105 protein-coding genes, 1 tRNA gene and 2 pseudogenes (1 of these 108 only partly in view) are annotated in these 115,343 nt (G+C 65.6%); 65 read left to right on the top strand and 43 right to left on the bottom strand.

Features of this window, described 5'->3' with window-relative positions; translation table 11 throughout:
• Position 1: 1 nt before the first annotated feature.
• The 3 genes and pseudogenes from MKK62_RS01550 to MKK62_RS01540 form a co-directional block, all read left to right on the top strand.
• Positions 2-250 (top strand): annotated as a pseudogene (locus tag MKK62_RS01550) (MmpS family transport accessory protein); the annotation flags it as partial.
• On the top strand, positions 247-3,162 hold the full coding sequence (locus MKK62_RS01545; RefSeq protein WP_240262722.1) for an MMPL/RND family transporter: 2,916 nt from the start codon (positions 247-249) through the stop codon (positions 3,160-3,162). The pseudogene MKK62_RS01550 and the gene MKK62_RS01545, both read left to right, overlap by 4 nt.
• A gap of 116 nt (positions 3,163-3,278) precedes the next feature.
• Complete coding sequence (locus tag MKK62_RS01540; RefSeq protein ID WP_240262723.1) at positions 3,279-3,602, top strand: hypothetical protein; 324 nt, start codon at positions 3,279-3,281, stop codon at positions 3,600-3,602.
• A 14-nt stretch (positions 3,603-3,616) separates the two neighbouring features.
• On the opposite strand, the gene MKK62_RS01535 is transcribed toward MKK62_RS01540, so the two are convergent.
• Together MKK62_RS01535 and MKK62_RS01530 are read right to left on the bottom strand one after the other, a co-directional pair.
• Positions 3,617-7,321, bottom strand: coding sequence for a multifunctional oxoglutarate decarboxylase/oxoglutarate dehydrogenase thiamine pyrophosphate-binding subunit/dihydrolipoyllysine-residue succinyltransferase subunit (locus MKK62_RS01535; protein ID WP_240262724.1), 3,705 nt, complete (start codon positions 7,319-7,321; stop codon positions 3,617-3,619).
• A gap of 144 nt (positions 7,322-7,465) precedes the next feature.
• Positions 7,466-8,221: a hypothetical protein gene (locus tag MKK62_RS01530; protein ID WP_240262725.1), complete on the bottom strand. Its 756-nt coding sequence runs from the start codon at positions 8,219-8,221 to the stop codon at positions 7,466-7,468.
• Positions 8,222-8,546: 325 nt separating this feature from the next.
• Between MKK62_RS01530 and MKK62_RS01525 the strand changes: the two genes are divergently transcribed.
• A complete protein-coding gene (locus MKK62_RS01525; protein ID WP_434085010.1) occupies positions 8,547-10,505 on the top strand; it encodes an MFS transporter in 1,959 nt (652 codons plus the stop codon).
• Here the strand turns inward: MKK62_RS01525 and MKK62_RS01520 are convergent.
• Together MKK62_RS01520 and MKK62_RS01515 are read right to left on the bottom strand one after the other, a co-directional pair.
• Entirely contained in the window at positions 10,495-13,902 is a 3,408-nt protein-coding gene (locus tag MKK62_RS01520; protein ID WP_434085009.1) for a TM0106 family RecB-like putative nuclease, read from the bottom strand. The two genes, MKK62_RS01525 and MKK62_RS01520, sit on opposite strands and share 11 nt — an antisense overlap.
• A gap of 42 nt (positions 13,903-13,944) precedes the next feature.
• A complete protein-coding gene (locus tag MKK62_RS01515) occupies positions 13,945-14,499 on the bottom strand; it encodes an LppP/LprE family lipoprotein (protein WP_240263880.1) in 555 nt (184 codons plus the stop codon).
• 98 nt (positions 14,500-14,597) lie between these two features.
• Between MKK62_RS01515 and MKK62_RS01510 the strand changes: the two genes are divergently transcribed.
• A complete protein-coding gene (locus MKK62_RS01510; RefSeq protein WP_240262727.1) occupies positions 14,598-16,298 on the top strand; it encodes a DEAD/DEAH box helicase in 1,701 nt (566 codons plus the stop codon).
• Positions 16,295-17,431 (top strand): acyltransferase family protein, encoded by a 1,137-nt coding sequence (locus MKK62_RS01505; RefSeq protein ID WP_240262728.1) that lies wholly within the window; start codon positions 16,295-16,297, stop codon positions 17,429-17,431. Before MKK62_RS01510 ends, MKK62_RS01505 begins: the two co-directional genes overlap by 4 nt.
• On the opposite strand, the gene MKK62_RS01500 is transcribed toward MKK62_RS01505, so the two are convergent.
• The 6 genes from MKK62_RS01500 to MKK62_RS01475 form a co-directional block, all read right to left on the bottom strand.
• Entirely contained in the window at positions 17,412-17,999 is a 588-nt protein-coding gene (locus MKK62_RS01500; RefSeq protein ID WP_240262729.1) for a TetR/AcrR family transcriptional regulator, read from the bottom strand. The two genes, MKK62_RS01505 and MKK62_RS01500, sit on opposite strands and share 20 nt — an antisense overlap.
• Complete coding sequence (locus tag MKK62_RS01495) at positions 18,000-19,232, bottom strand: cytochrome P450 (protein WP_240262730.1); 1,233 nt, start codon at positions 19,230-19,232, stop codon at positions 18,000-18,002. It abuts the gene before it with no gap.
• A gap of 163 nt (positions 19,233-19,395) precedes the next feature.
• Positions 19,396-20,130 (bottom strand): sensor domain-containing protein, encoded by a 735-nt coding sequence (locus MKK62_RS01490; protein WP_240262731.1) that lies wholly within the window; start codon positions 20,128-20,130, stop codon positions 19,396-19,398.
• Positions 20,131-20,302: 172 nt separating this feature from the next.
• Positions 20,303-20,515 carry a hypothetical protein gene (locus MKK62_RS01485; protein WP_260060463.1) on the bottom strand — a complete coding sequence of 71 codons (213 nt, stop codon included), beginning with the start codon at positions 20,513-20,515 and terminating at the stop codon, positions 20,303-20,305.
• Between the two features lie 293 nt (positions 20,516-20,808).
• The gene (locus MKK62_RS01480; protein ID WP_240262733.1) at positions 20,809-21,798 is read right to left on the bottom strand and encodes an SDR family oxidoreductase; all 990 of its coding nucleotides are present in this window, start codon (positions 21,796-21,798) and stop codon (positions 20,809-20,811) included.
• 76 nt (positions 21,799-21,874) lie between these two features.
• Positions 21,875-22,825, bottom strand: coding sequence for an alpha/beta fold hydrolase (locus MKK62_RS01475; RefSeq protein ID WP_240262734.1), 951 nt, complete (start codon positions 22,823-22,825; stop codon positions 21,875-21,877).
• A gap of 192 nt (positions 22,826-23,017) precedes the next feature.
• On the opposite strand from MKK62_RS01475, the gene MKK62_RS01470 reads away from it, so the two are divergent.
• Positions 23,018-23,674 carry a TetR/AcrR family transcriptional regulator gene (locus tag MKK62_RS01470; RefSeq protein ID WP_240262735.1) on the top strand — a complete coding sequence of 219 codons (657 nt, stop codon included), beginning with the start codon at positions 23,018-23,020 and terminating at the stop codon, positions 23,672-23,674.
• Between the two features lie 74 nt (positions 23,675-23,748).
• Here the strand turns inward: MKK62_RS01470 and MKK62_RS01465 are convergent, their stop codons facing one another.
• Both MKK62_RS01465 and MKK62_RS01460 read right to left on the bottom strand, forming a co-directional pair.
• Positions 23,749-24,189, bottom strand: coding sequence for a type II toxin-antitoxin system Rv0910 family toxin (locus MKK62_RS01465; protein ID WP_240262736.1), 441 nt, complete (start codon positions 24,187-24,189; stop codon positions 23,749-23,751).
• Between the two features lie 43 nt (positions 24,190-24,232).
• On the bottom strand, positions 24,233-25,429 hold the full coding sequence (locus MKK62_RS01460; protein ID WP_240262737.1) for an acyl-CoA dehydrogenase family protein: 1,197 nt from the start codon (positions 25,427-25,429) through the stop codon (positions 24,233-24,235).
• A 303-nt stretch (positions 25,430-25,732) separates the two neighbouring features.
• On the opposite strand from MKK62_RS01460, the gene MKK62_RS01455 reads away from it, so the two are divergent.
• A complete protein-coding gene (locus MKK62_RS01455; protein ID WP_240262738.1) occupies positions 25,733-26,551 on the top strand; it encodes an SDR family NAD(P)-dependent oxidoreductase in 819 nt (272 codons plus the stop codon).
• Positions 26,552-26,841: 290 nt separating this feature from the next.
• On the opposite strand, the gene MKK62_RS01450 is transcribed toward MKK62_RS01455, so the two are convergent.
• Positions 26,842-27,750: a LysR family transcriptional regulator gene (locus tag MKK62_RS01450; protein WP_240262739.1), complete on the bottom strand. Its 909-nt coding sequence runs from the start codon at positions 27,748-27,750 to the stop codon at positions 26,842-26,844.
• A 323-nt stretch (positions 27,751-28,073) separates the two neighbouring features.
• On the opposite strand from MKK62_RS01450, the gene MKK62_RS01445 reads away from it, so the two are divergent.
• Together MKK62_RS01445 and MKK62_RS01440 are read left to right on the top strand one after the other, a co-directional pair.
• On the top strand, positions 28,074-28,832 hold the full coding sequence (locus MKK62_RS01445) for an enoyl-CoA hydratase/isomerase family protein (protein ID WP_240262740.1): 759 nt from the start codon (positions 28,074-28,076) through the stop codon (positions 28,830-28,832).
• Between the two features lie 123 nt (positions 28,833-28,955).
• On the top strand, positions 28,956-29,732 hold the full coding sequence (locus tag MKK62_RS01440; RefSeq protein ID WP_240262741.1) for an SDR family oxidoreductase: 777 nt from the start codon (positions 28,956-28,958) through the stop codon (positions 29,730-29,732).
• 8 nt (positions 29,733-29,740) lie between these two features.
• Here MKK62_RS01440 and MKK62_RS01435 read toward each other — a convergent pair whose 3' ends face one another.
• Entirely contained in the window at positions 29,741-30,514 is a 774-nt protein-coding gene (locus MKK62_RS01435; protein ID WP_240262742.1) for a DUF6065 family protein, read from the bottom strand.
• Positions 30,515-31,858: 1,344 nt separating this feature from the next.
• Between MKK62_RS01435 and MKK62_RS01430 the strand changes: the two genes are divergently transcribed.
• A complete protein-coding gene (locus tag MKK62_RS01430; protein WP_240262743.1) occupies positions 31,859-33,619 on the top strand; it encodes an NAD-binding protein in 1,761 nt (586 codons plus the stop codon).
• A 135-nt stretch (positions 33,620-33,754) separates the two neighbouring features.
• On the opposite strand, the gene MKK62_RS01425 is transcribed toward MKK62_RS01430, so the two are convergent.
• Complete coding sequence (locus MKK62_RS01425; RefSeq protein WP_240262744.1) at positions 33,755-34,615, bottom strand: NAD-dependent epimerase/dehydratase family protein; 861 nt, start codon at positions 34,613-34,615, stop codon at positions 33,755-33,757.
• Positions 34,616-34,717: 102 nt separating this feature from the next.
• Between MKK62_RS01425 and MKK62_RS01420 the strand changes: the two genes are divergently transcribed.
• Positions 34,718-35,599, top strand: a complete 882-nt coding sequence (locus MKK62_RS01420) for a helix-turn-helix transcriptional regulator (protein ID WP_240262745.1) — start codon at positions 34,718-34,720, stop codon at positions 35,597-35,599.
• A 103-nt stretch (positions 35,600-35,702) separates the two neighbouring features.
• Positions 35,703-35,783, top strand: a pseudogene (locus MKK62_RS01415) (short-chain dehydrogenase); the annotation flags it as partial.
• Between the two features lie 62 nt (positions 35,784-35,845).
• Here MKK62_RS01415 and MKK62_RS01410 read toward each other — a convergent pair.
• A complete protein-coding gene (locus MKK62_RS01410) occupies positions 35,846-36,598 on the bottom strand; it encodes a hypothetical protein (RefSeq protein ID WP_240264261.1) in 753 nt (250 codons plus the stop codon).
• Positions 36,599-37,021: 423 nt separating this feature from the next.
• Positions 37,022-37,615 carry a TetR/AcrR family transcriptional regulator gene (locus MKK62_RS01405; RefSeq protein ID WP_240262746.1) on the bottom strand — a complete coding sequence of 198 codons (594 nt, stop codon included), beginning with the start codon at positions 37,613-37,615 and terminating at the stop codon, positions 37,022-37,024.
• A 106-nt stretch (positions 37,616-37,721) separates the two neighbouring features.
• Between MKK62_RS01405 and MKK62_RS26490 the strand changes: the two genes are divergently transcribed.
• Positions 37,722-37,859, top strand: a complete 138-nt coding sequence (locus tag MKK62_RS26490) for a LuxR C-terminal-related transcriptional regulator (RefSeq protein WP_350355741.1) — start codon at positions 37,722-37,724, stop codon at positions 37,857-37,859.
• Positions 37,860-37,918: 59 nt separating this feature from the next.
• Here the strand turns inward: MKK62_RS26490 and MKK62_RS01400 are convergent, their stop codons facing one another.
• Entirely contained in the window at positions 37,919-38,290 is a 372-nt protein-coding gene (locus tag MKK62_RS01400) for a DUF488 domain-containing protein (protein WP_240262748.1), read from the bottom strand.
• A 252-nt stretch (positions 38,291-38,542) separates the two neighbouring features.
• On the opposite strand from MKK62_RS01400, the gene MKK62_RS01395 reads away from it, so the two are divergent.
• Positions 38,543-38,746, top strand: coding sequence for a cold-shock protein (locus MKK62_RS01395; protein WP_240262749.1), 204 nt, complete (start codon positions 38,543-38,545; stop codon positions 38,744-38,746).
• Positions 38,747-38,921: 175 nt separating this feature from the next.
• Here the strand turns inward: MKK62_RS01395 and MKK62_RS01390 are convergent, their stop codons facing one another.
• A complete protein-coding gene (locus MKK62_RS01390) occupies positions 38,922-39,566 on the bottom strand; it encodes a winged helix-turn-helix transcriptional regulator (RefSeq protein WP_240262750.1) in 645 nt (214 codons plus the stop codon).
• 154 nt (positions 39,567-39,720) lie between these two features.
• Between MKK62_RS01390 and MKK62_RS01385 the strand changes: the two genes are divergently transcribed.
• The 8 genes from MKK62_RS01385 to MKK62_RS01350 all read left to right on the top strand — a co-directional run bounded on the left by MKK62_RS01385 (position 39,721) and on the right by MKK62_RS01350 (position 47,116).
• Positions 39,721-40,584 (top strand): SDR family NAD(P)-dependent oxidoreductase, encoded by an 864-nt coding sequence (locus tag MKK62_RS01385; RefSeq protein ID WP_240262751.1) that lies wholly within the window; start codon positions 39,721-39,723, stop codon positions 40,582-40,584.
• Positions 40,585-40,695: 111 nt separating this feature from the next.
• Positions 40,696-41,775, top strand: a complete 1,080-nt coding sequence (locus MKK62_RS01380; protein ID WP_240262752.1) for a carboxymuconolactone decarboxylase family protein — start codon at positions 40,696-40,698, stop codon at positions 41,773-41,775.
• Positions 41,776-41,781: 6 nt separating this feature from the next.
• On the top strand, positions 41,782-42,636 hold the full coding sequence (locus MKK62_RS01375; protein WP_240262753.1) for a PIG-L deacetylase family protein: 855 nt from the start codon (positions 41,782-41,784) through the stop codon (positions 42,634-42,636).
• A gap of 52 nt (positions 42,637-42,688) precedes the next feature.
• Positions 42,689-44,254, top strand: a complete 1,566-nt coding sequence (locus MKK62_RS01370; protein ID WP_240262754.1) for a DHA2 family efflux MFS transporter permease subunit — start codon at positions 42,689-42,691, stop codon at positions 44,252-44,254.
• A gap of 47 nt (positions 44,255-44,301) precedes the next feature.
• A complete protein-coding gene (locus MKK62_RS01365; RefSeq protein WP_240262755.1) occupies positions 44,302-44,781 on the top strand; it encodes a hypothetical protein in 480 nt (159 codons plus the stop codon).
• A gap of 72 nt (positions 44,782-44,853) precedes the next feature.
• Positions 44,854-45,681, top strand: a complete 828-nt coding sequence (locus MKK62_RS01360) for an LLM class F420-dependent oxidoreductase (RefSeq protein ID WP_240262756.1) — start codon at positions 44,854-44,856, stop codon at positions 45,679-45,681.
• A gap of 47 nt (positions 45,682-45,728) precedes the next feature.
• Positions 45,729-46,154: a MarR family winged helix-turn-helix transcriptional regulator gene (locus MKK62_RS01355; RefSeq protein WP_240262757.1), complete on the top strand. Its 426-nt coding sequence runs from the start codon at positions 45,729-45,731 to the stop codon at positions 46,152-46,154.
• A 68-nt stretch (positions 46,155-46,222) separates the two neighbouring features.
• Positions 46,223-47,116, top strand: a complete 894-nt coding sequence (locus MKK62_RS01350; RefSeq protein ID WP_240262758.1) for an SDR family NAD(P)-dependent oxidoreductase — start codon at positions 46,223-46,225, stop codon at positions 47,114-47,116.
• A gap of 119 nt (positions 47,117-47,235) precedes the next feature.
• Here MKK62_RS01350 and MKK62_RS01345 read toward each other — a convergent pair whose 3' ends face one another.
• The 3 genes from MKK62_RS01345 to MKK62_RS01335 form a co-directional block, all read right to left on the bottom strand.
• Positions 47,236-47,673 carry a nuclear transport factor 2 family protein gene (locus MKK62_RS01345; protein ID WP_240262759.1) on the bottom strand — a complete coding sequence of 146 codons (438 nt, stop codon included), beginning with the start codon at positions 47,671-47,673 and terminating at the stop codon, positions 47,236-47,238.
• A gap of 181 nt (positions 47,674-47,854) precedes the next feature.
• The gene (locus tag MKK62_RS01340; RefSeq protein ID WP_240263881.1) at positions 47,855-49,039 is read right to left on the bottom strand and encodes an alpha/beta fold hydrolase; all 1,185 of its coding nucleotides are present in this window, start codon (positions 49,037-49,039) and stop codon (positions 47,855-47,857) included.
• A gap of 35 nt (positions 49,040-49,074) precedes the next feature.
• Positions 49,075-50,010: an NmrA family NAD(P)-binding protein gene (locus MKK62_RS01335; RefSeq protein ID WP_240262760.1), complete on the bottom strand. Its 936-nt coding sequence runs from the start codon at positions 50,008-50,010 to the stop codon at positions 49,075-49,077.
• Positions 50,011-50,095: 85 nt separating this feature from the next.
• On the opposite strand from MKK62_RS01335, the gene MKK62_RS01330 reads away from it, so the two are divergent.
• Entirely contained in the window at positions 50,096-50,599 is a 504-nt protein-coding gene (locus MKK62_RS01330) for a winged helix-turn-helix transcriptional regulator (protein ID WP_240262761.1), read from the top strand.
• A gap of 242 nt (positions 50,600-50,841) precedes the next feature.
• On the opposite strand, the gene MKK62_RS01325 is transcribed toward MKK62_RS01330, so the two are convergent.
• Positions 50,842-51,687 (bottom strand): aldo/keto reductase, encoded by an 846-nt coding sequence (locus MKK62_RS01325; protein WP_240262762.1) that lies wholly within the window; start codon positions 51,685-51,687, stop codon positions 50,842-50,844.
• A gap of 203 nt (positions 51,688-51,890) precedes the next feature.
• Positions 51,891-52,256, bottom strand: coding sequence for a methyltransferase family protein (locus MKK62_RS01320; protein WP_240262763.1), 366 nt, complete (start codon positions 52,254-52,256; stop codon positions 51,891-51,893).
• A gap of 322 nt (positions 52,257-52,578) precedes the next feature.
• On the opposite strand from MKK62_RS01320, the gene MKK62_RS01315 reads away from it, so the two are divergent.
• Positions 52,579-53,727, top strand: coding sequence for an FAD-dependent monooxygenase (locus MKK62_RS01315; protein ID WP_240262764.1), 1,149 nt, complete (start codon positions 52,579-52,581; stop codon positions 53,725-53,727).
• Between the two features lie 8 nt (positions 53,728-53,735).
• On the opposite strand, the gene MKK62_RS01310 is transcribed toward MKK62_RS01315, so the two are convergent.
• Entirely contained in the window at positions 53,736-54,647 is a 912-nt protein-coding gene (locus tag MKK62_RS01310) for an LLM class F420-dependent oxidoreductase (protein ID WP_240262765.1), read from the bottom strand.
• A 127-nt stretch (positions 54,648-54,774) separates the two neighbouring features.
• Here MKK62_RS01310 and MKK62_RS01305 point away from each other — a divergent pair, with 127 nt between their 5' ends.
• The 9 genes from MKK62_RS01305 to MKK62_RS01265 all read left to right on the top strand — a co-directional run bounded on the left by MKK62_RS01305 (position 54,775) and on the right by MKK62_RS01265 (position 62,992).
• Complete coding sequence (locus MKK62_RS01305; RefSeq protein WP_260060462.1) at positions 54,775-55,518, top strand: sensor domain-containing protein; 744 nt, start codon at positions 54,775-54,777, stop codon at positions 55,516-55,518.
• Entirely contained in the window at positions 55,515-56,219 is a 705-nt protein-coding gene (locus tag MKK62_RS01300; protein ID WP_240262767.1) for a sensor domain-containing protein, read from the top strand. The genes MKK62_RS01305 and MKK62_RS01300 overlap by 4 nt, the downstream gene beginning before the upstream one ends.
• 87 nt (positions 56,220-56,306) lie before the next feature.
• Positions 56,307-57,509, top strand: a complete 1,203-nt coding sequence (locus MKK62_RS01295; protein ID WP_240262768.1) for a hypothetical protein — start codon at positions 56,307-56,309, stop codon at positions 57,507-57,509.
• A gap of 41 nt (positions 57,510-57,550) precedes the next feature.
• Entirely contained in the window at positions 57,551-58,555 is a 1,005-nt protein-coding gene (locus MKK62_RS01290; protein ID WP_240262769.1) for an AAA family ATPase, read from the top strand.
• Positions 58,556-58,560: 5 nt separating this feature from the next.
• Complete coding sequence (locus tag MKK62_RS01285; protein WP_240262770.1) at positions 58,561-59,433, top strand: DUF58 domain-containing protein; 873 nt, start codon at positions 58,561-58,563, stop codon at positions 59,431-59,433.
• Positions 59,423-59,896 carry a hypothetical protein gene (locus MKK62_RS01280; protein ID WP_240262771.1) on the top strand — a complete coding sequence of 158 codons (474 nt, stop codon included), beginning with the start codon at positions 59,423-59,425 and terminating at the stop codon, positions 59,894-59,896. Before MKK62_RS01285 ends, MKK62_RS01280 begins: the two co-directional genes overlap by 11 nt.
• The gene (locus tag MKK62_RS01275) at positions 59,887-60,978 is read left to right on the top strand and encodes a vWA domain-containing protein (RefSeq protein ID WP_240262772.1); all 1,092 of its coding nucleotides are present in this window, start codon (positions 59,887-59,889) and stop codon (positions 60,976-60,978) included. Before MKK62_RS01280 ends, MKK62_RS01275 begins: the two co-directional genes overlap by 10 nt.
• Positions 60,975-62,036 carry a vWA domain-containing protein gene (locus MKK62_RS01270; RefSeq protein ID WP_240262773.1) on the top strand — a complete coding sequence of 354 codons (1,062 nt, stop codon included), beginning with the start codon at positions 60,975-60,977 and terminating at the stop codon, positions 62,034-62,036. Before MKK62_RS01275 ends, MKK62_RS01270 begins: the two co-directional genes overlap by 4 nt.
• Complete coding sequence (locus tag MKK62_RS01265; RefSeq protein ID WP_240262774.1) at positions 62,033-62,992, top strand: hypothetical protein; 960 nt, start codon at positions 62,033-62,035, stop codon at positions 62,990-62,992. Before MKK62_RS01270 ends, MKK62_RS01265 begins: the two co-directional genes overlap by 4 nt.
• 12 nt (positions 62,993-63,004) lie before the next feature.
• Here MKK62_RS01265 and MKK62_RS01260 read toward each other — a convergent pair whose 3' ends face one another.
• Entirely contained in the window at positions 63,005-63,445 is a 441-nt protein-coding gene (locus MKK62_RS01260; RefSeq protein WP_240262775.1) for a nitroreductase family deazaflavin-dependent oxidoreductase, read from the bottom strand.
• Between the two features lie 102 nt (positions 63,446-63,547).
• Between MKK62_RS01260 and MKK62_RS01255 the strand changes: the two genes are divergently transcribed.
• Positions 63,548-64,099, top strand: a complete 552-nt coding sequence (locus tag MKK62_RS01255; RefSeq protein ID WP_240262776.1) for a dihydrofolate reductase family protein — start codon at positions 63,548-63,550, stop codon at positions 64,097-64,099.
• A gap of 64 nt (positions 64,100-64,163) precedes the next feature.
• On the opposite strand, the gene MKK62_RS01250 is transcribed toward MKK62_RS01255, so the two are convergent.
• Positions 64,164-65,531: an FAD-binding oxidoreductase gene (locus MKK62_RS01250; RefSeq protein ID WP_240262777.1), complete on the bottom strand. Its 1,368-nt coding sequence runs from the start codon at positions 65,529-65,531 to the stop codon at positions 64,164-64,166.
• A 25-nt stretch (positions 65,532-65,556) separates the two neighbouring features.
• On the bottom strand, positions 65,557-67,122 hold the full coding sequence (locus tag MKK62_RS01245) for a succinic semialdehyde dehydrogenase (RefSeq protein ID WP_240262778.1): 1,566 nt from the start codon (positions 67,120-67,122) through the stop codon (positions 65,557-65,559).
• A 5-nt stretch (positions 67,123-67,127) separates the two neighbouring features.
• On the opposite strand from MKK62_RS01245, the gene MKK62_RS01240 reads away from it, so the two are divergent.
• From MKK62_RS01240 to MKK62_RS01230, 3 genes are read left to right on the top strand one after another with little or no spacing between them, the layout of a single operon-like run.
• On the top strand, positions 67,128-68,015 hold the full coding sequence (locus tag MKK62_RS01240; protein WP_434085008.1) for a uracil-DNA glycosylase: 888 nt from the start codon (positions 67,128-67,130) through the stop codon (positions 68,013-68,015).
• The gene (locus tag MKK62_RS01235; protein ID WP_240262779.1) at positions 68,012-69,133 is read left to right on the top strand and encodes an FAD-binding protein; all 1,122 of its coding nucleotides are present in this window, start codon (positions 68,012-68,014) and stop codon (positions 69,131-69,133) included. Before MKK62_RS01240 ends, MKK62_RS01235 begins: the two co-directional genes overlap by 4 nt.
• Positions 69,134-69,168: 35 nt before the next feature.
• On the top strand, positions 69,169-70,206 hold the full coding sequence (locus MKK62_RS01230) for an LLM class flavin-dependent oxidoreductase (protein ID WP_240262780.1): 1,038 nt from the start codon (positions 69,169-69,171) through the stop codon (positions 70,204-70,206).
• 13 nt (positions 70,207-70,219) lie between these two features.
• Here MKK62_RS01230 and MKK62_RS01225 read toward each other — a convergent pair whose 3' ends face one another.
• Positions 70,220-70,660 (bottom strand): nitroreductase family deazaflavin-dependent oxidoreductase, encoded by a 441-nt coding sequence (locus MKK62_RS01225; RefSeq protein ID WP_240262781.1) that lies wholly within the window; start codon positions 70,658-70,660, stop codon positions 70,220-70,222.
• A gap of 10 nt (positions 70,661-70,670) precedes the next feature.
• The gene (locus MKK62_RS01220; RefSeq protein ID WP_240262782.1) at positions 70,671-71,099 is read right to left on the bottom strand and encodes an HIT family protein; all 429 of its coding nucleotides are present in this window, start codon (positions 71,097-71,099) and stop codon (positions 70,671-70,673) included.
• 52 nt (positions 71,100-71,151) lie between these two features.
• Here MKK62_RS01220 and MKK62_RS01215 point away from each other — a divergent pair, with 52 nt between their 5' ends.
• The gene (locus MKK62_RS01215; RefSeq protein ID WP_240262783.1) at positions 71,152-72,543 is read left to right on the top strand and encodes an amidase; all 1,392 of its coding nucleotides are present in this window, start codon (positions 71,152-71,154) and stop codon (positions 72,541-72,543) included.
• Here the strand turns inward: MKK62_RS01215 and MKK62_RS01210 are convergent.
• Positions 72,538-73,032 carry a DNA-deoxyinosine glycosylase gene (locus tag MKK62_RS01210; RefSeq protein ID WP_240262784.1) on the bottom strand — a complete coding sequence of 165 codons (495 nt, stop codon included), beginning with the start codon at positions 73,030-73,032 and terminating at the stop codon, positions 72,538-72,540. The genes MKK62_RS01215 and MKK62_RS01210 overlap by 6 nt on opposite strands.
• Positions 73,033-73,048: 16 nt before the next feature.
• Here MKK62_RS01210 and MKK62_RS01205 point away from each other — a divergent pair, with 16 nt between their 5' ends.
• Complete coding sequence (locus MKK62_RS01205; RefSeq protein WP_240262785.1) at positions 73,049-74,158, top strand: adenylate/guanylate cyclase domain-containing protein; 1,110 nt, start codon at positions 73,049-73,051, stop codon at positions 74,156-74,158.
• 58 nt (positions 74,159-74,216) lie between these two features.
• On the top strand, positions 74,217-74,774 hold the full coding sequence (abmR, locus tag MKK62_RS01200) for an ATP-binding transcription factor AbmR (RefSeq protein ID WP_240262786.1): 558 nt from the start codon (positions 74,217-74,219) through the stop codon (positions 74,772-74,774).
• A gap of 9 nt (positions 74,775-74,783) precedes the next feature.
• On the opposite strand, the gene MKK62_RS01195 is transcribed toward abmR, so the two are convergent.
• A complete protein-coding gene (locus MKK62_RS01195) occupies positions 74,784-76,658 on the bottom strand; it encodes an ABC transporter ATP-binding protein (protein ID WP_240262787.1) in 1,875 nt (624 codons plus the stop codon).
• Positions 76,655-78,397 (bottom strand): ABC transporter ATP-binding protein, encoded by a 1,743-nt coding sequence (locus tag MKK62_RS01190; RefSeq protein WP_240262788.1) that lies wholly within the window; start codon positions 78,395-78,397, stop codon positions 76,655-76,657. Before MKK62_RS01190 ends, MKK62_RS01195 begins: the two co-directional genes overlap by 4 nt.
• Before the next feature lie 154 nt (positions 78,398-78,551).
• Between MKK62_RS01190 and MKK62_RS01185 the strand changes: the two genes are divergently transcribed.
• The 3 genes from MKK62_RS01185 to MKK62_RS01175 all read left to right on the top strand — a co-directional run bounded on the left by MKK62_RS01185 (position 78,552) and on the right by MKK62_RS01175 (position 80,360).
• The gene (locus MKK62_RS01185; RefSeq protein ID WP_240263883.1) at positions 78,552-79,049 is read left to right on the top strand and encodes a DUF3558 domain-containing protein; all 498 of its coding nucleotides are present in this window, start codon (positions 78,552-78,554) and stop codon (positions 79,047-79,049) included.
• Complete coding sequence (locus tag MKK62_RS01180) at positions 79,046-79,603, top strand: DUF3558 domain-containing protein (protein WP_240262789.1); 558 nt, start codon at positions 79,046-79,048, stop codon at positions 79,601-79,603. The genes MKK62_RS01185 and MKK62_RS01180 overlap by 4 nt, the downstream gene beginning before the upstream one ends.
• A 157-nt stretch (positions 79,604-79,760) precedes the next feature.
• The gene (locus MKK62_RS01175; protein ID WP_240262790.1) at positions 79,761-80,360 is read left to right on the top strand and encodes a hypothetical protein; all 600 of its coding nucleotides are present in this window, start codon (positions 79,761-79,763) and stop codon (positions 80,358-80,360) included.
• Positions 80,361-80,374: 14 nt separating this feature from the next.
• Here the strand turns inward: MKK62_RS01175 and MKK62_RS01170 are convergent, their stop codons facing one another.
• Complete coding sequence (locus MKK62_RS01170; RefSeq protein ID WP_240262791.1) at positions 80,375-80,875, bottom strand: SixA phosphatase family protein; 501 nt, start codon at positions 80,873-80,875, stop codon at positions 80,375-80,377.
• Between the two features lie 281 nt (positions 80,876-81,156).
• Between MKK62_RS01170 and MKK62_RS01165 the strand changes: the two genes are divergently transcribed.
• Positions 81,157-82,311: a metallophosphoesterase family protein gene (locus tag MKK62_RS01165; protein ID WP_240262792.1), complete on the top strand. Its 1,155-nt coding sequence runs from the start codon at positions 81,157-81,159 to the stop codon at positions 82,309-82,311.
• The gene (locus MKK62_RS01160) at positions 82,308-84,920 is read left to right on the top strand and encodes an ATP-binding protein (RefSeq protein ID WP_240262793.1); all 2,613 of its coding nucleotides are present in this window, start codon (positions 82,308-82,310) and stop codon (positions 84,918-84,920) included. Before MKK62_RS01165 ends, MKK62_RS01160 begins: the two co-directional genes overlap by 4 nt.
• Positions 84,921-84,924: 4 nt before the next feature.
• Here MKK62_RS01160 and MKK62_RS01155 read toward each other — a convergent pair whose 3' ends face one another.
• From MKK62_RS01155 to MKK62_RS01135, 5 genes are all read right to left on the bottom strand, one after another.
• Positions 84,925-86,292 carry a cytochrome P450 gene (locus MKK62_RS01155; RefSeq protein ID WP_240262794.1) on the bottom strand — a complete coding sequence of 456 codons (1,368 nt, stop codon included), beginning with the start codon at positions 86,290-86,292 and terminating at the stop codon, positions 84,925-84,927.
• A 193-nt stretch (positions 86,293-86,485) separates the two neighbouring features.
• The gene (locus tag MKK62_RS01150; RefSeq protein WP_240262795.1) at positions 86,486-88,144 is read right to left on the bottom strand and encodes an ABC transporter family substrate-binding protein; all 1,659 of its coding nucleotides are present in this window, start codon (positions 88,142-88,144) and stop codon (positions 86,486-86,488) included.
• Entirely contained in the window at positions 88,137-89,969 is a 1,833-nt protein-coding gene (locus tag MKK62_RS01145) for a dipeptide ABC transporter ATP-binding protein (protein WP_240262796.1), read from the bottom strand. Before MKK62_RS01145 ends, MKK62_RS01150 begins: the two co-directional genes overlap by 8 nt.
• Positions 89,966-90,844 (bottom strand): ABC transporter permease, encoded by an 879-nt coding sequence (locus MKK62_RS01140; protein ID WP_240262797.1) that lies wholly within the window; start codon positions 90,842-90,844, stop codon positions 89,966-89,968. Before MKK62_RS01140 ends, MKK62_RS01145 begins: the two co-directional genes overlap by 4 nt.
• Positions 90,841-91,818 (bottom strand): ABC transporter permease, encoded by a 978-nt coding sequence (locus MKK62_RS01135; RefSeq protein WP_240263884.1) that lies wholly within the window; start codon positions 91,816-91,818, stop codon positions 90,841-90,843. Before MKK62_RS01135 ends, MKK62_RS01140 begins: the two co-directional genes overlap by 4 nt.
• 103 nt (positions 91,819-91,921) lie before the next feature.
• On the opposite strand from MKK62_RS01135, the gene MKK62_RS01130 reads away from it, so the two are divergent.
• The 6 genes from MKK62_RS01130 to MKK62_RS01105 all read left to right on the top strand — a co-directional run bounded on the left by MKK62_RS01130 (position 91,922) and on the right by MKK62_RS01105 (position 97,552).
• The gene (locus MKK62_RS01130; protein ID WP_240262798.1) at positions 91,922-92,413 is read left to right on the top strand and encodes a beta-class carbonic anhydrase; all 492 of its coding nucleotides are present in this window, start codon (positions 91,922-91,924) and stop codon (positions 92,411-92,413) included.
• Positions 92,414-92,508: 95 nt separating this feature from the next.
• Complete coding sequence (locus MKK62_RS01125; RefSeq protein WP_240262799.1) at positions 92,509-93,348, top strand: hypothetical protein; 840 nt, start codon at positions 92,509-92,511, stop codon at positions 93,346-93,348.
• A 190-nt stretch (positions 93,349-93,538) separates the two neighbouring features.
• The gene (cysD, locus tag MKK62_RS01120; RefSeq protein ID WP_240262800.1) at positions 93,539-94,462 is read left to right on the top strand and encodes a sulfate adenylyltransferase subunit CysD; all 924 of its coding nucleotides are present in this window, start codon (positions 93,539-93,541) and stop codon (positions 94,460-94,462) included.
• Positions 94,462-96,315, top strand: coding sequence for an adenylyl-sulfate kinase (cysC, locus tag MKK62_RS01115; RefSeq protein ID WP_240262801.1), 1,854 nt, complete (start codon positions 94,462-94,464; stop codon positions 96,313-96,315). The genes cysD and cysC overlap by 1 nt, the downstream gene beginning before the upstream one ends.
• Positions 96,312-97,040: a 3'(2'),5'-bisphosphate nucleotidase CysQ gene (locus MKK62_RS01110; protein ID WP_240262802.1), complete on the top strand. Its 729-nt coding sequence runs from the start codon at positions 96,312-96,314 to the stop codon at positions 97,038-97,040. Before cysC ends, MKK62_RS01110 begins: the two co-directional genes overlap by 4 nt.
• A gap of 29 nt (positions 97,041-97,069) precedes the next feature.
• On the top strand, positions 97,070-97,552 hold the full coding sequence (locus MKK62_RS01105; RefSeq protein ID WP_240262803.1) for an Rrf2 family transcriptional regulator: 483 nt from the start codon (positions 97,070-97,072) through the stop codon (positions 97,550-97,552).
• Here the strand turns inward: MKK62_RS01105 and MKK62_RS01100 are convergent.
• Positions 97,549-97,938: a VOC family protein gene (locus tag MKK62_RS01100; protein ID WP_240262804.1), complete on the bottom strand. Its 390-nt coding sequence runs from the start codon at positions 97,936-97,938 to the stop codon at positions 97,549-97,551. The genes MKK62_RS01105 and MKK62_RS01100 overlap by 4 nt on opposite strands.
• Before the next feature lie 77 nt (positions 97,939-98,015).
• On the opposite strand from MKK62_RS01100, the gene MKK62_RS01095 reads away from it, so the two are divergent.
• From MKK62_RS01095 to MKK62_RS01080, 4 genes are all read left to right on the top strand, one after another.
• A complete protein-coding gene (locus tag MKK62_RS01095; protein WP_240263885.1) occupies positions 98,016-98,900 on the top strand; it encodes an LLM class flavin-dependent oxidoreductase in 885 nt (294 codons plus the stop codon).
• Entirely contained in the window at positions 98,893-99,279 is a 387-nt protein-coding gene (locus MKK62_RS01090) for a DUF2237 family protein (RefSeq protein ID WP_240262805.1), read from the top strand. The genes MKK62_RS01095 and MKK62_RS01090 overlap by 8 nt, the downstream gene beginning before the upstream one ends.
• A gap of 138 nt (positions 99,280-99,417) precedes the next feature.
• On the top strand, positions 99,418-99,894 hold the full coding sequence (locus MKK62_RS01085) for a DUF4232 domain-containing protein (protein WP_240262806.1): 477 nt from the start codon (positions 99,418-99,420) through the stop codon (positions 99,892-99,894).
• 63 nt (positions 99,895-99,957) lie between these two features.
• A complete protein-coding gene (locus MKK62_RS01080; RefSeq protein ID WP_240262807.1) occupies positions 99,958-102,594 on the top strand; it encodes an FAD/NAD(P)-binding protein in 2,637 nt (878 codons plus the stop codon).
• Here the strand turns inward: MKK62_RS01080 and MKK62_RS01075 are convergent.
• Entirely contained in the window at positions 102,591-103,436 is an 846-nt protein-coding gene (locus tag MKK62_RS01075) for an FkbM family methyltransferase (RefSeq protein ID WP_240262808.1), read from the bottom strand. The two genes, MKK62_RS01080 and MKK62_RS01075, sit on opposite strands and share 4 nt — an antisense overlap.
• A 44-nt stretch (positions 103,437-103,480) precedes the next feature.
• Between MKK62_RS01075 and MKK62_RS01070 the strand changes: the two genes are divergently transcribed.
• Both MKK62_RS01070 and MKK62_RS01065 read left to right on the top strand, forming a co-directional pair.
• Entirely contained in the window at positions 103,481-103,828 is a 348-nt protein-coding gene (locus MKK62_RS01070; protein ID WP_240262809.1) for a hypothetical protein, read from the top strand.
• A gap of 124 nt (positions 103,829-103,952) precedes the next feature.
• The gene (locus tag MKK62_RS01065; RefSeq protein WP_240262810.1) at positions 103,953-104,297 is read left to right on the top strand and encodes a DUF732 domain-containing protein; all 345 of its coding nucleotides are present in this window, start codon (positions 103,953-103,955) and stop codon (positions 104,295-104,297) included.
• Positions 104,298-104,303: 6 nt separating this feature from the next.
• On the opposite strand, the gene MKK62_RS01060 is transcribed toward MKK62_RS01065, so the two are convergent.
• Together MKK62_RS01060 and MKK62_RS01055 are read right to left on the bottom strand one after the other, a co-directional pair.
• Positions 104,304-104,861 carry a hypothetical protein gene (locus MKK62_RS01060; protein WP_240262811.1) on the bottom strand — a complete coding sequence of 186 codons (558 nt, stop codon included), beginning with the start codon at positions 104,859-104,861 and terminating at the stop codon, positions 104,304-104,306.
• Between the two features lie 533 nt (positions 104,862-105,394).
• Positions 105,395-105,467, bottom strand: a tRNA-Arg gene (locus tag MKK62_RS01055).
• 113 nt (positions 105,468-105,580) lie between these two features.
• Here MKK62_RS01055 and argS point away from each other — a divergent pair.
• From argS to fadD1, 7 genes are all read left to right on the top strand, one after another.
• The gene (argS, locus tag MKK62_RS01050) at positions 105,581-107,233 is read left to right on the top strand and encodes an arginine--tRNA ligase (RefSeq protein ID WP_240262812.1); all 1,653 of its coding nucleotides are present in this window, start codon (positions 105,581-105,583) and stop codon (positions 107,231-107,233) included.
• Positions 107,230-108,648: a diaminopimelate decarboxylase gene (gene lysA / locus MKK62_RS01045; protein ID WP_240262813.1), complete on the top strand. Its 1,419-nt coding sequence runs from the start codon at positions 107,230-107,232 to the stop codon at positions 108,646-108,648. Before argS ends, lysA begins: the two co-directional genes overlap by 4 nt.
• 4 nt (positions 108,649-108,652) lie before the next feature.
• Complete coding sequence (locus MKK62_RS01040; RefSeq protein ID WP_240262814.1) at positions 108,653-109,978, top strand: homoserine dehydrogenase; 1,326 nt, start codon at positions 108,653-108,655, stop codon at positions 109,976-109,978.
• Positions 109,975-111,057 (top strand): threonine synthase, encoded by a 1,083-nt coding sequence (gene thrC, locus MKK62_RS01035; RefSeq protein WP_240262815.1) that lies wholly within the window; start codon positions 109,975-109,977, stop codon positions 111,055-111,057. Before MKK62_RS01040 ends, thrC begins: the two co-directional genes overlap by 4 nt.
• Complete coding sequence (gene thrB / locus MKK62_RS01030) at positions 111,042-111,992, top strand: homoserine kinase (protein ID WP_240263886.1); 951 nt, start codon at positions 111,042-111,044, stop codon at positions 111,990-111,992. The genes thrC and thrB overlap by 16 nt, the downstream gene beginning before the upstream one ends.
• Positions 111,993-112,330: 338 nt before the next feature.
• Positions 112,331-114,121 carry a transcription termination factor Rho gene (gene rho, locus MKK62_RS01025; protein WP_434085064.1) on the top strand — a complete coding sequence of 597 codons (1,791 nt, stop codon included), beginning with the start codon at positions 112,331-112,333 and terminating at the stop codon, positions 114,119-114,121.
• A gap of 145 nt (positions 114,122-114,266) precedes the next feature.
• Positions 114,267-115,343 carry the 5' portion of a fatty-acid--CoA ligase FadD1 gene (gene fadD1 / locus MKK62_RS01020; RefSeq protein ID WP_240262817.1) on the top strand. The gene runs 531 nt beyond the window's last position, so 1,077 of the gene's 1,608 nt are visible here — the first part of the coding sequence; its start codon is at positions 114,267-114,269; its stop codon lies off the right edge, out of view.

Here is a 115,343-nt window from a genome sequence, read left to right as displayed (position 1 = left end):
GCGTCCGGTGGGCAGCGTCGCCGACATCAGCTACTTTGATGTGCACTCCAACCCTCGCCGAGTCGATGGGGCACGATTACCGTGTTCTATACAACTCACGACAAACAGTCCAGCCGTCGTGGGCAACGTTGTGGCGCAGGGTGACACCAACAGCATTGGCTGCCGGATCGTCGTGGACGGACACGTCAGGGCCGAGAGGATCTCGAACGAAGTGAACGCGTTGACGTCTTGCCGGGTGAAGGGCGCATGACCAGCCACCACCTTCGGCACGAGCATGCCGCGGGGACGTTTGTCGCGCGGGTGGTGCGTCGGCTAGCGGTGCCCGTCATCCTCGGCTGGCTGGCGATCACGGTGATCGTGACGGTCGCTGTGCCGTCGCTCGAGCAGGTCGCTCGCGAGCACGCCGTGTCACTGGGTACCAAGGACGCCCCGTCGGTGCGCGCCGCGGCCCGCATCGGGAAAGACTTCAAGGAGTCGGACTCCGACGCCATGGCGATGATCGTCATCGAGGGCACCAATCAACTCGGCGACGACGCGCACCACTACTACCAACAGATCATCGATCGGCTGAAGGCTGACCCGAAGGATGTCCAGCACATCCAGGACTTCTGGGGTGACCCGCTGACCGCCGCGGGCGCGGAGAGTTCCGACGGCAAGGCCGCCTATGTTCAGTTGAATCTCGTTGGCAATCAAGGAGAGACGTCGGCCAACACCTCGGTCGCCAACGTCCGGAAGATCGTCGACAGCGTTCCCGCGCCGCCGGGGGTCAAGGCGTATGTCACCGGTCCGGCCGCGGTGGCGGCGGATGGCCTGACGAGCGGCGACAAGACCGTCGTGAAGATTCTGGTGACCACCGTCGCGGTGATCTTCGTGATGTTGCTATTCGTCTACCGCTCTTTCATCACGGTGGCCCTGCTGCTGGTGATGGTCGGCATCGAATTGGGTGCCGCCCGAGGCATTGTCGCGTTCCTCGCGCTGCATGACGTTGTCAAGTTGTCGACGTTTGCCACCAACATGCTGGTCTCGCTCGCGATCGCGGCGGGCACCGACTACGGCATCTTCTTCATCGGGCGCTACCACGAGGCCCGCCACAACGGCGAGGACCGCAGTTCCGCCTACCTCACCGCCTACCGCGGTGTGGCCCACGTTGTTCTGGCGTCCGGCATCACCATCGCCGGTGCCACTTACTGCCTTAGCTTCGCCCGGTTGCCGGTGTTCCAGACGCTGGGTGCGCCGTGTGCGATCGGCATGCTGGTCGCGGTCGCGGTGGCCTTGACGCTGATTCCCGCGGTCATCAGTGTCGGTAGCCGTTTCGGTCTGCTGGAACCCAAGCGTCTGCACAGTGTCCGCGGCTGGCGACGGGTCGGCACCGCGGTGGTGCGTTGGCCCGCACCGATTTTCGCCGCGACCTGTGCGGTCACGATGGTCGGTCTGCTGGCGCTGCCGGGCTACAAGGTGAGCTACGTCGACCGCGACTACATCCCCAAGGACACTCCGGGAAACATCGGGATGGCCGCAGCGGAGCGGCATTTCTCGCAAGCGCGGATGCTGCCGGAAGTCTTGATGATCGAGTCCGATCACGACCTGCGCAATTCCGCGGACTTCCTGGTCTTGGACAGACTCGCCAAGCGAATCTTCGGGGTCGAGGGCATCGCCCGGGTACAGAGCGTCACCCGGCCACAGGGGACGCCGCTGGAGCACACGTCGATCCCGTTCCTGCTCAGCATGCAGAACGCCGGGCAGTTGCAGAACCTGCAGGTGGCCAAGGGTCGGCTGGATGACATGGCCAAGCTGGCCGACCAACTGGGCGGAACCATCAAGTCGCTGGAAAAAGTCAACGCCTTGATGAACCAGATGGTGGGCACCACGCATCACATCGCCGGGGTCACCAAAGACACCCTGGCCATCACCAACGAAGTGCGAGACGACATCGCCGATTTCGACGACACGTTCCGTCCGCTGCGCAGCTACTTCTACGCCGAGCAGCACTGCTTCAACATTCCGCTGTGCTGGGGCATCCGGTCGGCGTACAACGCCACCGACGGGGTGGACAAGCTCAGCCAGAAGCTCGAAGAGCTGACCAAGGACGTCGACAGCGTCGACACCGTCGTGCCCCAGCTGGTCGCCCTGATTCCGGCCCAGATCGAGACCATGCGCAGCCTGCGGACCATGGTGCTGACGCTGCACAGCACCGCGTCCGGAATCTTCGACCAGGCAAACGAACTCAGCGACGACGCGACCGCGATGGGTAAGGACTTCGACGCCGCGAAGACCGGCGACTCGTTCTATCTCCCGCATGAGGTGTTTGCCAACCCGGACTTCCAGCGAGTCGAGAAGCTGTTCATCTCACCCGACGGCAAGGCCGCCCGATTCATCATCTCGCACAAGGGCGATCCCGCGACGAATGAAGGCATGTCGCGCATCGACGCGATCCGGACAGCCGCCTACGAGTCGCTCAAGGGCACCGCGCTGGAGGACGCCAAGGTCTATATTTCCGGCACCGCAGCGACTTTCAAGGATCTGCGGGAAGCCTCGCACTACGACTTCATGATCGCCGGCATCTCGTCGCTGTGCATGATCTTCATCATCATGCTGCTGATCACCCGCAGCCTGGTGGCCGCGTTGGTGATCGTCGGCACCGTCGCACTGTCACTCGGCGCCTCGTTCGGCATGTCAGTCCTGTTGTGGCAGTACATCATCGGGGTCAAGCTGCACTGGCTGGTGATGGTGATGTCGGTGATCATCCTGTTGGCGGTCGGCTCCGACTACAACCTGCTGCTGGTCGCGCGATTCAAAGAGGAGATCGGCGCCGGGCTCAAGACCGGCATCATCCGGGCGATGGGTGGCACCGGTCGAGTCGTGACGGCCGCCGGCCTGGTGTTCGCCTTCACCATGGCCTCGATGATGGTCAGCGACAACCGCGCGGTCGGACAGGTCGGCACGACGATCGGTCTGGGCCTGCTGTTCGACACGCTGGTGGTGCGGTCGTTCCTGATGCCCTCGATCGCCGCGATGCTGGGACGTTGGTTCTGGTGGCCGATGAACGTCGCCTCGCGCCCGCCGCGGACCGGACGGCGTCCCGCGGTACCGCCCGCCAAGCGGCCGGTCGAAAGCGACGCCACCGCGCCGCTGGCCACCGCTCAGCGGTCGCTGCGCCGCTAGGCGGTAATGAATTTGCTATGAGTTAGCGGGATTCCGGTCCTTCGCTTCCCGGCAGCGTTGCACTTGTTTGGCGCGAATGTTCGCGCTCGCAACGCAGCTACAACGAACGAGGACTCATGAGCATTGTTCAGAAGATGCGAGGGGTGGCGGCGGCCACGTTGTCGACGACGGTCGCTGCGCTCGGAGCCATGGGGCTCGCGGTGTTGGGCCCGGTGGCCGGCACAGCGCGGGCCGACGTCAGGTGCGACCCGGTTTGCCACGGTACGTGGTGTCCCGGCGACCCGGTGTATTCGCAGGTCCAGGATTTGGCCAAGACGTGGGACACGAACGTGTGTCACGAGTTTCACCAAATCTCGGTGCTGGACGGTGGCGGATACCGGGAGGGGCCGCTTCCCCCGGGCACTTTCGTGTGCCCGCCTTTCGCGTTCATGTGCCCCTGACGAGCACGAGAAACTCAGCCGAACGCCTCGTCCAGGATCTCCTGTTGCTCGACGGCGTGCACTTTCGACGAGCCCGACGAGGGCGCCGACATGGCGCGGCGTGAAATCCGTTTGATGCCAACCAGTCTGTCCGGGAACAGCTCGGGGAGCTCCAGGCCGAAACGCGGCCAGGCGCCCTGGTTGGCCGGCTCTTCCTGCACCCAGAAATACTGGTTGACGTTTTCGTAGCGGTCCAGCGTTTCCTGAAGCCGGTGGAAGGGCAGCGGCGCCAGCTGCTCGATACGCACGATCGCGACGTCGTCGCGGTTTTCCTTGGCCTTACGAGCGGCCAGCTCGTAGTAAAGCTTGCCGCTGGTCAACAACATTCGCGTCGCCTTGCCGCGATCACCAATGCCCTCGGAGTAGGTGGGCTCCTCGAGCACCGAGTGGAATCGATCCTCGGTGAATTCCTTGATGTCGCTCACCGCGGCCTTGTTGCGCAGCATCGACTTCGGGGTGAACACGATCAGCGGGCGCTGCACACCATCGAGGGCGTGACGGCGCAGCAGGTGGAAGTAGTTGGCCGGCGTCGAGGGCACCGCGATCGTCATCGAGCCCTCCGCCCACAGCTGCAGGAAGCGCTCGATGCGACCGGAGGTGTGGTCGGGCCCTTGGCCTTCGTGACCGTGTGGCAGCAACAGCACCACACTGGACAGCTGGCCCCACTTGGCTTCGCCGGAGCTGATGAACTCGTCGATGATCGACTGCGCTCCGTTGACGAAGTCGCCGAACTGGCCCTCCCACAACACCAAAGCATCGGGGTTGCCGACCGTGTAACCGTATTCGAATCCGACTGCGGCGTACTCCGAGAGCGGCGAGTCGAACACCATGAATTTGCCGCCGGTCGGGTTGCCCTCCTTGTCGACCGTCAGCAACTGCAGTGGGGTGAACTCCGCGCCGGTGTGTCGGTCGATGATCACCGAATGCCGTTGGGAGAACGTCCCGCGACGAGTGTCCTGGCCGGACAGCCGGACCAACTTCCCCTCGGCGACCAGCGAACCCAGCGCCAGCAACTCACCGAAGGCCCAGTCGATCTTGCCCTCGTAGGCCATCTCGCGGCGCCTTTCCAGCACCGGCGTGACACGTGGGTGCGCGGCGAATCCCTCTGGCAGAGCGAGGAATGCGTCACCAATGCGGGCCAGCAGTGCCTTGTCCACCGCGGTGTCCAGACCGGCGGCCAGCATCTGGTTGGCCTCCACCGACATGCTCGGCTGCACACCGTGCTTCTCTAATTCGCGGACGTCGTTGAAGACCCGCTCGAGCTGGCCCTGATAGTCGCGCAGTGCGTCCTCGGCCTCTTTCATCGAAATGTCGCCGCGACCGATGAGCGCTTCGGTGTAGGTCTTACGGACGCCGCGCTTGACGTCGACGACGTCGTACATGTACGGGTTCGTCATCGACGGATCGTCGCCCTCGTTGTGCCCGCGGCGGCGGTAGCACAGCATGTCGATGATGACGTCCTTCTTGAATTTCTGGCGGAAGTCGACGGCCAGCCTCGCGACCCAGACGCACGCCTCGGGATCGTCACCGTTGACGTGGAAGATCGGCGCGCCAATCATTTTCGCGACATCGGTGCAGTACTCGCTGGACCGCGAATACTCCGGCGCGGTGGTGAAACCGATCTGGTTGTTGACGATGATGTGGATCGTGCCCCCGACCCGGTAGCCGGGAAGCTTGGCCAGGTTCAGCGTCTCGGCGACCACTCCCTGGCCGGCGAAGGCGGCGTCACCGTGCAGCATCATCGGCACCACCGAGTTGCCGCGTTCGCCCTCGCCCTTGTCCAGCAGGTCCTGCTTGGCGCGGACCAAGCCCTCCAGCACCGGGTCCACCGCTTCGAGGTGCGACGGGTTCGCCGTCAGAGAGACCTGAATGTCGTTGTCGCCGAACATCTGTAGATACACACCGGTGGCGCCCAGGTGGTATTTCACGTCGCCGGAGCCGTGGGCCTGGGCGGGATTCAGGTTGCCCTCGAACTCGCTGAAGATCTGCGAATAGGGCTTACCGACGATGTTGGCCAACACGTTGAGCCGGCCGCGGTGCGGCATGCCGATCACTACTTCGTCGAGCCCGTGCTCGGCGCACTGGTCGATCGCGGCGTCCATCAGCGGGATGGTGCTTTCCGCGCCTTCAAGTGAGAACCGCTTCTGGCCAACGTATTTCGTCTGCAAGAACGTCTCGAACGCCTCGGCCGCGTTGAGCTTACTCAAGATGTACTTCTGCTGCGCCACCGTCGGCTTGACATGCTTGGTCTCGACCCGCTCTTCGAGCCAGGCCAGCTGCTCGGGGTCGAGGATGTGGGTGTACTCGACACCGATGTGCCGGCAGTAGGCGTCGCGCAGCAGCCCGAGGATATCGCGCAGCTTGCGGTAGTCCCAGCCGCCGAAACCGTTGACCTTGAACACCCGATCGAGGTCCCACAGCGTCAGCCCGTGGGTCTGCACCTCGAGGTCGGGGTGGCTGCGGAACCTGGTCTTGTCCAACCCGAGCGGGTCGATGTCGGCCATCAGGTGGCCGCGGTTGCGGTACGCCGCGATCAACTCCATAACGCGGGCGTTCTTGTCGACGATCGAGTCGGGGTTGTCGGTGCTCCACCGGATCGGCAGGTACGGCACGCCCATCTCGCGGAACAGGTCGTCCCAGAAGTCGTCGGAAAGGATCAGTTCGTGGATGGTGCGCAGGAAGTCGCCCGATTCCGCGCCCTGGATGATGCGGTGGTCGTAGGTCGAGGTGAGCGTGATGAGTTTCCCGACGCCCAACTCGGCGATGCGCTCCGGGCTGGCGCCCTGGAATTCGGCGGGATATTCCATGGCGCCCACGCCGATGATCGCGCCCTGACCCGCCATCAGCCGCGGCACCGAGTGCACGGTGCCGATGGTGCCGGGGTTCGTCAGCGAAATCGTCACGCCAGCAAAGTCTTCGGCGGTCAGCTTGCCGTCACGGGCGCGTCGAACGATGTCCTCATAGGCCGCGACGAACTGGCCGAATGTCATTGTCTCGCAACGCTTGATGCCCGCGACGACCAGTGCCCGCTTGCCGTCCTTGCCCTGCAGGTCGATCGCCAAGCCCAAGTTGATGTGCGCCGGCGTGACCGCGTTGGGTTTGCCGTCGATCTCGGCATAGTGCCGGTTCATGTTCGGGAAGCTCTTGAGTGCCTGGACCAGCGCGTAGCCCAGGATGTGGGTGAACGACACCTTGCCGCCGCGGGTGCGTTTGAGCTGATTGTTGATCACGACGCGGTTGTCGATCATCAGCTTGGCCGGGATGGCCCGAACGCTGGTCGCCGTGGGCAGGTCGAGCGACTGCGACATGTTCTTGACCACGGCGGCGGCCGCGCCGCGCAGCACCTGAAGCTCGTCGCCTTCGGCGGGCGGTGGCCCGGACGGCTTGGGCGCCGGAGCCTGCGGGGCCGGCTGTGCAGTGGTGCGTGCGCCGTTGCCGGACGCGGCCGTGGCGACGGCGGGGGTCGGTTGCGGGGGAGCAGCGGGCGGTTGCGGGGAAGTAGCGGGCGGCGGCGCGGCCGGCTTCACTTCGGCCGGAGTTTCATTCGTCGACTCGGGGTTGTAGTCGGCTAAGAACTCGTGCCAGCTCGGGTCGACCGAAGAGGGGTCGTCGCGGTACTTGCGGTACATCTCCTCGACCAGCCACTCGTTCTGGCCGAAGGGTGAACTGATACTGCTCACAGCAGCTGCTCGCCTCGATTCCTCTTCTCGTGCGCGTTACTTGCCCGGACGTGCGGCTTCGGCAGGCCCCGTCATAAAGGCTAACCCTTCGCCGCCGTTCCGCCATGTGACTTCGTCGGGCTCGGGTTTGCCGTTACCGCGCGCTCAGCCGGCGTCGGAAACCGTGGGCAACAGGTGCAGTGTCACCGGCCACTTAGCCGGCGGCGTCCCGAACGCCTTGCGGGCGTTGCGCACGATCTTCTTGCCCGCCAGCCGGTTGCCGATCGCGCCGATCACGGCGCCGACGCCGACTGGCAGGACCTTGCCGAACAGCAGCGCGCTGCGGCGCAGCGTGAACCGTCGCACGGCGCGCTTGAGCAGCCGAGAGTTCAGCTGGGCCAAGGCCGGCATCGGCAGCGACGCTACACCTTCGGACAGCCACGCTCCGCTGGTGCGGCCGCCGCCGATCAGCTCGGTCATCGCCTGCTTGCTGTCGTCGCCGACCAGCACCGACAGCACCAGTGCTCGTCGGCGTTCCCGCTCGTCGGTCGCAACTCCGTACACCGAGGCGATTGCCAGCGCGTAGAACGCCGTCGCCTCGAGGAACACCGCGGTCTCGCCGGCGGCCGCGGAGAGCGCGGCCAGCGTGCCCAGCCCTGGCAGCACCGCAGTCGAGCCGACCGCCGCTCCGCTAGCCGTGACCGCGGCCACGTAACGCTTCTCGAGCTTGGCGACGACCGCGCCCGGACCGGCCTCGGGGTCCGCACGGCGCAGCCTTTCGACGTAGGCGGCCGCGGCGGGCCCCTGGATGCGGGAGCTGCGCTCGATGATGCTGGCCAACGCGCGCGCCGACCGTTTGGGCTTCCCCTCGCTGTTAGCGGGCAACGAATCGGCCGATGACCGGTTGCGTCGGGCGCTCATGGATGCCTCCGGATTGGATGGCCCGGTTCCTCCCCGGGTGTCCTTCCAGGCTAACGCGGGTGTCGGCAAACGTGGGGCCAGGTGTCCACAGGATTGGCCGCTTGGGAATAATCCGGAATTACCGGCGGGATCACGCTCGGCCCGACGACGCGTCGGCGGCTCGCCAGCCATTACGGACAGTCGATGGCCTACCAGCCCATCACGTTGGGTAACCCGTCGCTGTATCGCGTCGCGCGGGCCGGGATCGATACCCTGAACGCGGAAGCGGAAGCCGGGTATCCAGTGGCCTTCGACCGCAGCCGGAGGAAACGAACGAGGTAGAGCTATGACCACGGCGACCGCTCGTCAACGACGGGGCGACGGCCCGCCTCCGGCGCAGCGCGCCGGCGAGGTGAACCCGTGGCACGCGCTGTGGGCGATGATGGTCGGCTTCTTCATGATCCTGCTCGACTCCACGATCGTGGCGGTCGCCAACCCGAGCATCATGGTCAAGCTCGGCACCAGCTACGACACCGTGATCTGGGTGACCAGTGCCTACCTGCTGGCGTACGCGGTCCCGCTGCTCGTCGCCGGCCGGCTGGGTGACCGGTTCGGCCCGAAGAATCTGTATCTGATCGGTCTGGCCGTCTTCACCGCCGCTTCGCTGTGGTGTGGGCTGTCAAGCACCATCGGCATGCTGATCACCGCCCGGGTGGCCCAGGGCATCGGCGCCGCGGTGATGAGCCCGCAGACGCTGTCGCTGATCACCCGCATCTTCCCGGTCGAGCGTCGCGGGGTCGCGATGAGCCTGTGGGGCGCCACCGCGGGCGTGGCCACCCTGGTCGGCCCCCTGGCCGGCGGCGTGCTTGTCGACTCGATGGGCTGGGCCTGGATCTTTTTCGTCAACGTTCCGATCGGGATCATCGGTCTTGGGCTGGCGTTCTGGCTGATCCCTGATCTGAGCACCAGCAAGCACCGCTTCGACCTGATCGGGGTGGCTTTGTCTGGGATCGGGATGTTCCTGATCGTGTTTTCGCTGCAGGAGGGTCAGTCCCACGACTGGGCGCCGTGGATCTGGGCCGTGCTGGTCGCCGGCGTCGGCTTCATGACCGCGTTCGTCTACTGGCAGTCGATCAGCAAGATCGAGCCGCTGATTCCGCTGGACATCTTCCGTGTCCGCGACTTCAGCCTGTGCAATGCCGCGGCGGTGGTCATCGCCTTCGCGGCCACCGGGATGATCCTGCCGCTGATGTTCTACGCCCAGGCGGTCTGCGGGTTGTCGCCCACCCGCTCGGCGCTGCTGACCGCGCCGATGGCGATCACCAGCGGGGTGCTCGCGCCGCTGGCCGGCAAGCTCGTCGACCGGTCGCATCCGCGGCCGGTGGTCGGCTTCGGCTTTTCGGCCCTGGCAATCGGCCTGACCTGGCTGTCAATCGTCATGAAGGCATCGACCCCGATCTGGGAGTTGGTGCTGCCGTTCTTCGCGCTGGGCGTCGCGATGGCGTTCATCTGGGCGCCGATCACCGCGACCGCGACCCGTAACCTGCCCCAGCGGTTCGCCGGCGCCAGCTCCGGTGTTTTCAACGCGACGCGCCAGGTCGGTGCCGTGCTGGGCAGCGCCGGGATGGCGTCGTTCATGACGTCGCGGATCACCGCGGCCTTAGGGCCGATGGCCGACGGCGGATCAGCGCCGCCGGGGGGGCCCGGCGGGAACCTGGAGATGCCGCCGTTCCTGCGCGTGCCGTTCGCCGACGCGATGTCACAGTCGATGCTGTTGCCGGCGTTCGTCGCGCTGTTCGGGATCGTCGCGGCCGTGTTCCTGGTCGGAGGCGCCGGCCCGGCGGGCGACGACGAGCCGACTCCGCGAGCGGACGGGCCCGACGCGCCGGCCCGGCGAGTGCGGGTGCGACCCAGCGCCGCCGACGGATTCGCTAGCGGCCCCGACGGTTACCGGGACGGCTTCGACGATGACGACGACTACGTCGAGTACACGCTGTCGCCGGCGCCCAATGCGGCGCCGCCGCGCCGTAAGCTGACGCCGGCCGAGTCGTGGCGCGGCCAGCTCGACGACATGACGGCGACCACGGAGATCCAGCCGATAGGCCTTGTTGGCAACGGCTTTCACGACGACGAGGGTCGCTCGCGCACCCAGGACTACCGGCCGCCGGATCAGCGACGCCCCGACCCCGACGAAGCGTTCTTCGACGACATCGACACCTATGGCGGGTCGAGATTCCACGACACTCGAGTTGACGACTACGGCCGCCAGCCACCCGACGGTCCGCGCCGGCGCCCTAGGTCTTAGGCCCGCTCAACGCCAGGAATGCGCCGAGTTCGACGAGCCCGCTCGGGGCCGACGGCAGGTATTCGGTCAGCGCGTCAGCGCGCACGATGACAGCGGCGTACTGTGCCCGGCTGATCGCCACGTTGAGGCGGTTCCGGTTGAGCAGAAACGACATTCCGCGGGGAAGGTCGTCGACGGACGACGCCGTCATCGAGGCGATGGCTACCGGCGCCTCGGCGCCCTGGAATTTATCGACGGTTCCGACCCGGACATCGCCGAGTCCAGCTGCGGCCAAGTGCTGACGCAGCAGCACGACCTGTGCGTTGTAGGGAGCCAGCACCAAGACGTCGGCGGGGGTCAACGGCCGGGTGCCTTCTTCGGTCGTCCAGGCCCGGCCGACCAGCGACATGATCAGCCCCGCAATGGCCTCCGCCTCTTCCGGGCTCTCGGTCGCGTTGCCTTCGTGGGCGACGCGAAGCACGTGCACGCCGGGGGGATACCCGTCCAGCCGCCGGGCGGCGGTGACTTTGTCGTAGGGCTGTAGTCGGCCCTCATACGCCAGCGCCGATACCGGCGCACACACCGCGGGATGCATGCGGTGGGTGCGGTCCAGGAAGTAGCCGCGCTCGGTGGGCAGGGTGCGGTGCTCTTCGACCAGCCAGCCCAGCGCGGAGCCGTCGACCGGTTCGGGATGGGTGCCTTGGCTGACCTGTGGCAGCTGTTGCGGATCCCCAAGCAGCAGCAGGTTTTTCGCCGAAGCGGCCACGGCGATCGTGTTGGCGAGACAGAACTGGCCGGCCTCGTCGATCACCAACAGATCCAGGCTGGCGGGTGGCACCCGGCCGGGATTCGCGAAGTCCCAAGCGGTTCCGCCGATCACGCATCCTGGTGTGCCGGTGACGAATGGGGAGTAGTCGTGCTCGCTGATCTGCTGCCACGCGGCGCCGGGGCGGTCGCCTTTCTTGGCCACGCGCGACGGGTCGATGCCGGCTGTGATGGTGCCCTGCAACAGATTTTCGACTACCGCATGTGATTGTGCGACGACGCCGATGCGCCAACCATGATCGGTGACCAGCCGGGTGATCACCCGAGCCGCGGTGTAGGTCTTGCCGGTCCCGGGCGGGCCGTGCACCGCGACGTAGGACGCTTCGAGATCCCGCAGCGCGGCGGTGATGTCGGTGATGGTGTCGCCGCTTCGGGGAAGGGCTTTGCCGCTGCGAGTTCGCGGTGGTCGGCGCTGCAGGATGTCGAACACCGCGGTCTGGGGGAGTTGCGGCAGTCCCGCTGCGACGGCGGCCGTCGCGGTCTCGATGGCCTCGCGCAGCGGCTTGGTGTTGACCGGACCGCCCGGGGTCAGCGCAAACGGCATTTGCTGAAAGGTGTTGCCGTCGGATGGGGTTCGCTCGCAGATCACCACCGACGTCGGCACGGTCGGGTCGTCGTATTCCACAACTTCGGCGTGACCGGCCGCCCGCCGGTCGGGGTTGTCGGACAGACCGGGCGGGGCGGGAGGCTCGTAGAGCGCGAACACCTTTGCGTTGAGCGCGCCGCGGGCCAACTCGCCGGTCAACTGGACTCGGCGCTGCATCTTGCGGGCCCTGGGCGGTTGGTTCCAGTCGACAGCGATGTCCGCTTCGCTGACGATGAATACGTCGGTCTGGTCGGCCCATTCGTCGACGGGATAGTTCAACCGGTCGAAATGCGCCCACCAGAACGGTTTGTCCTCCCGGCGGTGGAAGCCGCGCGCTGCCGACATTAGCGCGACAGCCGTCTGCTCGCGGCTGCGGTTGCCGGTCGTCGGGTCGCCGCTGAATTTCTGCAGCTTCTCCGCGATCTGGTCGGCTGCCTCGATGGCCCCGCCGTCCCCGACGGGTTGGGCCCCAATCGGGGTGACACCGTTCTCGAAGGCCTGGATCAGCAGCCAGTCGCGCAGCTCGCGGGTCGACTCGCAGTCGTACTGGTTGTAGCCCTCGATCTCCTTCAGCACCGCCGCCGCCTCGTCGAGGTTGCCGTTGCCGCGCAATTCCGTGTACCGCGCGTACTGGGTGATCGAGTCGGCCGCATTGGTCACGTCACCCGAGCGCAGTCGTGATCCCATGTACAGCGGCTCCAAGGCCTTGAGGCTCAGCGACTCGCTGCCGGTGCGGATGCTCTTGCGCACAACGGGATACAGATCGACCAGTGTGCCGCTGCGCAGCAAGTCGTCGACGGCGTCTTCTCCGACGCCGTGGCGTCCGGCCAAGCGCAGCAGCGCCGTCTTCTCGTACGCGGCGTAGTGGTAGACGTGCATGTTCGGAAAACGCTTGCGGCGCTTGGCTACTAGTGCAAGAAACTCGACGAGCGCCTTGCGCTCCGCACGGCGGTCATGCGCCCACAGCGGATGGAAGGCAGGCGCCTTGCCCCCTTCCAGCACGCCGAATAGATACTCCAGGCCCCAGTCGACACCGTCGGCGGTCCACAGCGGGTCACCCTCGAAGTCGAAGAACAGGTCACCCGGGTCGGGATTGGGAAGCAGGGTCAGCGGCTGCGGGTCGGCGACCTCGAATTGCGGTGTACCGGTATCGCGTTCGCGGACCTGCAGCCTGGCCTGGGCGACTAGGGCGGCCACCGCACGAGCGGACATGCCAGCAACCGGGCCGGTGTGCTCGGCCAGCTCGGCGACTGTGGTCAGACCCGCGTCGATCAGCTTGGCGCGCTGGCTGACTCGCAGACCCGCGACGAGCAGCAGGTCGTCGGTGGCCCGCACCTGCTCCTCGCAGACCGGGCAGCGGAAGCATGCCCGAATACCGTCGTCTTCCCAGCGGACCGCCTGGCCTCCGGCGTAGTGCTCGTCGAGCAGGCGCTGCAGCCGGGCGCGTTGCTCGCGGTACACCGGGATCAGCTCGTCGATTTGATAGGTGACCGCGGCGCCGCTGCCCAGTATCAGCTCGGCTTCGGGGTGTACTGGGACACCGGCCTGGCTGAGGGCGTCGGCGTAGGCAGCGATCTGAAGCAGGGCAGTGACTTTCGCCGAGCGGGCCAGCTTGGTGTCGGACACCTGGTACCTGCCGTCGCGCAAGACCAGGAAGTCGGCAAAGCCGACGAAGCGTCCGTCGAACATCGCAGCCTGATAGATGACCGGTGCGTCGGCGTCGAGCTTGCGTCGTGTCTGCGTTGCGGCCGCAGTGATGTTGTCGACGGTGAACGGGAACGGACGCCCGATGACCGCGACTTCCCCTTCGTGCTCCTCGCGCAGATGATCGAGGCGACGTTGCTCGTGTTCGTCACCGAGGGTGGCGGTGCGTTCCAGCAGCTCGGCGGTGACGCTGACCCGTTGCCCCCAACCAAGTTTCGCGTCGAATTCACGGAGCAGGGCGTACTCACAGCGAGCCGCGGATGCGAGATCCGACGCGCTGTAGATGACGCTGTCGTCTGCCATGAACACAGCAGCCACTGTAGGCCGCCGCACCGACAGGTCGGGTTAGTTGGCGATTAACTCCACGCCGTTGCCGTTCCAGCGGAACTTCACGATGCTGGGCAGGCCGATGCCGCCGGAGTAGCTCAGCGCGACGGTGTCGCCGGTGCACTGCGAGTTGTCCAGCCCGTTGAAGCCATAGGTGTCCGGCACGCCCTGCGGCGGGATCAGTTTGCCGAGATGGAACAGCACGGCGCGGGTGTTGGGGCTCTCGGCGTTGGTGTTGGCCTTGACGATGACGGCGGACAGCTGCGCGCACGGGTTGAAGTTGCCGGCCAGCGGCTCGGGGTTCCACGGCTGGTGGCTGCGCGGGTCCTGCGGCAGCTCGGACACCCCGCGGGCGATCGCGGGGTCGGCCAGGTTCACCGCACACGGGTCGACGGGTCCAGGGGAAGTCGGTGGAGCCGGGGTGGCGGCGGGTGGCGGCGCTGCCGTCGGGTGCGGTGCGGCGGACGAGTGAGGAGTGGGTTCCGGCGTCTTGGCGACGGTCGAATCTCCCGACCCGCATCCGCTCATCGTCACGGCGAGTAGCGCGGCAGCGCTGACGCCGCTCAGTCGCATTCGTGTCCACACAACGCCGCACCGTACCGTGACCAGGGCTGTCGACGCGGCAGGCGTGGCCGGGCGGCAGTGAATCACGCCGTAAACTTCTCTGCGAGATGAGCGCCCCGCATGACGACACCGTGACCTTCGCCGACCTGCACATTCACCCCTCGGTGCTGCAGGCGCTGGCTGACGTCGGCTACGAGTCGCCGTCGGCGATCCAGGCCGCGACGATTCCGGCCCTGATGGAGGGCTCTGATGTGGTCGGTTTGGCCCAAACCGGCACGGGCAAGACGGCAGCGTTCGCGGTGCCGATCCTGTCGAAGATCGACACCGACAGCAAAGCCACCCAGGCGTTGGTGCTGGCACCGACGCGCGAGTTGGCTCTGCAGGTCGCCGAGGCGTTCAGCCGGTACGGCACGCACCTTCCGCAGATCAACGTCCTGCCGATCTATGGCGGCTCCTCCTACGGGGTGCAGTTGGCCGGGCTCAAGCGCGGCGCGCAGGTCGTGGTCGGCACCCCCGGCCGAGTGATCGATCACCTGGAGCGCGGGACACTGGATCTGTCGCGCGTCGACTATCTGGTGCTCGACGAGGCCGACGAGATGCTGACGATGGGATTCGCCGAGGAAGTCGAGCGGATCCTTGCCGAGACCCCGGAATACAAGCAGGTCGCGCTGTTCTCCGCGACGATGCCCCCGGCGATCCGCAAGCTCAGCAACAAGTATCTGCACGACCCGATTGAGGTCAAGGTCGAGGCGAAGACCGCGACCGCCGAGAACATCACGCAGCGCTACATCCAGGTAGCCGGTCCGCGCAAGATGGACGCGCTGACCCGGGTGCTCGAGGTCGAGCCGTTCGAGGCGATGATCGTCTTCGTCCGCACCAAGCAGGCCACCGAAGAGGTCGCCGAGAAGCTACGTGCGCGTGGCTTTTCCGCGTCGGCCATCAACGGCGACATCCCGCAGGCAGTGCGCGAGCGGACCATCGCGGCGTTGAAAGACGGCGGCATCGACATCCTGGTGGCCACCGACGTCGCTGCCCGCGGTCTGGATGTCGAGCGAATTTCGCACGTGCTGAACTACGACATTCCGCACGACACCGAGTCGTATGTGCACCGGATCGGCCGGACCGGCCGGGCGGGACGGTCGGGCAACGCGCTGCTGTTCGTGTCGCCGCGAGAACGCCACCTGCTCAAGTCGATCGAGAAGGCCACCCGGCAAAAGTTGACCGAGGCTCAACTGCCCAGCGTCGATGACGTCAACGCGCAGCGGGTGGCGAAGTTCGCCGACTCGATCACCGACAGCCTCGCCGCGCCCGGACTCGAATTGTTCCGCCGGCTGGTCGCGGATTACGAACGCGATCACGACATTCCGATGGCCGACATCGCCGCGGCGCTGGCATTGCAGTCCCGCAACGGCGAAGACTTCCTGATGGCGCCCGAGCCTCCGCCCGAACGTCGGACCCGCGACCACCAGGACCGGCCTGCCAAGTCTGGCCGCGCCGCGGGGGAGGGCCCCAAGAAGGGGTTCGCCACCTACCGCATCTCGGTCGGCAAGCGGCACAAGGTCGGGCCGGGCGCAATCGTCGGCGCCATCGCCAACGAAGGTGGGTTGCACCGCAGCGATTTCGGCCACATCACGATCAAGCCGGAATTCTCGCTGGTGGAATTGCCGGCCAAGCTGCCCCGGGAGACGCTGAAAGCGCTTGAGAAGACCCGCATCTCCGGTCAACTGATCAACCTGCAACCGGATCGGGCGCCGGATAAGAACCGGCGCGGCGGTCGTGGCGCGCCGCGTCGGGAACACAGGGGATGATCCAGGCCGACACCGCGGCCCAGGGGGGACTCGAGCAGGTAGCGGGGCCCGATCGGGTCGCGTCGCTGACCGGTGTTCGCGCCGTCGCAGCGCTTCTCGTGGTCGGCACGCACGCCGCCTACACCACCGGCAAGTACATCCAGGGCTACTACGGGCTGGTGTGCTCGCGGATGGAGATCGGCGTCCCGATTTTCTTTGTGCTGTCCGGTTTCCTGCTGTTCCAACCGTGGGTGAAGGCGGCGGAGACGGGTGGGCCGCAGCCGTCGATCCGGCGCTACGCTTGGCACCGGGTGCGTCGCATCATGCCCGCGTACGTCGTCACCGTGCTGATCGCCTACGTCATCTACCACTTCCGCCATGCCGGGCCGAATTACGGGCACACCTGGGAGGGGCTGTTCCGCAACCTGACGTTGACGCAGATCTACACCTTCAACTACATGCGCGGGTATCTGCATCAGGGTTTGACCCAGATGTGGAGCCTGGCGGTCGAAGCGTCGTTTTACGTGGTACTTCCGCTGCTGGCCTACCTGTTGCTGGTGGTGCTGTGCCGACGGCAATGGCGGCCGAAATTGTTGCTGCTCGGCATCGCTGGGCTGGCGCTCATCTCCCCGGCGTGGCTGGTGGGAGTACACCTCACCACGTCGATTCCCAACGGCGCGCGGCTGTGGCTGCCCACCTATCTGATCTGGTTCCTGGCAGGCATGGCGCTGACCGTCCTGCAACGAATGGGCGTGCGCTGCTACGGGTTTGTCGCGCTTCCGCTGGCCACGGTCTGCTACTTCATCGCGTCCACGCCGCTGGCCGGTGACCCGACGACCTCGCCGCTCGGCCTGTCTCAGGCGCTGTACAAGGCGGTGTTCTATGCGACCATCGCCGCGCTCGCGGTGGCGCCGCTGGCGCTGGGCAACCAGGGGCTGTACGCCCGGTTGCTCGCGAGCAAGCCCATGGTGTGGCTCGGGGAGATCTCCTACGAGATCTTCCTGATCCATTTGATTACAATGGAATTCGCGATGGTCTACATCATGCAGGATCACGTGTACACCGGCTCGATGGGCGGGTTGTTCGTAGCGACAATGGCCATCACGATTCCACCGGCCTGGTTGTTGCACCGGCTTACCCGGGTGCGCGGCTGACCTGATCGGCTGGAACCACGACCGGGGCCACGAACTCGGTGAGCATCGCCCGCTCGTCGTCCTCGTCGCGGCCGGGAAAGATCAGCAGCGAGGTGATCGCGCGGACCAGCCAGCGGCCGCGGCCCGCGACGTTGGCCGGATGGTCGTCGCCCAGTGAGCTGACGAAGGCGGTGGCCAGCCCGGTGATCACGTCGGACTGCTCGGCCATTTCCGCGCCGAGCGGGCCGGCGTTCGTCGCGAACCAGGCTGACAGCGCTGGACTTTCGCGTACCAGCCGAAGCGTCGTGACGATTCCCTCGACGAGGCGTTCGCCAGGGTCGTCGATGTGGTCGACATCGATCGACTCGGCGAGGCGATGCGTTTCGCGGGCCACATAGGCGGCGCGCAGTGCCTCACGGTTTTCGAAGTAGCGGTACAGCGTCGCGCGCGAACACCCTGCGGCCCTGGCGATCTCGTTCATGCCGACCGAGCCGGGATCCTGGCGGGTGAACAGCTGCTCGGCGGCGTCGAGGATCCGGTCGGCCGCCACCTCGGTGCGGCGCTCTCCGAGCCAATCGTTGGCCGGCATCTAGGGGACCCGAAACGGAACCGACAGCGGGCGGCGCACGTAGCTGCCGCCGGCCCACACGATGTCGGCCTCGTCGACCTCGAAATCTGGGCAGCGAGCGAGCAATTCGCCGAGGGCCACACGCGATTGCATGCGGGCGGCGGCCGCGCCCAGGCAGTGGTGGGCGCCGTGACTGAAGGTCAGCAGGTTGCGCGGGCGACGCTCGACGTCGAGTTCTGCCGCATCGGCGCCGAATTGGCGCTCGTCGCGATTGGCCGAGCCGTAGACCAGCAGTACCCGGCGGCCTTCGGGCACCGTGGTGTCACCGATGGTGACGTCCCGGGTGGCGGTGCGGGCCAGGGCCTGGACCGGAGAGGTCAGTCGCAGCAGTTCGTCGACGGCCGCGGGTATCAGGTCGGGATTTTCGGCCAGCCGACGACGCTGGTCGGGTCGTTGAGACAGTAACGGCATCGACCCGCCGAGCATGCCGGTGGTGGTGTCGTTTCCCCCGGTGATCATCGTGAACACGAACGCCAGCACCGACAGCGTGCCGGCGATGTCGCCGTCGGCACCGACGCCGGCGGCGACCAGATGGGAGATGGTGTCGTCTTCGGGCTGGATGCGACGGCGTTCGATCAGGTCGGTGAAGTAGGCCATCATCGACCCGACGGCATCGCCGACGGTTTCCAGCGCGGACGCGATCCCGCCGTCGGCCGTGTTGGCCGCCACGATGGCATCGGTCCATCCGTCGAACTGATCGCGGTCCCCTTCGGGGACGCCGAGGTAGTGCGCCACCACCATGGACGGCAGCGGCTTGAACAGTTCGGTGACGATGTCGCCGCCGCCGTCGGCCAGCAGGCGTTCGAGACGCTCGACGACGAAGGCGCGGACCTTGGGCTCGACGGCTTCGACCTGTCGCGGGGTGAATCCGCGGGCTACCAGTTTGCGAAACTCGGTGTGCACCGGCGGATCCTGCATCACCATCGGTGGATTGTCGGCCAGGCCGATCATGTCCAGGTCGCCGTAGTTGACGGTCAGGCCCTGCGCGGACGAGAACGTGTCGTGGTCTTTCGCCGCGGCCCAGATATCGGCGTGCCGGGTCAGGACGTAGTAGTCGTCGCCAGGCTTGCTCCGCGGCACCACGTGGTGGACCGGGTCGTGATCGCGCAGCTCTCGGTACATCGGCCACGGCTCGGCCCACGTCTCCGCGGTGGCCAGCTGGAACCGAGGCGTGTGAGACAAAGTTGCCGCCATGTCTTATGACTACGACATGTAGGGGGATATGTCAACCGGCCGCGGGGGCGGGGTCACAACCATTCGCATCCGGCCGGTCTGGGCCCCGGTTGTTATCGTTGCAAGTGTTGCTGGGCAGCTGCCGCCGGTCGAGATCCCGCGAACCCGTCGGGCGACATGGCGGCTAGGGGAGTCGATCAGCGGTTAAATCGGCGATCTTCGTCGCATCCAATTTCGCTGCGCTGGAGCTGTCTTTCGTAGCGAGGCCCTCGACGTCGACGATGAAGCGCGACTTCAACATCAATGCTCGATGGTTGGTTTTCGGTGTGACCAGTCCGTCTTCTGTGGTGACAGTTAAGTCGGTGGTCAGCTTATTACCGGAATCGCCAACGGCGGAGACCTTTTGGATGAATGCAGTGTTGCTGTAGCGCTCGGTGACTTCGGTGTGGGCGCATGCCGCCCAGCGGGCCGCGGTCTTGGTGTACCAGGTCGTGGCGTCGAGCGCGGAGTCGAGCTCGACGACCGAGATGACGATGCTGATTGAGTCATCGTGGCCTGGCGGGGACTCCCACAATGATCGGGATGCTGTACGCACCGGAGCGCCTTGAAAGCTAGGCAAGTAGCCGGCGTGAGTGATTCCTGCACATCGACTCGGCGATGATGCGTTGTCGTCAACGCGCAAGACGTCGATGCCGCCGACATTGATGGCTTCGTGGTTGTTCACCGGCAGGCCAGCCAGCGCCTGGCTGAGTTGGGAGGAGTCGGGCAGCGCAAGTTCAACCGCTGGAGGCGGTGCTTTGACGGGCCGTCCGGCGGTCGTCGATGTGGTCGAGCAGATTGCATGCGCGGCGACTGCAGCTGCGGCGGCCAGTATCAAACTCGCAAGTATCCAGGCGAGTGCCGGTCGTGGTTGTTTCACCGCTGAGGGGTTGACAGGCGGCCAGTGCGGTCCTTGCGGTCGGTTTGGGGGGAGCTCATGGGTGAAGGCCTACGTTTTTGGGGGTTGCTCCGACCATGGTGGCGCCCCCGTCGATGTTCATCCCGACACCTTCGGTGTGAGCCGAAAGATAACGGGAACGCCGCTGTGTCGCTTAGCCATTCGGTTCGCCGGTAGTGTGTGACGGGAAGTCCGGTTGGACGATCTCGACAGCTGGCGGATCGTAGCCCAGGATGCGTGAATTCGCGGCGCGCCAAGGCCGCACGCCGTTGCGACGCCGGCGATAGTAGGTCGCCAGGATGGTCGCCACACCGACTGCCAGAAAAGTCAGGATAAGCACTTTAGCGACAATAATAGCGATGAACATCGTCGTTCTCCTGATTGGCGCGGATGCCCCGTAGCAAGTTGTCGTCTCGGTCGGGTGGGCGGCGTGCCGTAACCTAGCCAGATCCGCGCAGCAAATTCCGAGCGCTGCTGGCGCGGCGCAACGCCAAGAAGCGCGTACCGTTTACGATGCCCCGCTGGGCGGCGAGAATTGTTATGTTCAATGGTGTTCCGCGCACTCGACGCCGGCTGATGGCCGGTCGGGTCTGTGCGGAGTCGTCGCAGATCCCGATGAAAATAGCGTCTCCACCATCCAGATTGGAGTCAGTTTCGGAGTCAGCCGACAGTAGCGGCTCCTCGTCGCTGGGCCTCACGTCGAGCGAATTCCCTGTAACTGGTAGCGGGACGCTCGAGCAGCTCGGGCAGGACTGTGAGGTTCCCTGCTGGGAGGCCGTTCTCGTCGTAGTACCGCATCATCGCCACGTAGCAGTCCTGTGATTCCTTCGGCCAGTTACGGACACCTCTGGCGTTTGACGACTGCCGAGTTCCTCGGATGATTTGCGCCGGAGCTTGAAAATGGGTTGCTCGCAACGATTTCGACACGAGCGGGACCACCGCACGGACTCCGTGCACCGGATTGGTGACCACGTTCGGCGGGAGACGTACGGCCGACACCTGATGTCCGAGAACCTTGCTCCACTCGGCGGCCATCTCGTGTCGTGTGAGTTCCTGGGTGGACAGGTCGTAGGTGCGTCCGGCGTGAGTCTTGACGGGTGCCGCCAGGATGCGGGCGCTCACCTCGGCGACGTCCTCGCCGTCAACGACGCCCATCACTGAGTCCGGTGAGGACGGGTAGGGAAGCACGCCGCCGCGGATGAATTCCCAGAAATCGAGGTAGTTCTGCATGAAGTGCGACGCGCGCAGAAAGGTCGACGGGAGTCCCGAGTCGCGGAACACCTCTTCGACCCGGCCTTTCTCCTGGTGGTGAAACATCTCTTTGATGTCGGGGTGGATTACGGAGTGGTAGACCACGTGCTCGACACCGTGTGTCCGCGCGGCGTCGGCGATGTTCTCCGCGATGGCCACTTCGCGGATGACGCTGGTCGGTTGTGCGTGCCACACTCGCTCAACGCCAGCCACCGCACCGAGTACGTCGTCTCGCGATCGGATGTCGCCGACCACGGTCTCGGTCGCTCCGTCGGCGCGTGCCGTCTGACCCTGCGCGGCGTTTTTGACGAATGCGCGGCTGTCGATTCCGCGTTCTCGCAGGCCGCGCAGCAGCGCGCGACCCACATTCCCGCCTGCACCTGTCACCAGTATCGTCATCTGACCTCCTTGGACGTGGATCGCTTGTTGGACTTGGGCTTTGGTAGAGCGTGCGGTTTCCGGCCCTGCGCCGATGTCAGAAGTCGAGCGGGGCATCCTCCGGCGACACGAAGCGGTGCAGTTCCTCCAGGAAACGACGCGGACGTTCGATGTGCGGCCAATGGCCGGTGTGGTCGAAGCGCACTTCGTCGGCCGAAGGCACCTTCGACAGGAACAGCTCGACGTCTTCCGGCGGCGACAACGCATCGCCAGCTCCGCGCAGTATCCGCGTCGGGCACCGGATTTGCTCCAGGTCGCGCCCTGGGTCGCCGATCACCGCCGAGGCCAGGACAGGGAAGGTCGCGGGCGCACCCAGGTTGTGCATGGTGGCGCGCACGACCTCGGGATCGAGCAGGTCGGGCCGGGCAACGAATGCGCCCAGCGCGGCTTGTCGCAGCCGCGGCGACCTGGCGATCAGCGCGGCGACAGGCCGCGGCAGTGGTAGACCCACGACCGCCGACTCGGCAACCAGTGTGGCCACCGATCGCGGGTAACGCCGGAACGTGTCGACCGGACGTCGGAGGAGGTGGACCAGCGACAGGATCGGACCGCCGGTGATGATCAATCGACCGAGCCGGGACGGATGTCGCACTGCCGCACGCGTCCCCACCAACGACCCCATCGAGTGGCCGACCACCACGGGTGACTCGAGCTCGAGCGCATCGCACGCGTCGACGACCACGTCCGCGAGCCCATCGAAGGTGACGTGGTGTCGCGAGAACGGCGAACCGCCGAAGCCTGGGAGATCCAGCGCCACCACCCGGTAGCGCTGCGACAACACCGGGAAGAGATGTGCGAACCACCGCCAGCTCGCCGAGATACCGTGCAAAAACACCAGGTCCGGACCCTGCGCGTCAGACAAATCGACACAACACACGCGGGCGATGGAGGTGTCGACGTAGCGCACGGAGTTGTGCCACCGCGCCGCCGGTACCGCGCCGGGCAGAGCCGAACCGTAACCAGCCCACACGTCTGGGCCGCTGCCCACCGCACACCTCCCAGCTCAAGCCCACAACACCAAGTCAGTTGCAAGTGACGATAAGCACAATGTTGACATGATGTCAATGACCAGGAGTCGATGAAAAAGCTGTGCAATCATTGACTCGGTGTCATTGATCGAGAATGGGATGGGTGCTTTGCCATACGTCGGATTCTTCCCCGGCGAGGAAGGAGGCCGACCATGGCGTCTCCGATGAAGAAGCCGACTGCCAGAGCCCAACAGGCGGCTCAGACCCGCGAGCGCATTGTTTCCGCCGCGGTGCAGATTTTCTCCGAGACTCCCTACGACGATGTAGCGGTCAGCGACATCGCCAAGGCCGCCGGGGTGGCACATGGTCTGTTGTTTCACTATTTCGGCAGCAAGCGCGGCATCTATCTAGAGGCCATGCGGGGCGCAGCGGAACAACTCGCCGCCGCGTTCGCCTTCCGACCGGACCTGCCACCGGCCGAGCAACTCCGTCACGCCGTCGCATCCCACCTGAAGTACCTTGCCGACAACCCGGGCTTGGCGCAGCGCCTGATCCTGGGAGGCCGTGGCGCAGATCCTTCGGCGTGGGAAGTGTTCGAGGCCGCTCGGTGGCGAGCGGTGGAGGCCACCGCCGAACTCTTCGGCGTCGACGCCGCTCGGCCGGCGGTGCGCATGGCAGGCCGAGCCGCGGTTAGTGCCATGGACGAAGCGGCAATCTTCTGGCTACACAACGATCAGCCGTACAGCATCGACAAATTGGTCGACTGGATGGTGGCCATGGCCGCGGCGGTGATGCGTGAAGCGACCCGGCTCGATCCTCGGACGGGCATCGACGACGCGCTCAGCGAACTCGGCGATCCGTCGGCGTAGGCGGTGGCGCACGCCGTTGTCGTGGCCTTCCGAACTGGCAGCGTCCGGGCGTAATCGGTTGCCCGGCTGGGGGTTTACGTGCTGACGAACGCCGCGGCGAGCTTGTCCAGCGAGGCGTCAAGTTGCTTGCGGAAGGCCCGTTCGACGACCTTGCCGAGGGGGCCGAACAGCACGGAACTGGTGAAGACGATGTGCAGGGTCACCACGCAATGGGTGGGGGATTGTTCGGTCACGGTGACGTCGAGAACCACGGTGGAGCCCGTGCTGCCTGAGCCGGATAAGGAGAGGAATTCGGGATGGCGCACATCGTCGACAGTGAACGCGATCGTATCGACGATGCCTTTGATCTTGACGACGTCGACGATGCGCGCACCGTTGATCAGTTCAGCAGGCGGTTCTTCGTCCCATCTCAGGTGCAGGGTGTTCCAGTCGGCAAACCGTTGCGGGTTGGAGACCAACGACCACACAGCGTCTTGTGGGGCGTCGATCTCTTGTGATGTGGTGATTTCAGGCATCAAGCCTCTCCAAATACGGTGGTGGACAGGTTTGCGGTGGGCATCAGACGATCGCTGTGATGTGGTCGACCCTTCCCAGTAACGCCTTTCCGTAGGTTTCCATCGAGACGTGCGGAAGTGTCACCGCGTGACGCGCCCCGATGTTGGAGTCGCGCCAGATGCGCTGCATCGGGTTGACCTCGGCGAAACTCCCGGCCCCGCAGGCATCGAGCAGCGTGTTGATTGCGGCGTTGATGCTTTTCAACGCGACGGCGGCGTCCGCCCGCATTCGTGCACGCGCCGTGAAGTCGGGATAGATCCCCTGCTGGGCATATCGCTCGACGTCGTCGGCGGCGCGGTAGGCGTGCAGGTGGGCGGTATCGATCTTGGTGGCTGCGTCGGCCAGCAACAGCTGGAAGGCGACCGAGTCGGTCTGTCGTTCGATGTTGCTGTACGCCAAGGCTTTTGTGGACGCTTTCCCGATCGCGATGTCCAGGGCGGCGCGTCCGAATCCCAGCTGGGGGCCGACGAGGACGAGCACCAGCATGGGCGCGAATGCCGCGCGATAGAACGGATTGTCCGGATGTTGCTCTAGGTACCCGCCTGAAGGCACGGGGAGCATGGAACTGATCCGGTGTTCGGGGACGAACACGTCCTCGGCGACGATGGTGTTGCTTCCCGAGGCGCGCATCCCGGCGACGTACCAAGTGTCTTTGATCTGAACATCCGAGATCGGCATGACGACCATGGCTTGGTCGATCTCGTCACCATCCTCGTCGACTTCCCACACTCCACCTGAGACCCACTGGGCGTGCAGGCTCGCCGATGAGTACGGCCATTGGCCGTTGATGACGTAGCCACCGGGCACCTTGCGTGCCGTGCCGCCCGGAGACACCACGCCGGAGAGTATGGCGTCGGGTCCGTCGGCGTATATCTCGTCGACGGTGGTCGGGTCGTAGAGGCAGGTCGACCAGGCGTTGATATTGGACAGCGTTGTTACCCAAGACGTTCCGCCGTCGGCTTCGGCGATGAGGGCAGACAGGTCGAGCATCGCCCGCAGCCCTGCTTCGAGACCGCCGAACCGGCGGGGCGCGGCCAGGCGGAACGCGCCAGCGTCCCGCAACGCGGCGATCACCTCGTCGGAGACTTTGCGGTCACGTTCGTTTTGGGCCGAATGCTCACGGATCAAGGGTTGCAGCGCGCCGATGCGGTCCAGAACATCGTCAACGGTCTCTGTGGTGTCGGTGCTGAACGTGGTCATGTTCATCTCCTGGTTGGCGTGCGTGGTTGAAGGTGGCCCGGGACGGCGAGCTATGCGGCGTGACAGGTGAGCGCCGAGCCGTGAAAGACGGGCGAACCTGGCACCGGTGTGGGAGAACGCTACCATTGATTGACTTGATGTCAATGACAAATAGTCAGGAAGCGGGTATGCGGCAGTGGGTCCTCGAGCGGACACCAGTAGGCTGCCGAGGATTCCGGTGGTACTGAGGCGCGGCGCACTACGGCAGGGCAGTTTCTGTCCACACAGCCAGAAGCTGTCCAATAGGGAAGGAGAAACCGACCAATGAAATCGTTTGCCGGCAAGGTAGTTGTCGTCACCGGCGCGGGTTCGGGGATGGGCCGTGCGTATGCGCTCGAGTTTGCGCGACGGGGCGCCAAGCTCGCGCTCAACGACTACGACGCGACCACGCTCGGCGAGACGGTCGGACTGCTTCCGGAGGCGACGGCTGTTCTGCAGTCCGCCTTCGATGTGAGCGACCGCGACGCGATGTACGGATTCTCCGACCGGGTACGCGACGAACTGGGCGGCGCTCACGTCGTCATCAACAACGCGGGAATCAGCGGCGGGGGCAAGCCTGTGTGGTCACTCAAAGATGCCGATTACACGCGGGTGATGGGCATTAACTTCTACGGAGTGGTGCACGGTACCCGCGCGTTTCTCCCGCAACTCCGGGCGCACGGCGAGGGAGCTATCGTCAACATCAGCAGCATCTTTGGGCTGACCGGAACCCCCAGCAGCAGCGATTACTGCGCGTCGAAGTTCGCAGTCCGCGGTTTCACCGAATCACTGATGGTCGAATTGGTCAACGAGCCGATCACCGTTCACCTCGTTCACCCCGGCGGGGTCGCTACCAACATCGCGAAGTCGGCCGGCAGCGACGATTTTGCCAACAAGTTCCTGCGAACGGATCCCGCCGAGGTTGCCACTCGCGTCGCTGAGGCCATCCTGAAGCCGCGCGCACGTCTGGTCCTCGGGTACGGCGCGCGCAAGACTCAGATCGGCGCGAATTTCTTGCCACGCAAGGTCCTCACCCGACTGCTCTGGAACCAGATCGGTCCAACTGTCGACAGATCCACCTACCCGGCGGCCGCCCCGAAGTAGGCACCAGATCCCAACAGCGGCTTTAACGCCGTCATTGTCAATGCGTTGCGGTGCAACCTGATTCAATCGCAACGAGCTGCGCGACCCTATTGGACTTCGAGCACCCTACGCACCGCCCTATCGTGGCTCGAAGTCATTTGGTGACAAGAGCGAGTTGCACTGCCCGGCAACGACTTCTTGTTGACTCGCTCGAAGCAGTGTGGTCATCAACAACATTGGACGGAAAGGATGCCGCTGACGGGCCGGAATCGGCCTCGGTGACGAGGCGTGGCTGGCGGTCAGCGCCGCTCCTAAGGCGGCGGTTCCCTAGGGGGCTCGTTCTGGAGCGCGTCAACGAAGTGAGCGATGTCCAGGCGCCGAGAGTCCGCGGCCCACACCGCCCAGGTACGCCGGACCAGCGGACTGCCAACCAGGGGATACCAGCTGACATCGTTGGGCATTGGTTGTGACCAGTGCGGCGGAGCCAACGCGAAGGCACGACCCGAGGTCACCGAAGCCAGTTTGACCTCTGCGATGAGCGGCTCTCCAGCGGGAGCCTGGGAGCCCGGGCTCACCCCGTGGCTGCGCAGGACCGCGGTCAATTCATCGAACCAGGCGGGGCTGCCAGATCGCGGAAACCCGACCCACTCCAGGCCGGCGAGGGCGTCCAACCTGACGCCACGATCGGTCGCCAGCGCCTCGGCCTGCGCCCGGGCCAACAACACGCCCAAAGGTTCCTCTACGGTCAGCATTGCATCCAGATCGGGTCCGGGCGGGCGCTCCCGCACCAGTCCGACGTCGAGTTCTCCATCGCGTAGCCCGTCGAGTTGCTCGGCGGACGAGGCGTGTCGCGCTTGGACGCGCGTCTGCGGGTATGCGGCGCTCAAACTCGCCAAAGCCGCTGGAAGTAGTTCGGGTGGCAGCTCCAGAGGTATCCCAAGGCGCAGAACGTCGCCGGAGCTGTCATGGCGGGTCAATGCCGCCACGGCTTGGTCGTGGCGAGCCAGTACGGCCCGCGACTCGGCGAGCAGGGTGCGGCCGGCATCGGTAGGCGTAATGCCTGTGCGGTGGCGAACCAGCAGCTGCAACCCGAGCCTGCGTTCGAGGGCGACCATCGCCTGCGACAGCGCGGGCTGACTGATGTGCAGGCGGCGCGCAGCCGCGGTGACCGTACCTTCCTCGACTACCGCGATGAACATGCGCATCTCTCGGATTTCCACCTGAACATCACACCACCTGCGGTCATAAGCGCACCCAATGGCAGCTGCCGCAACCGCTATGCGCCGACACGGGCATTGTGGCGGGTCGCGTTGTTGAGTGGAGCGTGTCGAGGGGAACTACTGCGCCGAGCCGTCGGCCGGGCTGCTTGGTAGCGCGGAGGCGGTGCTGAGCCTGATGTACGGCGTCACCACGACACCGACGACGTCACGGTCGGGGGCGTCGTGACCCGTCGACATTTGGGCGCTGTTCCCCGACTGCTGACCGAGTCGCTCGGCTCGAAGATCTCGACACAGCAAAACAATTCAGAAACAGGAGCATTTCCATGTCCGACCCCGCCTACTTCACCCGTTACGAGAACTTGTCTTTCAAGCGCACCGAGGACGGCATCCTCACGCTGCGATTCCACACCGACGGCGGACCGATTACCTTCACCGGACAGACTCACGAGGATCTGCCTGCGGCTCTGGAAGATGTCGCCCTCGACACCGACAACCAGGCAGTGATAATCACCGGCGCAGGTGACGTGTTCATGGATGCCATCGACGGTGACAGCCTCGGTGAGATCTTTAAACCGCTGGTGTGGGAAAAAATCCGCCGAGAAGGACTGGCTGTCCTCCAGCGGTTGCTGAGTCTTCCCATTCCCGTGATCGGCGTCGCCAACGGTCCCGCGACCGTGCATTCGGAATATCTCCTGCTCACCGACGTACACATTGCTTCCGATCGCGCCACCTACGGCGACTTCCCACATCCGGCCTTCGGGATCACCGCAGGCGACGGCCTGCAGGTGGTGTGGGAGGAGGTCGCCGGTACCGCGCGAGCGAAGTGGCTGCTATGGACAGGTGAGACGATCGACGCCATCACCGCCGAACGGTGGGGCGTAGTCAACGAAGTCGTGGAACACGACCGAGTTTACGACCGAGGATTGGAACTCGCCCGGAGGCTGGCCGCCAAACCACGGTTGTACCGCTCGCTGCAGAAGCAAACCCTCAACCAGAAGCTGTTGCGCCGGATCGTCGAGGGAGTGCCCACCGGCATGGCGCTAGAAGGCCTGACCGCAGCCGACCTTGCGTACCGCCAATGAGCGAACCGGCCTGCATCGTCCGCGGCGACCGCACCAGGAGAAAAGCCATCACCGCCGACGTGGCACGACCAGCTGAACCGCCGTCGGAAGCAAAGCAACGATCACTGAAAAGGAGAATATGACGTGAGCACAACACAATTGGATGGTGGAGTGTCGATAACCGGTGCCGTAGCGGTGGTTACCGGAGCCAACCGCGGCCTGGGTCGCGCTTACGTCACGGCGTTGCTGGAGCGCGGAGCCGCCCGGGTGTACGCCGGGGCCCGCAATCCGAACTCGGTCGTCGTCGACGACGACCGGATCACCGCCGTGGCCCTCGATATCACTGATGCCGCCGCAGTGTCCGCGGCCGCGTCGGCGGCAGCTGATGCCACCGTCGTCATCAACAACGCCGGGGTGATGCTCGAGTCGCCATTCTTGTCAGCCTCGGATCCAGATGCCGCACGAAAGGAGATGAACACAAACTACTTCGGCACGTTGACAATGGCCCGCGAGTTCGCACCGGTGCTGGCAGCCAACGGTGGGGGAGCTTTGGTCAACGTCCTGTCGGTGGCGAGCTTCTATTCACTGCCCTTCAACGCTTCCTACTGTGCCTCGAAGGCAGCTGAATGGTCGTTGACCAACGCTCTTCGCCTCGAAATGCGCAGGGCAGGAACGCTTGTCGTCGGGGTCCACCCCGGATTCATCGACACCGACATGACCGCAACGGTCAGTGACGACAAGATCGCTCCCAGCGAGGTGGCGGCCCAAACACTCGACGCCGTGCAAGCGGGTCGACCGGAGGTCCTGACAGACGACTTCACACGGGAAATCAAGCAGACAATCCCCAAGCACCTCCACACCCTGTACCCCGACTTGCAGCAGCGTTGGGATGCCGGCGCGAACCCTTGGGGTAATGGTTGACGCCCGGGCTATTTCCCCCGCTGTGCAAACGACCGAAGGTGGCGGCGGCTCTGATGATCAGGGCTGCCGGCCTGGCCGTCGGTGTGCCTGCCTCGCATGTAGTCACCTTGCCACTCCACTTGCTCTCCGGCCGCGACACGGGCTATCTGCTCGATCTGATTTGCCGCACTACGTGAGCGAAGGAAGAACTCATGCTTGCGGTGCAGATCCGCGTCTGACTCGATGCGCCTGAGTTCGGGGGCGAACTCTTCCAGTTCGGCTCGGCGCTGCGGAACGATCATGCAGATCGGCTCGTCGAGCTCGAATCGCACCGGCATCAGTTTGCGCGTTAGTTTCCAGCTCATGCTGAAAGTTGCGCTTGCCCAATCAGTCTCAACTACGCCCTCCAACGGTGACACCGCGTCCTTCGGATAGTTTGCCGGTCCGCGGACCAGGAGGTTGTAGCCCGGCGGGGTCCTAAACAGGATCGGCAGGTTCCACGTCAGGATCCCGTTGCCAAAATGACTCACGGGCAGAAGCTGATCGGGGTCGCGCTTGTCGGGTGCGATCAATACGTCAACGTGATTGTCCTGTCCGAACCAGGTAGCGGTGAATGCGGAGGGATTGCACAGCTCCCAACCACTTTGGTTCGCGATGAGCATCGGCAGGCATCGATGTGGTCGACCCTCACGCGTCTCAGACATCCATGTTCGGTTGATCGGTGCGGGCGTAATCGGCGGCGCATTCTCCCGAGTGATGAACCCGATAAGTGGCCGGCTCGGCTTAGTGGAGTCTTCGCCCACCGGATGCTCGATCAACCGAGGGACCGGCGAATGGCAAGCGTGGCTAGTGGGTGTCGTGTAGTCATTGATTCCTTTTCCCTTGCAGATGAGGTGGTACCGGCTCCCAGCTGCCGGTTAGTGGTGATCGGAAAATGGCCCGTCGGCGCGCCGCGTCCGCGATGGACATCGAGATGGATTGCGGCGCCGTTACACTCTTCGGTGTTGTGACGAGGCCTTAACGAATGGCGGTGCGCAACTGACACCCATCTGGCTGAGCAAACCTCGAGACAGTCCGATACGTCGGTCGCCGAGGCTGCAGACACCGTCCCCAGCCCTGTGGAGCATTCTTTACGAAATCCTGACACCACTGAAGTGCGCACCAGACTCATTCCTCGGGACGCGCTGAACATGAACGCGCACAGCGCATCTGGGTATCGAGCCTGATGTCGTCCTTATCGACGTCGTCTACGGCGCGGCAACGGCCGCTGAGAATATCCGGCACAAGCTGTCCTTGGCAGCAAGTTGCCAGGGCCTGCATTGGAAGTGACCAGCTAAGTGCCTTAGGTTGACTGACATTGTGGGCCCGCGCGGCGACAGGGGACGGGTTCGGCTCGAAAGCTGGAGCGATCTGTTGGGTGGCACGCCGCATCAATCACAGGAGTATGCAATGGGTTTCGCGTCACCGTTCGTGCCGGGTGCGACGTGGCCGAGGAATTCAGATTTCCATGGGCACGGCAATGCGCCACATGCCGGCCATGTCCCGACGGCGGCTATGGACACCGTGGCGTCGACTGCTTACCGGGCGCTGCGCGAATTGTTGGCCGAGTCCAACTGGCTGGGCCAAGCCGCTCCACTCTTGGCAGAGTTGGACGAGACCTCCGAGCAGATTTATCACCGGCGCGCGTCAGTCAGCGCTCGAGCGCACGGAGTGCTCGCGCCGCCATTTGGACTGATGCAGGCCTATGGCCAGGTGCTGTCGGCTGTACCTCGCGGCGTTGGGGCGCTCAAGGGCCCAGTATTTGCCTTCGATAGCAGGCTTCAACCTGCCCTGACGTCGCTTGCTCGACTGAGCGCCCTAGGAGTCACCGTTGCCGCTACGCCCCCTATGACTGCCAAGGTTCCCGGGCCGCGCGCGACGGGTTCCGGCAGCGTAGTAGCCGATCAACGTCATGTCAGTGCGTCTTTGGGAAGCGCCGGCGCCGTGCAGTCGTTGTCGGTACCGGCGATCTGGGCCGCGGCCACATCGGTACGGTCTGGTGTTGTCGGCAGCGACGAAAGTTGCTATGCCACACACTCATTCGCAACACGTCCGGCCGGTGGTTTCGGCACCACAGGCCGCCGTCGGCTGTATGCAGTCACTACCACGTGAACGAAATCATCGTCGTCGGTAGCGATGCGCTTGCAACCACAATTATCGCGGAACTGAAAGGTGCAGGGGCGCCAGTTATCGAGTTCGACGACGGCCGTCACGGCGGTCAGATAGAAGTCCGACTCGAAGAAGCGGGTATAGCCCACGCGCTCGCCGTGGTATGCGCTGGTGACAACGATGCCGTCAATCTTGAAATCGCGCTATTGGCAAGGAAGGCCAATCCGAACGTCAGGGTAGTCGCGAGGCTGTCCAACGACGTATTGAGTGAGGCGATCGCCGGTGACAACGGTCCCGGCGCAATCCTGAATGTGGCCGAGCTGGCGGCACCATCGATCGTCAAAGCCTGTTTGGCCGAGGCTACCTACCCCATCGTTACGGGTGGGATGCAATTCGTCGTTACCAGCAGCGAAGCGACCCGCAACTCCACCCTGCGCGAGCTCTGTGGGGATTTGGCTCCAGTGGCCCTCATACACGGTGAGAAGTCGCCTACACCAGGCGTATTGGAGACCTGTCCACGGCGTGACCGACAGTTGCGTGCCGGTGACTGGATGACCGTCATCGGCACCGCCGATCAGGTGGCCGCTCGGGGCATCAAAATCTCACCAGCAACACCAACAAGGGTGGGTCGGCGACCGCTGAGGCGAATCGCCGATGCTGGCAGAGCGGTGCTCGACGAATTCAACCCGGCGTTCTACCCCGTACTGGCCGCAGTCCTGGTGCTGATGATCGGATCCACGGTGGTATTGCGCTTCGGTCATACCGATCCGCCGATGGGATGGATCGACGCCCTGTACTTCACAGTAGAGACGATCACGACGACCGGTTACGGCGACTTCGCCTTCATTAATCAGCCGACGTGGCTACGCATCTTTGCCATCATGCTGATGTTCGGCGGAGCCACCACGGTTGCATTGCTGGTCGCCTTCATCGCTGACGTATTGCTTTCGCGGCGTTTCAGCTTTGCAACCGCTCGCACATCAGCCGGCCATCTGCGCCGTCACATCGTGGTAATCGGATTGAGCGCGTTAGGGATTCGCGTGGTCAGTGATCTCACCGCCGCGGGTTATGAGGTGGCCGTGATCGAGCGAGACGGTGAGAACCGGTTCTTACCGATCGTGCGCGCACTCGACGTTCCCGTCATCATTGGCGACGGCACCGAGGCACACACCTTGAAAGCAGCCCGAGTGAACACCGCGCGCGCCGTGGCGGTGCTGACCCGCGACGACATGATCAACATCGAGACCGGGATCGTGCTGGCCCAAATGCTCGGACGAAAGCTGGGACCGACACATCGCAAACCCGGAGTCCCGCTGGTACTTCGGGTTTTCGACCGATCGCTGGGTTTTGCGCTGGCGCAACGGTTCGGTTTCGTCAACACCAGGTCAACCGTCGAACTCGCCGCACCCTGGTTCATCGGCGCCGCCATCGGACTACAAGTGGCTGGCACGTTTTCGGTAGGCCAACGATCCTTCGTCGTCGGCGGAATATCTGTCTCGCCCAACAGTGAACTCGCCGGCGCACACCTATCAGCCTTGTCGTCCCAAACGCGGATCCTTGCCATCTCACGGCCTGACCAGCCAGCCGTCATGCATCCGCGTCGCCACACGCGGTTGCGCCCCGGGGACACGGTCCACGTCGTCGGCCCATACCGCGAATTGCTGAACACCATCCGCCGGGCAAATTCCCCGTCCAGGCTGGACCGCGGCGATCCATTGGGCCGCGTCGAGCAGCAGTCCATTGGCGAGGCGGCAGGGTGAGGTCAAGCGCGTCCGACTACCTTGCGGCCGCGGGTAATGGACCGCTATCGGCCATACAGGCTGGCCGGCGGGGAAGAGATACCCGTGTGCTACGGGAAAAACGCAGGCGGACACAAGATTTCGCGAACTCTGGAGTTAGAGTACGCCGGCCTCCGCTGCGCCGGTCACCGTCGGATAAAGAGGGCGAAAGCCAAGCTCGCGGCGGATCCGTGCCGTGCTCACAGTGTGCTGCCATGGCGAGGGGTCCGCGAAGTTTGACGCCGGTTGATCTGCCGTTCCGGCCTGCTCGGGTAGCCCAAGGTTGTGCAGTTGGTAGATCTCGTAGAGGGTCATCGGAGCGTCGTCGCACACGTTGTAGGTTCGGCCGGCGACGCCTTCCGCGCGGAGGGCTCGCAACAGCGCCTGGCTGACGTCGGCGTGGTGAGCGGTAGGCAGCCGTTGGTGCGACGGCCGGTTCGCGAGCATCCAGGCCGCGTCGGCGATGTGCGGGTCGCCCTCACCGTAGACGAACGGCAGCCGGACGATCCGCAAGTCCAAGCCGCGCTGATGGTGGAGCGAACGAAGCCGATTCTCGACCTCGACTTTGGCGGCGGGATAGGGGTGCAGGTCGGTGCCCACCGGGTCGTCTTCGGTCGCCGGCCGGCCGTAGTCGCAGCCGTCATACACCTGATTGGTGCTGGTATAGACGAATCTCGTGATGCCTGCGTCCAGCGCAGCGTTGGCTAGCCCGTCGGTGCCGGCAATGTCCGTCGCTGCCATTTCCTCGGCTGAAAAGGCCCGAAAGGCACTGGCCACGTGGACGATCGCGGTCACTCCGCTGAGCGCCCCGCGAACGCCCGTCTCGTCGCGCAGGTCAGCGACGGCGATGTCGACCCCCGCCGGGATCGGGGCCGCACTGTTGCGGACGAGCAGCCGGACGGGCTCGCCCGCTGCATGCATTCGCCTGGCGAATCGACTACCGACTTTGCCTGTCGCCCCTGTGATCAATGTGGTCATGCATACGACTGTGCGGTCGAGCGATCACCGGTGGCAGAGACCTGTCGAGGCTGGGATTGACGATCCCTGGCTGAGCTGCCGGATGGAGACCAGGATAGAGCGATGGACGCTGCGAGCCTGGCTGACTTCCTGAGGCGCCGACGGGCCGCGCTGCAGCCTGAGGCGGTTGGCCTGCCTGCCGGTCGGCGGCGTCGTACGCCTGGCCTGCGACGTGAGGAGATCGCTGCTCTGGCCGGCATGTCGTGCGACTACTACACCCGGCTGGAGCAGGCTCGCGGTCCGCGCCCGTCCCGCCAGTTGCTGGCGGCACTGGCCCGCGCGCTGCGGCTGACCGACGACGAGCGAGATCATCTGTTCCATCTGGTGGGCGAGGAGGCGCCGCGGCTGGGCCGCAGCTCCGACCATGTACGGCCCGGCGTGCTGCGATTGCTCGACCGTCTTCGCGACCTGCCCGCGACCGTTGTCGACGACCTAGGGTTCATCCTCGCGTGGACGCCTACCGCTGTGGCGTTGGTGGGCACCGACTTCAGCGCGTTATCGGACGCCGATCGCAACGTGAATGTGCTCTTCTTTTGCCGAGGGTCGTCCGCCCACAACCCATTCAGGCAAGCCGATCGCGCGGCGACGGCCCGCGGTCACGTCGCCAACCTACGGGCAGCCGTAGCCACTCATCCCGCCGACCCTCGCGGCGCCGAGCTAGTCCGCCGGCTGCGGGCCGGCAGTGCAGAATTCGCGCGACTATGGGACGAGCACGAGGTGTCCGTGCGCCGTTCCTCGACCAAAGTGTTCGTCCATCAAGAAATCGGCGAGATCGAGTTGGACTGCGAGATGTTCCATCTGCCCGACGTCGGCCAGAAGCTCATCGTCCATTCTGCTGAGCCGGGCAGCAGTGCCGCGCAGGCCCTCGAACTGCTTCGGGTACTCGGCCTTGATCACATCCAAACCGCCCGCGAGACAACTACTTTCGGTACGGCACGTTCGTAGGAGCGTTTGATTCCTCGCTGCGCTGTGTGGAGTAGCCCGTTGGCGAGGCGCGCAGCGCGCATCGCCGGTGTGACAGCCCTGGGTCACCGGGGCAAACCGGGGGTTGGGAAAGGACTACGTCGACCATCTTCCCGACCGCGGTGCAGCACGGGTTTATGCAGCAGCGCGCAATCCCGACACCATCAAGTTCACCGGCGTGCAAGTGTCGGCACGTCCTTCGCGCGGGTGCTGTCTGAACGCTCTGAACTACAGCCCGATCGAGGACAGCAGATCGGCAAACGCCGACGGATCAACCGCGCTTGCCGCATCGGTGATGCCTGGCGGGAGAAACAGGTCATCGATCGGGGTGATGTTTTCGCTGCCGAACGGTGTCAGGATGAAATCCCCGACTGTGGCTGAGGTCCCGGCGCTGTTCATGGACTCCTCGAACACGTTGCCGTACCCAAACCCGAACTCCGAAATCAGGAAACTGGTCGGCTCGTCGGGCAGGACGGTCCCGGTGCCGCCAAGCGTGGCGATCTCCTCGCTGTAGCCGCCAGGCAGCCCCAACTCCTGGCCGAGCTGACTCACAATCCCGGATAAGCCGGACGCGTCGTCAAACGGCGTTGGCGAGTATTCGACATTCCCGGTGAACGAGTCAACCGGAAAACCGAGGACGGAAAGATTGAAGTCCTGGGTGCCAAAAGTATCTGTGGTGTCCACGTTGTTCGGGTCCGTGACGGTACTGATCGCCTCCTCAGGGCCTACCGGCGCGATCGTGTACACGGGGGCGAACACATTCGAAGGGTCCGGGCTGTAGGGGATTACCGCCGGATCGAACTGGTTGCCGGAGCTGACGGCCGCAGCCGTGTCGGACACGGCGGACCCGGCGATGCCTACGCTGTCGTCGCCAGTGGCATTGGAGACTGGTGCGACAGCTAAGGCGATCATCTCGACGGCGAGCGTAAACCCGCCTGTAAGACCCACACCGGCGGGCCAAAAATTAACCTTGATGGTCATACGACCCCTATCAACGATCGCGCTGATACCGATAGGCACGGCGGGATTACTGAGATTTTCTAAGCTTAAGCGACGCTGATCTCGCGCCCAAGCTGGCACGACAGACTTCCAGGAAGCTCTCAGCGGGAATCACAGCAATTGGTTGGCGAGATGCCCAGACAGCTCGACAAACTCAATCCACGGCGGGATGTCGGTCAAGGCGAGTCCAGCCGAATGGCCCCACGCCCAAGCAAACACTCGCTGCTTTCGGTCCGTCTCCACTTTTCTCAAGCTCCGACGCCGACACATCGGGATTGGACTACGCCCACGGCGTTGACTTGTTCCAAGATCGCAGTGCGGCAGCCGAATTCGGCCGAGGTCATTCAGCCATCGCCTGCGGTGATAACGCAAACGCCGACGCGGGATAGGCCGGAAGTGGCGTCGTCAGGCCGTCAGCAGCGCTGGAATCGTGACCGATTCAAAGCGGTCGTAGGGATGTCGGCTCCGAACCACTTTCGCTCGCAGGGCCGCGCCTTCCCAAGCCTCGATCAGCATGGCCGCCAATTCCGCGGCGTCAACATCGGATCGGATCGGGCCCTTGGGACCCTGCCCTCGGCGCACGCACGCCGCCAGCGCGTCATCCCAACGGTGCAGGATGCGGGCCAGTTCGGTGCGAGCCGGTTCGCTGGAGCCGGCCAACTCCAGCGACAAGTTGCCCACCAGGCATCCCAGCAGAAACTCGCCGGTCTCATGGTCGTCGGCCAAGGCGTGAAAGAAGGTCGTGATGCGCTCCGTCGGCGGGCAAGGCGCCTCCAGCAGCGGTACGAGCCGATTCTCGATGTCGGACCAGTAATGGTTGAGGATGGCGGCGGCAAACGCTTCTTTGCTCGCGAAGTAGGCGTAGAAGGAGCCCTTGGGGACGCCAGCTGCGTTCGTGATGTCCTTCACGCCGCTGGCGGCGAAACCGTCGGAGTGCACCAACCGAAGTCCGGCATCGAGCAGGCGCAGGCGGACAGCGGGATTGGCAGGACGTGGCATGCACCAATCATAGTCGACCGGTCGTTCATCTATTTTCGCCCGGAGGCTCGGCCCCGACAGGGTTCTCGCGTGCCGTCGTCGGACCAATAGCGAGATCGGTGCCCAGTTGTTCTTGAGTCCGCGAACCGTCGAGTGGCATCTGCGCAACGTTTTCGCCAAGCTCGACGTCACTTCCCGTCGGGACCTCGAAGCTGCCGTGGCGCAACGTAAGTCGTCTCACGCCGCAAAGTCTGCCGCGCACTGAGGAATCAACTTCGCGCGTCGCTGCTGCCAATCGTCGCCGTTCCCACAGCGTTGGCAGATTTACCGAGTGTTACGCCTTATCAGATTGGCCAGCACCGCGGCCTCGCTGAGTTCGGGATTCTTGGTGGCAGTGAGAAGAGTCAGGGTGCCTGCTCTAGCGAGCGTCGTCAGACGTCGCAGCGCGACGGCTGGCTCACCCGCCTGCAGCTCGGCGGTGTACCGCCGCGAGAATTCCTCGAAGAGCTCTGGGTCGTGGTGATACCAGTTGCGCAGTTCCGGCGACGGCGCGATCTGTTTGCACCAATCGTCAAGCTGCGCGCGCGCTTTGCTCATGCCCCGTGGCCAAAGCCGGTCGACCAGCACTCTCGTGCCGTCGTCGGGCGTCGGAGCGTCGTAGATGCGGCGTACTTGGAGTCTCATCCCTGCGCCCATGGGTATCCGCCTTGTTGCGATAGCAGGACCGCGCGTCCAGTAGCCAAAGTATGTCAACACGGCGGCTTAGCAGTCCACAGCTCTCATGGCGAAACCGTAAGCCTGGGCCGACTACTGGTGGCGACGACAGCATTCCGGCCCGTGCCCGCGGTAACCACCCGTCGGAGAGATCTAGAGAGTCTCATCGCAGGGTATGCTGCATCGTGAATGTGTTCTGCATTCGCGAAAGTAAATGAAAGAAGTACAGGAAATATGACGCAAGGAACCGTGAAATGGTTCAACGGCGAAAAGGGCTTCGGCTTCATCGCCCCCGATAACGGCGGTGCGGACGTCTTCGTCCACTACTCCGAGATCCAGGGCGGTGGATACCGCTCACTGGAGGAGAACCAGCGAGTTCAGTTCGAGGTAGGGCAGGGCGCCAAGGGCCCCCAAGCCACCGGAGTGACCGCGCTCTGATCTTTACGTAATCTATGGGCTGGCAAGGGATCACTCTTGCCAGCCCATAGATCTTTTAAGACCTCTGCTTGGCCCCGCAAAGACCCGCCGTGAACGAACGATGAAAACAGTCACCGTGAAACACCAACTCCGCCTGACGCCGTTGACGGAATCGCACTAATCAGGGCCCAAGACGTTAAAGACGCAGCGAGAATACGTTTCGCATCGCGTCGACCGCGTGTGGGTCGCCGTCGAAGCGGATGCGGCGTAGGGCGGATTTTCGTGCGTTGGGGTGGGTGCCGAGTCGGATGGTGATGAGGTCGGCGGCGCTCGCGGTGACGGTGACGTCGGGTTCGCCGCGAGTACTGGCGAGATGTCCGTTGGTGACTGCCAATTCGAAGCGCCGGCCGTCGATGTCGATGCGATAGCTTGTGTCGAGTTCGGTTGCCGCGGCTGCGTCGAAAGACAGCAGCATGCCGGCCAGAAATCCGTTGAGCGGAGTGATGGCGCTGGCGTCCTGCGGGTCGATTTTGTCGAGTCCGAACAGCGCGATGGCTTGGACGATGGGAAGCACACGCTGCCAGGCCTCGTCGGTGAGGGTGTAGACGGTACGGCCGATCGGCGCTGGCAAGTCGGTGCGGTCGATCAAGCCGGACTCTTGAAGCTCTTTGAGCCGTTGCGCAAGCAGGTTGGTGGCGATGCCGGGCAATTCGGCTCGCAGGTCGCTGTAGCGGCGGGGGCCGCCGATCAGTTCCCGCACGATCAGCAACGTCCAGCGTTCGCCGATGACGTCGAGACCGCGTGCGATGGGGCAGTTCTGGTTATACACCCGTGTTGTCACCACACGATCTTAACAATCGAAGATGCATTCATGAATCAATAGCTTGATTTGTTTGTTTAAGAGATTTAGTCTCCTATCTAGAATCCGCCTGCGGGCGTCCTACACGGCCGGTGATGCCTTCAGGTGTCTGGGATCGGAAAGTTGGGGATGTGGTGTGAAGAAGCACTTCGAGGACAAGGTGGTGCTGGTTACCGGTGCGTCACGCGGTATCGGCAGGGCGGTGGCGCTGGCGTTCGCCGAACAGGGCGCGCAGGTGGTTCTTGCGGCCCGCTCAGCGGAGCGTTTGGCTGACGTCGCAGAGGACCTGATGGTTCTGGGCGGGCAGGTGCTGGTCGTGCCTACCGATGTGACGTCCCACGCTGATGTGGTGGCGTTGGTGGATGCGGCGTTGCGGCGTTTTGGTCGAATCGATGTGTTGGTCAACAACGCCGGCATCGGGCGGGTTGGTGGTCTCGAGTCCGCAGAGTTCAGCGACAACGTTCGGGATACGCTTCAAGCCAGCCTTTTCGGGATGGTCGACGTAACCCAGCAGGTGTTACCGACGATGCGGCGGCAGGGCTCCGGCGCAATCGTCAACATGTCATCGGTGATGGGACGCAAAGCGTTTGCTCGTTTCGGCTCCTACGCCATTGTGATGCACGCGGTGTCGGCGGCCTCGGATGCGCTTCGTCAGGAGTTGGCGGGCAGCAACATTCGGGTGTCGGTGATGTATCCCGCGTTGACCGCCACCGACCTGTTGCGCGATGCCGACGAGGCGGAGATGCCACCCCCGTTTCGCCATATGACCCCGTTGACGTCTGAGGCCGTTGCACGCGCTGTTGTCAAGGCAGTGCGTCGGGGAGCATCACGGGTCGTGATGCCAGGTCCGGCGAAGCTGTTGCTGCTCGGTGAGGCGTTGTCGCCTCGGATCGGGGACCTGATGGCGGCGGCTCTGGCCCGGCGCTCTTTCATCCGGCTGGCGGGAATGAGCCGGGGTAAGACCTACCACCAGGTAATCGGCGTCGGGTCAGGGCGATGACTTCACCAATCGCGACACCAATCGGTCGATGAGACAACGTATTTCGACGGCCATCACCACGGCCGGCGACGACGGTCCGCAGCCCTTCTCAAGAATCGACGAGGTTCACCCATGGCGCCGTTAACCGCTCGTGTCGAGGACACATTGTTCACGTCCTTGGCTCCGCAAATCATCAAACACATCGATGCAGTATCTCCGCGTGATGCGGACGGTCTGGTTGGTGAGGTCTACCGGCAAATGAAGCGGGAGTTCCAGCTGGTCCCGCCGGTCACCCTGCACGCGCCCATACCTGAACTGCTGGCCGGGGTGTGGGGGATGCTGCGCGAATCCATCGTCGCAGGCCCAGTGAGCCGCCGACTGCGTGAAGTGGTGTGCGAAGGCGTATCTGCGATCAATCAGTGTTCGTTTTGCGTCGACGCCCACAGCACGTTGCTCGTCGGCACCGGCGATACCGCCACCGCCGCGGCGATCCGCGCCAATCGACCAGATCTCATCAAAGACCCCACCGCCCGTGAGATCGCGCGGTGGGCGTTCGCCAACCGCCAACCCGGCGCCGACATTTTGCAGCAGCCGCCGTTCACCCCAGAACAGGCACCCGAACTCATCGCCTCAGCGGCCAGCTTCCACTACATCGACCGGATGGTGCAGGTCTTTCTCCCCCCGGGTCCCGCCAGCCTGCCCGCCACACTGCGCTGGCTGCGGGGGACCACGATACGAGTGGCCGGCACGGTGGCCGCCAAGCGGATCATGGCCATCGAGGTCCCATCGGGGGGTGCGGTCGGTTCACTTCCCGAGGCGTCACCGTCACCGGAGTTCGGCTGGACTGCGCCCAGACCGGCGCTCGCCGCGGCGTTCGGCAGCTTGGAAGCCGTCATCGACGGCCTCGGTAATGAGGTCCTCACGCAACCGGTCCGGGATCTCGTGCACGAGCGCGTCGCGGCTTGGAATGGCCAAGAGCCCGGGATCAGCCGAAGCTGGGTCGAGGACGCCGTCGGCGAACTGGACAGCACGGACCAGGCCGCGGGCAGACTGGCCCTGCTGGTCGCATTTGCGCCCTATCAGATCGACGACACCGTCATCGCGGACTTCCGCCGCAGCCAACCCACCGACACCGAACTCCTCGCAGCGGTCTCCTGGGCCAGTTTCGCCGCCACCCGCAAAGTATCAAGCTGGTTGGCACCACCCACCTGAACGCCGGTGAACGACTACCCAGCAGCGTCGCGCGCGCCGGTACTGATGGTGGTGCATGCCCATCCCGATGACGAGTCCAGCCAAACGGGTGGCACGTTGGCGTGTTACGCCGCAGCTGGCTGGCGCACGGTCTTGGTGACGTGTACCGACGGTAGCCAGGGGGACGGCGGTGACGGAGTCAAGCCGGGGCAACTCGGTCACCGCCCGCGCCAGGTCGCCGCCCAGCGCTTAGGCGAACTCGCCACCGCCGCAAGTATTTTAGGTATCTGCGATCTGGTCACGCTGGGCTACCCCGATTCAGGGGTGGCAGGCGAGGACGATCCGCCGTTATCGACCGAGGCATTCAGCCGTCGCCCGCTCGCGCCGATGGCGTTAAGGCTCGCGGAGGTGCTGCGTGCCTACCGTCCTGACGTTCTCATTACCTACCCGCCCAACGGATTATCGGGCCACCCCGATCACATCCGCACTCATGACCTGGTGCACTCAGCGCTTGCCATCGCAGGTGTCGCCGGCGACGAAGCGCCGGCCGCTGTTCCGCAGTTGTACTACATTGCGTTGTCCCGCAGCCGGTTAGCCTCACTGGCAACCCAGGCGCGCGCCGAGCTGGGTCCGGAGGCCTGGTTGCCGCCGGAATCGATGGCGATCGACGACGCCCAAATCACCACCGCCGTCGACATCACCAATTACTGGAACGTGAAGCTGGCTGCACTCGGCGCCCACGCCAGCCAGTCCGATGCGGCGGCACTGCTGGCTCTGTTCACCGCCGCGAGCCGGTGCGACGGTGCGAGGTGGTTCGAAGAATATGTCCGCGTCGATCCGCCCAACCGCCGCGAGACGGGCTTCCGGGCGACCTCGCAATGACCAACCTCCTACAAGTTGATATTCAAGTTTCTCTACTTTATTATTTTGTCTCATGAGTACACGTCGCCCCGTCTTCCGTGATCACCCTGTCGCCGCGTTGGCGGTGATTTGCCTGAGCGTCTTCGTGATCAACGTCGATGCCACCATCGTCAACGTCGCCCTACCCACGCTGTCGAATCAGTTGCACGCCGATACCGCGCAGCTGCAGTGGATCGTCGATGCCTACACCCTGGTGATGGCCGGGTTGCTGTTGTCGGTGGGCAGCCTGAGTGACCGCTTTGGCCGACTGGGTTGGCTCAACGCCGGACTCGCACTGTTCGCGCTGACGTCCGCGATTGCCGCGCAAACTAATTCGGCAGATCAGCTGATCGCCGCGCGCGCCGCAATGGGTGTCGGTGCCGCGGTGATCTTTCCGACCACATTGGGTTTGATCACCAACATCTTCACCGATCCGGTGTCACGGGCCAAGGCGATCGGGTTGTGGGCGGCCATGGTGGGAGTTGGCGTGGCGGTCGGACCGATCAGCGGGGGATGGCTGCTGGAGCATTTCTGGCGCGGCTCGATTTTCATGGTGAACATTCCGATCGCGCTGTTGGCCATTGTGGGCGGGATCTTGTTTGTGCCGCCTTCGCGGGACCCGAATGCCCCACGCGTCGACATTCCTGGATTGCTGCTGTCCGCAGCGGGCATCACCACGCTGGTCTATACCGTGATCCAAGCCCCGACATGGGGGTGGACGAACACCCGGACTGTCCTCGGATTCGGCCTCGCCGCAGCCATTTTGGCGGGCTTCGGGCTCTGGGAGCGGCGGAGCGCCCATCCCATGCTTGATGTCTCAGTATTCGCCAACCGCCGCTTCTCGGGGGGCAGCCTGGCTGTGACGGCAAGCTTTCTCACGTTGTTCGGCTTTATCTTCGTGATCACCCAATACTTCCAATTCGTCAAGGAATACAGTGCTTTTCAAAGCGGAGCCCGCTTGTTGCCGGTCGCTATTTCAATCGCTGGGGCCAGCATCATCGGACCCCGCCTCGTCGAGCGCATCGGCACCACAGCGATGGCCGCCGGCGGACTCGCCGTCTTCGCTGCCGGCCTGGCATGGTCGTCGACCGTCAGCGCCGCAACCAATTACCCCGAAATGGCCATGCAAATGCTGCTGCTCGGCGGCGGTTTAGGCCTAACGATTGCCCCGGCCACCGAGGCCATCATGGGTTCGCTGTCCGCCGAGAAAGCCAGCATAGGCTCGGCGGTCAACGACACCACCCGCGAATTCGGCGGCACCCTGGGCGTGGCCATCGCCGGTAGCGTCTTCGCCTCCATCTACAGTGCCCGGATCGCCTCGGCGACCAGCCTGGCCCGGCTGCCGGCTGAGCTGCACTCCGCGGCCGGCCGCTCGATGGCGGTGGCACACAGCATCATCGGCCACGTCCCTGCTGCGCTCATCCCCGAGGTACGGGCGGCGGTGAACGCCGCGTTCCTCGACGGCTATCGCGTTGCGACACTGGTCTGCGCTGGAATCGCCATCGGTGCAGCCGTCATCGTGGCATGGCTGCTTCCCGCCAGGGCCGAGCAGACCGTCACCGCAGACGAGACCGTTGAGCCCGCCCACGTTGCCTCGTGACAGCGGACCAGCACCGGGCCCGGTCGGACGGAACGCCAGAAGACCAGATGTCTGCACGAACTGGTGAACCAGCTAGCTGCGGTCGCGCGTACGCGCTGCTACCGCTCGTAATGCGCCTGACCGCGCTCGAGTACCTCGTGTTCTTTGTGCCCGACTTCCTCCTCGAAACGACGCATCACATCGCTGCGTTGCCGCCGAGACTTGCCGGCATCTTCATCTGGGGAGCAGGCGGCGGGCCGGTGGCCGTGATGTTCAGCACCGTTTACATCGTGTGGGCGCTGTTCCTATTCGCCGCGGCGCGCGCGCCGCTGATGAATCGGCTTTTTCTTGACTACAACCTGGTCGCCAACACAGCACACTTCACCATGATGCTGATCATGGCGGCCACCATGCGCGCCGAACACCACCACCTCGCCTCGGTCATCGCGCTCGGGATGCTCACCACCGTTCCGCTGGCCGCGTGCTGGCTGCCGGTCCGGCACGCGGCGACCACATCGCCACTCGGCCAATCCGGTCGGATGAAATAGCAAGCGTCTGATCGTTGTGTTGGACAAGACCGCGCTGACATCGTCGGTCGCGACAACCAGGAGAGCCGCACGATGCGACTAGGCATATTCACGTTTTTCAACGACACCGGTATCCGGCCCGCCGAACTGGCCGTCGAGCTTGAAACAAGGGGCTTTGCATCACTTTTCACCACCGAACACATGCACATGCCGGTGCACGTCACAACGCCGTACCGGATGGGTGGGCCCATCCCTGCGCAGTACTACCGAACGGTGGACCAGCTGGTGGCGCTGACCGCCGCCGCCACTGCAACGACATCGCTGGGTATCGGGACCGGCATCACCCTGGTTGCCCAGCACGACCCAATCCTGCTTGCCAAACAGCTCGCATCTCTCGACATGGTCTCCGATGGCCGGCTGCTCTTCGGCGCCGGTGTGGGATGGCTGCGCGAAGAGATAGCCAACCACGGCGTCGACCCACGCTCACGCGGGCGGGTATTCGACGAGAAACTCGCAGCTATCGTCGAGATCTGGACCCACGACGAGGCCGAATATCACGGTGAATACGTCGATTTCGACCCCATCTACAGCTGGCCGAAACCAGTGACCACACCGCATCCACCGATCTACCTCGGTGGCGGCACTGCCGCCTTCGGGCGGATAGCGAAGCTCGGCGCCGGATGGTTGCCGAACTCCACCGGCGCGCAGCATCTTTCAGAGCCATTGACACAGTTGCGCAACCTCGCCGCCGATACGCGGGTGATCGTCCAGCACATTGGCTCGATCCCCGACACCACGGAACTGCAGCGTTACTACGAACTGGGAATCGACGAGCTCTTGGTCGAACTACCGACCCAGCCCCGCGACGGCTCACTACGCCACCTCGACGCGGTGACTCACCAGTGGACGCAAGCGCACTAGCCAGATATTGGTGTATATGCAACAATGTCGTCATGAGTGTTTCCCCGGTGGAGGAGATCGTCGGCGACTGCGTCGCGTTCCGCACTCGGCTTCTCGGTCGGGCGATGACTGGTCTTTATGACCGCGCTTTGGAAGGCCACGGCCTGAGCATCGCCCAGCTCAACCTCCTGGCGGCGCTGGGCAAGGTCGGTCCGTGCTCGCCGGCACGGTTGGGCGAGCTGCTGATGCTCGATCGCTCCACGGTCAGCCGCAATCTGAGTCCGCTGCTCAAACAGGGGTGGGTGGCCGCGGTGTCTTCAGATGCCAAGGGTATCCGGGAGATCGAGCTGAGCTTTTTGGGCCGCAAGAAAATTCACGCCGTCACGCCCGTCTGGCGGCGAGCTCAAAAGCAGGCGGCTGCCCTGCTTGGGACGCACGGAGTGAACGCGGTCAAGGAGCTGGCCAGCGCAGTGGGGGACCTGCCGACCGATTGACGACCACTCCTGGACGGAGTGGAAAACCCGACCATCCAAATGTTGTATTTACACCAAAGGAGAACAATATGAAACGCGACTTCGCCGATAAGGTCGTGCTGATTACCGGCGCCTCCAGGGGACTCGGCAAGGGCATCGCCTTGGAGTTCGCCAGGCGGGGTGCTGCGGTGGTCCTGGTTGCGCGGTCGGCCGGACCGCTCGAACAGCTCGCGCAGCAGATCCACCTGCTGGGCGGCGATGCGTTGGCGGTGCCGACCGACGTGACGTCCACTGAGCAGGTCGAGGCGCTGGTGAATAGAACGATGGACCGATTCGGCAGGATCGATGTCCTGGTCAATAATGCCGGGATCGCCAGAGTCGGCCCTGTCGAGTCACTCTCATTCGCTGAAGACGCGCGACAAACCATGCAGGCGAGCCTGTTTGGTGCGATCAGCCTGACCCAGCAGGTGCTGCCCATTCTGCGTCGGCAGGGCTCGGGCACGGTGGTCAACATGTCGTCGGTCATGGGCCGCAAGGCCATCGCTCGCTTTGGCTCCTACGGACTGGTGATGCACGCGATGTCGGGATTCTCCGACGCGCTTCGCCAGGAGTTGGCCGGCACGAAGATCAACGTGTCGGTGATCTATCCGGCGCTGACCGCTACCACCCTGCTCGAGGACGTCGACGAGGCCGAGATGCCGCCGGCATTTCGCTACTTGACTCCGCTCACGGTCGACGAGGTATCCCGCGCTGTGGTCACTGCTGTTCGCCGCGGCAAGCGCCGCGTCGTTATCCCGAGGATCGTCACGTTGCTGCTCGTCACCGAAGCGATCTCCTCGCGCGTTGCCGACCTTTTCCTTACCGGGCTGGCGCGCTACCGCTGGTTTGGCTGGCCGGTGGGACTCAGTCGCGGAAGGACCTACCACCAAAGCATCTCACCCAGCCCTGCATCGGAAGGACGCCGCCACGCCAACACCGCGTGAGGTCATCCGCACCGAATCCGTCCACACCAACATGAGCGGCACTGCCGTCGTGATCACGCCCGCACATCTAGGCGAAGCGAAGAACCCAGCTAGGCGCTCGCGTGTTGCTTTCTACGCGCTCAGGACGCGGGCCAGCCGAGTGCATTGAACACCGCGACGGGGTTGAGGTAATCACGCCAGTACACAATTTTTCGGTTCCGCAGGGTGATCACGGAGATGAACCGGTTGGCGTAGGGATGGTTCCCGTTGACGGTGTGGCCTTCGCAGGCGTACTCGACAATGGCAACGTTCTTGGCCGGGTCGTGGTAGACGGCGAGATCGAAGCAGCGCTCCAGTTGCATCGCGGTCCCGTAGGGGCGGTAGAGTTCGGCTAGCGCTTGACGGCCCTCTACCCGGGCCGGATATCCGGGCACCGTGACCACATATTCGATTACGACGTCCTCGGCCATCAAATCGAAAAAGTGCCCGGGCTCGACCAGACCCTGTAGTCCGTGCTCGATGATGCGGAAGAACGGATCCAGGGCGGCGAAATCGCCCAGGTTTGTGATAGAGCTCATCACTGGCGCCTCTCTTGTCTCCCATTGCGGTGCAGCTATTTCCACGCGTCGGCGGTGTCGTCGGTGAATTCGGTGCACTGATCGGAGCCCGTCCAGTGACCGCGCCGACATCGTCGTCGGGCGCAGATCCGTTGCCGGTCACGACTGTGGTGGTCGGCGGGCACAACGTGACGGGTGGTGATCAGTGCGGCGTGGACCACGCCATGAAGGCCGCTGCCTGGTCGCGCCACAGCCGGGGATGGGTCATGGTGAAGTGGCCGGCCGAGCCTTCCGACACCGGGCGGATCTCGAGCCGCGCGTTTTTAACTTTGGGGAGGTCGTGTTGCAGCACCGCCAGGCTGTCGCGGTAGAACTCGTCGTCGGCGAAGTTGACGGCGAACACCTTGGTGGTGATGTTGCCCAGGGCCGGTTCGGCGTTGAAATCGCTTGAGGACTCCAGCGAATAGAGCAGATCGTTGGCGTCGACGTGCGCGGCTTGTTGGTCGGTCGCGCGCAGGAACGCATCCGCCTTGCCGGGATCAGGTATCTCGTCTTGCAGATGTGCCACGCCGTCGATCATCATGCGGGTGATTTGCAAGGCAAACGCTGCCGAGGGTGGTGGCTGCTGGTAATTGCCGGCAGCCCACGCCGGGTCGGATTTGATGGCATTAACGGCCATCCGCCTCCAGAGCAGGTTGCGGCCGCTGACTGGGGCGGGAAAGCACGCGATCGGCATGACGGCATCCACTGTGTCGGTATAGGTTTCGGCCCACTGCCAGGCATTCATGCAGCCCATCGACAGACCGACAGCCGCGCGCAGGTGGCTGATGCCGAGGGTCTCGGTGACCAGCTTGTGTTGCAGGTCCACCACATCGGCATAGCCGTAGTGCGGGAAACCAGCGCGAAGCCCGTCGCTGGGCTTGCTGGACTGACCATGGCCGACGTCGTCGGGAATGATCACAAAAAACCGGGTGGCATCAAACGGTGCTCCCGGCGCGAACAACGCATCGCGGAATTCTGGGGCTAGCAACGCCTGTCCGCTGGCGTTGGTCCAATGCAGCAGCAGGATCGCGTTGTCGGTAACGCCTTGCTGGTTGCGGTGCGGCTGGCCGAGCACCGAATAATGAATCCGCAACTGCGACAGCGGTTCTCCGTTGCGGAACCGGTAATCGTTGAAGACGGCATCCGCTTGGCGCGCGGCGATGTCGCGGCTCGCCCCGGGCGGCGTTGGTGTCGCAAGTCCGGTCTGTCCGTCGTGACGAACTGGTGTCGAATTCGCGCAACCGACTATCAGCAGGCATACCGTTGCTACGATAAGCCAGTGGAGCAGGCGACTTTTCGGCCGCTTCCGCCAAGAGAGACCGCACCGCGGTCGCCCAGAGTCCATCAGCACCGTTCCCCACTACCTTTCGAACGTGTCGGCTACGCAGTGGCCGTGATGGCGCCGAATTCGGCACTGTGCTGGTGGACGAAGTCACGGAACGTCTGTGGCGCACGTCCGCCGCTGGCGGCCTGCAGCGCGGCCGGGTTGACGTCGGTGCGCAACAACGTGGTCCCGTTCTCACACATCTCGCCCATCTTGGTCAGGTGCTCGACGGTCGCCTCGGGGACCAGACCGTTCATCTGCCCGGCCCACTCGGCGGTAGAGATGTAGCGGTAGCTGATCGGACGTCCGACTTCCTCGCTGATGATGTCGGCGATCTCGCTATGCGCGAGCAATTCGTGCCCCGGCGGGTAGATGATGGGATCTGTGGCGTAGCGGTCCGGGTCGAGCAGCACTGAGGCGCAATAGTCCCCGATGTCTCGGCCGGCGATCCACGCCGGCCGGCTGTCGCCAAAATTGTTGAGCAGCACGTTCATCAGGTTGATCGATCCGGCATGCAGCCGCAGAATGTTCTCGTAGAAGAACGCGCTGCTACGCACGACGGTGACATTTGTGCCGAGCTCGATGAGCAATTCTTCAGCCTCTGCGTGTGCGCGAGCGATGCCGCTGGGGCTGTTGCGGTCCGCGGCGCCCATTGACATCACGATCACGCGTGAGGTCGCGCGCATATCCTTGAGCACCGAAGCAACGTTGAGCAAGGCTGCCGGCAGACCAGGCGCGGCCGGATAAGCGACATAGACGGCGTCCGCCCCCTCCAGTGCGGGATACAAGGTTCGAAGGTCAAGCAAATCTCCGACAACCGTCTCTACGCCCTGCCGGCGAAGACGTTGCGCGCGTTCGTCGTCGCTGCGCACCAGCGCACGGACCTGACGGCCCGCCGCCAACGCCCGCTTCGCGACCTGCCCCCCGGTACCACCGTGGCGGCCCGCCGCCCCCACGACAACAACGAGCCCGTCCTGATCGACACTGCTCACCCGTCGGCCTTTCCCTGAGTCTGACTTTCAGACTCAACGTAAGGAGCCTGAGTTCGAATGTCAAACCCTGGTACAGTCGGCCCTCGTGAGCACCCGTCGCGCGAGTAAGGACCGTGCGTCGGCGGTGTCGTTTGAGGAACTGCGCGTACGGAACTGTTCCATCAAGCGCGCCCTCGACGTGGTCGGGGAGAAGTGGACGCTGCTTGTGATCCGCGAAGCTCTTTACGGCGCAAGCCGTTTCGAAGAATTCCTCGCTAAAGTGGAGTGCTCTCGAGCGGTTCTCAGCGATCGGCTCGCTACCCTCGTCGAGCATGGCGTGCTTCGCCAGGAGCCCTACCGCGAAGTCGGCCAGCGTGAACGCCGCCAATACCTTCTCACCGAGAAGGGATACGACCTGTTTTTCGCCGTCGTTGCGCTGATGCAATGGGGAGACCGGTGGGAAGCCGACGACGCCGGCGGCCCGGTCGTTTTCCGACACCGCGACTGCGACGAACTCGTACACATCGAAATGCGATGCGCTGACGACCACCGATGCATAGGCGGCGATACCTATTACACCCCCGCCCCTCAACTGACGAACGACGGCTAACCGCTGCCGCTTACAGGCTAAACCTGTTGAGCAGCATCGAAATAGAGGCCGCGCCGCGCTAGCGGAGCAAACACTTCCTGGACCAAAAAGCCTGCGGCACAGAGGTATCCGGCAAGGAGCCAGCCGTAATTATTGCGAGACGCCGTGTAGGCGGATACCGATTTGATCCGTCGGATTCTTCCCATGGTGCGATTGCACCGCAGCGCGCCCGGACAACGCCGCCAGATGAACTAGCCGGATCGTCAGAGCGTTTCGAGCCGACGCGGCCCGGTAGGCGGCGGGAAGGCGCGGTCGAGCACGCTGAGGTCTTCGGGGCCGAGATTGATCTGCACTGCGGCGGCGTTCTCCCGAACGTGCGCAGACGTGCTCGCGCGTGGGATGGCGCTGACACCGTCGTGGCGTAGCACCCAGGCCAGCGCAATTTGCGCCGAGGTGGCGGAGTGGCGCCGCGCGACCTCGTCCAGCGCTGGATGTCCGAGTAGGCGACCCTGCTCGATGGGGGAATAAGCCATCATCGGTATACCGCGTTCGGACAGCCAAGGGATGAGGTCATACTCCGGGCCGCGACGCGTCAAGTTGTAGAGAATCTGGTTTGCCTGTACCTGGTCGCCGCCCGGCGAACCGGTCAATTCGCCCATGTCGTCAAGGTCGAGATTGCTCACGCCCCAGTAGCGAATCAGTCCCTCCTTCACCAAATCCTCGAAGCCCTCGACGGTTTCGGCGAGCGGGACGTTTCCCCGCCAATGCAGCAGGTAGAGATCGATGTGGTCGGTGTTGAGGCGAGCAAGGCTGGCTCTGCAGGCTCGTCCGGTACCGGCCCGGGTCGCGTGGTTTGGCAGCACCTTGTCGACGAGGAAGACCTCGTCGCGACGCCCGGAGATCGCCTCGCCAACGAGCGTCTCTGACGCGCCGTCGCCGTACATCTCGGCGGTGTCGACCGTAGTCATCCCGAGATCGAGCCCCAGCCGGATCGCGGCGATCTCGTCTGCGCGTCCTGCGGGATGCTCGGCGAAGTGCCAGGTGCCCTGGCCCAGCGCGGCGAATGTCTCACCGGAGGGAAGGACTACCTGACGGGCAGTCGTCGTCATCGGCAGCCCTTCTCTAGTCCCTCATAGTCACCGTTCCCGGCTGCGCCGCCAACGAGGCCACCATCGTCTCAAGGTTGCCCCCGTTCGCGCTTCCGCCTGGCAGCGCAGCATTCCCTGCCTGGTGTAGTCCTACTAGGTCGAGACCTTGCCAAACCGGATTGGGCACGGCAGGTGCGTGAATGTTGTTGATGTATTTCGATTCGTCACCAGACGTATGGGACGAGTTTGCGGGTTCGGTGACTGTAGTCGCTGTAATCGGGTAGTGCTCGCCTTAGCAACTCTTCTTCGGCGGTGATACGTCGCCGATACGCACGTCCCATCAGCGCGGCGACCAGGACGACCGCCGGTGCGCTCCGAGAGGCAAGGGCCAAGCCGGTCCACACCGACAGGGCGCCGGCGTATCCGCGGTGTCGAATCAATCGGTACGGGCCGGTCTCGACGAGGTGCTGGTGCTGCGCTGTACGCAAAGTGCGCGTGTAGAAGTCACCCAGCGTCCGCATGGACCACACTCGCAGTACGAATCCGCACGCCTGCATGATCAGGCCCGTGGCGGCTGCTGCCCGAGGCATGAGCGGCAGCGGGAGTCGGCGCAGTATCAACGGCAGGCCGCAGGCGAGTCCGGATGATACGAGCAACGTTCTCGTAGTTCCCCTGTCGTCATGAGAGGCGTCAAGACTGGAGGCCGCGCCGCGCTGCCGGAACAACACCTCCTGGACGAAAAAGCCTGCGGCACCGAGGTATCCGGCAAGAAGCCAGCCGCAATCGCTGCGAGGGGCCGTGGGGGCGGATACGGACACGATCCGTCGGATTCTTCCCATGATGCGATTGCACCACAGCACGGGACACAGGATGACGTATCGACGGCCATGACGGCGAGTTAGGTTCACAGACGTGAGTGAACGAGTCGTCATCGCCGGCGCTGGAATCGCCGGTCTGGCCACAGCGATCGGACTGCACCGGTGCGGCTATGACGTCACCGTCCTGGAAAAGCGCGCCGACACCTCTGCGGGCGCAGGAATCAGCATCTGGCCCAACGCTTTAGCCGCCCTCGACCAGTTCGGTCTCGGCGATTCGGTCCGCGCGGCCGGCGGGCGCGTCACCGCCGGCGCTGTGCGCTGGCGCAATGGCACCTGGCTGCGGCGCCCAACGGGTGAGCGGTTCGTCCACGCACTCGGCGAACCGCTCGTGGTGATCCGGCGGCCTCTGCTGCGCGACATCCTCACCGCCGCCTTACCCACAGGAACCATCGAAGACGGCATCACGGCCGTCGGTGTCACCAGCAGTGCTGACGGGGTGCAGGTGCGCCTATCGGACTACGGGGTTCGCGACGCCGACGCAGTAGTCGGTGCCGACGGAACGCACTCGCTGATCGCACGCCAACTCAACGGTCCGCTGACCAACCGTTACGTCGGCTACACCAGCTGGCGGGGGATCGCCCGGTATGGCTTGGACCCACAGCTGGCCGGCCAGACATTGGGCCCGGGGATTGAAACTGGCCACGTGCCAATGGGAGACGGTTTGACCTACTGGTTCGCCACGCAACGCGCACGCGAGGGCCAGCGCGCAGCCGAGGGGGAGCTGCGGTACCTCCAGCGCATGCTGAGCCGCTGGACCGAGCCCATGCCGAGCCTTCTGGCTGCGACCGCAGAGGCTGACGTGTTGCGTGACGATCTCTACGACCGCCAGCCTGCTCGACACTGGTCACAGGGACCGGTCGTGCTTGTCGGCGACGCCGCCCACCCCATGCGGCCGCATCTCGGACAAGGGGGTTGCCAAGCGATCGAGGACGCGGCATTGCTTGCCGCGTTCGCGAACCAGACACCCGATTTGTCAACCGCCTTTGCGCATTTCACCGCATACCGCCGCCGCCGGGTCTCGCGGCTTGTCCGCGAGTCGGCGACGATCGGAACCCTGGTTAATGTGCGGCCCGCCGCCCTCAGCATGGCAGCCAGCTATGCGACCGCCCTGATCCCTGAACGCGCGCTGACCTCCCACATGGCGTCGATAGCCGGCCGAACAGCGTTCACGCTGCCCGGGTAACGCGTCGCCTACAGAACCTGTTGGAGCGCTTTGCCGACGGCCGCGATCGAACCCGGCGTGTAGGCAGGCATGTTGAAAATGACCCCGCCGACACCGGCGTCCAGGACCCTGGTCTTGATTTGGTCGGCAATGGATTCGGGTGTGCCGACCGCGGCGCGTTGCCGGAACTCCTCGGGCAGCGAGTCAATGGTGACGTTGGGATCGGGGAGCACACTGATCAGTGTGCTGGTTTCCAGCGTCGCCGGATCGCGCCCCGCCTCCTGGCAACGCTCCTGCACGACCTTCACCTTGCCGGCGAGCTGGTCGAATGGCGCGATGATGTTGAGGTGGTCGAAGTGCTTGACCGCCAACGGGATCGTCTTTTTCTCCCCGCTGCCACCGATCTTCAGCGGAATGTGGTCACGCAAGCGCGGATTGGCGAACGCGTCCTTAGTCTTGTAGTACGCGCCGTCGACGGTGACGCGCTCACCTCTGATCATTGGCAGGATGATCTCGAGCGCTTCGTTGAGCTTGTTGAACCGGTCGGTGAACGTACCGAATTCGAAGCCCAGCGAGTCGTGCTCCAGCTCGAACCAACCCGCCCCGATACCCAGAATCGCGCGACCCTGGCTGATGACGTCAAGCGTGGTGATCGCCTTGGCCAAAAGGGTGGGGTTCCGGTACGTGTTGCCGGTGACCAGCGTGCCGAGTTGGACCGACTCGGTGGCCGTCGCAAGCGCGCCAAGCGCGGTGTAGGCCTCCAGCATCGGTTCGGTCGGTTCGCCAAGACCGGGCAATTGGTAGAAGTGGTCCATCACGAACACGGAGTCGAAGCCCGCTGCTTCGGCTTCTCGCGCCTGCTCGATAACTGTCGGGAAAAGTTGCTCAACGCCGGTGCCGTAGGAGAAGTTCGGGATCTGATAACCAAGTTTGATCGTCACCTGTTCGAACCTAGCGGCGATTAAACGGAACCATAACCCCGTTTCGCTCCTGGCGAACGGGTGCTGTCGGCCTGGCGCCGCCCGGGTGAGTGGACGGCGCGCGTGACGCTTGCCAGACTCTGAGTCCGTGTCCAGGACCATAGCGACTGCCGTGCGCCTGAGAGGCGGTCGCAGGTTCGTCGTGCTGGCTGTCGCCGTCGCGGTGTTGGCCGGGTGCGCTTCCACCGGGGATAGCGGCCGGGCGTCGAGCAGCGCCGGGGCCAAGTTCACGCCCATGCCCTTCGCGGCGCCCGTGCTCGTGCGCGAGCTTCCCGGGCTGCTGCTGGACGCGGCCGAGGTCAACTCTTTCGTGGGCGCCACCGACATGGAGGTGGTCGACGAGTGGTCGCGAATGTTCGGGTTCAACACACCCGGCGGCGACTGCGCCGGCGCCTGGTCGTCGACGTGGCAACCGGCCTACGAGGGCAGCGGATGGATGGGAGTTCGCGGACGCAGCATCCGCAAACCCGGTAACGAGTGGAACCAGGTGGTCTACGAAGCGGTGGTGGCGTTTCCGCTCCCGGAAGACGCCACTGGCTTCTACGCCAAGCAGGCGGCGAGTTGGAAGACGTGCAATGGACGCCACGTCGACGAACGCAATCTGGACAAGGACAATCCCCGCACCGATCTGCAGTACACCCTCGAAGACGCCAACGACACGTCCGGCATGCTGACGATGGCGTCTCGAGACGAGGTGGAGCCGTCGTTGGCGTGCGAACACGCCCTGACCGTGCACAACAACGTTGCCGTCGACATCCGTGCGTGCGGTCCCGGGTTGCGCACCCAGGCCGGGGCGGTGGCGTCGGCGATCGCGGCGAAGGTACCGGGATGAGCCTTCCGACCGCCCGGCTGATCGGTGCCATGGCGCTGGCAGCCGTCAACGTCAGCGGATGTGCGGTGGCCGTGTCCGGTCACTCGGTGTTGCCGTCGGGCCCGGCCGGACCGCAGGTTTCGGCATCGCACCCGGAGTCGCTGTTGCTCAGTGACGAGCAGGTCAGCGCCATCATCGGAAAACCGGGGGGTCTGACGACGTACGAGACCTACGCCAAGATGGCCGAGGAACGCGACGCCACCTACACGCTGGGCGATCGTGCGTGTGCAGGGGCGTTATGGAACACCTTGGACGTCACGTACCGCGGTAGCGGGTACGTCGCGGTGGCGGGGCGCAAAGTGTCCGAACCCGGCGACGAGCCCGAGCACGACACCGACCAGGGTGTCGTCGTGTTCACGACCGCCCAGCAGGCCTACCGCTTCCTGGATCGGTCGATGGTGCTGTGGCAGCGCTGCGCGCGTCAACGCGTGCGTTTCCAGGTCGAGGGCCATAAGCCCCACACCTGGTCAGTGGGAGTTCCCGCCGAGACCGGACCCGACATCGTGGTCCGCAACAGCGAAGAAGCCGGGGACGGCTATGTGTGCCAGCATGCGATGCGGGCGTTAGGCAACGTCGTCATCGACGCCTGGGTATGTGGCAACGACATCACCGAGCAGGGTCAGGCCATTGTCGACGGCATCGCCGACAAGGTGCACGCGTGACGAAATTGTGTGATCGAGGCCGGCCACGACGCCCGATAATTACGTCGACCGAACGCGGCGTCGCCGGGATTACTGAAAGAGGTTGCAGTGACTGAGTGGTCTGGGGGCGGCGGATACGGCGGCCCGAATCCGGTCGGCCCCGGCGGTTCGCCACAACCACCGCCCAACCCCCAGTCGGGGCCGCCACCGTGGCCGGCCGCACCGCCACCCGAGCGGTGGTCAGCACCACAACACGGTGCACCATCGTGGCCGCAGCAACCGGGCGTACCGGGACCGCCGCCGGGCTTCCCGCCCGGCCCACCTGGCTCCTTCGGCCCCACGCCGCGGCGCAACCGCAAGCCGCTGCTGATCACGCTGGGCGCCGGCGCGGCGGTACTCGTGGTGGTCATCGTCGTGCTGGTGATCACCTTGGCGGGTGGCAACTCTGGGGGCGGCGCGGGGTCAGCGGCCGACGCGGTCAAGGGCTATCTGGCCGCTCTGGCCCGCGGCGATGCCGAGGCCGCGCTGTCCTACAGCGACGACCAACCCGCGTCAAAGGACTTCCTGACCAACGACGTCTTGAAGAAGCAGATCGCCAAGTGGCCGATCAGCAACGTGCGGATTTTGAACGACGACTCTGGCGCCGCCGGGATCGGCATGGGGCAGGTGCATGTCGCAGCCACCTTCGGCGACAAGGTCTCCGACGCCACCGTGCGGACCAAGCGCACCAACAAACGGTGGTATCTGGAGTCCGCAGCAATTAAGTTGCGACCCGACCCCGGCTCGTCGATCAACGGCGCCGACAAGACCTTGACGCTGTTCGGCAAGCCCATCAGCGGTCAGACCACCTACGTCTTTCCCGGTTACGTCGACATCGGCAGCAGCAGCCCCTACCTCGACGTGAAATCCCAACCCCTCCTGTTGGATACGTTGAACTCCTACACGCCGTGGGTGCAGGCCACGTACAGCCTCAACGACGCCGGCAACAAGGCCGTCATCGATGCGCTCGGCACCGCATTCGCGGCATGTGAGAGGTCGAGCGCGCTCAAGCCGCCGCCGCCGTGCCCGCTGGCCGGTCTCGACGACTACAAGTACGTGGAGGGATCTGCCCACTGGGGCAAAGCCGATCTGAGTAAGGTCAAAATCTCCTTCTTCGACCAGTTCCGCCTCACCGCGATGTTCAGCGGAGAGGTCACCGTCCCGGTCACGGTGCAGTACAAGTCGGGCGGCAACGGCGACGGCACCATCGACCCATTCCTCAACGGCACCGCTGATCTTTCCAAAGTGCCTCCGGCACTGAGCTATCGATAAGTTGCCGCCGATATTTTCCCGCCAATCACAGAAAGGTGCCCATGACCATCACCCGGGCGCAGCAACCCGACCCGCAACAGATGCAGGCGGCTCAACGCATCGTGGGCGCGGTGTCTCAGGTGTTCGCCGAGAAGGTAGTGGGTCAGGACAACCTGCGTGAGACGTTGCTGATCGGCTTGTTGACCGGCGGACACATCCTGCTGGAAAGCGTTCCAGGGCTTGCCAAAACGACCGCCGCCCGGGTGATCGCCGAGGCCGTGGCAGGTGGGTTCCAGCGCATTCAATGTACCCCGGACCTGCTGCCCAGTGACATCATCGGCACCCAGATCTACGACTCGTCGACGAATTCCTTTGTCACGCAACTGGGTCCGGTGCACACCAACATCTGCCTGCTCGACGAGATCAACCGAAGCAGCGCCAAGACGCAGAGCGCGATGCTCGAAGCGATGGAAGAACGCCAGACGACAGTGGCCGGCACCAATTACCCGATACCCGAACCATTTTTGGTGATCGCCACCCAGAATCCGGTCGACCAGGAGGGTACCTATCCGCTCTCGGAAGCTCAGACCGACCGGTTCCTGCTCAAAGAGATCCTGCGCTACCCGTCACCGCAAGAAGAGGTCGAGGTGATGGCGCGCATCGATGCCGGTGTCTACGACAAGAGCCACCCCGCCCGACACGTCGTGACCCTCGACGACATCCGTCACCTCCAGCGGCTGGTCGCCGCCGTCCACATGGACCAGGCGCTGATGCATTACGCCAGCCAACTCGTGGGTGTCACGCGCAACCCCCAGCAATACCTGCCGCCGCAACTGGCGCGCATCGTGGAATATGGCGCCAGTCCCCGGGCCACGATCGCGTTCTGTAAGGCCGCCCGTGCCCACGCGATCCTTCGCGGCCGAAACTACGTTATCCCGGACGACGTCGCCAAGGTGGCCCATCGGGTGCTGCGGCACCGGCTGATCCTCGGCTTCGAGGCCGCGGCGTCCAACATCACCGCCGAAACCGTGATCGACGCCGTGTTGCAAAGCGTACGCGTCCCCTAGCCGGCATGGGCAAGCACCTCAACCGCGCCAAACAGCACTTCGGCAGCGACAGCCGCGGACTGCTCGAAGGTGGCCGTTACGCCCTTTTGCACACGCGCAGTTTGGAATTCGATGATCTGCGACCGTATGTGCCCGGTGACGACGTCCGCGACATCGACTGGAAAGCGACGGCCCGCTCTGGGTCGGTGTTGATCAAACGATTCGTCTCGGAAAAGCACCACAAGATTCTGGTGATCGCCGACGCCGGTCGTAACATGAACGCGCTGGCTCCGAGCGGGGAACTCAAACGCGACATCGCCGCCAACATCATCGGCGCGATCGGGTTGATCACACTGGGCCGATCTGACGAAATCGGTTTGGTGTACGGCGATTCGCGCGGATCGGCCAACACCCGTAACCGCCGCGGCGAGACACACATCGAATCGCTGCTCGACCGATTCTACGGTCACACGCTCCATGCACCGGGCTCCAGTGACATCGTCACCCAATTACGTTACGCCGCTAACGGTTATCGACGCCGCATGCTGATCATCGTGGTGTCCGACGAACCCGACATCGACGATCGCCTCGCCGACGCCCTGCAGCAGCTCTCCGGTCGGCACGAGCTGATGTGGGCCATGGTCAGCGACATGGCCGCTGTCGGATCCTCCGACACCGAGGCCGACGGGTTCGACATCGACAGCGGCGCTTTCGTTCTCAACGGCGCCACTTTGGGTCCGCGGGTCATTGCCGCGTACCGGAGACAAGAGCAGGCCCGCCTGGCTCGCCTGGACACATTCATGACCGAAAGGGCGATCCGCTACACCCGCATCGGTGCCAGTAGCCAGCTGCGCACGCAGCTGGTCGGCCTGACCGAAGGCTTCCGTCATGCAAACTGATCTGCTGCGCTACATCTCTGGACCGCGCCCGTTCTCCGTGTGGTGGACGGTTGTCGCCGCGGCGCTAATCGCCGTCCTAGCGGGCTGGTACGTGGGCGTGTACGTCTGGACGATGCCCCCGGCACGGCTGCGGACCTTGCGCGGGGTGTCGACGTTGCACCGCCGGCTGCTGGCCCGCCGCTTTGCCCGATCGGTCGCCGCGACCACAACCACGTACCGGTCCGGAGCGATCACCGCCGTGCAGGCGTGCGCGGGCTACAGCCACACGCTGCGGAGTTTCCTGAACCTTGCCACCGGGCAGCGCGCACAGTACATGCACACCGCAGACCTGGCCGGCGGCGTGCTTGCGCCCGCGGCGCCGCTCATCGCAGCGCTCAACGATGCCCGGTTCACGCCGCTCGCGCGCGTCGACGTCGAGCGGTTCGGCGCGAGCGTTGAGGAGATGATCCGCTCGTGGACCTGAAATGGTGGCCCCTGACCGCCGGCGGCGTCCTGGCGCTGCTGGTGGTCGTGTTGGTGGCGATGATCGTGCCGCTGCCCACCGTAGCTCGAGTCCTGCGTCCGCTGGCCCACGTCAGCCGGCTGACCACGCTTCCGGAGTACGCCCGGGTGGCGCGGGCGCGATTCCTCGCGCTGGTAGTCACTGCGGTGCTACTGGTGATCCTCTTCGCGGCCGCGATCGCCACCGCGGGCCGGCCGGTTGGCTTCTCTTCGGCGACAAGAAATTTCGAAGCGCTGCACCCGGAAGACATCATGCTCTGCGTGGGAGAGCCGGTGACCGACGCCGCGACGGCGGGCCTGCTGAACTACTTCACCCAGCAGATGAAATCCTTCCAGACCCAGCGGATCGGGTTGACCTCTCCGACTCTGCGGGTCGTTCCGCTGACCCGCAACTACGACTGGGCCGCGCAACAGTTCACCGACTTCGCAAACCTGTCGCCGCTTCAGCGTGACATCGATGCCGGAAAGAAGCTCAGCGCCGGCGAGGTCGACCAGTTGAGCAACGGCATCACCAACTTTTCTCGCTCCACCAAATACACCGACTATGTGCGCTCGGTAGAGGACATTCTGGCGTTGTGCATGACTGGCTTCCCGGGTTTCGAGGACAAGTCGGGGCACCGTCGCTCCGTGATCTACATGGGCTACAGCAAGATTCGCTCCGACGACGATCGCCGACGGTCGCTGTACTCCACCCAGCAAGTCAAAGACATGGCCGCGCGGGCCGGGATTCAAATCAACGCGATCGCACGCAGCGACGTGCTCAGCGGACCGACTCAGTCCTCCCAGTCGTTGTCGTCCATCGTCGCCGCCACCGGCGGCCGGTTCAATCTGTACAACCCCGTCGGCACCGGAGCCGATCCGGGCAGTACCGACGCCACGCTGACGGCCTTGCTGGACCGCATCCGTAACGCTCCACCCGACGCCGTGTTGCCGAACGGCACCATGATCACTCGCCGGTCCTGGGACTACCCTGTTGTGCCGGTGAGCATTTCGCTGATTGCCGCGACCCTGCTGTGCCTGTCGCTGGCGGTGTTGCGGCGATGACATTCGAACCCGTTCTGCCGGTGTGGCTGTTGGTCGCCATCGCCCTGGTGCTGATCGGTGTGCGTATGACTGCGCTGTACCGCGTGCTGGTGCGCACCGGGCCGGGTCGTTACCGACCGGTGGTGTTGCGCTGGAGCGGGCTGACGCTCGCTGTGCTCATGCTGGTCGTCGCCGCGGCCCGGCCGCAGCTGGGATCCGCCGACCCGCACCCGGGCAACTCTCCGCCGACCTCGCCGGGGGCGTCGACAGCCAACCTCAATGTCTTCTTCGTGATCGACCGCTCGGTGGATACCCGCGTCGAGGACTTCGCTGATCACACCTCGCGGATGGCCGGAATCCGTGACGACGCGGTGGCACTGATCGATCAGTTCCCCCGGGCGCGGTTTTCGGTGGTCGAGTTCGCCTCGAGATCCCGTGAGCTGTGGCCTCTTTCGGAAGACACGTGGAGCCTCAAGCCACTGATTCAAGGGCTGTCGTCCTACACCGAGGTCCCCGAGGACGCGATGTACCAGGTCGACGCCGGCGCCGCCAACGATACCCTGCGCCGGGCGCTGACCCAGGCCCGCTATCAGCACCAGGGCTCGAAGAATGTGGTGTTCTATCTCGGCTGCGGGGCCAGCGGGTCACGTGCCCCCCAAACCGGTTTCACCCTGGGTGATCTGGTGGCCGGCGGCGCGGTGCTGGGGTACGGAACACCTGAGGGCGGTCCAATTCCGCGCGGCTTCGTCGACGGCAATCTGCTCTTCATGGCCGACCAGAAGACCGGGGTTCCGTTGACCAACAGCATCGGCGAGGACACGCTCAAAGCGTTGGCCGGCGAGCTCGGTGTCGGCTACTTCCACCGCGAGAAAGCTCAGACGATCTCACCGGTGGTGCCGGCCGTCACAGCCGATCCCGCGCCCGATGCCGCGGCGCTGATCGCGTCGGAGACCGTCGAGCGCACCGAATTGTATTGGCTGTTCGCGCTGCTCGCCGCCATCCTGGTGGCCGGCGAAATCTATTTGACTGCTCGCGACTACCGGCGCGCCCGCCGGGCGGGATCGGATGTGAAGACATGATGCTGCGCGCCGATCCCCGGCCGTGGGCCCGACAGGCGGGGGCCCGCGCGTCGCGCTGGTGGCACTCCGGGCCGACCCGGCTGCGGCTGCGGCGCCGGCTGGTCGTGCTCTCGATAGTGCCTGCGCTGCTGATGCTGGTGCTGGTCGCCAAGCTCATTTCGGTGGAACTGGTTGGCTCCAGCGCTGTCGAGGACTTCGCCCGCCACGACAGCGAAGCCCTGCGTAACGACATCAGAATGCTGTCTGCGCTCAACATCATTGAGCCACAGACGGTTACATTTGCCAGCGCAGATCTGGCGGTGCTCGAAGGACGGCTCGACGACGCCGAGCGTGACTTCAACTCGGCGGTGACGGGGTCTGCGCCCGACGACTGCGCCGCCCGGGTCAACCTCGAACTGGTCCGGGAGACGCTCGGAGACCTGGCAGCGCGCTACGGTGACAAAGGCCGCGCGCGTCAGCGCTACACCAGCGCGCTCGAGGTCGTCACCGCCGCGCCCGCATCGGCCAAATGCTTTGCCGGCAACGGTGACCCGAACTCCGATCGGCGCCGAATCCGCGACGCCACACCGCAGCGGCTCAAGGACAAATTGGCGTCGTTGGACCGGCCACCGGCTCCGCCGGCGGGATCGCCACCCAGCGTGAAACCCACTGACCCCTCGGCCGCGTTGACGCCCACGTCGGTGCCGGCACCCCCGCCGGCCGGGCCGCCCACGCCCGAGGCTCCCTTACCGCCGCCCCCTCCGCCGTCCGGCGGGGGACCCACGCCGGTCTTCGGGCCGGGCACAGCCGGGGGCGGGACGGGCTCGGGCGCCCTCAACGACGCCGACCCGGACCGTCTGCCCAGCCAAGGCAGCGGCGCGGCTCCCGGGCATTCGCTGGGCGATGGAGGCGACCCGCTGGACCGGCTGCGCGACACCCTGGGCACGGCGGACTCCTCTGGCGGCAGCCGCGAGTAGCGGCTCCGTCGACTAGCCCTGGAATTCGCAGATCACCACCGGGATGTCACGGGTGGTCCGCCGTTGATAGCCGGCGTAACCCTTGTAGGCCGCAACGATTTTCGGCCACAGCTCGGCTTTCTCGCCCGCGTCGGCCGTGCGAGCTGTGACCTTTCGCCGCTCGCCGTCGATCACGACCTCGGCGTCCGGGTGGGCCTGCAGATTCTGATACCAGTCGGGATTGCGATCGTCGCCGCCCTTGGACGCGACGAGCACCACGCGGTGATCGTCGTGGATGGGCGCGGTCAGGTAGCAGGAGCGCGGGAGCCCCGATTTACGTCCGGTGGTGTGGAGTTCGACGAGCGGCATCCCGAACGGCTTGGCGAGCAACCGATTTCCGGTGGTCCTGAGGATGACGCGGTGCGCCGCGTTCATCAGCCTGGCCCCCCGGTCTTTGACGGTGTTCCAATCCATTGAAGGACCTCCTAGCGACGCGCTCGTCCGGCTCCTGGCGTTGATCGCATGCTACCCAGCGGGCACCGCTGAATTTCGGGCGTAAAGGAGGTCTATGCCGTCGTGAGGAAACTGGTTTACGAGTTCACGGCGTCCCTGGACGGCTACATCAACGACCGCGGGGGAGGCATCGATTGGGCGGCACCGGACGAGGAGCTGCACCAATTCCACAACGATCGCTACCGCGACATCGAGATGTCGTTGCACGGCCGGCGCCTCTACGAGCTGATGGCGGATTACTGGCCGCACGTGCCCGAGGACGCGCCGCCCATCCAACGCGAATTCGGCCGGCTGTGGACGCAGAAGCCGAAGGTGGTGTTCTCCCGGACCCTCACCGACGTCCAGTGGAACAGCCGGCTGGTCAGTGCGAATGCCGTCGAGGAGGTCCGCAGGCTCAAGGCCGAAGGCGACGGGGTCATCGAAGTCGGCGGAGCGAACTTCGCGGCGTCGCTGATGCCGCACGGGCTGATCGACGAATACCAGTTGTTCGTCGCGCCGGTGGTGCTCGGCGGCGGCACACCGCTTTTCCCGCCGCTCGACGACGGTTTTCGACTTCGGTTGACGGAGACCAGGCGCTTCGACACTGCGGTGATGCTGCGTTACGTTGCCGAGTAAAGCCCGCCAAGTCGCTCCAAGGCGGGCACATCGACAACGGTCACCTTCGCGGAAGCCGCTCCGCTCACACACCCACTCCGGGGTTCAGAATCCCCTGCGGGTCCAACGCATCCTTGATGCGACGGTTCAGCGCCATCGCCTCGGGGCCGAGATAGCCGTCCAGCCACGGCCGCTTCAACCGGCCGACACCGTGCTCGCCGGTGATCGTGCCACCCAAATCGACAGCCAGGTCCATGATTTCGCCGTAAGCCACCTGGGCTCGCTCCGTCATCGCCACGTCGTCGGGGTTGTACACGATCAGCGGGTGGGTGTTGCCGTCACCGGCATGCGCGATCACCGCGATCATCACCTCGCGCTCGGCGGAGATCCGCGCGATTCCCCCGACGAGGTCTGCCAGCGCGGGCACCGGCACGCCGACGTCTTCGAGCAGCAGCGGTCCCTTCTCCTCGACCGCCGGAATCGCGAACCGGCGGGCCGCGACGAACGCCTCACCCTCGTCGGGGTCGTCGGTGGAAAAGACTTCACCGGCACCGAATTCGGCGAACGTCGCGGCCATCAGCTCGGCGTCCTCGCTGCCCGCCCGGCCGCGCTCGTCGGACGCGGCCACCAGCATCGCGGCCGACCCGCGGTCCAAGCCCATCCGCAGCTTGTCCTCGACGGCGTTGATGGTCGCCGCATCCATGAACTCCAGCATCGACGGCCGCAGTCGCGAGGTCACCCCCAGGACCGCCTGCGCGGCCGACTCCAGCGTCGGGAAGTTCGCCACGACCGTGCTCACCGGCTGCTGGGCCGGGACCAGCCGCAGTGTCACCTCGGTGATCACACCCAGCGCGCCCTCACTGCCGACGAACAACTTGGTCAGGCTGAGCCCGGCGACGTCCTTCAACCGGGCTCCGCCGAGTCGCACCGCGGTGCCGTCAGCCAACACCACCTGCATGCCGAGCACGTAGTCGGTGGTGACGCCGTACTTGACGCAACACAAGCCACCGGCGTTGGTCGCAATGTTGCCCCCGATGCTGCAGATCTCGTAGGACGACGGATCCGGCGGATACCAGAGCCCGTATTCCGCTGCCGTCTTCTTCACTTCCGCGTTGAGCAGCCCGGGCTGGCACACCGCGGTACGAGTCACCGGGTCGACGACGATGTCGCGCATCTTCTCGGTCGTCAGCACGATCCCGCCGTCGACGGCGGTGGCGCCGCCGGACAGCCCGGTGCCCATGCCGCGGGTCACCACCGGGATCTGGTGCGCGGTGGCCCACCGCAGCACAATCTGCACTTCTTCGGTCCGCCGCGGCCGCACGACGGCCATCGGCTTGCCGGCGGTCGGGTCCAGGGCGCGGTCCTGCCGGTATCCCTCGGTGATCGCAGGATCGGTGACGACCGTTCCCTCGGGCAGCTCGGCGATCAGGCCGGCCAGCGCATCAGCGGCCATGGCAGGGATTTTACGTATGCGGGCTCTACTTCACCCCGGGCAGCCGCCGCAGCAACCGAAGGCCGTTGGTCATCGCCTTCGCGTAGATGTCTCCGCGCACGCCGTGCGGCGCCCCGACCGGCAGCACGCGTTCGGTCGCTATGGTCTGCGATTCGGTGTATTTCAGGATGCCGTGCTCGCCGTGCCGGCGTCCGAGCCCAGAGTCCTTCATGCCGCCCATCGGAGCGTCGACGGATGCCCAGGTGGCCGCGTAAGCCCCGTTGACGTTGACGGTTCCCGCTTGCAATTGGGTGGCCACCCGTTGTCCACGCGCCGGGTCGCTGGTCCACACCGCGAAGTTGAGTCCGTAGGTGCTGTCGTTAGCCTTCTCGATCGCTTCCTGCTCGGTCTCGACGGGATAGAGCGACACCACCGGACCGAATGTCTCGTCGGCGTACAACGTGATGCCTTCGTGGACACCGGTGAGGATGGTCGGCTCGTAGAAGTAGGGCCCGATATCGGGTCGCGCCCGGCCGCCGGCCAGCACGGTCGCTCCCTTGGCCTTTGCGTCATCGACGTGTTCGGTGACCGTTTGCAGCTGCTTGGCGCTGATCAGCGAGCCCATGTCGGCCGAGTAATCCAGCGCAGCCGACAGTTTCAGCGCCTTGGTCGCCTCGACGAACTCGGCGACGAAGCGCTGCCACAGCGGCTTGACCACGTAGATCCGCTCGATCGAGATGCACAGTTGGCCGGCGTTGGAGAAGGCCGCCCGCACGGCGCCGGAGACCGCCTTGCCGACATCGGCGTCGTCCAGGACGAGCAACGCGTTCTTGCCGCCCAACTCCATCGAGCAGTCGATCAGCCGTTCGGCCGCCTGTTGGGCGACCTTGCGGCCGGTGCCGGTCGAACCGGTGAACATCAAATAGTCAGACTCTTCGATGATCGGGGTGCCGAGCTCAGACCCCGGACCGGTCACCACCTGCACCAGCCCCGGCGGCAGGCCGGCCTCCTCCAGCAGTTGCACCGCCCACAGCGCCGAAAACGGCGTGCTGTCATCGGGTTTGGTCAATACCGCGTTGCCCGCGACCAGTGCGGGAATCGCGTCACTGATGCCGAGCGTCAACGGGTAGTTCCAGGGCGAGATGATGCCTACCAGACCCTTCGGGTGGTGGTGCTCCCAGACTTCGGTCAGCGCCAGCTGCACACCCTGGCGTCGCTTGGGACGCAGATACTTTTCGGCGGTGTTGGCGTAGTACCGAGCCGTGATGGCGGCGTCGAGGATCTCCTCGAAGGCGTGGCGTCGCGCCTTGCCGTTTTCCAGCTGAATGAGGTCGAGCACTTCGTCCTGTCGCTGCAGCACCAAGTCGTGGTAGCGCAGCAGCACCGCGGCGCGCTCGGCAACCGGCCGGGCCGCCCACTGCTTCTGGACGGCTCGCGCGCGGCCGGCTGCCGCCCGCACGTCGGCCGGTGTGCAGTGCGGCACGTGACCCAGCAGCTCGCCGGTCATCGCATTGGCGATGTCCCGCTGCGGCCCGGGATCGGCGGCCTGGACATGACCGGCCAAGGTTTTGAGGAGGTGGTCGATGTCGCGGGTGGTGACCGGAGACGGCATCGTCGATGACTAGCCCCGACCGGGTTTCGGCAAACACTGTTCGGCACAGTGGAGTCGTGACGCTTGCTCATCCGCGCACCGGCGCACTCTTCGCAACCCCGGTGCCGCCTGGCACCGGGTGGCCCGGCGATCCCGCGACCGCCCGCACCGCCGTCGCGTCCGACGCCGGGCAGGTCGAGGCGATGGCCGAGGCCGCCAAAACCCTCGAGCAGCTGGACGCTGAGATCTCGGTGTGCCGGGCCTGCCCTCGGCTGGTGCAATGGCGCGAGGAGTCGGCGCTGACCAAGCGGCGGTCCTTCGCCGACGAGCCGTATTGGGGTCGGCCGGTTCCGGGGTGGGGTGATCCGCGGCCGCGGATCATGGTCGTCGGGCTGGCGCCCGCGGCCAACGGCGCCAACCGAACCGGCCGGGTCTTCACCGGCGACCGGTCCGGCGATTTCCTGTACGCCGCGATGCACCGGGCGGGTCTGGCCAACTCGCCGATCGCCGTCGACGCCGCGGATGGCTTGCAGCTCAATCATGTTCGGGTAGCGGCGGCCGTGCGTTGCGCTCCGCCGGCGAATGCGCCGACACCGGCAGAACGGTCGACCTGTGCGCCGTGGCTGACCGCCGAGTGGCGGCTGGTCGGCAGCGAAACGCGAGTGATTGTGGCGCTCGGCGGGTTTGGCTGGCGGTCGGCACTCGACATGATCCGCGCGACCGGTGGCCACGTGCCGCGCCCGCAGCCGAAGTTCGGCCACGCCGCCACCGCGACGGTGAGCACCCCGCATGGCGAGGTGACACTGCTGGGCTGCTACCACCCGAGCCAACAGAACACCTTCACCGGCAAGCTGACCCCTGCGATGCTCGATGACATCTTCGTCCAGGCGAAGCGGGTGGGAGGCATCTCATGACGGCCGCTCTGGTGTCCGGAGCAAGCGTGGCAGGTTTGGCGAACGCGTACTGGCTTGCACACCATGGTTATTCAGTGACGGTCGTGGAACGGTTCGACGGATTGCGGCCCGGCGGGCAGGCCATCGATGTCCGCGGGCCGGCGCTGAACATCCTCGAGCGCATGGGACTGCTGCAGGCCGCCGAGGCCAAAAAGACCGCTATCCGCGGCGCCTCGTTCGTTGACGAGTACGGCAACGAACTGTCCCGCGATACCGAGTCGACGCCCACCGGCGGCGTCATCGACAACCCCGACATCGAAATCCTTCGCGACGACCTCGTCGGGTTGCTGCGCGACTCACTCGACGACGTCGAGTTCCTCTTCGGCGACAGCATCACCGGGCTCGACGACCGCGGCGATCGGGTGGTGGTGAGCTTCGAGCAGGCCAACGCCCGGGAAGTCGACCTCGTGGTCGGCGCGGACGGTCTGCATTCCAACGTGCGCAGGCTGGCCTTCGGTCCCGAGTCGGAATTCATTCGGGCGATCCCGACGTTCATGGCGATCTTCACCGTGCCCAACTTCCTGAACCTCGACTACTGGCAGATGTTCCACCAGAGCGACACCACGGTGGCCGGTGTGTACAGCGCCCGCGACAACACCGAGGCTCGCGCGATGTTCGGGTTCATGGACCGCGATCTGAAGATCGACTATCGCGACACCGCGGCACAATTCGCCGAGCTCGAACGCCGGATGGCGCACGACGGCTGGGTCCGGCCGCAGCTGTTGGACTACATGCGAACCGCCCCCGACTTCTACTTCGACGGGCTAGCGCAGATCGTCATGGACCGCTGGGCCCGCGGCAGGGTGGTGCTGGCGGGCGACCCCGCGCACTGCAGCTCACCGATGTCCGGGCAGGGCACCAGCCTGGCCCTGCTCGGCGCCTACATTCTGGCCGGTGAGCTCGCCCGCGCGCAGGGCGATCATGAGCGCGGGTTCGCCAACTACGACTCCACCTTCCGCGGCTACGTCGAACGGACCCAACGACTGGTCGACATGGAGTTGGGCATGGACGCCGGTCCAATGGTGGCCGAGGAGTTCTACACCGTGGTGCATTCAATCGACCTGCAGGAGTACCCGTAGGGAACGATCGGCCAAGCGGAGGCGTTGACCACCTCATGCGGCTTTCTGTACTCGATCTCGTTCCCGTCCGCACCGACCAGACGACCGCTGATGCGGTGGCAGCCACCGTGGGGTTGGCGCAGACCGCCGACCGGCTGGGCTTCACCCGCTATTGGGTCGCCGAGCACCACAACATGCCCTCGGTCGGGGCGACCAGCCCGCCGGTGCTGATCGCCTACCTCGCGGCGCAGACCACCCACCTTCGGCTGGGCTCGGGCGGCGTGATGCTGCCCAACCACGCGCCGCTGGCCGTCGCCGAACAGTTTGCACTGCTGGAAGCCGCGGCGCCGGGCCGCATCGACCTCGGCATCGGCCGCGCCCCCGGTTCGGATCCGGTGACGTCGGTGCTGCTCCGTGGCGCCGCCGGCCGCGACGACCGCGATATCGATCAGTTCCCGGACTACCTCGACCACGTGCGCGCGATGATGAGCGCCAAGGGTGTGCAGGTGCAGTTGCGCGACGGCGACTACAACCTCAAGGCCACCCCGGCCGCTGCCGGAGAGCCGAGGTTGTGGCTGCTCGGGTCGTCGATGTACTCGGCGCGGTTGGCCGCCGCCAAAGGTCTGCCGTACGTGTTCGCCCATCACTTCTCCGGGCAGGGGACCGAAGAGGCGCTGGAGTTGTACCGCTCGCAGTTCGTCCCGAGCGAGCTGACCGCCGAGCCGGTGACCTTCCTGACCGTCAACGCCGCGGTTGCCGAAACCCGCACCGAGGCAACCGCTTTGATGTTGCCGAACCTGCACATGATGGCCCGGCTGCGGACCGGTCAGCCGTTGGGGCCAGTCGAACTTGTCGAGGACATCGACGACGCCAGGCTGACGCCGCAGATGCGCCAGGTCGTCGACGGCGGGCTGCGGCGAGCGGTCGTCGGATCACCCGCCGAGGCCGCCGACCAGGTGCGCGCGCTAGCGGAGCGGTTTAGCGTCGACGAGGTCATGATCCATCCCGTCGCCTCGGCGCATCGCGGCACCGACCCGCGGACCGCGCCCGCGCGTGAAAAGACGCTCGAACTGCTCGCCAAGGAACTGTTCTAGTCCACGCCGCGGACTACGCCGGCGTGAGCCGCACCACCGGGATGGGCCGCGACGTCTTGGCCTGATACGCCTCGTACCGATTGCTGTTGTTCTTGTTCACGATCTGCCAGAGCCGCTCGTAGTCCGGGTCGTTGGGCAGCACCGGATGGGCGGTCACGTGGAAACGCTTCGGGCCGACGTTGATTTCGACGTTCGGGTTGGCTTTCAGGTTGTGGTACCAGCCCGGCGCTTTCGGGTCGCCGCCCTTGGACGCGACGATCAGGTAGTCGTCGCCGTCGCGAGCGTAAGTCAGCGACGCCGTCCGGGCCTGCCCGGTCTTGGCGCCGATGGTGTGCAGCAGCAGGCTGGGAATGCCCAGCGTGCGATGCCCGATCCAACCGTTCGTCTTTTGGTAGACGGTGTCGTGGATTTTGAGCAGGTAGGGCAGCAGCGTCTGTTCTAGCGGGAGTGCCATGCGCCCAGTATCAGCCCGCGGCGTCGATCTCCGCCAGAGCGTCCCGCAGGATCCGGCCGGTCGACTCGCGGTCCGGGTCCCGGCGTAGTAGAAGGCCCTTGGCGACCGACAGTTTGTCGCCGTTGCGCCGCGGCAGCACATGCAGATGGATGTGGAAGACCGTCTGAAAGGCGGCTTGGCCGTCGTTGATCCCGATGTTGGTGGCGTCGGCCAACTCGGTTGCGCGTGCCGCTTTCGCGATGCGCTGGCCGATCACCGCCATGCCGGCCAGCGTCTCCGCCGGCGTGTCGGTCAGGTCGACCGAGTGCTGCTTGGGCACTACCAACGTGTGGCCGCGGGTGAAGGGGCGGATGTCGAGAAACGCCAAGTAGTCGTCGTCTTCGTAGATCCGGATGGCCGGGGCCTGGCCGGCGACGATCGCGCAGAACACACAGGGCATGTCGCCACGGTAGCGGTCCGCTGCGCCGGTTGAGTGAGTAGTCTCCCTCGACGTGGACCTAGGTGACGTGGCCTTCGCCGGAGCGGCCGAGCAGGCGCGGATGCTGGCCGCGACGGCCATCACCGCGCCCGCGCTGCTCGAGATCTACCTGGACCGAATCGCGCGACTCGACCCGCAGCTGCGCAGCTACCGGGTGGTGTTGGCCGATTCCGCGCGGCAGGAGGCGCTGGCCGCGCAGAAGCGTCTGGACGCCGGCGAGCGGCTACCGCTGCTCGGAGTTCCGGTCGCGATCAAAGACGACAACGACGTCGCCGGTGAAATCACCGCCTGCGGTAGCAGCGCGGTCTCGACGCCGGCCGCCCAGGACGCCGAAGTGGTCCGGCGGTTGCGCGAAGCAGGCGCGGTGATCATCGGGAAAACCGCTGTGCCAGAACTGATGATCTTCCCGTTCACCGAATCTCTGACGTTCGGCGCCACCCGCAATCCGTGGAACACCGCGCTGACGCCGGGCGGTAGCAGCGGCGGCAGCGGGGCGGCGGTGGCAGCCGGGTTGGCGGCGTTGGCGCTGGGTTCCGACGGTGGCGGCTCGATCCGCATTCCGTCCGGCTGGTGCGGTCTGTTCGGGATCAAGCCGCAGCGCGACCGGGTCTCGCTGGCGCCGCACCACGACGCCTGGTGCGGGCTGAGCGTGAACGGCCCGCTCGCGCGGACGGTGGAGGACGCCGCGCTGTTCCTGGACGCCACCACCACGATGCCCGCCCCGGAAGGCGGCTTCGTCGGCGCCGCCGCCAAACAACCCGGCCGCCTGCGAATTGCCCTGAGCACCAAGGTCCCACCGCCGCTGATCGCCAGGGTCGGCAAGGAGCAGCGCGCCGCCGTCGACGCGGCCGGTGCGCTGCTGCGCGACCTGGGCCATGACGTCGTCGTCCGAGACCCTGACTATCCGGCGGCGGCGGTTTCCGGAAACTTCTTACCGCGCTTTTTCCGGGGGATCTACGACGACGTCCGGGTGATGCCTCATCAAGACCGGCTCGAAAAGCGGACCCGCAACATGGCGCGGATCGGGTCGCTAATTCCCGACGGGCGGATGGCCAAGATCCGTGCCGCGGAATCAGCTGTCGCACAACGCATTCAGTCGATCTTCGACGACGTCGACGTCGTTGTCACCCCCGGCAACGCCGCCGGCCCGTCACGGATCGGGGCGTACCAGCGCCTCGGCGGCGTCGCGACTCTGCTGGCGGTGTCGCAGCGGGTGCCGTTCTTCGAGATCTGGAATCTGACCGGTCAGCCCGCGGCGTCCGTGCCGTGGGGTCTGGACGCCAACGGCGTCCCGCTGTCGATCCAACTGGTCGGGCGTCCAAACGACGAGGCGACGCTGGTGTCGCTGGGCGCTCAGATCGAGTCGGCGCGGCCGTGGGCGCACCGCCGTCCGCCAGTGTCATGACGACGCGATAATCCGCCAGGCGTCCAGCTTTCGACCCGCGGGCATGGCCCGCGCCGGACTGCTCGACGGCAGCAGCAGGTACTCGACGCTAGCGTCGGTGTCGACTAGTCGCGCGTAGAGCTTTTGCGCGGCACTGCCGTTGAAGCACACCCGAGTGATCGACGGGTGGTCATCGAACAGATGCCCAAAGTCGTTGGCCTCCACACTGTTCGGCTCGATCTTCGCGTCGGCGCTGCCCGTGCGACGGCACCGCTTCAGCACATCCCATAGTGCCACCCTCGCCGATTGCAATGCGGCCAACCGTGATTCGTAGGGTGCGGCCGGGTCGAAACCGAACAGCTCACCGGTGATCGGCCAGAACGCGTTGCGCGGGTTGCCATAGTACTGGCCGCTGGCCAGCGAGAGGACGCTCGGGAACGAACCCAGGATCAACACCTCGGCGGTGTCGTCGACGACGGGTGGGAATCCCTGCAGTAGCGCAGTGGTCATCGGATAACTTGACCACGTGGACGACGCGGAGATCGAGGAACTGCTCGACGGACTGGACGGCAGTGCCCGCGAGGAGCGCGCCGAGTTGCTCGAATGGCTCTCTGGCCAGGGCATCACCGCGGACGAGGTCCGGTCCAATCCGGTGCCGATGCTTGCCGCGTCGCGACGGCTGGTCGGCAACGACGGCCAATACGTGTCGACGCGGGAGATCAGCGAAGCGCATGGCATCGACCTCGAGCTGTTGCAGCGTGTGCAACGCGCGATCGGTCTGGTGCGGGTCGACGATCCGGATGCGGCCGTGCATCTGCGCGCCGACGGTGCCGCGGCGGCGCACGCCAAGGAGTTCCTCGATCTCGGCATCGAGGCGGACCAGGTCGTGCAGGTCGTTCGGATTCTCGCCGAGGGGCTCTCGCACGCGGCCGAGGTGATGCGCTACACCGCGCTGTCAGCCATCTTGCAGCCGGGCGCGACCGAACTAGAAATCGCGCAGGCATCGCAGGAGCTGGTCAGCCGTCTCACCCCGCTGCTCGGTCCGATGATCGAGGACATGCTGTTCATGCATCTGCGGCACATGATGGAGACCGAAGCCGTCAACGCCAGCGAGCGGGCAGCTGGTGCGCCACTACCGGGCGCCCGGCACATCGTCGTCGCGTTCGCCGACCTGGTCGGCTTCACCCGCCTCGGTGAGGAGGTGCCCGCCGAGGAGCTCAGCGCACTGGCCAACCGGCTGGCCGATCTGGCTCGCGACGTGGCGACCCCGCCGGTGCGGTTCGTCAAGACGATCGGCGATGAGGTGATGTTCGTCTGCACCGAGCCGGCACCGCTATTGGATGCGCTCATCAAGCTCGTGGAGATCACCGACAGCGACAACGACTTTCCCCGGTTGCGGGCCGGTATCGCGTCCGGCGCGGCAGTGAGCCGGGCCGGCGACTGGTTCGGCAGCCCCGTCAACACCGCGAGCCGGGTGACCGCCGCGGCGCGGCCCGGCACGGTGCTGGCCGCCGAGTCGGTGCACGACGAACTCGGCGATGAGGCGGGTTTCACCTGGTCGTTCGCCGGCGCGCGACGCCTCAAAGGCATCAAAGGCGAGGTGAAGCTGTTCCGCGCCCGCCGCGGCGAGAGCTGACCGTTCGCGGGCAGCGAAACACGCTTGACGTGGGTTGTAACGCTGTAATCATGTAAGCATGAAACAACATCACGGACATGGACGGCGTCACGGCCGTCCCGGCGGCTGGCAGCAAGCCGGACAACCCGAAGCCGGCGACGCCGCCGACTGGTTCGCCGGACGCCTGCCCGACGCCTGGTTCGACGGGGATCCGACGGTCGTCGTCGACCGCGAAGAGATCACCGTCATCGGCAAGCTGCCGGATTCCGATGAGGCCGAAAGTGAAGCGCACGCCGAGGGGCGAGCCTCGCGATTCCGCGAGGACACTCGCTCGGAGCGGATGCGCATCGCCGACGAGGCGCAAAGCCGCTACGGGCGCAAGGTGTCCTGGGGCGTCGAGGTGGCCGGCGAGCCCGTCCTGTTCACCCACATCGCGGTTCCGGTGATGACACGGTTGAAGCAACCGGAGCGCCAGGTGCTCGACACCTTGGTCGACGCGGGCGTGGCGCGGTCGCGTTCCGACGCGCTGGCGTGGTCGGTCAAGCTGGTCGGCGAGCACACCGAGGAGTGGCTGGCCAAGCTGCGTGACGCGATGACCGCGGTCGACGACCTGCGCGCTGAGGGCCCCGACCTGTAAATCACCCGGCTAGGCCTGCGTCATCCGGTAGTAGGCGCCACGGCGGGCGAACAGCTCGTCGTGGTTGCCCTGTTCGACGATCTTCCCTGACTCCATCACCAGGATCACGTCGGCGTCTCGGATCGTCGACAGACGATGGGCGACAATGAAACTGGTACGGTCTCGGCGCAGCTCACGGGTGGCCTTGGCGATCAGCAACTCGGTGCGGGTGTCCACCGAACTGGTTGCCTCGTCGAGGACCAGCAGCTGCGGTCGGGCAAGGAATGCCCGTGCAATGGTGATCAGCTGTCGCTCGCCGGCGCTGATGTTGCTTCCGCCGTCGTTGACCTGGGTGTCGTAGCCGTGCGGCAGCGAATGCACGAACCGGTCGACGTATGCCGCCTTTGCCGCCGCGATTATCTCCTCGTCTTGGGCGTCGGGCCGCCCGTAGGCGATGTTCTGCGCGATGGTCCCGCTGAACAGCCAGGCATCCTGCAGCACCATGCCGATGCGCGAGCGCAGCGACTGGCGGCTCACCAAGGTGATGTCGATGCCGTCGACCAGAATCCGGCCGGAGTCGACGTCGTAGAACCGCATCAGCAGGTTCACCAGCGTCGTCTTGCCCACCCCGGTCGGCCCGACGATCGCGACGGTGCTGCCGGGTTCGGCGGTGAACGACAGGTCGTCGATCACCGTGCTGCCCGGCCGATAGCCGAAGCTGACGTGCTCGAATTGCACTCCGCCCCGGGCTCCGTCGGGTAGCGAGCCGGGACTGTCGGCGGGCTCCTCGAGCTCGTCGAGCAACTCGAAGACCCGCTCGGCGCTGGCCACCCCGGACTGCAGCGTGTTGTACATCGACGCGACCTGGTTCAGCGGTGCGTTGAACTGGCGCACGTATTGGATGAAGGCCTGGATGTTGCCGACGCTGATCTGTCCGGTGGCGACTTTGATGCCGCCGACCACTGCGACGGCGACGTAGCTCAGGTTGCCGATGAACGTCGTCGCCGGCGCCACCATCCCCGAAATCAGCTGAGCACCGAAGCTCGCCTGGTAGAGGTCGTCGTTGAGGCGGCGGAATTCGTCTTCGATCTTGGCCCGCTGGCCGTAGGTCCGGACCAGGGTGAAGCCGCTGTAACTCTCCTCGATGTGTGCATTGAGCCGTCCGGTGTTGGTCCATTGCGCGACGAACAGCCGCTGCGAGCGCCGCGCGATCGCCCTCGTCGCAGCGATCGACAGCGGCACGGTCAGCAGCGCGATACCGGTCAGCAGGGGCGAGATGCTCAGCATCATCACCAGCACGGTCGCGACGGTCAGCACCGCGCTAAGCAGTTGGGTGATCGTCATCGACAACGACGTCTGCAGGTTGTCGACGTCGTTGGTGACGCGGCTGAGGATTTCACCCCGTCGCCGGGTGTCGAAGTAGGACAGCGGCAGCCGGTGCAGCTTGTCTTCGATGTCGGAGCGCAGCGCCTGCAGCGACCGTCGCACCGTCACGTTCAGCAGCCGTGCCTGCGCGTAGATCATCACGGCGGCAATCACATACATGCCGAGCGCCAGCGTGAGCGTACGGGCGACTGCGCCGAAGTCGACGCCATGCCCGGGCACCACATGCATGCCGGACAACAGATCGGCGAAGGCGTTGTCGCCGTGGGCCCGCGCCGCGGCGACAGCCTGATCCTTCGTCATGCCCGCTGGCAGCCGGCGGCCGATCACGCCGTTGAACAACAGATCGGTGGCGTGGCCGAGAATACGCGGAACGACGACGCCGACCACGGTGCCCAGGATGCTCAACGCCATCACCGCGACGGCCGTGTGGCGTTGCGGCGCAAGCAACTTCACCAGCCGGATCGTCGATCCGCGGAAATCCCGCGGGCGAATGGCCGCGGGAGCGGCAGCCGTCGTCATCGCGCACCGCCCACTTCGGCATCCACCGATTGCGATTCGGCGAACTCTCGATAGGCGGGCGACTCCGCCAGCAGCGACTCGTGCGTCCCGGTGCCGACGATCCGCCCGTCGTCGACGACGATTATCTGATCGGCCTCGATGACGGTCGAGATGCGCTGCGCGACAACGATCATCGTCGCGTCCGAGGCTGTCGACGCCAGTCTGGCGCGCACCAGCGCGTCGGTGTGCGCGTCGAGCGACGAGAAGGCGTCGTCGAAGACGTAGATCGCCGGGCGCCGGATCACCGCCCGTGCGATCGCGATGCGCTGCCGTTGCCCGCCGGAGAAGTTGACCCCGCCCTGAGCGACGCGCATCCTCAAGCCGTCGGGGTGCGCGCGGACGAAGTCGTCGGCCGCCGCGACTCGCAACGCCTCCCACATCTCGTCGTCGGTCGCGTCTGCTTTGCCATAGCGCAGGTTGTCCGCGACCGTGCCCGAGAACAGGTAGCTGCGCTGGGGTACCAGCCCAATGCTCGACCACAGCTCGTCGATGTCGCGGTCCCGCACGTCGACGCCGCCGACTTCGACCGAGCCGGTGGTGGCGTCGTACAACCGGCAGATCAGCGCGGCCAGCGTCGACTTTCCGGAACCGGTACTACCGATGATCGCGGTTGTGGACCCAGGATGCGCGATCAACGAGATATCTTGCAGCACAGCGCGATCCGCACCGGGGTAGCGGAACGAGGCGCCGTCGAGTCGCACCAGGCCGGGCGCCGCAGTTGGCCGCACCGGGTGCGCCGGGTTGCTGACGGCGGGCACGGTGGAGAGCACGTCGGTGATCCGCTCGGCGCACACCGCTGCGCGCGGCAACACCATCACCGTCATCGTCGCCATCACCACGGCCATCAGAATCTGGGCGAAGTACACCAAGAACGCGATCAGCGACCCGACCTGCATCTGACCACGGTCGATTCGCAGGCCACTGAACCAGATCAGCGCCACGCTGGAGCAGTTGATGGTCAACGTAGTGACGGGCAGCATCAACGCCTGCCAGTTGCCGGCGTTCTGCGTGGTCGTCGACAACGCGATGTTCGCTTCGTCGAATCGCCGACGCTCGACGGGCTCACGCGCGAAGGCGCGCACCACCCGCACGCCGGACAGCTGCTCGCGCAGCACCCGGTTGATGCTGTCGATCAGCCGCTGCATGCTGCGGAACAGCGGAAGCGTGCGGGAAATGATGGCGTAGTTCGCCGCCACCAGCACCGGAACGGCGACCACAAGCAGCCACGACAGCCCGGCGTCCTGGCGGATTGCCATCGCGATGCCGCCCACACACATGATCGGGGCGGCGACCAGCACCGTGAAGCCCATCTGGACCAGGAACTGGATCTGGCGGACGTCGTTGGTGGTGCGGGTGAGCAGGGTCGGCGCGCCGAATCGGGCCGTCTCGTGCTCCGAGAACGTCGTGACGTGATGGAACATCACCGAGCGCAGGTCGCGGCCGACGCCCATTCCGGCGCGGGAGCCGAAATAGACCGCGCCCACGGCGCACAGCACCTGCAGTCCCGTCACGCCGAACATCAGGCCACCCAGACGAACGATTGCCGCGGTGTCGCCTTTGGCGATGCCGTCGTCGATGATCGTGGCGTTCACCGTTGGCAGATACAGCGAGGCCAGCGTGCTGATCGACTGCAGGATCAGCACGGCCGCGACCAGCCTCCGGTACGGCCGCACGAACCGGCGCAGCAGTGCCACGAGCATCTGGTAACTGTTGCATACGAGAAAGCACAGCTCACCGCGTGTGCGATGGTTGGTCAAAGGTGGTGCCGCTACAGTGCAACCTGTGATCAAGGTGCGGGTAGCGGAGCCACGTAACGTAGCGGCGCTCGCGTGTGCGGCTGCGCTGCTGGTTCCGATGGCAGCCGCTTGTTCGGACTCCGGTTCCAACCAGTCCCAGCCGCCCGGGTCCACCGGGCCGTCGGCCAGCAACGGCAACCACGGCCCGTCGTTCCCGCAATGCGGCGGCGTGACCGATGAGACGGTGAACAAGCTGACGCAGATCAACGGCCTGGTCAACACCGCGAAGAACTCGGTGGGCTGCCAATGGCTGGCCGGCGGCGGCATTCTCGGGCCGCACTTCTCCTTCTCCTGGTATCGCGGAAGCCCGATCGGACGTGAACGCAAAACCGAGGAGCTGTCGCGGACCAGTGTCGAAGACATCAACATCAGCGGCCACAACGGCTTCATCGCCGTGGGCGCCGACCCGCAGCTGGGTGACTCACTGTGTGAGGTCGGAATCCAGTTCAACGACGACTTTTTCGAGTGGTCGGTGAACTTCAACCAAAAGCCATTCCCCGACGCCTGCAACATCGCCAAAGAGCTGGCGCGCCAAACGATTGCGAATGGCAAATGAGCGCTGGTGTGCGTCGCCGGATTTTGGTGGGCGTGTTGACTGTGGTTACTGCGCTATCCGTGGCGACCGGCTGCAGCCGTTCGGTCGGCGGTACCGCGCAGAAGGCGGGAGCCGGCGACACCCCCCGCAATAACACCTCCGAGCAGCAATACCCGAACCTGCAAAAGGAATGTGAGGTACTCACCACCGACGTGCTGGCTAAGACGGTCGGTGCCGACCCGCAGGACATTCAGAGCACGTTCGTCGGTGCGATCTGCCGCTGGCAAGCGGCCAACCCGGGCGGTCTCATCGACATCACCCGGTTCTGGTTCGAGCAGGGCAGCCTGGACAACGAGCGCAAAGTCGCCGAGTTTTTGAAGTATCAGATCGAGAACAAAGCCATCGCGGGTGTGCCGTCGATCGTCATGCGGCCGAACGATCCCAACGGTTCGTGCGGTGTCGCGAGTGACGCGGCCGGGGTGGTCGGATGGTGGGTCAACCCACAGGTGCCCGGAATCGATGCCTGCGCGCAGGCCCTCAAGCTCATGGAGCTCACGCTCTCGACCAATTCCTGACAACAAACTTAGAACATCGAGTGCGCTGGTTGAGTATGCCAGCGCACCGTTTTTGGTATCCCGAATCGAATTCGGCACCAAAGCGATTGAGAGAGGTAATTTTTATTGGCCCTTGAAACGGTTACGTGCCAATAGTTGTGGTGTATACGATCGACCAATGTCTGAGACACCTTCACACGAGCCATCGTCCGCATCCGAGGACGTCACCGAATCCGTCGCCGCGCCCACCACCGCGCCGGCCACGACCACGACGACCACCTCGCACGCGCACGCCGCAAGCCCGTCGAAGCTGCCCCTCTGGCTGGCTATCGCCGCGTTGGTGCTGGCGGTCCTCGGTGTCGCGGGCGCCGCGTACAGCTACTTCTACCCGAACGAGTCCGCGGCGGCTTCTGGCAAATACAGCGACCAGCAGCGCAACGACGCCAAGAAGCACATCTGCGAGACGTTCAAGATCGTCGACCGTGCCGTGGTGCGCAACTCGCACCTGAAGAACCCAGACAACGGGGGGCCGATCGGTGCGCTGTCGGTGGCCACCGCCCAGCGGTTCGCGTTCTACGACGGCGGCGCGTTCCTGCGCGACCGGGTGGCCGCGGAGCCCGCAACCCCTAAAGACTTGGCGGACAACGCGAGCACGCTTGGCACCCAGCTCGAGGAACTGAGCATCGGCTACCTTGCCGGGGCGCAGGACTTCGCGCAGGACGAGTTGCGTCAAAATCTCGACGACAAGATCAAGAAGATCGTCGACATCTGCAAGTAACCTTCTGGCCGCGGCTAACGCGGCACGTGGAAGCGGACTAGCTGGGCGGACCCGAGTTCGAGGTCCGCCCAGCTGCCGTCCAGGCTCAGCACTGCGATCGCCGAAGTCGGGAATTTCGTCGAGATTCTTTCGGCCGCATCGCCGTTGGCGGTTCGTGGATCCGCCAGTCGCAGGGCCAGCGCGCTGGTCGTGGGTTCGTGTCCGACGACCAAGGTCGTGGAAACCTCGTCGCCGACGCTGTTGATCTGCTCGATCACGATGCCGGGAGTGGAGTCGTAGAGCCGTGTTTCGTAGCGAACCGGCGCGTCGATTCCTGTGCGCGCCAACGTTTCGCGGGTGCGGGTCGCCGTCGAACACAGCACCAGGTCGATTGGCGGCAGCTGGCTGCGCAGCCAGTTACCGGCCAGGCCGGCCTCGCGCTGACCGCGCGGCGCCAACGGCCGGTCGTGGTCTGCCACGCCGTCGGGGTAGGCCGATTTTGCGTGACGCATCAGCACCAGGGTGCGGTCGCTCATCGCAGACAGGGTACGGCAGCTTTCGCGCGGGGGAGGCGTGACCGATCTGCCCGCCTCGGAGCGACTTCGCTGAGACGGCCCAGCCAAGTCGCTGCGAGGCGGGCAACTCGATGGCCGGGGTCTTTCGAGGCTGATGTGACTGATGTGACAGGTGCGTACCGCTCCTTTGGATGGGTGACGGACCTGCCGATTGAGGTCCCCGGACTTGTCGGGGGCCGGTCCTAAACTTCCGTTGCCCGGTCGCGGTCGGCCGGACATCACGGAGAAGGGACGGGAACGCGATGCGATTCGTGCACACTGCCGACTGGCAACTCGGCATGACCCGTCACTTCCTCGCGGGGGAGGCTCAGCCGCGCTATTCGGCGGCCCGGCGCGACGCGGTGGCCGGTCTCGGCGCGCTGGCGGCCGCCGCGGGCGCTGAGTTCGTCGTGGTCTCCGGTGATGTGTTCGAACACAATCAACTGGCGCCGGCCGTCGTCAGCCAGTCGCTGGAAGCCATGCGCGCCATCGGTATTCCCGTCTACCTGCTACCGGGTAACCATGACCCGCTGGACGCCTCGTCGGTGTACACCAGCGCGTTGTTCGTTGCCGAGTGTCCCGCCAACGTGCACGTGCTAGACCGGGCCGGCGTCCACGACGTGCGCCCCGGGGTGCAGATCGTCGCGGCGCCATGGCGGTCCAAAGCGCCGACCACCGACCTGGTCGCCGAGGTGCTCGAGGGCTTGCCGGCCGACGGCGTCACCCGGGTACTGGTCGCCCACGGGGGCGTCGACCTGCTCGACCCCGACCCGACCAAGCCGTCGCTGATCAAGCTGGCAAGTGTCGAAGATGCGTTGGCGCGCGGGGCAATCCACTATGTGGCGCTCGGCGACAAGCATTCGCTGACCGACGTGGGAAGCACCGGCCGCGTGTGGTACTCCGGCTCGCCGGAGGTCACCAACTACGACGACGTCGAGGCCGACCCGGGTCACGTGCTGATCGTCGACCTTGACGAGGCGGACTCCAAACGGTCGCTGACCGTCGAGGCGCCGCGCGTCGGGCGCTGGCGGTTCAGCACGCTGAGCCGCGACGTGAATGACACCCGCGACGTCGCCGACCTGGACATGAACCTCGACCTGATGCCGGACAAGGACCGAACGGTGTTGCGGCTGGCCCTGATCGGGTCGCTGACCGTCACCGACCGCGCCGCGCTGGACGCCTGCCTGGACAAGTATTCGCGGTTGTTCGCGTCGCTGCGGGTGTGGGACAGCCACAGCGACCTGGCGGTGATACCGGCCGATGGAGAGTTCAGCGACCTGGGCATCGGCGGGTTCGCCGCCGACGCGGTGGAGGAGTTGATGAAGGCCGCGCGCGCGGACGACGAGACGGCCAACGACGCGCTGGCGTTGTTGCTGCGGCTGACCGACCACGGTCAACAGGGTCGAGGTGCGGCATGAAGTTGCATCGGTTGGTTTTGAAGAACTACCGCGGAATCGCCCACCGCGAGATCGAGTTTCCCGACCACGGGGTGGTCGTGGTGTCGGGCGCCAACGAGATCGGCAAGTCGTCGATGGTCGAGGCGCTTGATCTGTTACTGGAATCCAAGGACCGCTCGACAAAGAAGGAAGTCAAGCAAGTCAAGCCGACGCACGCCGACGTCGGATCGGAGATCACCGCCGAGATCAGCGCGGGCCCTTACCGTTTCATCTATCACAAGCGATTTCACAAGAAGCCCGAAACCCAGTTGACGGTGTTGGAGCCGCGCCGCGAACAGCACAGCGGTGACGAGGCGCACGACCGGGTGCAGGGCATGCTGGCCGAGACGGTCGACACCGAATTGTGGCATGCGCAAAGGGTCTTGCAGGCCACGTCGACCGACGCCGTGAACCTGTCGGGCTGCGACGCGCTGACCCGCGCGCTCGACGTCGCCGCGGGTGACACGGCGGCGTTGTCGGGGACCGAGCCGCTGCTGATCGAGCGCATCGAGAAGGAATACGGCCGATACTTCACCGCGACCGGGCGCCCCACCGGCGAATGGACCAACGCGATCAAGGCTTTGGAAGCGGCCAACCAGGAAGTCGAGCGGTGTGCGGCGGCGGTCGCCGAGGTCGACGATCGGGTGCAGCGGCATGCGGCGCTGACGGCCGAGCTGGCCGAGCTGACCGAGCGGCGGCAAGCTGCCGCGTCGAGGCAGGCCGTTGCGCGGGCCGCGGCCGACGAGATCGCCCGGCTCACCGAGCAGGTGCGAGAGGCCGAGTTGGTCGCCGCTGCGGCGACGGCAACCAGCACCGCGTCAACGGCTGCCCTGGCCGAGCGGATTCGGCTGCGCGGCGAAAACGATTCGCGCGCAGCCGCTGTCGATGCTCTTGAGAAGGAATCCCGCGAGGGGGCCGAAGCGCAGACGCTGGCCCATGACGTAAAGCGTGAGGCCGACGTCGTCGTGGAGAAGTCCGACCAGAGCCTCGTCGCCGCCCGGGAGCGCGCCGAGATCGCCCGTCAGATTGTCGACGGCCTGGCCCGCCGCGAGGAGTTGCAGCGGTTGGCCACTCGGCTCGCGAAAATCGATGCGGCGCTGAGCGAACGCGACGATGCGGCCGAAGAGCTGTCCCGTATCACGGTGACCGACGAATTGCTGCGTCAGATCGAGCAGGCTGCCGCGGCGGTCGACCGCATCGAAGGCCAGCTCGCGTTGGTCTCTGCGACGGTCGAATTGGTCGCCGCCGCCGACATCGAGCTGGTTATCGGGGATCAGCGGGTGTCGCTGCCGACCGGTGAGACCTGGACGGCGGTCGCCAACACCGCAACCGAGATCGAGATTCCTGGGGTCGTGACCGCTCGGCTCACCCCGGGGGTGTCGGCGCTCGACATCCAAGCAAAACACGTTGCGGCGCAGGAGAAGCTGGTTGCCACGCTGGCGGCCGCGAAGGTCGCCGATGTAGCCGCCGCGCGGCAGGCCGACGAGCGGCGCCGAGAATTGCAGAGCACCCGCGACCAGCTCACCGCGACGCTGGCCGGACTGACCGGTGACGAGGACGTCGACCAATTGCGCGCCCGGCTTGCCGAATTGCAGGAGCTGCCAGCCCTTTCCGACGACGTCGACGCCGGGGCCGCGCGTGCTGAACTGCTCGAGGCTGTCGCGGCTCGCGCCCAGGCCGAGGTCGACTGCGATACCCACCGCAAGGTGGCGGCGTTGGCGGCCAAGAAGCTCGACGAGGTCACCGCCCAGGTCACGCGTGTCCACGACAAGTTGGTTGCTCAGCGTGCCGAGCTGGCGGCGGTCGCCGAGCGGCTCGCCGAACAGCGCGCCGCGGTGCCCGACGAGACGCTGACCGCGGATGTCGACACTCTCACCGTGGCGGCGGACACCGCGGCCGGCCGCGTCGCCGAGTTGGCCGAGCAACTGGCCGCCAAGGCGCCCGAGGCCGTCGCCGCCGAGTTGGCCGAGGCTGTCGCGGCTTCGGCGACGCTTCAGCAGCGACACGACATCGTCTCCCGCGAGCTGCACGAGATTGCAGCACAGCTCAAGGTTTTCGGGACCGAGGGACGCCGCGGCAAGCTCGACGCCGCGGAGATCGACCGCGAGCACGCCCGCGACGAGCACGACCGCGTGGGCCGCCGCGCCCGCGCGGTGCAGATGCTGCGTGAGGTGATGACCCGGCACCGCGACACCACCAGGCTGCGCTACGTCGAGCCGTATCGCGCCGAGCTGCAGCGGCTCGGGCGGCCGGTTTTCGGCCCGAGCTTCGAAGTCGACGTCGACAGCGACCTCTGCATCCAGAACCGCACGCTCGACGGCCGGACCGTCCCGTACGAATCGCTGTCGGGTGGGGCCAAGGAGCAGCTCGGCATCCTGGCCCGGTTGGCCGGCGCCGCGCTGGTCGCCAAGGAAGACGCGGTGCCGATCCTGATCGACGACGCGCTCGGCTTCACCGATCCCGACCGGCTGGTCAAAATGGCCGGGGTGTTCGACACCCTCGGCGAACGCGGCCAGGTGATCGTATTGACCTGCACGCCAGCCCGATACGACGGCGTCAAGGACGCCGAGCGAATCGAGCTGTGTGCGTGAGCCTTTAGCGCCGCGCGTCGACGCGCGCCGGAATCGGCCCCGCCGCGACAGTGGTGCACGGTGACGACAGCGGGAAGTCGTTGTCCATCGACCGAATCCGCACCGACCGGATGATGGTAGCCAGCGCGAGCGTCGTCACGAGCATCGCAAAGTGCTCGCCGATGCACGACCGCGGCCCGGCGGCGAATGGAATGAATTGCCATCTGTCGCGGCCGGCGGAGTTCTTCGGGCTGAACCGATCGGGATCGAAGACCAGCGGGTGCTCCCACAGAGCCGAATCGCGGTGCAGCGCGTTGATTCCGACGGCGACGATAGTGCCCGCCTCGATTCGGTAGCCGTCCACCGCGATGTCTTCCAACGCCACCCTGCCGACGCCCGCCGCCGGCGGGCACAGTCGCAACGACTCGTTGATCACCTGCGCGGTGTACGTCAGCCGCGGAACATCGCCGGGCGTCAGCTCACGATCACCGATCGCGGCAACCTCGGCAGCTACCCGATCTTGCATCTCGGGATGGTGCCCCAACTGCCACAGGGCGTAGGTCAACATCGTCGCAGTGGTGTCGTGGCCGGACAGCATGAAGATCAGCAGCTCGCTGCAGATGTCCTTGTCGGACAGCGGCCGCCCGCTGTCGGGGTCGGCCGCCGCGATCAACGCGTGAACCAGCGGCGCATCGCGGGCCGGGTCCGCCCGGCACGCCCGAAGGATCTCCATGGTGGCCCGCTTCATCGTCGCGACCGCTTTGCGAGCGCGACGCCGCGACGGCGTCGGCAGCCACCGCGGCGCACGCATCGGCCGCAGAGCCCGATCGGTCGCGTAACGCGATGCCACGTGCATGTTCGCCGCGATCTCGTCACCGAAGTCGTTGACGTCGATACCGAGAATCGAGCGGCCGAGCGACCGCATGGCGAGTCGACGGCACTCGGCGTCGAGGTCGATGTCGCGAGAGGCACACCACTCACCGGCAGACGCCTGCGCCGCTTCCGTCATGTGCCGGCCGAAACTCTCCACGCTCTGCTTGGTGAACACCGGCTGCAGTGCGCGTCGGCGCGGAGCCCATTCTCGGTTGGGCAGCACAAACAGGTTGTCGCCCGCGACGTTTCGGATCTCCTGATGAATCTGGCAGCGCTCGGTGAGGCCGTCAGTGCGACCCAGCACGTCGCGCACTCCGCTGGGCGAGGTGACCAGCACCAGGGCCGGGGAGACGAACTTGGGCAGTGGCTCGAAGCGGGTTACCGGTCCACCAGCCTCGCTCAACAACGGCAGGCCGGTGTGCAGGGCCCGCGCCGCCGACAGCGCCCGCAAAATAGGCAGCGGGTTCTTCGGCGCAAGCGGAAGGGCTTTGGCGTCAAGTGCGTCGATCGTGGCGGTCATCAACACCAAGAATTATCGTCCACCTGGCAGATCACAAGTTTTTACGCTTATTTGCTGACAGTGGTTCAATAACCCAGCGGATCTGATAATGCCGCCCACGCGGTTGGGCATTTGGGCTCAGCGGCCAATGCCGCGTACACCGGCCGCAGAGCCCGTGCCGACACCCGTTCGACCACGCACGTCGTTCTGGCCGTCAGCGCATGAACCCGATCGCGGTGTAGTCGAGGTCGGCCAACCCGGCCGCGCCGAAGTTGGCCAGGGAACTGTTCACCGCGACATTGCCGGGGGACTGCACCAAAGGCAGGCTGAATCCCTCGGCCCAGATCAGCGTGTCGACGTCATTGGCCAGCACCCGCGCCTTGACCGGGTCCAGCTCCTGGAGTGTCTGCTCGATCTTGGCGTCGATTTCTGGGCTGCCGATCTTGCCGAAGTTGCTCTCCCCGGTGGACGCATAAATCTGCGTCAGTGCCGACAACGGGAACGCATCGCCCATCCAACCGAATTGGGCGATGTCGAACGAGCCGACGTTGATGTAGTTGGTGAAAAACCCGCTGCCGGCCTTGGCCATCAGCTCGAGCTTCACCCCGATCTGCGCGAGGCTGTGCTGTGCGATCAGACCGAACTGTCGGCTGGTCTGTGCGTCATAGAACAGATCGCGCACGACCAGTTGCTTGCCGTCCTTTTCGCGGAACTGCCCGTTGAGCTTCCAGCCCAGCGCATCCAAGTCACGCTTGGCCTTCTCCGGGTTGTAGGCGACTACGCCGCTGTTGTCCTGGTAGCCCTGTTGGCCTTCGACGTAGATGTGGTTGTTCAACGCAGCCGGGTGGCTGTTGAGCCCGTGCTGGGTGACCGCCGCGATGCTCTGCCGATCGATGCCCTCGGCGACGGCGCGGCGCAACCCCGGGTCGGCCAGGATCGAGCCCTTGGCACCGTTGAACGTGAAGTGATACCAGCTCGGTGTCGGCGCCCGGCGGATCGAAACGCCCTTGGTGCGACGGGCGATCGTCATCTGGTCCAGCCCGGACAGTCCTGTCGCGTCGATGGCCTTGTTCTGCAGCGCGGGCAGCCGCGCCGAGTCGTCGAGCACCAAGAACGTGATTCGGTCCAGCCGAGGCCGCTCACCCCACCATTTCGGGTTGCGCGTCAACGTGATTCGTTGCTTGGTCCGATCCAGCGACGAGACAACGAACGGGCCGGCCGACGGGCCCGGACCGGACAGCTGCCCGGTGTTGAACGCGTCGGCGGTGGCGGTCATCTTCTTGGGCAGCAGCATGGTGTTGCCGGCGAACATGCCGCGCCACTCCGCGTAGGGTTTGGCGAAGGTGACGATGGCCTGCTGGTCGTTGACGCCCCGGGTCACCGACTTGACCCGCTCGCTGCCGTTGGTGCCGGCGATCGCGAAGCTCTTGTCCGCCCCACTGGTGGCGTGGATTTGGCTGGCGATATCTTCCCAGCTCAGCGGGGTGCCGTCGGACCACCTTGCCTTCGGATTGATGGTGTAGGTGACGACTTGCGGGTTGGTGCCGGTGAGTTCGACGCTGCTGAAGTAATCGGTGTCGACGGTGGTGGAACCGTCCGCCGCGATCACGAACGCCCGCGGCATGGTCGCCTTCAGCATCCCGCCGACATCGGCGGAGTTGCCGTCGATGTGCAAAGTGTTGAAGTTGGACGGGAATTCGGTCAGCGCGAGCCGCAGATCGCCGCCGTCGCGCAGCGACGCCGGGTTTTGCGGGTTGATGTCGCTGGTCGCGCCGACGGCCGTGGCAGGGTCGGACGGCGCGAGTTCGGCACCCGACGAGCAGCCGGCTATCAGACCGACCGCGAGGGCCAAAGCCACTATGCGGTTAGCCATGAGCCGAATCCGGTTGCGGCACGGCGGCAAGAAGCCGCTGCGTATATTCGTGTTGCGGCCGGTGGAAGATCTCGTCGCTTTCGCCTTGCTCGACAATCGCGCCTCGCAGCATCACCACGACGTCGTGCGCCATGTGCTTGACCACTGAAAGATTGTGGGAAACAAACAGATACGACAGACCAAACTCCTGCTGCAGGTCGAGCAGCAGGTTGAGGATGCCGGCCTGAATTGACACGTCGAGGGCGGAGACCGGCTCGTCGAGGGCAAGGATCTTGGGCCGCAGCGCCAGCGCCCGCGCGATCCCGATCCGTTGCTTCTGCCCACCGGAGAACTCCGCCGGATAACGGGCGGCATCGCTACGCCGAAGCCCGACGGTGTCCAACATTTCGGCAACGCGAGCGTGTGTGTCGGCCTTGCCGAAGCCGTTGGCGTGCAACGGCTCGGCCAACAGTTCGAACACCGGCAGCCGCGGATCCAGCGCCGCCGCCGGGTCCTGGAAGATCACCTGGATGTCGCGCCGCACCGCTCGGCGGCCCACCGCGTTCAGCCCGGCGACATCCTTGCCCAGTAGTTCAATCGATCCTGACTGCGGCGCAACCAGTTCGAGGATCTGGTGCAGCGTGGTCGACTTGCCCGACCCCGACTCACCGACGATGCCCAGCGTGCGACCCTGCCGCAGTTCGAAGCTGATGCCGTCGACCGCGCGGACTTCGCCGACACTGCGGCGCAACAACACGCCCTTGGTCAACGGATAGGTCTTGACCAGATCGCGGACCCGCACGACGATCGGCTGTTCGTCGTGCGGCAACGCCCCGGCCTCGGTGCTGACCCCGTACACGTCAGCTGCGGCGCGCCCGACGACGTGCTCGGTCCGGATGCAGGCCGCATAGTGGTCGGGTGCGACCGGCAGCAATTCCGGTTCCGCACTGAGGCATTCGTCGACCACGAGCGGGCAGCGCGGCGCGAACGGGCAGCCTGGCTCCAGCGCCGTCAGCGACGGCGGAGCACCAGGAATCGGCACCAGCCTGGTGCCCTGCGGTGCATCCAGCCGTGGAACCGAGCCCAAAAGACCAACCGTATAGGGCATTCGGCGGTCCCGGTAGACGTCGTTGACCGCGGCCGATTCGACGATCCGACCGGCGTACATCACCAGTGCCCGGTCGGCGAATTCGCCGACTACGCCCAGGTCATGCGTGATCAGCAGCACCCCCGCGCCGGTCACGTCGCGGGCGGTCTTGAGCACGTCGAGGATCTGCGCCTGCACGGTCACATCGAGTGCGGTGGTCGGCTCGTCACAGATCAACAGGTCGGGATCGTTCGCGATCGCGATCGCGATAACAACGCGCTGCCGCTCGCCACCCGAAAGTTCGTGAGGGAACGCACGGGCACGCTTTTCCGGTTGCTTGATGCCGACCAGCTCGAGCAACTCGACCGCGCGCTGACGGGCGGTGCGTCTCCCGGTGCGCCGGTGCACCTCGATGGCCTCGGCGATCTGATCACCGACGGTGTAGACCGGCGTCAGCGCTGACATCGGGTCCTGGAACACCATGCCGACCGAGTTGCCGCGATAGCGCGACATCGCGCCGTCGGGCAGGCCGATCAGTTCGGTGCCCTGCAACCGCACCGACCCGCGGACGTCGGCGTAGTCGGGAAGCAGGGAGACGACCGCCATGGCCGCCGTCGACTTCCCGGAGCCGGATTCGCCGACAATTGCCACCACCTCGCCGGTGTCGACGTGAAAGTCGATGCCGCGCACAGCCTTCAATGACGGTCCCTCGGTGGCGAAGCTCACTGCCAGGTTGCGGACGTCGAGTAGCCGGCTCACGGACGCCCACCCCGGGAAGCCGGGTCGAGCGCGTCACGCAGACCGTCACCGGTCACGTTGGCGCACACCAGGATCAGCACCAGCACGCCGGCGGGGAACAGGAACACCCACGGGAACGTCGTCGCCGACTGGGTGCCGTCGGCGATCAGTGTGCCCAGCGACACGTCCGGCGGCTGGATACCGAAGCCGAGGAAACTTAGCCCGGTCTCGGCGAGGATGGCCACCGCGACGTTCAGCGCCGTGTCGATGATCAGGATCGAGGCCACGTTCGGCACCACATGATGGGTGATGATCCGCCAGCTCGGCACCCCCATATATCGTGCGGCACGGATGAATTCGCGCTCGCGCAGGCTCATCGTCATGCCGCGCACCATGCGTGAGCTGACCATCCAGCCGAATCCCGACAGCAGCAGCACCAGCACGAGCACGTTGCCGGAGCTCTTGGTGCGTGGCGTCAGGATCATGATCAGCAGGAACGCCGGCACCACCAGCATGAGGTCGACGAACCACATCAGCGCACGATCACGCCAGCCACCGAAGTAGCCGGAGATCGATCCCACGGTCGCGGCGATGCCGGTGGAGATCACCGCCACGCAGACCGCGATCAGCATCGACTTCTGCATGCCGCGCAGGGTCTGGGCCAGCAGGTCCTGGCCAAGGGCGTTGGTGCCCAACCAGTGTCGCGCACTCGGCGGCTGCAGCAGCGCATCGAAGTCCAGGTCGCTGTAGGAGTAGGGCAGAAACGACGGCACTGTGTAGCAGCCGACGAACAACACCACCAGCACCACCACCGACGCCACCGCCGAGCGGCGCCGCAGGAAGCGACGCAGCACCAACGTCCGTCGCGACGCGAATTCGGGCGCGATGCTGGTCATGACACCCGCACCCGCGGATCGAGCGCGGCGTAAATGACGTCAGAAAGCAGACCCGCCAACAACACCACCGACCCGGCGAACACCGTGATCGCCGCGACGATGTTGGTGTCCTGGGTAGCGACTCCCTGGACCATCCATTCGCCCATGCCGTGCCAGCCGAAGATCTTCTCGACGAACACCGCACCGGTCACCAATCCGGCTACGCCGTAGGCGAATAGCGTCGCAAGCGGGATCAGCGCCGTGCGCAACCCGTGCTTAACCAACGCGCGGCGCCGGCTCAGGCCCTTGGCCCGGGCGGTGCGGATGAAGTCCTGGCCGAGTACGTCGAGCATCGCGTTGCGCTGATACCGGCTGAACCCCGCCGCAGTGCCGAGCATCAGCGTGAGCGTCGGTAACACTAAGTGCTGCAGGCGATCCACCAGCCGCGCCCCGGTGCCGTCGATCAGGGCGGGCGAGGTTTCGCCGGTGTATTGGAACAGCTGCCAGCCGAGCGCCCAGTTGACCCGCAGCGCCCCGAGGATCAGCAGGTTGGCGATCACGAAGGTCGGGGCCGAGAGCACCAGCAGCGACAGCATCGTGATGACGCGGTCGCTGATGCGGTATTGCCGGATCGCGCCCCACGCGCCCAGTATCACCCCGATGACAGTGCCGCCCACCGAGCCGATCAGCAGCAGCCGAAGGCTGACGCCGATCCGCCGCCACAGTTCACCCGACACCGGTTGACCGGTGATCGTCGAGCCGAAGTCGCCGCGTACCGCGTGCGACACCCAATCCGCATAGCGCAGGGGGATGGGCTTGTTCAGCCCGAGTTGCGCCGCCTTGGCGTCGATCACGGCCTGCGGCGGTCGCGGGCTGCGCTGCATCAGGCTTTCCAGCGGCGAGAACGCCACCGATGTCAGGCAGAACGTCAAAAACGACGCGAGCGCCAACAGGACCACGTAGTTCGCCAGCCGACGCGCCAGAAACCGAGTCATGCCTACCGGCCCCGCCCCTGTCGCATCCGCCCAGAGTAAGAGATTGCGATCCAATTGATCGGGACCGGTGACCCGACGGACGTGCCGTCGTAGCGTGGAGGCGGTGACGGTCACCGACGACTACTTGGCCAACAACGCCGAATACGCGAAGTCCTTCCACGGTCCGCTCCCGCTGCCCCCGAGCAAGCACGTCGCCGTCCTCGCCTGCATGGACGCCCGGCTCGACGTCTATCGCGTCCTGGGCATCAACGAGGGCGAATCGCACGTCATCCGCAATGCCGGCGGTGTGGCCACCGACGACGCGATCCGGTCGCTGGCCATCAGCCAGCGGCTGCTGGGAACCACCGAGATCATCCTGATCCACCACACCGACTGCGGGATGCTGACCTTCACCGACGACGAGTTCAAGCGCACGATCCAGGACGAGATCGGCGTCAAGCCGCCGTGGTCGCCCGAGGCCTTCCCCGACCTCGCCGAGGACGTCCGCCAATCGTTGCGCCGCATCGAGAACAGCCCGTTCGTCACCAAGCACACGTCGCTGCGCGGATTCATCTTCGACGTCGCCACCGGAAAGCTCGACGAGGTCACCACTTAGCTCGTCGAGTGTGAAACCTCTGCGACGATCTGGCCTGGAAATCGCAGCAGCTTCACTCTCGACGGCTTGTCGGTCGGGTAGAGCACGATCGCGGGATGGACGAAGCGTTCATCGGCAGTGAAGCAATCGCCGCGGGCGCCCTGACGCCCTATCAGTTGCGCACGCGCTTCAACGCCGTCTACCGCGACGTCTACATCGCAGAAGGCGTCGAATTGTCGGCCGCCGCGCGGGCTCGCGCCGCCTGGCTGTGGTCGCAGCGACGCGGCGTGGTGGCGGGCCATTCCGCCTCGACCCTGCTCGGCGCGCGGTGGGTACGATCCGGGCGGCCCGCGGAGCTCATGCACGACAACCGTCACGCGCCGCCGCTCATCCACGTCTGGTCAGACCGCCTGGACGATGATGAGGTCACGGTGATCGATGGCGTGCCGGTGACCAACCAGGCGCGAACCGCCCTCGACCTCGCCCGTCGCTTCCCGGCCGATACGGCGGTTCCGGCGATCGACGCGCTGGCCAGGGCGACAAATCTGAAGATGGCCGACGTTGAACTGCTGGCCGACCGCTACCGAAGTCGACGAGGGATCCGGCGTGCTCGCGTTGCTTTGAGCCTCGCTGATCCCGGCGCCGAATCGCCTCGCGAGAGCTGGCTGCGGCTGGTCCTGATCCGGGCGGGCTTTCCCGTCCCGCAAACTCAGATCCCGGTACGAGACGAATACGGCCAACTCGTCGCGGAACTCGACATGGGTTGGGAACACCTCAAACTGGCAGTCGAATACGACGGCTACCAGCACTGGACTGATCGTCGGCAATTCCGCAGGGACATCACACGAGCCGAGGCGTTGCGCGATCTCGGCTGGATCAACGTGCGAGTAACGGCGGACGACACCGAAGGTGGCGTAATCGGCCGCGTTTCACGGGCGTGGAATCACCGAGTGTGAAACTGCCGCGAAAACGCGGCCGACTGTTCGCAGTTTCTTCACACTCGACGCAGCAAGAGCGGGGCGGGGGCTAGGCGCAGCACGCGCTCGCAGGAAGTCGTTGACAGCGTACTGCCAGACTGGTTTCATACTCGGTAATGTGTGTAATCCTGACCAAATCTACCTACTTTACCGAGAATCGGGGAGGCCGATGACCACCCAAGAGGCTCCCGCGGCCGGGCAGTACGAGCTCAGCCACCTTCGCTCGCTGGAGGCCGAGGCGATCCACATCATCCGCGAGGTTGCGGCCGAGTTCGAGCGGCCGGTGCTGCTGTTCTCCGGCGGCAAGGACTCGATCGTGATGCTGCACCTGGCGCTGAAGGCGTTCCGGCCCGGCCGCCTGCCGTTTCCGGTGATGCACGTCGACACCGGCCACAACTTCGATGAGGTGATCGCCGCCCGCGACGAGCTGGTCGCCGAGACCGGGGTGCGGTTGGTGATCGCGAAGGTCCAGGACGACATCGACGCCGGACGGGTGGTGGAGACCATTCCGTCGCGTAATCCGCTGCAGACCGTGACGCTGCTGCGCGCAATCCGGGAGAACAAGTTCGACGCCGCGTTCGGCGGCGCCCGCCGCGACGAAGAAAAGGCGCGCGCCAAGGAGCGGGTGTTCAGCTTCCGCGACGAGTTCGGCCAGTGGGATCCGAAGGCGCAGCGCCCCGAGCTGTGGAACATCTACAACGGCCGCCACCACAAGGGTGAGCACATCCGGGTGTTCCCGCTGTCGAACTGGACCGAGTTCGACATCTGGTCCTACATCGGCGCCGAGAAGATCAAGCTGCCGTCGATTTACTACGCCCACAAGCGCAAGGTTTTCCTGCGTGACGGCATGCTGCTGGCCGTCGACAGGCACCTGCAGCCGCGCGCCGACGAGAAGGTGATCGAGAAAACCGTCCGCTTCCGCACGGTCGGCGACGTGACCTGCACCGGCTGCGTGGAATCGACCGCCGCCACCGTCGCCGAAGTGGTCGCCGAGACGGCCGTCTCGCGTCTGACCGAGCGCGGCGCGACACGAGCCGACGATCGGATCTCCGAGGCCGGAATGGAAGACCGCAAGAGGCAGGGGTACTTCTGATGAGTGCGTCGACAACACTGTTGCGCATCGCGACCGCGGGGTCGGTCGACGACGGCAAGTCGACGCTGATCGGGCGTCTGCTGTATGACTCCAAGGCCGTCATGGACGACCAGTGGGCTTCGGTCGAACGTACGTCGAAGGACCGCGGCCACGAGTACACCGACCTGTCCCTGGTCACCGATGGCCTGCGCGCCGAGCGGGAACAGGGCATCACGATCGATGTGGCCTACCGCTACTTCGCCACTCCCAAGCGCAAATTCATCATCGCCGACACCCCCGGCCACATCCAGTACACCCGCAACATGGTGACCGGCGCATCGACCGCTCAGCTGGCGATCGTGCTGGTCGACGCCCGCCACGGACTGCTCGAGCAGTCCCGACGGCACACCTTCCTGGCGTCGCTGCTGGGCATCGAGCACATCGTGCTAGCGGTCAACAAGATGGACCTGATCGACTGGGACAAAGCGGCTTTCGAGGCGATCCGCGACGAGTTCTACGCCTTCGCCACCCGGCTCGACGTCAAAGACGTGCTGACCATCCCGATGTCGGCGCTACACGGCGACAACGTGGTCAGCAAGTCCGAGCACACCCCGTGGTACGACGGGCCGGCGCTGTTGTCACACCTCGAAGAGGTTTATGTCGCGGCAGATCGTAACCTCGTCGACGTCCGGTTCCCGGTGCAGTACGTCATCCGCCCGCAGACCAAAGAGCATCAGGATCACCGCAGCTATGCGGGCACGGTGGCGAGTGGCGTGATGCGTCCGGGCGACGATGTCGTCGTGCTGCCGACCGGAAAGCCCAGTCGCATCACGGCGATCGAGGGTCCTAATGGCCCTGTCGCAGAAGCGTTTCCGCCGATGGCTGTCTCGATCAGTCTTGCCGACGACATCGACATCTCCCGCGGCGACATGATCGCCCGGCCCGCCAACGCCCCGCGCGTCGCCCAGGAATTCGACGCGACGGTCTGCTGGATGGCCGACGCGGCGGCCCTGGAACCGGGCCGCGACTATCTGATCAAGCACACCACCCGAACCACCCGGGTCCGGGTCACCGCGCTGGACTACCGGCTCGATGTCAACACCCTGCGCCGAGACAAGGAAGCAACGGCGTTGCAGCTCAACGAACTCGGACGGGTATCGCTGCGATCCCAGGTGCCGCTGCTGCTCGACGAGTACACCCGCAACGCCAGCACCGGCTCCTTCATCCTGATCGACCCGCACACCAACGGGACGGTGGCCGCGGGCATGGTGCTGCGCGAGACGATGGCGCAGTCGGCGAGCCCCAACACCGTGCGGCACGCATCGCTGGTGACCGCGAAGGACCGGCTCACGCGCGGCCGCACGCTCTGGTTCACCGGCCTGTCGGCCTCCGGCAAGTCGTCGGTGGCAATGCTGGTTGAGCGTAAGCTGCTCGAAAAGGGTGTTCCCGCTTTCGTTCTGGACGGCGACAACCTGCGCCACGGCCTGAACGCCGACCTCGGCTTCAGCATGGCCGACCGCGCCGAGAACCTGCGGCGGCTGGCGCACGTGGCGGCGCTGATCGCGGACTCCGGACAGGTCGTGCTGGTACCGGCGATCAGCCCGCTGGAGGAACATCGCGAGCTGGCGCGCCGCGTGCATTCCGACGCCGGCCTGGACTTCGTCGAGATTTTCTGCGACACCCCGCTCGAGGACTGCGAGCGCCGAGACCCCAAAGGCCTCTACGCTAAAGCCCGGGCGGGTGAGATCACGCATTTCACCGGAATCGACAGCCCGTACCAGCGACCGAAGAATCCGGACCTGCGACTTGTGCCGGACCGCAATCTTGACGAGCTCGCGCAGCGCGTCATCGAATTGATCGAGGAAAGGCCATGACCGATCACGAGGTAGCCGCACGGCTGGCCACCGAAGCGGGCCGGCTGCTGCTGGGGGTTCGCGAGGAACTCGCCGATGGAACCGAGGCCGAACGAAAAGCTGCGGGCGACAAGCGGTCCCACGACTATTTGATAGCTGCGCTGGCCCGTGAACGGCACGACGACGCGGTGCTGTCCGAAGAGGGCGTGGACGACCCGATTCGGCTGAGCGCGCAGCGGGTGTGGATCGTCGACCCGTTGGACGGCACCCGGGAATTCTCCGAGCTCGGCCGCGACGACTGGGCCGTGCACGTCGCGCTGTGGCAGTCCGGTGACCTGGTGGCCGGCGCGGTGGCGCTTCCCGCGCAGGGCGTCACCTTGGCCACCCCGAATCCCACACCGCCACCGGCACATTCCGGCGAGCCGCGGATCGTGGTGTCACGGACCCGCCCGCCCACGATCGCCCTGCAGGTGCGCGAGCAGCTGAACGGCACGCTGGTCGAGATGGGCTCGGCGGGAGCGAAAGTCGCCGCGGTCATCCAGGGCCTGGCCGACGTTTACGTGCACGCGGGCGGTCAGTACGAGTGGGATTCGGCGGCGCCGGTCGCGGTGGCCCGCGCTGCGGGGCTGCACACGTCGCGCATCGACGGATCGCCGCTGGAGTACAACAGGGCTGATCCGAAGCTGCCCGACCTGGTGGTGTGCCGTCCCGAATTCGCAGCCGCGGTGCTCGCGGTCACCAGCTGAGACACGTCGGAATGGGAGAATCGCATTCCATGCGAATGTCGGCGAAGGCGGAGTATGCGGTGCGAGCGATGGTCGAACTGGCCACCGTCGAGGACGGCGTGCGAGTCACCACCGACGAACTTGCCAGTGCGCAAGGCATCCCACCCCAATTCCTGGTCGACATCCTGTCCGCCCTGAGGGCCGATCATCTCGTGCGTAGCCACCGGGGCCGCGACGGCGGCTACGAATTGTCCCGGCCCGGAACCCAAATCAGCATTGCCGACGTCCTGCGCTGCATCGACGGCCCACTGGCCAGCGTCCGCGACATCGGGCTCGGCGACCTGCCCTACTCCGGCCCGACTGCGGCGCTCACCGACGTCTGGCGGGCGCTGAGGGCCAGCATGCGTTCGGTGCTCGAGCAGACCAGCCTGGCCGACGTAGCGGCCGGAGCGCTGCCCGAGCACGTCAACCGGCTGGCCGCCGACTACCGCGACCAGGAAACCCTGCGCCGCGGGCCGCGCAGCGCCAGCTAACCGCCCGAGCCGTACGGGCGGGTCAGGATCTCCAGATAGTGGCCCGCCGGATCACGGAAATACACGCCGCGTCCGCCGTCGTTGGTGTTGAACTCGCCGGGCCGGCGACCGGCCGGATCCGCCCAGTGCTGCAGCCCGCGCGAGGAGATTTTGCCGTAAATCGCGTCGAAGTCGTCCTCGGACACCAGAAACGCATAGTGCTGCGGACGGATCTCTTCACCGGCAGCTACGTCGGCGTAGTCGAGGCTGGCGCCGTGCTCCAGGGCGGCCACCAAGAAATGACCGAACGGTTGGGGGGTGGGCAATCCGAACAACTCGCAGATGAATTCGGCCGATTCCCGCTTGTCGTGGGCGGCGACGATGGTGTGGTTGAACTCGATAGGCATCGTAGGTGATGCTGCCACGCTGATTGCGGCGGGAACAGGGCGGTCTGCATGCCAGAATCGCGATCGTGCGGATAGCGATGACCATGCCGGTCATGGAGCCGGATTTGAATGCCGGCGTACTGCGGGACTGGGCGCGCATCATCGACGACGGCCCGTTCTCGTCGTTGTGCTGGGGCGAGCGGATGGCTTTCGACAATCCCGAGACGTGCACGTTGATGGGCGCGTTGGCGGCCTGGACCGACCGGGTGCGACTGGTGACAACCGTGATCGTGCCGCAGTTGCACGATCCGGTGATGCTTGCCAAGGCGTTGGCGACCGGCGACATGATGAGCGGTGGACGGCTCACCGTCGGGCTGGGTGTCGGCGGGCGCGTCGAAGACTACGTCGCCGTCGGGGCGGATCCGTCGACGCAGACCATCCGCGGCTTGGCCGAGCGGATCGCGGTGATGAAGCGGGTCTGGGCCGGTGAGAAGGTCACCGAGTCGGTGCTGCCGGTCGGGCCGTTGCCGGCGCAGCCGGGCGGACCGCCGTTGCTGGTGGGCACCATCGGACCGAAGACGCTGCGCCACGCGGCGACCTGGGCCGACGGGTTGGCCGGGACGACGCTGGACCTCGACGTCGCCAAGCAGAACGAGTTGTTCGACGTCGCGCGCCACGCCTGGTCGGAGGCGGGCAAGTCGAAACCGCATCTGGCCACGTCGTTTTGGTTCGCTCTCGGCGACGCCGACGAGGCCCGCGCGCAGGTGCATCGGCATCTGCGGCGCTACATGAACTGGATACCGGCCGAGTACGTCGACGCCATGGCCCCGCACACCGGATTCGCCGGCAGCGACGACGACCTGGTCGCGCTGTTTCGCCGGTTCGAAGCCGTAGGCACCGACGAGATACAGCTCATCCCAACCAGTTCCGATCTCAATCAGCTCCGGCGGGTAGCCGAGTTGGTGGAGGCAATCGATGGCTGAACGCAACGTGTTGGGCGGCCCGCTGGAGCCGTGCGGCAGCGAACCGCTCACCGGCTTCTACCGGGACGGCTGCTGTTCGAGCGGACCGGAAGACATTGGCTTTCATACTATTTGCGCGGTGGTAACCGCGGAGTTCCTCGAACATCAGCGCGGCATCGGCAACAATCTCTCAACTCCCATGCCGCAGTTCAAGTTTCCCGGCCTGGTGCCCGGCGATCGATGGTGTGTGACCGCGAACAACTGGCTGCGGGCCTACCGTGACGGTTGCGCAGCTCCAGTGGTGTTGGCCTGTACACACGAGCGCACCCTGGACATCGTGCCGCTCGAAGCCTTGCAGGAGCACGCCGTTGACGTGCCCGACGATCTCGGCAGCCTGTAGTTATTGATACGCGCGCACTTTGGCGCCTACTATGAGCGCAATGTCCCAAACTGAATAGTTTCACGGCATCCCAATGCCCTCAGCAATTGGAGAATCATGAAGCCGTCAGGGACAGTTGTTGCCGCACTTCTATTGATTGTGAATGCTTTTGGTGTCGCATCCGCCAACGCCGGAGGCCCACCCAACGACGGCGGGGGTGCTGGTGGCGGCGGTGGCGCTCCCGCCGCCGCGCCGGGCAGTTGCTCCCGTCTTTCGGTCACCAGTGGCCCGGTCGAACCGGCCAATACGCTGCGCCACGTCGTGGTGACCTTCACCAACACGTCGTCGGCACAGTGCACGCTCGTCGGGTATCCGGACGCGAATCTGGTCACCGCCGCCGGTGGGGTGCTCGTGCACGTCGATCGGCAGCCCGCGCCCGCATCGCACGTGCTGCACCTCAACCCCGGCGATAGTGCCACCGCGACCGTTCAGACGTCCGCGCTGGACGTCAACGGCTCGGGAAATCCGTGTCCACGTGAGGGGACGCTGGTCGTCACCGCGCCCGGCGATTCCGTCGCCCATACGCTGCCGGTCGCTTTGCCGATCTGCCACGCGACGATCAGCAACGTGGATTGACCGACAGCCAACAAGTTTCGCGCAAACTCGGCCACGCGGTGCTCTGACGGGTAGCCTTCGGCCATGCTGCGCGTCGCGATTGTCGGCGGGGGGGCCGCGGGAGTGCTCACCGCGGTGCATGTGCGCCGCACCAAGCCGGATGCCCAGATCACGGTGATCGATGCGTCGGGCCATCCCGGCACCGGCGCGGCCTACGGCACCAACGACCCGACGCATCTGCTGAACGTGCCGGCGGCGCGGATGTCGGCCTGGCCAGACGACCCCGATCACTTCACCCGTTGGCTCGACGAACGCGCCGTGACGCCGGCCGAAAGCTTCGCGCCGCGACTCGCATACCGGCGCTATCTGCAGGACCAACTCGTCGCCGCCGACGTGCGCATCGAGATCGCCGAGGTCGTCGACGTGATACCGGGTGCTCCGGTTCGGTTGCGGCTGAACGACGGTCGGGATCTGTACGCCGATTCGGTGGTGCTCGCATCGGGCCGTCCGCGCAACGGCATGCCCGACTCGCTGGAACGTGCATTCGCCCCAGTGCTGGCCGACGGGGCCGACGGCAGGATCGTGCTGGACCCGTGGGCGCCGGGCGCTTTGGACGCGCTGGGATCACGACGGCCCGACAGTGTCTTGGTGATCGGATCGGGCCTCACCGGAGTCGATGTTGCCCTGCACCTCACGGCACGCGGCGCCACCGTCACGCTGTTGTCGCGGCACGGTGCGCTGCCGCGCCGATTCCGCGCAACGGGCACCCCGACGGACTTGCCTCACCTCGACGCTTTGCCCGACGAGGTGTCCTTGGAACAGTTGCGAGAAGCCCTGGCCGCGGATCTCACGCACGCCCGAAAGGCGGGCGCGGACTGGCGGCAGGTGATCGACGCGATCCGGCCCCGAACCGCCCGGTTGTGGCGGTCGCTGGGGTGGGAGGACCAGCGCCGCTTCCTGCGCGAGGACCTGCGGCAGTGGGAGGTGCTGCGCCACCGGATGCCCCCAACCATCGCCGACGCGATTTACGACGCAATCGACAGCGGCCAACTCGTCGTCGAAGCCGGTGAGGTCGCCGATGTGTCGTTGCGCCGCAGAGGCGTCGAGTTGGTGGTGACCACCAGCGACGGGTCGGTGCGCCGCCGCGGCGACGCTGTCGTGGTCGCGGCCGGCGCGGCGTGGGACCGACGATCGCTGAACGGCTCACCGCTGTGGTCGAATCTGCTTGCGGCAGAGACCGCTTCGCTGCACCCGTGCGGCGTGGGGGTGCGGCTCACCCCCGAGGGCTACCTGATCGACGCTGCCGGAAACACGGTCCCCAATGTCGTCTGCATCGGCTCGATCCGGCAAGGCGAAGAGTGGGAGACCACCGCGATCCCCGAGATCCGTTCTCAGGCAGCGGCGATTGCGGCGTTGCTCGCCGACGACAGCCGTGAGCAGCCGGTACGGAGGGTGCCCAGCCTGGTCGTCACCAAGCCCGAGTTGACCGGCGCCGCGGCGTCCTATGCCGAGGGCGTGCGCCGCCTGCTCGCCGTCCAAGACGGTGCCTCCACCGCGTTCGCCGCCGCGGTCGCTGAAGACCCGAACCATGCCCGCGCACACATCGCGCTGGCCATGATCGCGACCGAACGGCCCGACCGCGCAGGCGGTCCCGACGCGGTCACCGGCCACCTCACCCGTGCCCGCGCCGCGCTGGCGCACGGCAGCGACGACGACCGAAGCCATGTCGAAGCCATCGCGACCTGGTGCGAAAAGGGCAACGAGGCGGGCACCGACGCGCTCATCGACCACCTCGACCGGATCCCCGACGACGCGGTCGCGCTGCTGGTGCTCGCGCCGTCGATTGCGTTCGCGGGGGCCGGCGACGCGCTTCCGGACGCCTGGGAATACGTCGAGAAATTCACCGGTGTGCACGGCGAGGCGCCCTGGTATCTCGGTTTGCGCGCCTACGGCCGCACGGAGCAAGGCCTGTGGTACGACGCGGCCGACTTGGCCGATGCCGCAATGGAGCTCGACCCAGGCAATGGCAATGCCGCCCATGCGCTCTCACACGTGCACTACGAAACAGACGCGCATGGGGCCGGCCTGAAATGGCTGACCGACTGGATACCCAGCGACGGCAGTACGCAGCGCTACCTGCCGCACTTCCAGTGGCACGCCGCACTGCACGAGCTGGCGATGGGCGACGCGGCCGCGGCGGCGCGGCGCTACCACTCGTCGCTGGCGCCCCCGCACTCCAACGGGGTGCGCTGCCTCGTCGACGCCGGCTCCCTGGCATGGCGGGCCCGGCTGCACCCGGACTGGGTGACGCCGCCGGACCCCATGAAAGTGCTCAACGAGGCGGGCTCGCTTGCCTATTCGCCGCAGACGGCGTTCATCGCGTTCCACGCGCTACTGGTGCTGGCCGCCGCGAACGACCCGGCGGCGATCCGCGCGATCAACGTGCCGGGCGCCACCGACGCGCAGCAGACTACGTTGCGGCTCATCGGAGAGGGCCTGATCGCGTTGACGGCGGGGGAGCCGCGCGCCGCCCTCGACTATCTCCTGGAATCGCTTGGCGGACTTCCCTCGATCGGTGGAAGCCGCGTGCAGCAAGAGGTAATCCTCGAAACGGCGCTGGCCGCGATGCTTCAGCTCGGCGCTCCCGGTCAGGCCGCGCGGCTGCTGTCCCGGCATCGGGCCTCGCCAGGACCGCAGGTCACCCGAGGCGCGGTGAACTAGTCGTCGAAGAGCGTCATCAATTGCTCGACGGCGTCGTCGGCGACCCGTCCGCGATACCGAAGCTCGATGAGGAGGTTGACCGTCAGGTCGACCGACCCGTAGATGTGAAAGGCGATCATCGCCAGGTGTGAAAGTTGTTCGCTGGTCAGGTGTTCGGTGTGCGCGAGGTCGCGGATGTAGACCACGTCGGCCTCGAGCAGCTGATTGCCGGGGATGTAGACGTTGTCCTCGAATACCGTCGGCGCGATCGCCCAGCGCTTCACAGCAGGCATCGAGTGGGGCATGAATCCTTGTGCCCGCAGCTCGCTGTCCACTTCAGCGAACGTGGGCTGCCCGTGATACAGCGGCACGAAGGACACTTCGGTGTGCACCGCGACCGCGTTGGCGAGCCGGTTGCGGCCGTTCTGGAAGATCATCAGTTCCGAGCCCTGCACGTCGATCTTCAACAGGTCGAAGTCGTCGATATCTAGGTCGTCGAGTCGATGCGTCTGGACGTCGTGCTCCTCGACGACCGTGGCCCAATCCGTGAATTCGTTGAACAGCCGGAGCTGGTTCTGGTCGGGGGTGAGCAGGCTGGTCATGCCCTGAGCCTTGGTGATCTTCAGTCGATGTTCGTGGCCGTCACCCACGGCTTCCGGACGGTACCGCTCCAGCGGGCCTTTGTGAGCCTCGAGAACCGTGAGTGCTTCCGTCTGCGGCTCGAACCCGGTCACCGTGCACAATCCGTAGTCGAGCATCTCTTTGTATGGAGGCGGACCGTCGATGGGATTGGCGCCGATATCGATGATGCTGGTCGGTCGGGAACAACGCACCAAGTCGCGGAGTAGCAACGCGGAGGTCATGTGCGGATAATGACACAGCCAGACCGCGACGACACCCTGACAGGATGCCGACCATGAAGCACGTGACGATGCTCGCGCTGATCGCTGCCGCTGCGCTGACCGCGCCGGTAGCCCACGCGGCTCCAGCCCCTCCGCCTGCCGACCCGCACAAGCCCGACCTGGGCGCTCACTATTGCCCGGGCGGAGGCACGGTCGACATGATGTCGCCGGTCGAGCCGTCGTGTGACGGCGTGCCCTACGACGACGGCTCCTACTGGCGGGCCATCAACCGGGGCGCCCCGGGCACGGCCGCTCTGGTGATCGTCCAGTGCGTCAAGCCGCCGCCACCGCCAGGGCTGTTCACTCCGCCACAGCAGGGCCCGGTACCGGCGCCGCCTGGAAGCTGCCAGTAAAGATAGGTATTTGCCCAGCAAAGTAGGGATTGGACCTGCGTCTGCCGTTCTTGATGGCCTCGTAGTGCTGGGGATGCACATACTTTTTCTCGACGTCCCCGGCACGACGAGAGGTCGAGATCAGATGCGTTCCCGCTGGCTCACGACACTGACCATCCACGCGCTTGTCTGGGCCGCAGTGATCACCAGCGCGGCGAGCGCGGCCGCTGATTCCCGCGACGACGGCTACCTGTCAGAGCTCAAAGGCTTGGGCCTTAGCTGGCCGCAAGGGCACGAAGCGCCGCTCGTGGAGCTGGCCGGCCTGATCTGTCAGGACCTCGGCTGGGGTTGGACGCCGGACCGGATCACCCAGGACATTCACGCCTCCATGAGCGGACAGATGGTGAGCTATGCGCAGGTCGCCGGCATGGTGAACCTGGCGCGCTCGACCTACTGCCCGACCATGCGGTGCTGGGCCGCTCACTGCTGAGGCTTTTTAGAAGGTCAGGCTGGCCACTGCGCCGACCAGCAATTCCTCGAGCGGGTAGATGGTCAGGTCGTTGCCGCCGATGAGGTCTGACAGAAGCGCCGCTCCATAGTCACCAGCGGAAAAAGCCGCCGATGCTGCGGTGAACTCGCTCGCTGCCAAGCCGACGAACGCCTGGGCGTCCGCCAGTCCCTCCGCATAGGTTGGCACTAGGTACAGTTCCGCGGGCGGCGTCACGGTTAAGGGCTCGCCACCCAGCGCTTCGGTCAGGCCGGCCAGCAGGTTCTCCGGCGCCACAACCCCGTCATCGTCGGCGGCGAGGAAAAGATTCAACAGCCCTTGAGCTTCTTCCATGCTGTCGTGGTTCGCCAGCCCGCTCGGTAAAAGCACGAGCGCTTCCTGAAATGCCGGCTGGGCGGCGGCGAAATCCGTTTCGAGTGTGCTGACGATCTCTGGGTAGAGATCGACGGGATCAGCGTTCGCGGCGGGTGCGGACATCGCAAGGCCGAGCGCAGCAGTAGCCGCGGCCACTACGAGCATCGCGGCTCGTGATCGCGTGTGTGTCATGAGACGCTCCGTCTGGGTAGGGATGCGCAATCGCCTGCCCAGTCAGTGCGGGCAGACCCAATCAGCCTGCGCCGCGCGACGGCCCCGTTCAATCAGGGTTTTCCCTACATTTTCGAGCCAGCCGGGTTCAGATCCCGGCGCAGATTCGGATGATCGGTATGGGTACGCAGACGCCGATGCCGACCGAAACGTGCGGAACGGGGCCGGACCAAGCCGGAGGCGGCGGTGGCGGGGGAGCCTCGGGTGGTGGCGGCAGAGCCGCGGGGGGCGACGGTGATTGCTGTGAGACGAGCTCGCACGTGTCGGATTGGGCTTGGTACACGGTGCCGTCGCCGCACTGAGCCGCTGTACTTACCGCCGGCACGAGGGAGGGCGCGCTGACGAGAAGCCCAAGGGCCGCCAGGACTGTCAATGCCCCGCGATCGAAAACGCCGCTCATTGACAGATTCTCCTGCGCCGCTGCCGCGTCGTCGAACGGAATCGACAAAAAACTTCGCGAGAAACCGGCTTGCTCACGGCTGGTCGAGAGTGGGTGCCCCCGGCAGGATTCGAACCTGCGGCCTTCTGCTCCGGAGGCAGACGCTCTATCCCCTGAGCTACGGGGGCGCATGCGAGAAATGCTGCGCCAAAGGGCCACGACAGACTAACGCATCACAGCAGCCGGCCGAGCACCGGAATGGATTCGAAGCCTGACCACCTCAGACCATAGGATGGCCTGCGTGAATCCCGCCGACCTTGCCGAGCTGCTGAAGGCCACCGCGACCGCGGTGTTGACCCAGCATGGGCTCGACACCGCCGCGTTGCCGCCGGTGGTCACCGTCGAGCGACCGCGCAACCCCGAGCACGGTGACTACGCCAGCAACCTTGCGCTCCAGCTGGGCAAGAAGGTCGGTGTCAACCCACGTGAACTGGCCGGATGGCTGGCCGAGGCGCTCGCCGCGGCTGACGGCATCGCCTCGGCCGAGATCGCCGGCCCGGGCTTCATCAACCTGCGGCTGGACGCGTCTGCGCAGGGGTTGATCGTCAACAACGTCATCGACGCCGGCCACACCTACGGCAATTCCGACGCCGAGGCGGGCCACAAGATCAATCTCGAGTTCGTCTCCGCCAACCCCACCGGGCCGATTCACATCGGCGGCACCCGCTGGGCCGCCGTCGGAGACGCGCTGGGCCGGCTGCTCACCACCCAAGGCGCCGCTGTGGTGCGCGAGTACTACTTCAACGACCACGGCGCGCAGATCGACCGGTTCGCCAACTCGCTGATCGCCTCGGCCAAAGGCGAACCCACGCCCGAGGACGGCTACGCCGGCGACTACATCGCCGACATCGCCGCACAGATCGTTTCGCAGGTTCCGGACGCGCTGAGCCAACCCGACGCCGAACGGCACGAGACCTTCCGGCGCATCGGTGTTGACTTGATGTTCAACCACATCAAGAAGTCGCTGCACGAATTCGGCACCGACTTCGACGTCTTCACCCACGAAGAATCGATGCACACCAGTGGACGCGTCGAGCAGGCCATCGCGCGGCTGCGCGAGAACGGCAACATCTACGAGAAGGACGGCGCAACCTGGTTGCGCACCAGCGCTTTCGGCGACGACAAAGACCGCGTCGTGATCAAGAGCGACGGCAAGCACGCCTACATCGCCGGCGACCTCGCGTACTACCTGGACAAGCGGGGCCGCGGATTCGACCTGTGCATCTACATGCTCGGCGCCGACCACCACGGCTATATCAAGCGACTGAAGGCTGCCGCCGAAGCATTCGGCGACAATCCGGGCACCGTCGAAGTGCTGATCGGGCAGATGGTCAACCTCGTCCGCGACGGACAACCGGTGAAGATGAGTAAGCGGGCCGGCACTGTGATCACCCTCGACGACCTGGTCGAGGCGATCGGCGTCGACGCCGCGCGCTACAGCCTGATCCGCTCATCGGTCGACACCCCGATCGACATCGATCTCGCGTTGTGGTCTTCGGCATCGAACGAAAACCCGGTCTACTACGTCCAATACGCGCACGCCCGGCTTTCGGCGCTGGCCCGTAACGCCGCCGAACTCGGACTGATCCCCGATACCGGCCACCTCGAGTTGCTCACCCATGAGAAGGAAGGTGCGCTGATCCGCAGCCTCGGCGAGTTCCCGCGGGTGCTGAAAACGGCTGCGTCGCTGCGTGAACCGCATCGGGTCTGCCGATACCTCGAAGATCTGGCCGGTGACTACCACCGTTTCTACGACGCCTGCCGGGTCTTGCCGCAGGGCGACGAGGAAGCGGGCGAACTGAACACGGCACGCCTGGCGCTATGCCAGGCGACCCGCCAGGTGATCGCCAACGGATTGTCCATCCTCGGCGTCAGCGCCCCGGAGCGAATGTGAACGCACACCCAGCCGGGCCACGCCACGCCGAGGAGGTCCACCACGGCAGCGTCCCGCCTCGTCCGCGCGCGGGACACGAGCTGCTGGAGCTGGCGCCGAATGTCTGGCCGCGCAATGCCGTTCGCGATAGCGATGGTGCCGTCAGCATCGCTGGCGTGTCGATGCAGTCGTTGGCGCAGGAATACGGCACGCCACTTTTCGTGATCGATGAAGAAGACTTCCGGTCGCGCTGCCGCGAAATCGCTGCCGCCTTCGGTGGTGGATCAAACGTGCACTACGCCGCAAAGGCTTTCCTGTCCAGCGAGATTGCGCGCTGGATCGACGAGGAAGGACTGTCGCTCGACGTCTGCAGCGGCGGTGAACTGGCGGTCGCGCTGCACGCCAACTTCCCGCCAGAACGGATCGCATTGCACGGCAACAACAAATCGGTGACCGAACTGACCGCCGCGGTCAAGACGGGGATCGCCCATGTCGTGGTCGACTCGATGATCGAGATCGAGCGGCTTGACGAGATCGCCGGCGAGGCGGGCGTCGTGCAAGATGTGCTGGTCAGGGTCACGGTCGGCGTCGAGGCGCACACCCACGAATTCATCTCCACCGCCCACGAAGACCAGAAGTTCGGGCTCTCGCTGGCCAACGGCGCTGCCATGGACGCGATCCGGCGGGTTTTTGCCACCGACAACCTGCGACTGGTCGGCCTGCACAGCCACATCGGCTCACAGATCTTCGACGTAGGCGGCTTCGAGATCGCCGCGCACCGGGTGATCGGCCTACTGCGCGACGTGGTCGCCGAATTCGGCGTCGATAAGACTGCGCAGATTTCGACTGTCGATCTTGGTGGTGGGCTTGGCATTTCGTATCTACCCAACGACGACCCGCCGCCGGTGGGGGAGCTTGCCGACAAGCTCAGCGACATCGTGCGCATCGAGTCCGCGGCGGTCGGTCTGCCGGTACCGCGACTGGTCGTCGAGCCTGGGCGGGCGATCGCCGGACCGGGAACGGTCACCCTCTACGAGGTCGGCACCGTCAAAGACGTCGGCGTCAGCGCTACGGCGCACCGCCGCTATGTCAGCGTGGACGGCGGGATGAGCGACAACATCCGCACCTCGCTGTATGGAGCCGACTACGACGTGCGACTGGTTTCCCGCAGCACCGAGGCGGAGCCAACGCTGGCGCGGGTGGTCGGAAAACATTGCGAGAGTGGCGACATCGTGGTCCGAGACACCTGGGTGCCGGACGACATCGCGCCGGGCGACCTGGTCGCGGTCGCCGCGACGGGCGCCTACTGCTACTCGCTGTCGAGTCGCTACAACTTGATCGGCCGGCCCGCCGTGGTGGCCGTGCGTGACGGAGCGTCCCGTCTGATCCTGCGCAGGGAGACGGTCGACGATCTGCTGAGTTTGGAAGTGAGGTGATCACATGAGCGAACCTGAAAAGCCGGTCGGTGTAGCGGTATTGGGACTTGGCAATGTGGGCAGTGAGGTCGTTCGCATCATCGAGGAAAGCGCCGACGACCTTGCCGCCCGCGTCGGTGCGCCGCTGGTGCTGCGCGGCATCGGCGTCCGCCGGTTGTCCGGCGATCGCGGTGTGCCGGCCGATCTGCTCACCGACGACATCGACTCGCTGGTCGTCCGCGACGACGTCGACATCGTCGTCGAGGTGATGGGTCCGGTCGAGCCGTCCCGCAAGGCGATTCTGTCTGCCCTAGAACACGGCAAGTCTGTGGTGACAGCCAATAAGGCGCTGCTGTCGGTCTCCACCGGCGAGTTGGCGCAAGCCGCCGAAAACGCCCGCGTCGACCTGTATTTCGAGGCCGCGGTGGCTGGCGCCATTCCGGTGATCCGTCCGCTGACGCAGTCGCTGGCTGGTGACACCGTGCAGCGGGTGGCCGGGATCGTCAACGGCACCACCAACTACATCCTGTCCGAAATGGACAGCACCGGCGCCGACTACGAGAAGGCGCTGGCCGATGCGAGTGCGCTGGGCTACGCCGAAGCCGACCCGACCGCCGACGTCGAGGGCTACGACGCCGCCGCGAAAGCCGCGATCCTGGCGTCCATCGCGTTCCACACCCGGGTGACCGCCGACGACGTCTACCGCGAGGGCATCACCAAGATCAGCCCGGAAGACTTCGCCTCCGCTCGAGCGTTGGGCTGCACGATCAAGCTGCTGTCCATCTGTGAGCGGGTCGCCGGAGACGATGGACAACAACGCGTTTCAGCCCGCGTGTATCCAGCGCTGGTGCCACTGGAGCACCCACTGGCGACCGTCAACGGGGCGTTCAACGCGGTCGTGGTCGAGGCCGAGGCGGCCGGCCGGCTGATGTTCTACGGCCAGGGGGCCGGCGGAGCGCCGACCGCGTCCGCCGTCACCGGCGACTTGGTGATGGCCGCCCGCAACCGGGTGTTGGGCAGCCGCGCGCCCAAGGAGTCGAAGTACGCGCAGTTGTCGGTTGCCCCGATGGGAGTGATCTCTACCCGCTACTACGTCAGCATGGATGTGGCCGACAAGCCGGGTGTATTGGCCACGGTCGCAGCCGAATTCGCCAAGCGCGAGGTCAGCATCGCCGAGGTGCGCCAGGAGGGCGTGGTCGGCGAGGGTGGGCGGCGCGTCGGCGCCCGCGTCGTCGTGGTCACCCACACCGCGACCGACGCCGCGTTGTCCGAGACCGTCGACGCGCTGGCCGAACTGGATGTCGTGCAGGGTGTGGCCAGCGTCCTGCGGCTGGAAGGAACCAACGAATGAGCGCCTCCAAGGCGGCCGTGCATCGGCAGTGGCCGGGCCTGATCGAGGCCTACCGCGACCGGCTGCCCGTCGGGGACAACTGGACCCCGGTCACCCTGCTGGAAGGTGGCACACCGCTGATCTCGGCGCCGCGGCTGTCCGAGCAGATCGGCTGCACGGTTCACCTCAAGGTCGAAGGCCTCAACCCCACTGGCTCGTTCAAAGACCGTGGCATGACGATGGCGGTCACCGATGCGGTAGCCCGCGGCCAGCAGGCGGTGTTGTGCGCGTCGACGGGCAACACGTCGGCGTCGGCGGCGGCATATGCCGCCCGGGCCGGCATTACCTGCGCGGTGCTGATCCCGCAGGGCAAAATCGCGATGGGCAAGCTCGCGCAGGCTGTCATGCACGGCGCCAAGATCATTCAGGTCGACGGTAACTTCGACGACTGCCTGGAGGTGGCCCGCAAGATCGTCGCGGACTTCCCGACCATCGCGCTGGTCAACTCGGTCAACCCGGTTCGCATCGAAGGCCAGAAGACGGCGGCGTTCGAGATCGTCGACGTGCTGGGCTACGCGCCGGACATCCACGCTCTGCCGGTCGGCAACGCGGGCAACATCACCGCGTACTGGAAGGGCTACACCGAGTACCACGCGGACGGTGTGACTGACAAACGTCCCCGGATGCTGGGCACCCAGGCGGCAGGTGCCGCCCCGCTGGTCTCCGGCGAGCCCGTGAAGAACCCGGAAACCATCGCGACGGCGATCCGGATCGGGTCGCCTGCGTCGTGGGGGCCGGCCGTCGCGGCGCAAGAGGAGTCCAACGGCCGATTTCTGGCGGCCACCGACGACGAGATCCTTGCGGCGTACCACCTGGTCGCGGCCAGCGAAGGCGTCTTCGTCGAGCCGGCTTCGGCGGCCAGCATCGCCGGTCTGCTCAAATCCGTCGAGGACGGCTGGGTCGAGCGCGGCTCGACCGTGGTCTGCACGGTGACCGGCAACGGCCTCAAAGATCCCGACACCGCGCTGCGCGACATGCCGACCGTGGAGCCGGTTCCGGTCGACCCGGTCGCGGTCGTCGCCAAATTGGGGCTGGCCTAGTGCTAGCTTCCGGGCTGGTGGGCACGTCGGTTGTCCCTGCCTCCAGCGCGAACCTTGGTCCGGGCTTCGACAGCCTCGGGTTGGCGTTGAGCTTGTATGACGAAATCATCGTCGAGACAACCGATTCCGGCCTGGTCGTCGAGGTCGAAGGCGAGGGTGCCGGGGAACTGGTGCTCGACGCCGGCCATCTAGTCGTCCGCGCCGTGCAACACGGATTGCAGGCCGCCGGTGTCGCTGCGTCCGGGCTGAAAGTGCGCTGCCGCAACGCGATTCCACATTCCCGCGGCCTCGGCTCGTCGGCGGCGGCCGTGGTTGGCGGTCTGGCGGCGGTCAACGGCCTTCTCACCCAGGCGGGCCTGACGCCGTTGAGTCAGCCTCAGCTGATTCAACTGGCCTCCGAGTTCGAAGGGCACCCCGACAACGCGGCCGCGGCGGTGCTGGGCGGTGCGACCGTGTCGTGGACCGACGCCGCCACGGGTCCACCCGTCTATTCGGCCGCCCGGTTGCGGCTGCACCCCGATATCCGACTGTTCCCGGCCATTCCCACCCAGCGATCCTCGACCGTCGAGGCCCGGGTGTTGTTACCCACGCAGGTCAGCCACGACGACGCGCGCTTCAATGTCAGCCGCGCGGCGCTGCTGGTGGTGGCGCTCACCGAGCGGCCCGACCTGTTGATGGCGGCCACCGAGGATGTACTTCACCAGCCGCAGCGTGCGCCGGCAATGCCGGCATCGGCGGAATACCTGCATCGGCTGCGTCGTTGTGGTTTGGCGGCTGTGCTCTCCGGCGCCGGACCGGCGGTTATCGCGCTGAGCACGGCGTCCCAACTGCCCGCCGAAGTGCTCGACTTTGCCGCCGCAAACGGATTTGCGATCCGCGAAATGACGGCCGGTGACGGCGTACGCTGGAGTTCTGGGGTAGCAGTCCCCAGCTAGCGTCGCCAGACTCCTAGAAGGGGCTCCTTGCTTCCGGCATCGAAGAAGGTTATCCTCGGAGCCGTCCAGCTATCGCAGTCACCTGCAGCATGCGCTGACATTGCGCGAACACTAGGACGAACACCAAATTCTTCTCGTGGACGATGGTTCGCCATTTCAAACGCCAATCCCGGCAATCACCGTTGCAGAGTCGATCTTTGGCAGCCTTCGGCGAATTGGCTGAATGCAACGAACCCCTGGCTTGACTTGATCAGCGAGGGAGAGAAAGGAAATCCGTGACCGATACGGACCTCGTTACGGCTGGCGACAGCACCGAAAATGGCGCACTGCCCCATCCCGTGACCCTCGATACTTCCAGCGACAACGGCGCCCAATCGAGCGCGTCGGACGGTTCGCTGGCCACCATGGTGCTTCCCGAACTGCGCGCGTTGGCCAATCGGTCCGGCGTCAAGGGCACCTCGGGCATGCGCAAAAGTGAACTGATCGCCGCGATCCGGGAAAGCCGCCAAGCCGGCAAGTCCAACGGCGCGTCAACCAACGGCGGCGCCGAGAACCACGCCCCCGAGGCGGCCAACCACACTGAGCCGGCCGCGGACAACCACGCGACCCGCACCGAGTCCGGCGACAAACCGCCCGCGGACGACAACCAGGCGGGGGAGCGGGACGGCCGCGCCGACAAGAACGACAAGACCGAAAAGAACGACAAAAAGCAGCACAACGGCAACGACAAGGCCGCCCGCGAGCAGCAGGATCAGAAATCCGAAGACCGCGACTCCGACAACGATTCGGACAAGGTTGGCGATCAGGGCTCCGGCGGACAACAGAACCGCGGCAACCAGAACCAGAACCAGAACCAGCAGGACGACGACGGTGACGGACGCGGCGGTCGCCGCGGACGCCGGTTCCGTGAGCGTCGGCGCCGCGGCGAGCGCTCCGGTGAAGGCGGCGGCGGTGGCGACACCGAACTCCGCGAAGACGACGTCGTCCAACCCGTCGCCGGCATCCTCGACGTGCTCGACAACTACGCGTTCGTCCGCACCTCCGGCTATCTGGCCGGTCCGCACGACGTCTACGTCTCGATGAACATGGTGCGAAAGAACGGTTTACGCCGCGGCGACGCGGTGACCGGCGCGGTGCGCGTGCCCCGGGATGGGGAAGGCGGCGACAAGAATCCGCGACAGAAATTCAACCCGCTGGTGCGCCTGGACACGGTCAATGGCGGGCCCGTCGAAAACGCCAAGAACCGTCCCGACTTCACCAAGCTGACGCCGTTGTACCCCAACCAGCGTCTGCGTTTGGAGACCACCGGCGACCGGCTGACCACCAGGGTCATCGACCTGATCATGCCGATCGGCAAGGGGCAGCGTGCACTGATCGTCTCGCCGCCTAAGGCCGGTAAGACGACGATCCTGCAGGACATCGCCAACGCGATCACCAGGAACAACCCCGAATGCCACCTCATGGTCGTGCTCGTCGACGAGCGTCCTGAAGAGGTCACGGACATGACTCGTTCGGTCAAGGGCGAGGTCATCGCCTCGACGTTCGACCGGCCACCGTCAGACCACACCTCGGTCGCCGAGTTGGCCATCGAGCGGGCCAAGCGGCTCGTGGAGCAGGGCAAAGACGTTGTCGTGCTGCTCGACTCGATCACCCGGCTGGGGCGCGCGTACAACAATGCGTCGCCGGCGTCGGGCCGCATCCTGTCCGGTGGTGTCGACTCGACCGCGCTGTACCCGCCGAAGCGCTTCCTCGGCGCCGCCCGCAACATCGAAGAGGGCGGATCGCTGACGATCATCGCCACCGCGATGGTCGAGACCGGATCCACCGGTGACACAGTCATTTTCGAGGAATTCAAGGGTACGGGTAACGCGGAGCTCAAGCTCGACCGCAAGATCTCCGAGCGTCGGGTGTTCCCCGCGGTCGACGTGAATCCCTCGGGTACCCGCAAGGACGAACTGCTGCTCTCGCCGGACGAGTTCGCGATCGTGCACAAGTTGCGTCGCGTGCTGTCTGGCCTGGATTCCCACCAGGCTATCGACCTGCTGATGTCGCAGCTGCGTAAGACCAAGAACAACTACGAGTTCCTGGTCCAGGTGTCGAAGACGACGCCGGGTATGGACAACGACTAACACCGGCTGACGCTGCGGGCTTTCGCGGCCCGCAAGCCGATTAGCACACCACGGCCGACCGCCGACAATGACGGTCTCGCATCGCTACTGTTGCCGCGACGGTAACGTGCGCCCTGTCGAGGATCGACGTCGAAAGTGGTGAGCCGTGGCCGACACTATTCAGCAGCTGCTTCGCGAGCGAAGCAACGACTCCACGCCCGCAGTCAAGTACGAAGACCGCGTGTGGACCTGGCGTGAACATCTCGCCGACGCCTCGGCAACCGCCGCCGCGCTGATCGGCATCGCCGATTCGCAGCGTCCGCTGCATGTGGGGGCGCTGCTCGGCAACACACCGGAGATGCTCACCGCGATGGCGGCGGCGGCGCTCGGCGGCTTCGTGCTGTGCGGCATCAACGACACCCGGCGGGGTGCGGCTTTGGCCAAAGACATCGTGCGCGCCGACTGCCAGATTTTGCTCACCGATCCCGCCCATCGCGAGCTGCTCGACGGCCTGGATCTGCCGGGCGTGCGTGTCATCGACGTCAGCACCGACGAATGGTCGAAGCTCGTGGCGTCCGCCGGACCGCTGGTGCCCTACCGCGAGGTGGAACCCACCGACACGCTGATGATGATCTTCACCTCGGGAACCAGCGGCGAGCCAAAGGCTGTTCAGATCACCCACTTGACGGTAATCTTCGCCGGCGCCAACCTGATTGGCCGATTCGACGTCGACTCGACAGGCGTCTGCTACCTGTCGATGCCGCTGTTCCACTCCAACGCTCTGCTTGCCGGCTGGAGCGTCGCCGTCGGCTCCGGTTCCGCGATGGTGCCCGCCACCTTCTCGGCGTCGCGGCTGCTGTCCGACCTGCGTCGCTACGGCGCCACCTACATGAACTACGTCGGCAAGCCGTTGGCTTACGTGCTCGCCACGCCCGAGCAGCCCGACGACGCGGACAACCCGCTGCGGGTCGCATTCGGCAACGAGGCCAGCGACCGCGACATCGCGGAATTCAGCCGGCGCTTCGACTGCACGGTGTGGGACGGCTTCGGCTCCAGCGAAGGCGCCATCATCATCACCCGCGAAGACGGCTGTCCGGCGGGTTCGCTGGGGCAAGGCTTTCCGGGCGTCAGCATCTACAACCCCGAAACCTTGGCCGAGTGCGCGGTGGCGCAATTCGACGCCGACGGCGCACTGGCCAACCCCGACGACGCGATCGGCGAATTGGTCAACACCACCGGCGCG

This window comes from Mycobacterium paraterrae (assembly GCF_022430545.2).
GTDB classification, from domain to species: domain Bacteria; phylum Actinomycetota; class Actinomycetes; order Mycobacteriales; family Mycobacteriaceae; genus Mycobacterium; species Mycobacterium paraterrae.
Note: the sequence above shows the minus strand (reverse complement) of the source record. Positions and strands in the feature narration are given on the sequence as shown.

Coding starts and splice junctions, on each gene's coding strand:
- MKK62_RS01545 (WP_240262722.1), top strand. CDS start 247: ATGACCAGCCACCACCTTCGGCACGAGCATGCCGCGGGGACGTTTGTC.
- MKK62_RS01540 (WP_240262723.1), top strand. CDS start 3,279: ATGAGCATTGTTCAGAAGATGCGAGGGGTGGCGGCGGCCACGTTGTCG.
- MKK62_RS01530 (WP_240262725.1), bottom strand. CDS start 8,221: ATGAGCGCCCGACGCAACCGGTCATCGGCCGATTCGTTGCCCGCTAAC.
- MKK62_RS01525 (WP_434085010.1), top strand. CDS start 8,547: ATGACCACGGCGACCGCTCGTCAACGACGGGGCGACGGCCCGCCTCCG.
- MKK62_RS01520 (WP_434085009.1), bottom strand. CDS start 13,902: ATGGCAGACGACAGCGTCATCTACAGCGCGTCGGATCTCGCATCCGCG.
- MKK62_RS01515 (WP_240263880.1), bottom strand. CDS start 14,499: ATGCGACTGAGCGGCGTCAGCGCTGCCGCGCTACTCGCCGTGACGATG.
- MKK62_RS01510 (WP_240262727.1), top strand. CDS start 14,598: ATGAGCGCCCCGCATGACGACACCGTGACCTTCGCCGACCTGCACATT.
- MKK62_RS01505 (WP_240262728.1), top strand. CDS start 16,295: ATGATCCAGGCCGACACCGCGGCCCAGGGGGGACTCGAGCAGGTAGCG.
- MKK62_RS01500 (WP_240262729.1), bottom strand. CDS start 17,999: ATGCCGGCCAACGATTGGCTCGGAGAGCGCCGCACCGAGGTGGCGGCC.
- MKK62_RS01495 (WP_240262730.1), bottom strand. CDS start 19,232: ATGGCGGCAACTTTGTCTCACACGCCTCGGTTCCAGCTGGCCACCGCG.
- MKK62_RS01485 (WP_260060463.1), bottom strand. CDS start 20,515: ATGTTCATCGCTATTATTGTCGCTAAAGTGCTTATCCTGACTTTTCTG.
- MKK62_RS01480 (WP_240262733.1), bottom strand. CDS start 21,798: ATGACGATACTGGTGACAGGTGCAGGCGGGAATGTGGGTCGCGCGCTG.
- MKK62_RS01470 (WP_240262735.1), top strand. CDS start 23,018: ATGGCGTCTCCGATGAAGAAGCCGACTGCCAGAGCCCAACAGGCGGCT.
- MKK62_RS01465 (WP_240262736.1), bottom strand. CDS start 24,189: ATGCCTGAAATCACCACATCACAAGAGATCGACGCCCCACAAGACGCT.
- MKK62_RS01460 (WP_240262737.1), bottom strand. CDS start 25,429: ATGACCACGTTCAGCACCGACACCACAGAGACCGTTGACGATGTTCTG.
- MKK62_RS01455 (WP_240262738.1), top strand. CDS start 25,733: ATGAAATCGTTTGCCGGCAAGGTAGTTGTCGTCACCGGCGCGGGTTCG.
- MKK62_RS01445 (WP_240262740.1), top strand. CDS start 28,074: ATGTCCGACCCCGCCTACTTCACCCGTTACGAGAACTTGTCTTTCAAG.
- MKK62_RS01425 (WP_240262744.1), bottom strand. CDS start 34,615: ATGACCACATTGATCACAGGGGCGACAGGCAAAGTCGGTAGTCGATTC.
- MKK62_RS01420 (WP_240262745.1), top strand. CDS start 34,718: ATGGACGCTGCGAGCCTGGCTGACTTCCTGAGGCGCCGACGGGCCGCG.
- MKK62_RS01410 (WP_240264261.1), bottom strand. CDS start 36,598: ATGACCATCAAGGTTAATTTTTGGCCCGCCGGTGTGGGTCTTACAGGC.
- MKK62_RS01405 (WP_240262746.1), bottom strand. CDS start 37,615: ATGCCACGTCCTGCCAATCCCGCTGTCCGCCTGCGCCTGCTCGATGCC.
- MKK62_RS01400 (WP_240262748.1), bottom strand. CDS start 38,290: ATGGGCGCAGGGATGAGACTCCAAGTACGCCGCATCTACGACGCTCCG.
- MKK62_RS01395 (WP_240262749.1), top strand. CDS start 38,543: ATGACGCAAGGAACCGTGAAATGGTTCAACGGCGAAAAGGGCTTCGGC.
- MKK62_RS01380 (WP_240262752.1), top strand. CDS start 40,696: ATGGCGCCGTTAACCGCTCGTGTCGAGGACACATTGTTCACGTCCTTG.
- MKK62_RS01370 (WP_240262754.1), top strand. CDS start 42,689: ATGAGTACACGTCGCCCCGTCTTCCGTGATCACCCTGTCGCCGCGTTG.
- MKK62_RS01365 (WP_240262755.1), top strand. CDS start 44,302: ATGTCTGCACGAACTGGTGAACCAGCTAGCTGCGGTCGCGCGTACGCG.
- MKK62_RS01360 (WP_240262756.1), top strand. CDS start 44,854: ATGCGACTAGGCATATTCACGTTTTTCAACGACACCGGTATCCGGCCC.
- MKK62_RS01350 (WP_240262758.1), top strand. CDS start 46,223: ATGAAACGCGACTTCGCCGATAAGGTCGTGCTGATTACCGGCGCCTCC.
- MKK62_RS01345 (WP_240262759.1), bottom strand. CDS start 47,673: ATGAGCTCTATCACAAACCTGGGCGATTTCGCCGCCCTGGATCCGTTC.
- MKK62_RS01340 (WP_240263881.1), bottom strand. CDS start 49,039: ATGGACTCTGGGCGACCGCGGTGCGGTCTCTCTTGGCGGAAGCGGCCG.
- MKK62_RS01325 (WP_240262762.1), bottom strand. CDS start 51,687: ATGACGACGACTGCCCGTCAGGTAGTCCTTCCCTCCGGTGAGACATTC.
- MKK62_RS01320 (WP_240262763.1), bottom strand. CDS start 52,256: ATGCCTCGGGCAGCAGCCGCCACGGGCCTGATCATGCAGGCGTGCGGA.
- MKK62_RS01300 (WP_240262767.1), top strand. CDS start 55,515: ATGAGCCTTCCGACCGCCCGGCTGATCGGTGCCATGGCGCTGGCAGCC.
- MKK62_RS01290 (WP_240262769.1), top strand. CDS start 57,551: ATGACCATCACCCGGGCGCAGCAACCCGACCCGCAACAGATGCAGGCG.
- MKK62_RS01285 (WP_240262770.1), top strand. CDS start 58,561: ATGGGCAAGCACCTCAACCGCGCCAAACAGCACTTCGGCAGCGACAGC.
- MKK62_RS01280 (WP_240262771.1), top strand. CDS start 59,423: ATGCAAACTGATCTGCTGCGCTACATCTCTGGACCGCGCCCGTTCTCC.
- MKK62_RS01270 (WP_240262773.1), top strand. CDS start 60,975: ATGACATTCGAACCCGTTCTGCCGGTGTGGCTGTTGGTCGCCATCGCC.
- MKK62_RS01265 (WP_240262774.1), top strand. CDS start 62,033: ATGATGCTGCGCGCCGATCCCCGGCCGTGGGCCCGACAGGCGGGGGCC.
- MKK62_RS01260 (WP_240262775.1), bottom strand. CDS start 63,445: ATGGATTGGAACACCGTCAAAGACCGGGGGGCCAGGCTGATGAACGCG.
- MKK62_RS01250 (WP_240262777.1), bottom strand. CDS start 65,531: ATGGCCGCTGATGCGCTGGCCGGCCTGATCGCCGAGCTGCCCGAGGGA.
- MKK62_RS01245 (WP_240262778.1), bottom strand. CDS start 67,122: ATGCCGTCTCCGGTCACCACCCGCGACATCGACCACCTCCTCAAAACC.
- MKK62_RS01240 (WP_434085008.1), top strand. CDS start 67,128: ATGACTAGCCCCGACCGGGTTTCGGCAAACACTGTTCGGCACAGTGGA.
- MKK62_RS01235 (WP_240262779.1), top strand. CDS start 68,012: ATGACGGCCGCTCTGGTGTCCGGAGCAAGCGTGGCAGGTTTGGCGAAC.
- MKK62_RS01230 (WP_240262780.1), top strand. CDS start 69,169: ATGCGGCTTTCTGTACTCGATCTCGTTCCCGTCCGCACCGACCAGACG.
- MKK62_RS01225 (WP_240262781.1), bottom strand. CDS start 70,660: ATGGCACTCCCGCTAGAACAGACGCTGCTGCCCTACCTGCTCAAAATC.
- MKK62_RS01220 (WP_240262782.1), bottom strand. CDS start 71,099: ATGCCCTGTGTGTTCTGCGCGATCGTCGCCGGCCAGGCCCCGGCCATC.
- MKK62_RS01210 (WP_240262784.1), bottom strand. CDS start 73,032: ATGACCACTGCGCTACTGCAGGGATTCCCACCCGTCGTCGACGACACC.
- abmR (WP_240262786.1), top strand. CDS start 74,217: ATGAAACAACATCACGGACATGGACGGCGTCACGGCCGTCCCGGCGGC.
- MKK62_RS01195 (WP_240262787.1), bottom strand. CDS start 76,658: ATGACGACGGCTGCCGCTCCCGCGGCCATTCGCCCGCGGGATTTCCGC.
- MKK62_RS01190 (WP_240262788.1), bottom strand. CDS start 78,397: ATGCTCGTGGCACTGCTGCGCCGGTTCGTGCGGCCGTACCGGAGGCTG.
- MKK62_RS01185 (WP_240263883.1), top strand. CDS start 78,552: ATGGCAGCCGCTTGTTCGGACTCCGGTTCCAACCAGTCCCAGCCGCCC.
- MKK62_RS01180 (WP_240262789.1), top strand. CDS start 79,046: ATGAGCGCTGGTGTGCGTCGCCGGATTTTGGTGGGCGTGTTGACTGTG.
- MKK62_RS01175 (WP_240262790.1), top strand. CDS start 79,761: ATGTCTGAGACACCTTCACACGAGCCATCGTCCGCATCCGAGGACGTC.
- MKK62_RS01170 (WP_240262791.1), bottom strand. CDS start 80,875: ATGAGCGACCGCACCCTGGTGCTGATGCGTCACGCAAAATCGGCCTAC.
- MKK62_RS01165 (WP_240262792.1), top strand. CDS start 81,157: ATGCGATTCGTGCACACTGCCGACTGGCAACTCGGCATGACCCGTCAC.
- MKK62_RS01160 (WP_240262793.1), top strand. CDS start 82,308: ATGAAGTTGCATCGGTTGGTTTTGAAGAACTACCGCGGAATCGCCCAC.
- MKK62_RS01155 (WP_240262794.1), bottom strand. CDS start 86,292: ATGACCGCCACGATCGACGCACTTGACGCCAAAGCCCTTCCGCTTGCG.
- MKK62_RS01150 (WP_240262795.1), bottom strand. CDS start 88,144: ATGGCTAACCGCATAGTGGCTTTGGCCCTCGCGGTCGGTCTGATAGCC.
- MKK62_RS01140 (WP_240262797.1), bottom strand. CDS start 90,844: ATGACCAGCATCGCGCCCGAATTCGCGTCGCGACGGACGTTGGTGCTG.
- MKK62_RS01135 (WP_240263884.1), bottom strand. CDS start 91,818: ATGACTCGGTTTCTGGCGCGTCGGCTGGCGAACTACGTGGTCCTGTTG.
- MKK62_RS01125 (WP_240262799.1), top strand. CDS start 92,509: ATGGACGAAGCGTTCATCGGCAGTGAAGCAATCGCCGCGGGCGCCCTG.
- cysD (WP_240262800.1), top strand. CDS start 93,539: ATGACCACCCAAGAGGCTCCCGCGGCCGGGCAGTACGAGCTCAGCCAC.
- cysC (WP_240262801.1), top strand. CDS start 94,462: ATGAGTGCGTCGACAACACTGTTGCGCATCGCGACCGCGGGGTCGGTC.
- MKK62_RS01110 (WP_240262802.1), top strand. CDS start 96,312: ATGACCGATCACGAGGTAGCCGCACGGCTGGCCACCGAAGCGGGCCGG.
- MKK62_RS01105 (WP_240262803.1), top strand. CDS start 97,070: ATGCGAATGTCGGCGAAGGCGGAGTATGCGGTGCGAGCGATGGTCGAA.
- MKK62_RS01100 (WP_240262804.1), bottom strand. CDS start 97,938: ATGCCTATCGAGTTCAACCACACCATCGTCGCCGCCCACGACAAGCGG.
- MKK62_RS01095 (WP_240263885.1), top strand. CDS start 98,016: ATGACCATGCCGGTCATGGAGCCGGATTTGAATGCCGGCGTACTGCGG.
- MKK62_RS01090 (WP_240262805.1), top strand. CDS start 98,893: ATGGCTGAACGCAACGTGTTGGGCGGCCCGCTGGAGCCGTGCGGCAGC.
- MKK62_RS01080 (WP_240262807.1), top strand. CDS start 99,958: ATGCTGCGCGTCGCGATTGTCGGCGGGGGGGCCGCGGGAGTGCTCACC.
- MKK62_RS01075 (WP_240262808.1), bottom strand. CDS start 103,436: ATGACCTCCGCGTTGCTACTCCGCGACTTGGTGCGTTGTTCCCGACCG.
- MKK62_RS01070 (WP_240262809.1), top strand. CDS start 103,481: ATGCCGACCATGAAGCACGTGACGATGCTCGCGCTGATCGCTGCCGCT.
- MKK62_RS01065 (WP_240262810.1), top strand. CDS start 103,953: ATGCGTTCCCGCTGGCTCACGACACTGACCATCCACGCGCTTGTCTGG.
- MKK62_RS01060 (WP_240262811.1), bottom strand. CDS start 104,861: ATGACACACACGCGATCACGAGCCGCGATGCTCGTAGTGGCCGCGGCT.
- MKK62_RS01040 (WP_240262814.1), top strand. CDS start 108,653: ATGAGCGAACCTGAAAAGCCGGTCGGTGTAGCGGTATTGGGACTTGGC.
- thrC (WP_240262815.1), top strand. CDS start 109,975: ATGAGCGCCTCCAAGGCGGCCGTGCATCGGCAGTGGCCGGGCCTGATC.